The organism is Pseudomonas sp. DVZ6 (assembly GCF_024259445.1).
Classification (GTDB): Bacteria; Pseudomonadota; Gammaproteobacteria; order Pseudomonadales; family Pseudomonadaceae; genus Aquipseudomonas; species Aquipseudomonas peradeniyensis.
Genome location: NZ_JANCLM010000016.1, coordinates 1 through 110,599, shown reverse-complemented (window position 1 = coordinate 110,599; position 110,599 = coordinate 1). Strand labels below are relative to the sequence as shown.

The following is a 110,599-nucleotide window of genomic DNA, read 5'->3' as shown; positions in this document are numbered from 1 at the left end:
CCCGAAGGCGTTGACCACCAGCCCCAGCCACAACAGCGGCAGCACCAGCACATCCGGCAGCAACTGGTGCTCGGCATCGATCAAGCTCAAGCCGATCAGCCCCCAGGTCAGCAGCATCACCGCCAGCGCTTCCATGCCCGGCCCGAAATGCCAGGCCACCAGCAGCGACAGCAGGGCGGTGGCCAGCTCCACCAGTGGATAACGCACACTGATCCGCGCCTTGCACCCCGAGCAACGCCCGCGCAAGGCCACATAACTCAACACCGGAATGTTTTCCCACGCCCGGATCGGGCGCTGGCAATGGGGGCAGCGCGACGCCGGCAAACACAGGTCGAAACGCTCGCGCTCGGCCTGCGGCAGCCCCAGCACCTCCTGCGCCTCCCGCTGCCACTGGCGCTCGAGCATCAGCGGCAGCCGGTACGCCAGCACATTGAGAAAACTGCCCACCAGCAACCCCAGCACTGCGGCCAGGGCATAAAAGAACGGCGGATGATCGATGACGACGGCCCAGGCATTCATGTTCAGATCAGGCTACCCAACTGGAAGATCGGCAAGTACATCGCCACGACAAGGCCCCCCACCAGCAGCCCGAGGATCAGCACGATGGCCGGCTCCAGCAGCGTGGTCAACTGCTCCAGCGCCTGGCTCACCTGCTCTTCGTAATGTAGCGCGGCCTTGTCCAGCATGGTGTCGAGGGTGCCGCTGGCCTCGCCGACCGCCACCAGCTGGCGCAGCAGCGGCGGGAACAGCCCGTCCGCCTCCATCGCCTGTTGCAGGCTGGCCCCATTGGCCACGCCCTGGCGCAACGCCAGGATCGCCCGCTCATGCAGGCAGTTGCCGCTGACCGGCGCCACCGTCGCCAGCGCATCCAGCAACGCCACCCCCGCTGTATAAGAGGTCGCCAAACTGCGCGCAAACCGCGCCAACGCCGCCTGCCCGAGCAAGGTGCCGACCACCGGCACCCGCACCCCCCAGCGCACTATCCACAGCCGTGCAGGCAGATACCGTCGATACACCTCCCGCCCGCCAACCCCCAACACAGTTATCAACAGCACCAGCCACCCCACGTGATTGCCCAGCCCTGTGGATAAATCGATCACCCACTGGGTGAACGCCGGCAGCGCCTTGTCGAAACTGGCGAACAGCCCCTGAAAGCGTGGCACCACCTCCAGCAACAACAACGCCGCCACCGCAAGCCCGGTCAGCAGCAAGAGCGCCGGATACAGCATCGCCTTGCGCACCTTCTGCCGCAGCGCCTGGCGCTTCTCCAGCATCCCCGCCATCTGCTCCAGTTGCCGGTCCAGCGTGCCCGACTGCTCGCCCACCCGCACCAGGTTGCAGTACAGCGCATCGAACCACGCCGGATGCCGCTGCAACGCCTCCGCCAGCCCAAGCCCCGCCGCCACATCCTGTTTCAACCGTGCCAGCAATGCCGCCATGCCGCTGTCCACGGTACTGCGCGCCATCACCTCGAACGCCTGCAACAACGGCACCCCCGCCGTGAGCAAGGTCGCCAGCTGCCGACTGAACCCCGCTGCATCCGCCTTGCCCGCCCGCTGCGGCCAACGCCACTGCAACCCACCCGCCAACCTCACCCGCGTGGCCCGGATGCCCTGGCGTTGCAGCCAGGCCTGCACGAACGCCGGGCTGCGCCCCGGTTGCTGGCCGTGTTGACGAGCGCCGGAGGCATCGATGCCCTCCCAGGCGTAGAGGCGGGTAGACGGTGGCATACGAAGGTCCTTTGCAGTGCGGCGACAAGCCCCGTAACAGCTTGCCGGGCCCGAGGCCGGGCGCGTTTCCATGACGCTCACTAGAGTAGTTCAGCGAAGATGACGCCCTGCCGTGCAGGGGTGACAAAAGGTGTCGGTTCAGGCCTACTGCGCGCCTGCCGGCCGGGGCGCAACCCAAGATGAAATGCGCCGACCGCGCCTCCATGTATTACGAAGGAAGACCGTTCATGAAAGGGCAACGAGGTATCACCCTGATCGAACTGATGATCGTCGTCGCGATCATCGGCATCCTGGCGACCATCGCCATCCCCATGTACACCAACCACCAGGCCCGCGCCAAAGCCGCCGCGGCGCTGCTGGAAATCTCCGCGCTGAAAACGCCGATGGACATCCGCCTGAAGGAAGGCAAGGACGTGCCCGACGTTGCCAGCCTCGGCGGCCAGCCCGCCACCGCCCATTGTGCGATCACCGCCAGCGGTACGGCGGCCGACGGCACCGCCAGCATCGCCTGCACCCTGGCCGACGCACCGGCCAATGTGCTGGGCAAGACCGTGACCCTGGCCCGCACCCAGGCAGGGTGGAGCTGCGTGACCACGGTGGAGGAAGACCTCGCGCCGAATGGCTGCAAGGCGCCGTGAAAGTGAGGTGAAACAGGGGTTTGCGTAACGGACACGGCAATGGTACGTTGCGCAACACGCCGGTGTAGCTCAGTCGGTAGAGCAGCGCACTCGTAACGCGAAGGTCGCAGGTTCGATTCCTGTCTCCGGCACCAGTTCAGGTTCCAGCGAAGGCTACCAAAATCTCTGGAACCCCCGTAAAACCCGCCTTCTGGCGGGTTCTTTCGTTATGGCGTTCCGTCGGATTCCGACAGCTGCCAGCCGATTTAGGGGTAACGTTTGGGATAAAGTCGATTCGATAAAGGGGTTTACCCTTATGGCTCGTACTACTGCTCCCCTGACCGACACCGCCTGCCGCTCGGCCAAGCCTACTGACCGCCCATACAAGCTTTTTGACGGTGACGGTCTTTACCTCCTCGTTTACCCCAATGGCCGCAAAGGCTGGCGCTTCCGGTATGTGAAACCGGATGGGCGCGAGGGACTGACCTCGTTTGGCAGCTATCCCGTCATTGGGCTCGCAGATGCTCGGCAGAAGCGCCTGGGGACTAAGCGGATGCTGGCTGAGGGCATTGATCCGATTGCGTCCAAGCAGCAGGCCAAGGCCGAGGCGGTTGTCAGAGGCCACACATTCGAGCGCGTTGCCTTGGACTGGCATAAGGAAATGTCCGTGAAGTGGGCGCCTGGCCATGCGAGGACCGTGCTCAGTCGTTTGAAGACTCACGTTTTCCCGCTGCTCGGCGCACGCGCCGTCGTTGATCTGGATACCTTCGACCTCATGCAGCCGCTTGAGGCGATCAAGAAACGCGGCACGATCGATGTGGCCTTAAGGGTACAAAACTACCTTCAGAGCATCATGCGTGAGGCGAAGCGGCTGCGGCTGATCACGGTGAACCCTGCGTATGACCTTGAGGGCTTCATCAGCGCGCCACGGGTTACGCATCGGCCCGCACTACCGCTGTCACGCCTGCCTGAGTTGATGGACCGTATCGAGAACTACAAGGGACGTACGCTCACTCGACTGACCGTCATGCTGTCCCTGCATGTGTTTGTCCGGTCCAGCGAATTGCGCTTCGCACGTTGGAGTGAGTTCGACCTGAAGCGCGGTATATGGGAGATACCTGATACGCGGCCCGCTTTGGATGGCGTCCCGTATTCGACCAGAGGCACGAAGATGGCGGGCGACATCCATCTGGTCCCTCTGTCACCGCAAGCGGTGGCGTTGCTCGAACAGATTCACGCGATCACGGGGTACTTCGATCTGGTGTTCACCAGTGACGCTCGCTCGTGGAAGCCTATGTCCGAGAACACGGTCAATAGCGCTTTGCGGAACATGGGCTACGACACCAAGACCGAAATCTGCGGGCATGGCTTTCGGTCCATGGCGTGCAGTGCCTTGGTCGAATCCGGGCTGTGGTCAGAGGCCGCTATCGAGCGGCAGATGAGCCACCGGGAGCGCAACAACGTTCGGGCGGCGTATATCCACAAGGCCGAGTTCCTGGAGGAACGGCGAATGATCATGAGTTGGTGGAGCCGTTACCTCGAAGCGAACCGGCAGGAGCATATCTCGCCGCATGAGTTCGCGAATCAGACCGGGGCAAACGTATCGAGCCTTAGAGCAAGGCGTGGCGCAGTCGAGTGAGCGCACGGCTTTGAAAGTTCGGTGATCCGCTTTTCATGCGGGTCCATCCAAACAGGGCTGCAAAGCCGCCCTGTTTGGATGGACCTCACCTAAAAAATCAAAAACACCAAATCGGCCACTGGAAACCACGGGATTCCATACACGGCCCATGCCATTTTCAACCACAAAATCCTGCAGGCGAGTCGCTTGACCCCCTCGGATTGCGGGCGTAGAAAAGACAGTGCAAAGGCTGTCGTTGACAGCACCCCAGGTGACCCGAGCCTTCAAGGTCACGCCGCTCCTGCGGTGGTTCTCCCCAAGGGCGATTAGCATTCGGCAGCTCGCCCGGTCACTACCCATGTGATGAATGCTCTTACACATATAGCGCTCGTGCGCCAGATACTCCGTACCTCGCTGCCCTGCAGCAACCTATCCGCTTGGCCGAAATATTGCGCCAACCTGTGCCCGTCTCTTTCTTCTGGAAAGAGACGGGCACTTCTACCACTGCTGCAGCCTTGATCGCACAAGGCTTTGCGGCATTCCCCCTCGTGACAATCGGCGTGACAAACGCCGATGTCACCAGCAACAGCCATGTAGATGATGGTGCCGCAGACCAAGGAATGGACTGCACCTGACTGACAGTCAGGCATGCCCCGGTCATCGCATTGCTGCTTGCACATGGCTCAGGATCTTCAGGCGCAGGTCTCGTCAGCCAGCGCTGCCTCCACCCGCCCACCGGTAACGGTGTTCAGGAGGCCAGATCATGAGATGCCCTTGCTCTTGTTCGTAAAGAGCCGCCAGTCCCGCGTTAGAGGACATCCCCACAGGTCGCAGGGGCCTTGATCCCTGATAACACTCAGCATTCTTGGCGGGATGACGTGGGGCGAGGGTCGGAGAACAGGCAGTGAGGTGATCGACATGGCATTGGTAGGTAGGCGCGACGGTCGAAATTTTGGCTACGGCAGGCAGTTGAGCTACGCCGGGCCGCAGGCGCTGAAAGACATGTTCGGCGGTGGCCACTACGGCACGGTCAAGGCGCACAGCGATCGGTGGCAGGCATTCGTGAAGTGGTGTCGTTCTGAGGAAGGGCCCGGTATCAATGATGCGCGGCGGATTGATCGGAAAGTGTTGGCCGACTATGCGGCGTATCTGTGCGGCGTGGTTGGGCGAGGTGACCTTGCCGTCAGCACCGCACAAAACCGCCTATCTAGCGTGAACAGGACCATGGCGGCGCTTCGCGGTGATCAGCACGTGAAATTGCCAAGCCCGAGCAAGGCGTTGGGTATGCGGCGTACCGGGGTTCGACAGTCGGTGCCGCAGGGCCAAGACCGCGAACAGGTTAAGCAGATCGTCGATGCGCTTTGCCGCCATCATCAACAACGGTCAGCCGCGATTGTTCTGTTGGCGCGAGCCACCGGCATGCGCTTGCGTGAGGCTATCTTGGCTGACCTGCCACGGCTAAGCCGTGAGGCTAACGACCTTGGAAGAATTAACATTCAGGATGGCACCAAAGGCGGCCGCGCCGGCGCCTCGGCGCCACGTTGGATTGCGGTGGACGACCATGTTCTAGATGCACTTGAGTTTGCACGGCAGATGTCGCCAGCGGGTAGCCGCAATCTGATTGCGTCACACGAAAGCTACCTAAGTCTGCAGCAAGAAATCATCTGCCCTGCGCGGGCAATCCTGCAAGCACACAACCTCAAAGGCTTCCATGAGCTACGAGCGGCGTACGCATGTGAACGCTATGAGCAAATCAGCCAGCATCCCACGCCTATCAACGGCGGCCAATGTTACCAGGTCGATAGAAGCCTTGATCGTGAGGTCCGGAGGCAAATCAGCTATGAGCTGGGACACGGGCGGATCGACGTGGTCGCTGCCTACATTGGAGGGCGCGTATGAGCAAGTCATTCGACATGGAGCTGTTCTTGTCTGCGATGCTGACGGGGTCCTTCGCAACCCAGCAGCGTCATTTACGTCAAGCAAAGCTCATCCAAGCTGAGATATCTAAACGCTGGCAGCTGGAGACACCTTGGGCTTGGCAGAGAAAACATGTGATTTGGTTTCTTGAGCACCGACTAGCTGGGCGATGCGCGGCGACTCAGTACTATTACCTGCTGACCGTGCGGCTGCTAGCTCGTCGTCTAGAAAAGCCGTGGATCTTCAAATGGCAAGCTAAGAATTGATGGATTACGACCCACCGCTTTTGACCCACAGCTGTTTTTCGCGAGCGGTAGCTTCGGAGCCAGCTTGATTCGAGAAGTGCACACCTTAACCGTCGAGTAAAGCCCCCTCGAAATGGCGGCACGGACCGAAGCTCCAGGTAAATAGCTTGTCCAAGGACAAGCTTGAGGGATAGCATCGTGCCATCGTTTACAGAGATGCTCCGAGTGACCGGTCAGCCCCGCAATTTTTCCTCCTCGCCATCGCTGCGTTATCGCAATAGGCGTGAACCGGCAACGCGCTTTCTTTAGGTTATAAGGATAAGTAACGCGTATTGCAATGGATTTCCAGAGAACTAGCGCCTAACAACTCGCTGCTGGTGCAGTCTCCCTGGATTAATGCTTTATTTTTAGTAAGGTTGAAAATGAAAAACACAGTCTTTTTTGGAAATGGAATAAATAGGCTTTCAACCAATGCAGTAAGCTGGGATGACCTGCTAGATGAAATTAAAGGTGAAAATAGCTTCTCTAATGGATCATTGCCAAATACGATGGTGTATGAAAGAATATTCATGGCGGAACACAAAGCAAGCGAAAGCGAAAAAGTTGATGAGCTGATCATTAAAAATAAAATTGCTAGCGCCCTTGCGGGGCAAGAGTCAAATGATGTTTTTAAGTTGCTTGGGGATATGGACTTTGAGCACTATCTTACGACAAATTATGACTATGCGCTAGAGAAGGCCCTGGGCGTTGATTCGGAAAAGTTGAGCTCTGAAGAAATATATAGCCTTAGAAGAAAGCGCAAGTATGAAACTGGTGGTGGCACCAAATATTTGTGGAATATTCATGGTGAAATCGATAGTCCGAAATCAATAATGCTTGGGCTGGATCACTATTGCGGCTCAGTTAGCAAAATAGATGCATATGTAAAAGGCAACTATAAATACTCTGTAGATGGAGAAATAATTTCCATTAAACCCATGAAGTTCAAGCTGGAGAAAGATAGCTTTTGCTACACTTCTTGGGTTGATCTATTTTTCTCTACAAATGTCCATATAGTCGGTTTTTCCCTAGATTACAGCGAGACGGATCTCTGGTGGGTCTTGAATAAGCGTGCCCGGTTCGTGACTGAAAATTTAGTCAAAAACAACATTTTCTTTTACGTGAATGATATCGATGAGCAAAAAAAAGATTTGCTGGAGTCCTTTGATGTCAAGGTTGTAGTGACAAAAGTCATTGATAAAGACTACGAAGGCATGTATCGCAGTGCGATTTCCAAAATGCTCCTCCCACAAATTTCGATAAGAGCGGCATAAATATAATAAGCGGGCGATATTCGCTTCGGGATAAAGCATCGCCAGAAGCGCTGGGCGCGACATATCCCCTTGAGTCGGCTCCCAGTCTTGAGAGTTTTTAAGTGCCTGCATTTGGCCGAAGACTGAGCAGCGTGTCCATGAAGACGAACAGAGTGCTGAGATTCGTCGTCTACTTGCTGAGCTAAAACGAATGGCGGAGGAGCGGGACATCAAAAAGGCCGCCGAGTACTGTGCCAAGGAGTGTTTCCGAAGTGTGCCTTTATTAAGTGGCTTGCGGGTAACTACGCCTTTCAAAGGCATTGCCTGATGCTAAAGGTTAATCCCTGCGGCCACTAATTCGAGGTAATTAAAATATGTGTGAATGTATTGGCAAAAAACTCAAACAAATAAGGCTATAATTTGAACGATAAAGGCAAGTATTCAGCTGATAAAGATGATGTGATGTTCTCTCGCGAGGCAGTTATTGAATGCCCCCACATGATGGTTCTTCTAGGGTATTTGAGCCAGAGCCACGACACCCCTAAATATGGGTGGAAAAAAAATGGACTTCGTTACCACTACACTGATGCTGCGGGGTTGTTGGGTATTATTCAAAATGGCCGATTGTGGGCAACTGATCTACGTTTCCTGAATGATCCCTCAGAGGGGACCTACTTGCCCGAAAGGCTACTGGAACTAATGGCCCTCAAACCAGGTGGTATTAATGATATTGAGCAGAAAATTATCGAAGGTGTAAAAAATGCTCTCCTGTCCCCACGCTCAAATTATCCTGCCTTCTGCGTTAGCCTTTCGGCGGATGGTGATCTGCTTAGCCAATGGAGGGGGTATGGAGACTTCGGTAAAGGCTACGCGATTGGGCTAAATCTTGGTTTCGATTCAGTACATCCACAAGTAGCTAATTTTTATGATGTAGTTTATGGGGATGATCAATTTATGGATCTCGCTGTTGATCTTCTTGACCTTTTTGCGTCGGCCACTCCCAAATGGAGCGATATGATGTATGGGGAGTGGGCAGCCACATTAAGCGTTATTGCTAAATCTTTCAAGCATCAAGGCTATAGTGAAGAGCAAGAAAGCCGTCTAATATGCAGTCGCAGCGGCGACGGTGTTGACCTCTTTACGAATGAACTCCCACTAAAGTTTAGAGCAAAGGGGAGTGATCTGATACCTTATATTCCAATGTCATTAGGTTTGCTTGCAGACGGGGATGAACCTAGATTGCCTATACAACGCATTGTTGTAGGTCCCGGTGTCAACTTCGAACGCAATTATTCGTCTATTGCAGACTTGCTAAAAGCGAACTCCTATGAGAATGTAATAGTTGAGCGTTCAGCCATTCCATTCCGACCTTGAATGTCTACGCGTTCGGACCCACCCTTATCATATCTATCCCACGACAGAGAGGGCTAGGCTAATTGCAGTCTGTCGCGAAAGCAGACCAATGGACTGCCCGCTACCAACCCATTGCAGACATTCATAGCCGTAAATCTAAATAGCCCGCTTAGAGACACCTATATCCTTTGACAGCTACGGTAACCGCTGAGATGGATTAGCTCAGAGAATGCATGATGGCGCCGAGAAATTGGAGGGGCGACAGCCCATTGGGGGAATCTGATGGGGAAGGCGCGTTCAAAGTGTCAATGAATAGAACGACGTTCTTCGCCCCTGGCGACGCTACGCTGCTGTAGAGCACTCCATCGATGCTGCCGTTTGTAAAGGGATAATCTCTCAAGAACTCGGTCACAATCTGCGAAGGAACGTATTCGACGTGAGCCAACTGATCTCTGCCCACTGGCTGCATGATCTCGTTGGCGAAATGATTGAGGAAGCTGAGCTGCATCGCCGAGTCACGCCTAGTGTCAGCGAAGTAGCCGGGCTCAGGGGGAAGCTGAGTGAGATCAAGCACACGCAGAGGCAGTGTTGTGGTGAATCGTCCTAGGGCCGCCTTCGTCGCTTTTACTTCTTTGACAGCGGTGCTCCGTTTGAACGCTGCATAGAACATCGGAACGCCTGCTGGATTCATGCGATTGTTCTGGCAAACGTAGTTAGGCGGAGGTCCGAAAGCGTCGGCAGAATGCTTTGGATGTTCAAGGTCATCCCGGGCTCGGTAGAGCTTGGTGCCAGGGTTGATAATCTTGATCAATTTTTGCTTTTCAGAAAAAGTGGCAATGGTATGCAGAATTGCCAATGGTGAATGCGAGTCGCGGTCCTCGGGGTCGTGGCCTTGGTCTTGGAAGAAAAATCTTCGCTTGTGTTTAACGACTTCGCAGAACCGAGCCCAACTCGAAATCATGGCGACATCTTCATCTAGCGAGAGCCAGTCGTAATCACACCAGATCTCATCGCCAATTCCTCCTACGATCGCGTAACAAAGGCTGCTGTTTCGATCCAGAGGAAGATCAAGACACATTTCGTCAAACACGATGTCGTAGGTGTCCCAGGTTCGCCCTTGGTAACCGCCCTCTGCGCTTTCATATGGCAACTGGTCTACGGCCCGGCCCCAATATTGGCAGATGCAGAATTCGATGTACTCGCAAAGTTCTGAGAGCTCGACCGTTGGCGCATAGAATGTTCTGCAGTAGTCGCAGCCGCGCGGGCCGCCCTTTGCGCGAATCCAGCTCTTCAAGTCATTATCCCCGATACAGCGGGTACACACTCTGTTCATGCAACTGCTTCCGGTAGTGGTGATGGGGTAGTTTACCTTTGTGGCGGCATCCGAACGAGCCCAGTTTCTTCCTACAAGGATTTTCCTTTATTCCTCTCTCTGAAACATTAAGTTGTGCAGCGCACAGCGATACGCGGGCGGCAACGCTAGCACTTTACTGACTCTTAACGGCAACGGCGGCACCAGTAAGCAGTCGGAACAAGGAGGCGAGCCCGGCGCTAACTCCTAGCTCTGAATAGGCGCGCCTTCCTAGGCAGGATCGGCACCAAAGGTGGCCGCGCCGGCGCCACGTTGGATTGCGGTGGACGATCATTTCGAGGTGCGCTTGGATTTGCACGGCAGGTGTCGCCTGCAGTTAGCCGCAACCTGATTGCGCCGCACCAAAGCTATCTGAATGTTCTTTAAGAAATCATTTGCCCTGCGCGCGCCATCATGCATGCACACAACCTCAGAGGCTTCCACGAGCTCCGTGCGACGTACGCATGTGAGCGCTATGAGCAAATCACCCAGCACCGGGCGCCCATCAACGGCGGCCAATGTTGTCAGGTAGATAAGAACCTTGATCGTGAAGTTCAGAGGCAGATCAGCTGTGAGCTAGCGCACGGTCGGGTCGATGTGATCGCTGCCTACGTAGGAGGTCGCAGATGAGTAAGGTATTTGAAATGGAGCTACGGTACTGACTGGTTCGTTCGCAACCTGGCAACGCCATTTACGGCAACCAAAGCTCATCCAAGCTGAGATATCTGAACGGTGGCAGTTGGAAACACCTTGGGCTTGGCAGAGAAAGCATATGACTTGGTTTCTTTGAACACCGATTAGGTGGGCGAAGCGCGGTGATCCGTTACTACTACCTACTGACAGTGCGGCTGCTAACTAGTCGTTTAGAAAAAACCGTGGGTTTTCAGGTGCTAAGCGCAGATCTGATTGAATGTCACGACCGAGCGCTTTCGACTCCAGGGGCAGTCACGCAGGGTTAGCAGTCCTCTTTTGAAGCTTGAGGGTATCTACAGAAGCAGGGGGACTGATTTGTGCGGCTTGGCTTGCAGAGCGGGTTTCTTGCAGCCTCTTCGGATCTATCCCGTCTGACTAAAATCCAGCATCGCCATTCTGTGAGTCATTGGCATAGGCGAGATGCGGTTCCACTCGCGATGTTGAGCGAGCCGGCATAACTAAAATTGTGGTACGGTCCTACGCTGCTACATAAATGGTGCGTGGAGCGCTCACCCCAGCAGGGGGGAGCGAAATCACGCAAATGGGTGTTTATGGATGACGGGATTGCCACCGCGTGAAAATTCTCTCGTATAACCCGGGCCACGATGGCGCTATCGCACTACTTCAAGATGGACGTTTAATAATGTCTATCGAAGCGGAAAAAAATTCAAACTATCGATATTCATCACTTGCTATCCCGGATGTTCTGGATGCAATCGGTGAGCTAGAGGATATCCCAGATGTCATTTGTGCTGGAGGATGGTGGCCTCGTGATCATAATGAATATCTATTTGGATCGAAAACGAATGTTGGATATCGTGGTGTTTCCGATACCGATTTCATCATGAGCCAAAGACGTTTCCTAAAACGAGATGTGAAGTATTTTTCATCTTCGCATGAACGCGCACACTTACTTTGTGCCTTTGGTATGTCGGCTTTCCCAAAAGGAACCCCGTGCTATGCATTAGTGTGGGAGGGCGGCCTCGGTGCTTTTTACGAGATCGATTCACAACTGAACATCACACTGGTTGCCGACGTTCTAGATCAGCCGGGAAATCGCTACGGTCTGCTCTATGGATTGGCAGATCCGACCTTTCCAAAATCTGGAGCGTATCCCCGGCACTCAGATGCAGGGAAACTCATGGCGCTGGCCTCATATTCGAATCGGAGCACGCCTTCCTCTGAAGAGAAGAAGTTGATTCATTTTCTACTAGATGGCCCGTGCCAAGCTCTCAGTTCCTATGAGGGCATTGAGAGCGCGCCTCACTTCAATGTGGGGCTGGAAGACCATGAGTTTAGAAATTTTGCGGGGATTTATAGCGATGCGTTATTCGATATCTTCTATCGTTTTGCAAAAAATCACTTGAAGAAGAAGCTTCCACTGATCATTTCCGGTGGATGCGGGTTGAATTGCGACTGGAACACGAAATGGATGGAGACTGGTCTTTTTTCGGAGATATTCGTGCCTCCGGTCGCCAACGATTCCGGCGCCGCGATAGGCACGGCCGTCGATGCGCAGTTCCGGTTTACTGGCAATCCGAAGATCGAATGGGATGTCTATGCTGGATTGGCGTTTGGTGCTCTAGGCGCATTCAATGCTGAGAGATATGACATCCGAGATGTCGATTCCGCTGCAATTGCCGATATGCTGGCGAGCGACCTCATTCTCGGATGGGTAAATGGTCGATACGAAATCGGCCCACGCGCACTTGGCAACAGGTCTATCTTGGCTGCCCCGTTCCGAGATAGCACTCGAATCCGACTGAACGAGATCAAGCAACGCGAACAGTTCCGTCCGATTGCTCCTGTATGCCTCCAGGATGATGCAGAGAGATGGTTCGGATGCGCACACGAGAGTCCACACATGCTTTTCACTCATCGTGCAACGACGAACGCCCTAGCAGCGGTCACGCATGTGAATGGGACGGCCCGTATCCAGACCGTCACCTCTAAAACCAACAAAAGACTTCATGATCTGCTTGTCGCGTTTAAAAATCGCACTGGGTATGGAGTGTTGTGTAACACGTCCCTAAACTTCAACGGGAAAGGCTTCATCAACAACATTACTGATCTCGCTTCCTACAGCGTGGAACATGGATTGGACGGGTTCGTGGTTGAAGGGCGGGCGTATCTGCTAAAGAATTCCCAGCGATATCAAACATACAAGGCGGTCGCGGACTCTTCAGCTTTGGCGACCCGCTAACCGGGCAAAGCCTAGCGCTAGTTGCGCCACGCGTCACTGCGGAAGGGGCATCAATCGGATGCCCCAATCCGATGTATGACCCTTACTGAGTAAGCGAACAATATGGATTCATCCCCACTGGGATTCGAGGAGGACGATCGTCTGCGATCCACCTTTATCCGAAACCTCACGCTGCATCAGCTGGACCGCTCGGCAGCTTCGAGTGTTGTCGGATCGAGCCTGGCTTCGAGTATTCCGAAGACACTCGTACAATACTGGCACGATCCGCATGATGTGCCGGACGACGTTCAAGACTGTATAAACAGTTGGAAGAGGCTTAGTGCGGAGGGCTTTGCGTTCCGGATGTTTAACGACGTATCCGCTGCCGAGTACATTACTGAGTGGTATGGAGTTTCGGAGCAAGAGGCATTCGCGCGATGCCGGCATCCGGCAATGCGCTGTGACTATCTGCGGATGTGCGTCTTAGTTGCAGAAGGTGGACTGTATGTCGACGCAGATGATGTACTGCTTGGAGACAACTGGAAATACCTTTTCCATGACAGCGCACTTAAGGTACAGCCGCTTTGCTACGACATTCCATCTTGCAGCATGGTGCCAGCGTCAGAGATCTGGCGAAGTGATCTACCGACAGATGAGCGCATATTTTATGTCAACAACGATCCAATAGCTGCGCCAGCCAATCACCCCGTTCTCAAGCGAGCACTGTCTCGCTCGACCGAGAAGCTTTTAAGCAAGGGTCGCTTTCTAGAGATACAAGAGACGACGGGTCCAGGAAATCTCACCGCATCGTTAGCTGCGCACGCACATGATCTGCTGATTAGGGGGGCTCCCCCCGATTTTGAGTTGTTAAATAACTGGGAGGCCATTGCGGAAACACGTTGGGACCTTTCTTACCGCAACGACGCCCGTAACTGGCGCAACATGGACTCTTAATGAGGCTATCTGGAGAAGGAAGTTTCGATGAATCTTAGGGACGCCTCTGGCATATTGCGTGGGATAGCATTTCGTTTGCAACGTGCCATAGCGAGCATTTTCCCGGGTGGGAAAATCTCGGCCTTTGGTACGGGCGAAGGACTGATCAACTCGATTCTAATCGTCAACCTTGACCGGCAACCGCGTAGATGGCGGCGCGTGGTCCGAGAACTCCGGCGGTTCCGAACGGCCGACGATGTTTCCCTTGCCTCTATAGCTCGACGATTCGCGGCAGTGGATGCTCGCGACGGCCGCGCCGTCGCCGCAACAGCCGATGTCGACTCGACATACCGCATTGGTGACCAACTTTACGTCCAGCCGGATGCAAGGCTTGAGGAGTGCTTTCACATCAACGAGCCGGTAAAAATGACGCGGCAGGAGATAGCTGTAGCGAGGTCGCACGTGGAGGTTTGGAAGACCATCGCATGCGGGGCAGACAAATATGTGCTGGTCCTCGAGGACGACGTTTGGTTCAAGACAGGCGCAGCGGCCGCAATCTCCTGTGGTTGGCGTGCCGCCATTCAGCGTTGTTTTGCTGAAGGAGGTCCGCGTTTGTTGTACCTGTCTTATGAAGATGCCGGGGGAACAGCAGAACGTGTTGACCTCTGCGATGCTCTTTTCCGACCGGTGAGGGGACTTTGGTTTCTCTCCGGCTACATCTTGTCTCGTGAAGGTGCGGCGGCTCTGCTACGGGCAATGCCCGTGATTGGCCCAGTGGACATGTGGTTAAACTATCGCTTTGGTGAGCTCGGAGCACTTGCCCTCTCCTCGCCGGTTATATTACAGCGACAGGACAGCGGCTCGGACAACTCCTATTCCGTGCTTCCTTACCTAGCGCGAGCGGGGATTATTGATGCAGGCTCGGGCCCTATGGCACCCGAGCGGGCGGGGGCTGTGTCGGTATTGGCCTGGACTACCCGCGGCGAGCATGAAGCGCTCGCAATGGCTCTGTCGATGTTGGGGTTGCGAGTGCGGGTGTTCGATGGTGATGAAGAAGCTATTCGCCCGCGGGACTTGTGGGAGCTTTTCGAGATGTTCGACGCCCTCGTTGACGCTCCACTAACGCCGGAGGCGATGGAAGCTGCAACCGCAAGAACTGACGTTAGGTTTCTCATGGAAGCGAAAACAGTGTTTCGGTCCGAGACACGGCAGGGGGCTCTACCGCCCTCGCGCACCGCGATTCTGTCGTGTGACGAGTCAGACAGTGGATTGTGGGAGCCGCTGTGCAGTCTTCTCAGCCTCACCGAGCCCGTCCAGTCGTTCCCTGTTGGAACGCCACGGTGCCTGAGGATGTTTCGAGACGGTAGAGCGGATGGCGCGCACGGGATTGCTCCGTCGCATCCCCAGCAAATTTCTTTGCTAGATGAGTCACCTTGGGTCCTCCCGGCAAAATATGGGTGGCAGCCCAGAGTACCCTCGAATCGCCCCATACATCCTGTAGGGGAACTGCTCGTTTTCTCCGAAATGACTACACCGACCTCGTCTTTTCCCGCGCTCGTGGAGACTTTCCCGGGGAATTTGGTCTCGTTTTCCCACGATGCTCTCGTTCATGATAAAGACGGTGCCCATCTCATCATTAGCAAGGTTGCCACTGGAACCAGGCAGTACCGTTCGGGAGCCTTCGCGTCAAAACAATTGTTCGGCTATGGTCGCTTTGAGGCTCAGATAAAGGCCGCCAGCGGCTCCGGCCTTATTACTGGCTTTTTTCTTCACCGAGATGCACCAAGGCAAGAGATTGATGTAGAACTGGCAGGCGATGATCCTCGAAGCATGCTGGTAAACGTCTACTTCAACCCAGGTGACGATGGTGCAGCAATAAACTTCGGCTATAGGGGTTCGCCTTGTCGTATCGACCTCGGCTTCGATGCTACTTCGGACTTCCATGTTTACACGATTGACTGGCGGCCGGACCGTATCACGTGGTTAGTGGACGGCCACGTCGTGCATGAGCGTGTAGGGTGGGACCCTACTCCAATTCCACATCTTCCAATGCGACTACACGCAAACCTCTGGGCTCCTCGGTCCGAAGAACTCGCCGGACGGCTCGATCCGCATGCCCTGCCAGCGACAGCGATCTTCAAAAAGGTTTCGGTGTGGGCGTGACTCCAATCGTGGTTACACAGCGGTATGCGCAAAGTGAGGTAAAAACCCGCTCGCTGGAGCGGCCTTCAGCTTGATTAATATCTCGACATTCCCGTGGGTCGCTTGAGGCGGGCTTTGGCTCACGGGGAGCAGAATGCATCAGCACCTTCCATCATCCTGTTAGGGTTTTTCTCACGGCGTTTCGCAGCCTAGAAACAGGCTGAGGATAATTTTAGAGATAAAGAATTGTACCCTGAAGAATAATACCCATTGAATTCAGCCGCTTTCGTGTTGATACGATTCCTGTCTCCGGCACCAAATTGTCGATAGTGTTCAGTTACTCTATCGGGCTGATGAACCGCCTTCGGGCGGTTTTTTGCTTTTTAGATCGGGCAAGGCGTTTCGCCTACGAGTGGCTGGTCGCTACGCTTGGGGGTATCCATGAATCTGTTCAAGTCGCGTTCTGAGAAGGTCAAAAGCCCCTTCGCTGAGTTCATTCGCAATGCGAAAGCTGACGAGAAGAAGCGCGTTTACACAGCCGTCCTGGTTGAGGCTACTAAGCGACAGAACGAGATCATGGTTGCAGCCCAAGAAAAGAGCGTATGATCAAAAATGCGTTACACGAAGCCCGGCTAAAAGTCGGGCTTCTCTTTGGAAAGGAGCGAAGGGTAGTCCATGTGGTGGCTGTGATGCTGATTGTGCAATGAAGTTATGGCTGAAACCTTTCAGTTTTATGCTTCTACCCCTGCACCGTCAGAAAATAGATCTGTCACCATTTTCAATACGTCTGGTGTGGTGTCACTTACGCCAAGTGATTTTTGAGCAAGAACCAACACATATTGAGCGCAAATGACCGCCCGAGCCGTGCCATCTGATCTTCGGGAATCCCGACTGGCCGATGAGCGCCTGGGCTTAAAAATCCGAATACACCAGCAAGTCCCTTCTCCTCCTCAACTGTGATCTCACCACTTGTGCGTAAAAATTGGATAACCATCCCCCATTTTGAAGGATCGTAGGGAGGTGGGTTCGTCATCCGTGAAGCTACATGAGCGGCGATATCGACTGCCAGTGTTTCAAGTGCCACTCGCGCATTCACGAGAGAAGCGTTGAAATCAGGCGGCGTCGCACGAAATGCAGAGGCTGAATCATTAATCCGCGCAATAATGTCGTTTTTGCGAGGAGCCCCTGAGTTTTGAAGCTCCAAGATCAGATCGTCTTCTATCGGTGGTGCGCTGGTGATGGACGGGTCTCCTTTAATGAGCGTCTTGTTGGTTACGATGTAACCATCCAGCAACAGGCATTGCGTAAGGTCATGCATACGCTCGTCAAAGCGATATTTTGGGTTGACCCTTGCACGCAGATCGCCTGGGGTTGCTATGACCTCGGCAAGTACTTGCATGATGCACCGCTCGTCGAGCGAACGCAGAATGTTTAGTAAAGCTGACAGCAAATGGTCATGTGGCAGTGAAAGATGCTGAACCCCATACTTGCTTAAGAGAACAGCTGAAACGGTTGGGGGTTGCAGTTCTAAAAACTGTGCAAACGAATGACGTGCTCGAAGTCCAATCATGTTGCTGCTTCCTTTTTCTTTCGTGTCGTAGCTGCATTGGTAAAGCGCTCAATGACTGTACCCGGCCAGCCTGACTGGGCAATGAGCGATTTCCTCCTTATTCATTGTGGCTCAGCGTCTCACGGGTTTCTGGAAACGCAAGGCCATTATCGGGCCGGCCGGCTCGTACCACCAGTCTATTCTCAGACCACGTGCAACCATACTGTCTTTTTCACTGAGCAGCTTAGCGGGTAGTCTTGCCGGTGCTGACGTCCAGATAGACCTTGTTGCTATTGGTCATGCCGCCACAGTAAGTGAAGTAGACATTGGGCCCTTGACTGATGGACTTCATCCATCCACCCATCTCCAGGAAGTCACCCGCTGTGCAGGTGCGGGCATCGATCAACTTCCGGGCCGCGGTGGCGAACTGTGCCTGGTGCAGGCGGAAATCGTCTGATTCTTTGACCAGTTCCGCGTCCCCGCTGACGCCTTCTGACGGATCTGCTGGGCGTTCGGAACTGAGCTGCTTGGATAAAACCCACTCCGCGAAGTCCCCATCTACGATGCCGTTGGCCTGGGTGCAAGCTTTGTTTCCACGTTTAACATATTGGCTATTGCCGAATGAATTGCAGGATGCCGAGTAGGGCTTGCTGATGCGGCTCCATATCCCATTGACCTCGAACACGGTGACGCCCTCTCTGAACATCAGCTGGCCGACAGATCCACACTCTTCCGAGGGGCAGGTTCTTCGTTCCAAGCGATCTGAGGTAACCCAGAGTTTGGACTCAGCCAGGGCAGAGGCCGCGCCGGCGGCCAGAGCAGCCCCTACAACCAGTGCCTGCATTGGAGTTCGAATACTTCCTTTTGCTTGTCTCACCACATCTTTCCTTGTTTTTCCTTAGTTGATGATGTTCCAGATGATCCGTGCATTCCTACCAGTTAATAGACTAAAGCCAAGTAGCAAGCAAAGGAAGAAAGCCTTCACGCTTTCTCATTTTCTGGCGGCTGTTATCAGTGGTTTTGCTGGAGGGCCCGTCCTTGACGCCCCTGATCAAGACAGCGGATGATAGATTCATATCAATTGAAAAATCATAAGTGGCGTGCCTAGCCGATCTCGCACCAACTTTTACCCCCCCCACTGGCTATCCAGCTGGAAGCGGTCTTGAATCGCAAGGTCTCGAAAGAGAACACTCTTCATGCTCGTTTCCGTGACTACTGCGTGTCTTTCAAAAAGATGTAGATAGCGGCCTGAACGACGATATTTTCAGTGTTTTCAACACCGTCAAACTCGTCTTTAGTGAACATCAGTGGGTAGGGGGTATGAGCATTTCCACGTGTTGTGTAGAGCCCCTCGTAGCGCCACGATCCTGCGTACTCTTCCGGCGTACTTACGTGCAAAAAATTAGCGCCGCGCAGAAAGTCTGCAATACCAACTATCTGATTGGTGAAAATTGCAAGCCCTTTTCCTTCATTGCGAATTATCAGCTTTCCATTCGCATTCAAGAGGCCCTCGACTGTGGATAAGTTGAAATTTTTGGTTTTCAGAGCAACCCAGTTGTCTTGTGTCATGATTTCAAGTTCCGTTAACTGATGATGTCCCTTATGATCCGGGCGAGGCCAAGACCCGAATAGCCTTCGCTATAGCCGTGCTCAACATCTATTTTATGCTGATCCAGCGCTTTTCGTATCCGCAGCTTCACGCCTTTTGAGCCACTAGGCGACCCTACAAGGGCGCCTTTTCTTTTGCCCAATCGATCATGATTTCACCGACTTTGGTTCCTCGTGGGGTGGGCTGGGGCGTCCAGGTCACTACCGAGTCATGGTATCCGAGTACGCGATCTCCCTCGCGTGGTTCTAGCGTTAGCATCCCGTCTAGCGTTCGCAGCAGTGTGATGCGCTTTTTAGCCGCTAGAGGATGATTGGCGTCGTGGTAGATCTCGGTGCCCCTTGCAATGAGTGAGGCGATGAAAGCCGCCAGCTGATCCGGGCTTTTGATCCCCTTTGCGTAGAAACGCTTTCTTGCCATGCCCGATGTGCAGGAGTTTCATGGCCACTTGTTCGACCGCCCTTGCCCTGGTGGTGCTGGCCGACCTTGACGTAAACCCTGGCCTCAGCGAGGTTGAGGCTCATGGCTGAAATTGGAGGGATCACGCCAAAGACGAGGCCGCCTGTGGGGGGCTCCACGAGGCCGGCTGGCTTCATCCTAAAATGGGGATGGAGTGGTGACTGCGGCGGCTCCGTTGCTTGCCGCTATGGTTAAGGAAAATTGGAGATAGGGCTCCTCAGAGAACATTTACCGAGTGTTTCCCTGTGGTGCTTCCTCGCCCATGTGCATCTGATTAGCCCGTGCGATTCGATTGCCTATGAATTGCAGAGGGAGAAAATAAATCCGTCCCCATTTTGTTTCATTTTGTTCAAGTTTAGATCACTAAAGCAGTCCGGAAAATTGCCGAACACATCATTTTCGTCCAGTGCGGTGATGTGCTCGGTTCCTAGCATTCCTTTAGAGTATCCTGCCTATTCCTCCTCGCTCGCTCGGACGAATAGAAGTGGCTTGTTGAAGGCTCAGGTCGTTGGTATGTCTACTCTGATGTTGTTTGAAAGTGATTGTGATTGGTTATAAATAACTCTGCGTATTTCCCTCTACGGTCAGACGAAGCAGCGATTACGCTGGTGCGGTCTAGGGATAGCAAATCAAAAGAGTTATAAAGTTCCATGACTGCCGGATGATAGGCGTTTGTAGAGACAATGTGGCTGCCTCGTTCGGATGCCCGGAGCAAGGCAGCACTCAAACGTTCCTGATCCTGCCAGCTAAAAATCTTTTCATTATATTTAACGAATCCATTCATGTTGTGCTTAACGGTATAGGGAGGATCTGCAAAAATAAGATCGCCAGCGCCGGCTTGATCTATGGTTTCTTCAAAATCGCAGTATTTTATATTGGCGGTGTTAAGTAGTTTTGACACCGATGAAAAGTCATCGGTGTCAAGAATAACGTTTTTCTTTGTTCCAATTGGAACATTAAAGTCTCCGTTAAGATTTACTCGGTAAAGTCCGTTCCAGCAAGTTCTGTTAAGGTATATGAATTTCGCAGCCCGAGTATGCGGTAATCTTGGTTTTGAAGCTCGAACTTTGTAGTAATATTCTTTGCAGTGGCTTCGGTGATGCATTTTTAATGTGCTGTAAACGAGCGCCCAGTCGTCTCGAATTGCGGTATAAGCCTCAATGAGATCTGGATTTAAATCAGAAAGAAAAGCCTGCTTTGGCGAAAGTGAGAAAAATACCGCACCACTTCCAAGAAATGGCTCAAAATATCGATTAAATTTCTCTGGAAAACACCCTAAGTGTTTTTCAACAAGCCACCTTTTTCCACCGGCCCATTTAAGGAACGGTTGAACAATTTCTTGAGTCACGCGATTCCCCATAAAGCTACCTTTTCCATCCGTGACAGACTTTCCAGGTCCGTAGGAATTTTCGAGTTGAAGAAGAACCAGCTGTCTGAGTTGGCGGGGTTTTTAACTAGGCAGTCACTGAACTCTTCAAGAGAGACGGCAGTGTCTGCCCAGAGATCCTTGACCTCTTCAGTGGTGGTGACGGATAAAGTGCTATCCCAAAGCCCAGACGCCTCGCTCGTGCGTACCCACCAAAATGCTAAATCATCTGCGGTAAGGCTGGCTTTTCTTAACAATGATCTCACTGAAGCTGTTGCTAGACGCAGTAGCAGATAAGCGCGCGACATAACTTCCTGGTACTGAAGAGGGTCATGTGTCGCTGAATTAGATTGAGCAAGTTGCATTACTAATAAATCATCTGGGAAAATATCACGCATGAAAAATTCAATGATTTCATCGTTGCCAGCCCCCATGGCGATACAGGTTTCCATCATTTTTTCCTGCAGGGCAGCTTTCGCCTGATCTGGCGTGTGTGTTGGATCTTTGAATTTTGCTTCAAATATTCCCTCCAATGTTGATCGAACGAGGTACTTATCAAGTAGCTCGAATGACGAACCACCGGGTTCAGAGCTGAGCCATAGTTCACGAAGCCAGGGCTCTATGCTTTGGGGGCTGTGACGTGCCTTGGCATGGTTAAAGTCGACACCGTATGAGACCTCATTTCGCGTGGTACGGTCTGCAGAGAATGAACTAAGGTCTATTCCCCATTTAGTCACCCAATCTATCCCTACCAAGCTAGGGGTGGATGTACCTTGAAAGGAAACTATCCAGCTGTCCAATGGCTGGCCAAATGCCTGTATCTCCGCACCAATAAGACCACCTGAATGGGAAGTCTTACTCCACTCTTCAAGTGCGTCCCATGCGATCATGTGTGTGCCTCTCGTGCTAAGTCTATGCACTTGCTCAGATGAGTCCACAACCACATGCTGATGGCTATAAATTCCGATTCCATGACAAGCAAGAATGGATAGCGAAGATCGAAGCTCTGCATAATATGCTAAGTGTCTAGCGATGGAGTCTTCTGCTCTAAAAGCTGCTCGCAATGCTTGTGCCAAATATGACCATCCGTCATAAACGTGAAGAATGGATGATACAGATATCGACTCGACCAACTCAGGGTCGTTGATTGGTGATGAGGCGCCAGACATTAAGTTTTTTACCGAGTTGGCCACCCCGACTTGGTATGCATTTGCGTTGCCCAAGAATGAGTCAGTCGCAAAATTAGCTGATGCACGGCTTAGCGCATTCCCGATGCTAGCAGGTGACGCTAAGCTAAATTTTGCTGTCTCGGCAGGTAACATTCCATTGTTCCTTAGAATTTCATTACAGCCGTCGCTGCGGCTGAGATCTCGCTGAATTCGGTTTGCTCAGAAATATGCTGCAAAATCATCCGCTTCAGATCTACATAGCCGCCACTTCCTTTGAAGCCCTTCCGGATGGTTACTTGGTCACCGACGAGTCCGGGAGCCGTGGAAGTACGCCAGTCAAACGAAGCCAAGCTTTTAGCTAACTCGGAGATGATTCGAGCAATTGGCAGCGTGTTTATGTTTTCAAGTTCTTTTGAAATTATTTCTTCAGAGCAGTTACCATACTCGTCTACAGGATGCCATTCATAAAGGCTCCACTCAGAAAGGTGGCTGATGAATATGTCGTTCACCACTAACCATAGGGCTCTAATCCCTTGGTCGGTATTGAGAAAGGTCTTTTTGCCAAACATTGCGGGCTCGAAGTCCGGATCAAGAAGATCTTGGGAGTGATCTTCTCTAAGAACTTTTGCCCACTCGCCACCTGTAGATGATATCGCTTGCTTTAACTTCATTCCTACGTATATTAGAAAGGCAGCTTGCTGTGATCGATTCCAAGGCAATACTTCGCTGCTGGCATTTTTAATTTCGCCGAACAATCCGCCGGAATGCTTTTTGGCATCTACGGGCTTTATAAATGAGCTGATTATAGTCCTAATCCATGCGGCCTGGCGTACATAGGGATTATTTGGCGTGGCGAGCATGTCAATTTTATTTTTCCAAGGACTGTCAGGATGAATCCAAAGAGTCTCAACTAGCTCTTGGGCTCGCGCTTCTTTGTAGACCTTGTGTCCTTCTTTTTCGAGCCAGTCTTCTGCTCGAAGTAAGGGGTACATGTCGAAAGCTAGGCTTGTATTGATCTTGACCGGCTTTATGTTAATCGACCAGAAGAGGTAAGCCTGCCAGCTTATATCTAGACCGTGAAATGCGATTACGGGCATCTCAAAATCAGGAGCGAAATTCGGGTCGTCGAAAGCCCACAGTCGGTGTTGTCCGTCGATTACTTCAACGGGAGCAATCCCGTTAGGCTCCCAGTCATCAGATAGCATTCTTTCCTGAAGAACTAACTCGGCAAAATTTCCTTGAGTACTGTTTATCTCGATGATGTCGTCGGCCGATACTTTTTTCCCCATGCGAAGGTCATCTGCTTTCAAAATATTGATGACAATGCCGGTTGGAAGCCAGCCTGGCTTTCGAAGAGTCTCGTGCTCTCCTGACTCCTGATTATGTTTGGTCAGGTCACAATATGGATATCCATATTTAACGAACTCTTTAATGTTCTCGGATCGCTTTTTGTCATGGCGACGCTGAATTCCTAGGTCTTCCGTTCGCGGCGTACTACCATCCGCTTGACGCCGATAGATTGCAGAAAGTCTTCGCAGATCACCAGCTTTCATGGATAGAACCATAAAGTTTGCGGGCGGTTGTTCTCTGTGTTGGGTTTCATCCCAATGAACTTTCTCCCACTCGGGCAGCCATTGGTGAACTTTCAAAGCTGGAATTCGCGTTTTCATAAATATCCTAAAAATCGACAATATCCTTTGTCCGGCGGGCATTATTCCAAAATCCCAATTTTTGCGCTATGGATATCGTTACCATCTATCCGTGAGCGACAATTTCTTGGGGCGAAAGCGTCAGTTTATTGGCGGGCGCTTGCTTTTTGGCCAGCTCAACCACTTCCACATCCCTTGTGGCCTTGAGTAAGACGAGGACAGGGCGTATCCGCGCTTCATTCTAGCGGTTGCTGACGCAGAGAGGAGCCGCACCGTCACTCTGGTCGAGGGCCGCGTTGATGGTTGTCAGTGAGAGTCGTTCGTTGCGTTGACTCAACCTGAAGTGCCTTCCTCCCTCGATGCGTGATCGGTGTTACTCGGTAGGCTGGCCCACCTCCTGGAAGACGTTATGACACAGTCAGCTAAGTAGAGCCGGTTGGCCGTGTGGAACAGCTTTCTAAAACCGATGAGCCTTGAATTCATTACGCGAGCATAGAGGGGGGCTGAGCGACTTGGTTGTGTAGAGTGGCAAATCATGGGTGCCTACACCTGAAACACTTACCTATGCCACTGTTACACTCAGCGATAGGACCTTTCTCTAGAAAATGCATTAAATTCAATGACTTAATGCTTATGAAATCTTGAAGCACCTGCAACCCATGCAACTCCTCCCTCCCGCGTCCGGGTGCCCCATGCCTGACCATGAACGCCTATCTACTCTCCAGAGCTACGTCTGGACCCTCGAACTGCTCGGCGAGGCGCTGGTCCAGCATGACGAGGTACTGGAGTGCGAGCACAACCCGCAACTGAGCTTCCGCAACACGGCCGGCATCCACCAGGCGATCCGGATCATCAGCCGGTTGGCCAGCGAGCAGTTCGGCAAGCTGGAGGCGATGAAAGAGGTGTGTGTTTCTGGAGACTGATGCCACGCATCATCGGGGCCGCGTTGCGGCCCTAATGCGTGGCGTGCCCTGATCGGGCACCACGTGATCCGTCGCGGCAAAGCCTTGCTACTAAAGTCTGGCTTGATTCGCTCTGGTGTCGAGTGATACCAAAATAATATCACTCGTAAGCTAGGAAGCTTGAAATGTCCGTCACCTTTGCAACCACCAAGCCACAAGCGTTGCTTGATGCCTTCAAAAAGCGTGTTAATCAGGATGAGCAGAAAGACAAGATCACGACCTGGGAGGAGAACAAACAAGGCAATTTCACGCACAAGGCCGCGCAAGTGGCTAAGCAAGCCTATATGTGTCCGAGCGTGGGCGACAACGTTTTGATCTTCAATATCCGCGCGCCAAAGGACGAGCCTATCAGTGATTACGTCTATGCGTATTATCACGGCCATTTGACTGAAACCTTCATTACTCATTTCAAAAGCTATTTCAGCACGGCTAGCAGCACCGCTGCGCAAGCAAAGGGCGACAACATTAAGGGTGAGTATAAGTGACTAAGTAGGTGTGGGCCTGTCCCGTGACAGGCCCATCTGTCCCCTTTGACTGATCATCATTCAGGCATTAACAACTCATTGTACTTGGCAGGTACAAGCGCAATCTCCCCCCAAGCCAAATCTGTGGCAGCTAAGCCTATGCCGCTTTCTACGATAGTCCCGAAAAACATCACGATGCGACCTTTAGAGTTATCAGTAATCCCTTTGTCTCGGCAAAAGCCGTTGGGGAGTTTTACATAAAAGTCTTTCACGGCGGGATTGCAAGCAAGCTTTGTCATACGGGTGGAATTGTCGTAACTACCCGCGTTACGGCTGCTGATTATCTTCCCGTAGTACAAACGCGGGGCGCGGGCCCCTTCCAAAATGTCGTATTCAACATCAGCCACGTCTGTAAGGAGCTCTGCCAGCTTCACTGCGTGCGTGGCCATTGGGAGGAAGAAGTATTTATCTTTGTTTTTTTCAAAATTCCGACAGATTCCTGCAATTGTAGTAATGGTGCTTGGTAGCTCGAAGGACTCCCCTTGGTGCCTTCCAATGGGCGTCTGTGACGGCGGACCTTCAACGTCCTCGACGGGAGTTTCGTCGTACTCGCTACCGTGGACCAATCTAATCTCTGGTTTTTCTTGCAAAAACTCTTTTACGATCGCCAAATTTTCATGTTCGATTGCCCGTTTCGCTTCTTCCCATGTGTCATACCGCTTGCCTACTGGTTTTTTTGCCCGAAGCAAGCAGGCGATGTGCTGCCAGCGCTGAAGGTGGCGGTAGAAGGGATCGCGCTGGTTAGTGAAGAGATCCTTCTCCTTGGGCGTTCGCTCAACGTTGGTGTAGCAGCCTGGGCAGAATAAGTTGCCCATCATCTCTTCTTCGTACTCATCTGGTGCCACTCGGCGGCTCGCTTTTAGTGCTTCGCGATTACCGCCATCGAAACTCCAACCAGGCAGGTGATGGGCGTAGGGGATTTTTCTCTTGGCAGACATTGGATTTCATCCTTGATTTAGCTTGATGCCAAATAGCCATACCTTTAGGCGAAATTCAATACTTCCTTGCCGTCAGGTTTCGGCACCCTGAAGCCAAACTGTCTCACCTATACAAACCGGGCTCGCTGGGCTGGCGCCTCGGCTCAGTGCGATATCAATGGCAGCTATACGCGGAAGACCTTCTGGTCTGCCGGGTTATCTTTTCCTCGGTTCGCCAATCTGCTTACAGCTGCCATCCAGCCCCTTCGTGCAAGCCATTTCCTACGTTTCCCATCGCCATTTCCTAACCCCAAGAACCTTGCACTAGAAGCCCCCAAGGAATAAATTCCCTACCAGTCGCGGCAAATTCCGCGACCGGGTTTGGCGACCCGGATAAACTTGGCGCAGCAGCGCCCCACACGATTGCAGGCGCTTTTTTTGCGTCCGCAGCCTCGTGCCATGGCGGCTGTGCGCGGGAGACCTTCGGGTCTGCCGGGTTCCAAGTTCCCGGTTCGCCAACCTGCGTACAGCTGCCACCCATTGTTTGGCGACAGTGCGTGGTGGTTCCAACCTAACTTGGAGTCTCATGCATGACCATCACACGTCTGTACAGGATCCTCGCATCCGCTCTCCGCCGCCCAACCCCCGCAGCCACCCCATCCCCAACCTTCTACCCGATCGACAGCCAGTCCCTCGCCACCCGCGCCAACCGGGAGGTGCCCCATGCCTGACCATGAACGCCTGTCTACCCTCCAGAGCTACGTCTGGACCCTCGAACTACTCGGCGAGGCGCTGGTCCAGCACGACGAGGTGCTGGAATGCGAGCACAACCCACAACTGAGCTTCCGCAACACGGCGGGAATCCACCAGGCGATCCGAATCATCAGCCGGTTGGCCAGCGAGCAGTTCGGCAAGCTGGAGGCGATGAAGGACGAGAGTGTTTCCGAAGACTGATGCCACGCATCATCGGGGCCGCGTTGCGGCCCTACTGCGTGGCGTGCCCTGATCGGGCGCCACTTGCACCACCCCGTCTTCAACCACTCGCCAGAACAATATGGCTGCTTCACCCACCCCCATCTCGTATCATCAGCGCCTTCGCATCCGGAACGAACTGTGTGAAATCGCCAACTGGAAAAGCGCCAACTGCCGCTGATGGGCCGAAGTGGGACGTCGCCGAGGCTGTCAATCAGCTCTCGTGGGACGACTTGCGCATCATCAAGACGCTCAGTGATTGCGGCAATCGTGCGGCGACGGCCAAGAAGCTTGGCATCAATGTCTCCACCGTTTCGCGCCGGGTTGCCCAGGTCGAGCGAACGCTCGGTATCGCGCTGTTCGACCACCGCAAGTCAGGCTACCTGCTCACCGCCGAGGGCGCGGAATTGCGAGCACTCGCCGAGCGCGTGGAGCTGGATATCGTCAGCGTCACGCGGCGTGTTTCACGTTCTGGCCAAGGCCCGCTGGGCAAACTTCGCATCACCACCAGCGACTCGCTGCTGCTGTACTTTTTCACCCCCATCATCGCGGACTTCAAGGCCCTGAACGAGGGGATCAGCCTCGAGGTGCTGGTGGGCAATGAAACCCTCAGCCTCGCCCGGGATGAATCGGATATCGCCATCCGGGCGACGAGAAAACCTGCGGAGAGCCTGGTGGGCCGTAAACTGGCGAACATTGCCTGGGCACCGTACTGCAGCACCAAGCAGGTGACCGCCGAGCCCCTGTTCGCAGAGGGGCAGGCATGGGTGTCCTACTCGGCGGCGCTCTGTGGTTTGAGGGCGACAAGCTATGTCGAAAGCAGGGTCGCCGCTGAGCGCATTGCCTACCGCACCGATTCTGTTGCAGCCGCAAGCGTCGCCATCGCGGCGGGCCTGGGGTATGGATTCCTGCCCTGCATGCTGGGCGACATCACCCCGGGGTTGGTACGCGCAGGCCCGGTGGTGCCAGAGCTTCAGGACGAGTTGTGGCTGCTGACGCACCAGGACATTCGCAAGTCGTGGCGCGTCAAGGCATTCATGACCTTCTGCGCCGCTGCCGTGGCCAGTCAAAAGCCCTTGGTCGAGGGGCAGTTGGTACTCCCGGTCAGCTGATCGCAACCGGGAGTGCAGCTTAGATTTCCCGGGCGCCAATCACGGCCTTGCAGGCGATCTCGATCAATTGCGGGCGCTGGGCAAGCCTCGACACCCCAATGATATTGCTCGCGCACTGAGGCCGCTCAGTGCCATAGGCCGCCTTGCGCACTTTGCCGACCACCGCGAAGGCAGCGTCCATATCCAGTACATAAAGCGTTTCCTCGACAACGTCTTGCAGCGTCGCGCCATACAAGGCGAGCAGCTTTGAGATGTTGTCGTAGGCGACTTGCATCTGCTCGCCCATCGACGAGAAATCACTGGGCTTGCCGTCGGCATTCAGCGGCGCCGGGGCCAGCAGATTGCCGGCCTCGTCATGGTTGAACTGGCCTGATACGTAGATCTCGTTGCCTACCCGCCGTGCCTGCGGATAGCCATACGCCTCCTCCCAGGAAACGCCCCAGTAGGCGGTCTGCTTGTTGAACGGTTGTGAAGCTGCCATTGCATTCTCCTGCACATGACGGACCGGCTTGATCCGAATGGAACGGCGAATGCTAGCAGCGCGACCGCGTATTCAATGGCGCAAAAATGAGCCGGTGGAGGCGCAAAAGTGCGCCACCGAGAGGCGCTTTGTTTCGTTATCTTTTGCTCGTCCTCAAGCAACGACGCTGAGGAGCGTACTCGTGGCTACGGTAGTGCCCGCAACGTGCGGGCCCCGAAACGGGTGCGATCGAACTTCATCAAATTGAAAGGAAACAACAATGAGCAATCCTAAGACTGAAGTCCTGACCCCGTTCAACAGCCAACTGATCTTCATCGATCAGCAGCCACAGATGGCCTTCGGCGTTCAGAGCATCGACCGGCAAACGCTGAAGAACAACACCGTTGGCCTGGCCAAGGCCGCGAAGATTTTCAATATCCCCACCACCTTCACCACGGTCGAGACGCAAAGCTTCTCGGGCCACACCTACCCCGAGCTGCTCGCGGTGTTCCCCGACGCGCCGCTGCTGGAGCGCACCTCGATGAACTCCTGGGATGACCAGAAGGTGCGCGACGCCCTCAAGCGTAATGGCCGCAACAAGATCATCGTCTCCGGCTTGTGGACCGAGGTCTGCAACGCCACCTTCGCCCTGTCGGCAATGAACGATGCCGGCTATGAAATCTATATGGTCGCCGACGCCTCCGGCGGCACCACCAAGGAAGCCCACGATTACGCCATGCAGCGCATGATCCAGGCCGGCGTGGTGCCGGTGACCTGGCAGCAGGTGCTGCTGGAATGGCAGCGGGATTGGAAGAACCGCGACACCTACGACGCTGTGATGGAGCTGGTGAAGGAACATTCCGGTGCCTATGGCATGGGCGTCGACTACGCCTACACCATGGTGCACAAGGCGCCTGAGCGCGTTCAGCATGGCCCCACCTTGGCGCCTGTTGCTGCTGTCTGAGCCATCGCCAGCCCCTGCCCTGGGGGCTGTTCACTGACGTGCGAAGGGTGCGCAGTGGGCTGATCCGAATCAACGAGCCTGGCCTGGAACCTCTAGGGTTTCCAGCGCCCAGCGCTGTTCGCGTCAGGCGCTCGCATCCTGCTACCTGGATTGATGGGTGTGTATGAACAAGGACAACTCTACCGTGCTGGCGACGCTGACACTGGCTTCGACAGGGCAGCTCAAATCCTGGCAGTTGAGAACGGCCAAACAGCTGATGCTGGAGAGGCTGGATACCTGCGTATCAGTGACTGAAATCGCCGAAGCGTGCGCATTGTCGCGTAGTCACTTCTCACGCATGTTCAAGGAAAGTACCCGGATGTCCCCGCAACAATGGTTGCGTGAACAGCGGGTGATGAAGAGCAGGGAGCTATTGAAGACTTCCACGATGTTGCTGGCGGAGATCGCGCTGGAATGCGGCTTCTGCGATCAATCGCACTTCTGCCGCACTTTCGTGAAGGCTGAAGGCATGACACCAAAGGCTTGGCAGCAACAAGCCATTGCCTGAGGTGTAACCCCCTTGCAAACCAATTTGTTACAGCGACAGATTATTTCTTAAAACATTGCGCACTAAATTATTGCGCAGCAACTGATTGCGAGTTGTTGGCGTACAAACAGTGAAATCGCCAACAGCATGCCCCGAAGACATTAAAAGTGAGGAAAGCCATGGACGTTCTCTACACCGCAGTCGCCACCGCAACCGGTGGTCGCGATGGCCGAGCCATCTCCAGCGACAAGCACCTCGACGTGAAACTGGCCACGCCGAAGGAATTGGGCGGTGCCGGTGGTGATGCCACCAACCCTGAACAACTGTTCGCCGCGGGTTACTCGGCCTGCTTCATCGGTGCGCTGAAGTTCGTCGCCGGCCAGCGCAAACGCAGCATTCCGGCCGACGCCTCGATCACTGCACAGGTCGGCATTGGCCAGATCCCAGGCGGCTTTGGCCTGGATATCGACCTGCACATCAACCTGCCAGGCCTGGAGCACGCCGATGCACAAGCGTTGGTGGAGGCGGCCCACCAGGTGTGCCCTTACTCCAACGCCACCCGTGGCAACGTCGATGTCCGTCTGCACGTCACCGTCTGACTTGCCGCCTAAACAGAACCAGGGGATTTGAAATGAACGTTTTGACCAAGACCCTCGCGGGCTCGCTCCTTGCCCTGTCGATCGGTAACGCATTCGCCGACGCTGGCGTCGAGCACAACACCCAGGCATTCCTCGATGCCTTGAACGCGGGCGGTGGCACACCCATCGAGCAGCTTTCGCCGAAGGATGCCCGTGCGGTGCTGAGCGGCGCCCAGGCCGGGGTGAAACTGACGCTGCCCAAGGCGGATGTCAGCGAGAAGACCATCACCGTCGATGGCCAGGCCATCCGCTTGACCATCGTGCGCCCGGCGGGTGTGAAGGGGACCTTGCCGGTGTTCATGTACTTCCACGGCGGTGGCTGGGTGCTCGGCGACTTCCCGACCCATGAGCGCCTGGTGCGCGACTTGGTCGTCGGGTCTGGGGCGGTGGCGGTGTTCGTCAACTACACCCCGTCCCCTGAGGCGCACTACCCGACGGCGATCAACCAGGCCTACGGGGCAACCCGATGGGTGGCCGAGCACGGCCAGGACATCAATGTCGACGGCAAGCGCCTGGCGGTCGCGGGCAACAGCGTCGGCGGCAACATGGCAGCGGTGGTCAGCCTGATGGCCAAGGACAAAGGCACCCCGGCCATCAAGTACCAGGTGCTGCTGTGGCCCGTGACCGACGCCAACTTCGAGACGGCGTCGTACAACCAGTACGCCGAGGGGCACTTCCTCACCCGCAACATGATGAAGTGGTTCTGGGACAACTACACCACCGACCCCAAGCAACGTGCCGAGATCTACGCCTCGCCGCTGCGCGCGACCACCGAGCAGTTGAAAGGCCTGCCGCCAGCGCTGGTGCAGACCGCGAGTGCCGATGTGCTGCGTGATGAAGGGGAAGCCTATGCTCGCAAGCTGGACCAAGCGGGCGTGCCGGTCACTGCGGTGCGCTACAACGGGATGATCCATGACTACGGCTTGCTGAATGTCGTCAGCCACGTGCCGGCGGTGCGCGCTGCAATGCTGCAGGCTGGCGAGGCGCTGAAAGTGCATTTGAAGTGAGCCCACCCAAGCCCGCAGGTGGATGCCATGAACGGGCGATCAATGCGGGAAACGAAAAAACCGCCAGTCAGTTAGCGCTTCATTGCACTTATTGGGGCTGCTTTGCAGCCCTTCGCGGGTAAACCCGCTCCTACAGGATCGCGCAAACGCTGAATCGAGCGCTGTACTTGTAGGAGCGGGTTTACCCGCGAAGGGGCGCGGAGCGCCCCCAATTGGCTTTACTGACTTGGGTCGGCAACGTATCGCCAGGCGTCCCTACCAGAACCACCCACCCCGCGCGAGTTCCTGCTCGCAACTCCGGTACTGCGCACCGAACACCGAAGCCCGGGCCTGCACCTTCTGCGACACATTCTTCAACCACGGCTTGGCGTCGTAGCTGCGGTTGCGGTAGCCGCCCCAGCCTTCGTGGTAGTTCAGGTACTGGCCATAGGCGTCCCACTTGGACACGCCGTTGACCTGCTGGCTCTTCTGCATGTACCAGCCCATGAAGTCGATCGCGTCGGCGAAGTCGTCGCGGGCGGCGCCCCAGCCGCCGGCATCGCGCTTGTAGTCGGCCCAGGTCTCGTCCTTGGCCTGGGCGTAGCCGTAGGCGCTGCTGACCCGGCCCCAGGGGATGAAGCCGAGGAAGTAATAGCGCGGCGGCAGGGCATCGTGCTTGAACGAGGACTCCTGGTACATCATCGCCATCGGCACCTGCACCGGCGCACCCCAGCGCGCCTGCATCTTCAGCGCCGCCTCGTGCCATTTCGGTTTCTCGCGGAAGATCTCGCAGAGGTTGTCGGGGTTGGCCGGGGGCTTGGTGGCGCAGCCGGCTACAGCCAGGAGAAGGGCCGGCATGGTGAGCCGAAGCATGGAGAGGGGTTCCTTGTGCGGACGCCGGGTCGCAGGGCGCTGACGCTTTATACATTCTTTTGAGACGTAGATGAATCAGCGGGCGATCACACGATTGCAGTGTGGTGGCGTAAGCCATTCGATCCCAGCCCCTGCCGTGACAAGCCTACAGCAATACTATTCATACGCGACGCTCAGGTAGCCGTTCGATATCACCCCCGACAGATAGCGGCATGTGCCTGTCAGGCGACGCTCCCTTGAGCGACCTCGTCGTGCACCTCATTTCAAGGCGGCCAGTTCATGCAAGCGTTGAAAGATCAGGCTTTCCCGGCCTGGGGTGGACCTTACGGAGTTGCTGCTCTGAACCGCATAGTCAATCCCGTCGAGTCTCAACAGTTCGGTGATCCCGGCGGCAACGTACTGCCTGAGCTCGTCTTCGGCCGCCTTGAGTTCCTGCATCAGTTCGGGGCGCCCATCGATCACGATCAGGATGTCTTCTACATCCTTGTGATAAGGGTCGTTTCCCCCTCGGCCTTTGAACGCTTCCAGTTTGGTAGCCAGGAAGTACGGGGCCCTGAATATTTTTATCTCCAAGCCACTTGGAAGTGGTTGTGTAGCGGAATGAGCCAAACCTTCGACAAACCATCTGTTGGTGTAGCCCAGGACTTCTGCGGCTGTGGGCATGATATCTACGATCACGTCGTTGAAACGAAACCGGCAATTGACGTCATCCTCGCCGGTTATTTTTATGTTTTTTGCGGCGAGCCGTTCCGTGAGGCGGGTCCATTGAACGATACCGGCCAACTCGATAACCAGGTCGACGTCCTCTGTGTAACGTATGTCATCGATGATTACCGGATCGGTAACCAACATGGCTGTTGTGCAGCCGCCCACGAATGCGACCTCATCCAGCAAGTCTTCACCAAGCCCGTGAGCGACCAACTCAAGGAGCTCGTAGTTGTGGTCAGCGCTGAAGGGCATTTACTTCAGCCCCAATCCGGCTTTGAGAATGCCTACCGCGACACTTGTTTCGCGAGGACCGCCTACACGTATTGCGTCAACCAGGGCCAGATAGTGGTACAGCGTACGGTCCTGCTTCACCGCATGGGGGACCGTCTTGTAGAGAGGCTCTATCAGCTGGCCGCGCTCGACCCCCAGTGGGTCGGGCCAGACGTAGAGGGTCTCTCCAGCACTGCGGATGCTGCGGTTCAATGCGGGAGCGGCGAAACAGGTCGGTATCCCGCGAACCAAAGCGCCTGGTCGTACGGGAAAGAAGTACTTGAGCGCGTGCTCGGCAAGCTTGAGAAGCTCACGGCGATTGACCTTCGGCAGCCCGGTAACATGGTCGTTGATCAGCAGGCCTGATTCGCGGCACCTGCCCATGGCATTTGACACTTCGCTCTTGCTCAGGCCCAGCGATGCCGAAAGCGCCCTGACTGAGTAGCGATCACTCCAGGACGAGCGCGCTGCGTCAACAGGTTCAACGGGATCGGTCCAGCCCTCCCAGCTTTCGCCCGCCATGAGGATCAAACGCGCTTCCTTGGCGACATTTGAATAGGAAAGAGCTGGCGCCGAATCAGTGTCGGGATATTCAGAGCCGCTCGGCCTCAAAAACCTTCCCGCTCGGTTGTATTCCCAGTCAGGCGCCTGCATGGCGCTCTCAACCGCGCGGTCGAGTTGCTCGTTGTCTATCAGCAAGTTCTCCTCCTGGGCATAGAGGCTCGCCATCTTGAACAGGAGCAAAATATCTTGACTCTTCATTCGAGTAAAAGTCCTGGTCGTCCACATTCCATGATTCGTGGACACTTTAGCCTCTGACTTGCTGATTATGTCAAGAGTTTTGTAACTGCCCATAGGCTGGATTCGAAAGTGATAGAGAGGGTGGGGGCGACGTTCCACGCCCATCATCTGCCACTTTGGGTTAGAGGCCGATTCATCCCTTTCCTATACACCTGAAGGACCTTTCAGGTTGTCTTGAGGCTCGGCAATCGGGTGCTGATGCTACTGCTGGCCGGTTCCTAAGGGAGTAGGCGGTCCAGTGAATTTAGAACGCAGCGGTTACTTGGGCGTTTTTCCCTACGCTCACTACGCCAGACCCCAACCATTCCACCCGCTCCCTCAGTTCATCGAGCGCCATCTGGACGCGCTCATCTTGGGCATTGTCCAGGCTCAGGAACAGGGAAGCTGCATCGGCACGGTTGCCGGATGTATCGAGGGTGTCGTAGGCCCAGATTTCCACCCACGCCCGGGTGTCGTCCACCGATTGGCTGAGGCGCAACGAGCCATCGGCAAGCAGCGCATCAAAACGTCGCTTGGTCATGCCGTAGATGGGCTGCGTGGGTGCGGCCAGGAGCGTTTGGCTGGCCAGGGCCGTTTCACCGGCCAGGAAAACACCATGGCCGAGAGGTGGTTCGGTAGAAATTGCGACTTTGCGTTTCACAGGGGAGCGCAGGTAAGGCCGAGCCTGTTTGAACAGCTCGGGCGCGCTGGCGCTGAAGGCATAGGTCTGCACCGCGCCGTTGTGCTAGTTGGCATCAGCAGCTTGCAGACTGGTTCAGTGCCTATGCCGATGATGAACATCCGGAAAATGCGCATGGCTATGTCGAAGCGGCGCATGCACATGCGGGTGGCTGTGCGGCTCGGTGCCATCCCACTCAAAGTCATGCTCATGTTGATGGTGCTCATCGTGCGTATGCCGGTGGCTGTGATCGAGGGCCTCATGCTGATGCTCGTGAACATGATTCTCCATCAGGTGAATCCACACCCCCAAGGCCATCAGCGCCGCGGCGAGCAGGAACATCACGGACACCGTCTCACCCAGCATCAGGATCGCGACAGCCGCACCCAGGAACGGCGCCGTGGAAAAGTAAGCCCCGGTGCGCGCACTCCCCAGCCCGCGAAGCGCCAGGACGAACAGCACCAGGCTGACGCCGTAGCCGAGAAACCCAACCAGCATGATCGACCCCAGCGTGCCCAGGGCCGGCAGTTGCGAGCCGATGGCCAAGGCCAGGCCGCCATTGACCACGCCCGCCGTCATGCCTTTGCTGCCGGCGATGAACAACGCATCCGAGGCGGAGACCTTGCGGGTCAGGTTGTTGTCGATCGCCCAGCAAAGGCAGGCGAACGCCACCGCCAGCGGGCCGATCCAGTCATGGGCGGTCGCGGTCTCCTGCGGCCATGACAGCACGATACCGCCCAGGACGATGGCGACCATGCCGATCACGATCCGGCGGTCGGCGTTTTCCTTGAATACCACCCACGCCAGCACTGCCGTGAGGACGGATTCGAGGTTGAGCATCAACGATGCAGTGGCCCCCGCTGTGCGAGTGAGCCCGAACATCAGCGCCACAGGTGCAAGCACGCCACCGAAGAGGATGGCACCCAGCAACCAGGGCCATTCTCCGGCAGGCAGCCCGGGCCGCTGCCAGCCGCGATCGCGCACAAGGCGGACGAGAGTCAGGCCGATGCCGCTGCCCAGGTAGAGCAGCCCGGCCAGCAGGATGGGCGGGGTATCGACACCCAACAGTTTGGCGAGCGGCGTGCTTGCGCCAAACAATGCCGCTGCAACCAACGCGTAGAGAACACTCAGATTCATGATGGGGCCGCCCTGTCAGGCTGATTGCGTGCAGGAGAGCATCATAGCCTTTCTGCACAAGGGCTGGAGCCAAGCTGTGGGGCTAGTGGGAGAGCCATCGCGGGGCAAGCCCGCTCCCACGCTGATCCTATCGTTGATGTAACAGTTGTCTTCTGGGTGGTAGCCGAGCAGAGTCCACTTACCTTGTCAGGAGACGCCCATGCCATCCGCCGTTTTCGCCGCCGCCCAATGCGCCATTGGTGATGGCGACATCCCCGCCAACCTGGCCTTGCACCTGGCGTTCATGCGCCAGGCCCATGAGCATGGCGTGGACCTGTTGCTCTTCCCCGAACTGTCGCTCACGGGCTATGCCCCCGCCGTGGCCAGTGGCCTGGCGCAGGGCCTGGACACGCCGCTGCTGGCCCCCCTGCGCCGGTTCGCCCAGGAAGCGGGCATGACCACCGTGGTCGGGATGCCGCTCAAGGTGCCGGGCCAGGACAAGCCGCGGATTGCGGCCTGCATCCTCCACCCGGATGGCTCGATTGCGGTCTATACCAAGCAGCACCTGCATACTGGCGAGGACGTGTTCTTCAGTGCGGGGAGCGGCGGTGAGTTGTTGTCCGTTTCCGGGCTGTCCGTGGCCTTGTCGGTATGCGCCGATTTCAGCCATCCGGAGCATGCCGCCCAGGCAGCGCAGCGCGGTGCGCAGGTGTACGCGACGGGTGTGCTGATCGGGGAGGGTGGGTATCCGGCGGATAGCGCGTTGCTGCAGGGTTATGCACAGCGGCATGCTATGGCCGTGCTCATGGCCAACCATGGCGGCACCACGGGAGGCTGGGCGGCGGCTGGGCGCAGCGCGTTCTGGGACGAGCAGGGGCGGTGTGTCGTGGCTGCTTCAGGGGACGGAAATCGGTTGTTGGTTGTTTCTGGGCAGTCGGGCAAATGGCAAGGACGCGAGGTATTCGTGTCTCTCGATGTCGCGGGGTCAGCCTGAAATCACTTGGCTAATCGCTCGGCTGCTTTGCGGTAAACCTGATCACGCTCACGTTTATCCACGGCGATCACGAATACCACGACTTCCTGGTCGATGACCTGATAGATCAATCGATATCCACTGCTGCGCAGCTAGATCTTGTAGCAGTCCGGGAAGCCATGCAGACGGTTGGCTTCGACCCTCGGGTTGAGCAGCACGGTTGCCAGCTTCTTCTTGAGCTGTTGGCGAATGGTGTCGCCGAGCTTCTGCCATTCCTTGAGTGCGCGCGCATCGAAATCGAGGTTATAGGTCATCCAGCGTTACCCTTACCCTCTGCGGCGCGGCCAGGCGTTCGCGTACCGTGGCGAGCAGTGCTTCGTCCTCTTCGGTCTGCAACACGGGTTTGAACGGCAGTTGTCCGCGCTCAGCGACGTATTGCAGTGCCTGGCGCATCAGCTCGGAAGGGGTTACACCCAGTTTTTCCAGCTCACGGTAGGCGCGCACCTTGAGTTCGTCGTCGATACGCACATTGATGGACGCCATGCTTGCAGTCTCATTTGTAATGACAGTGGTCTGTACAATGTGGCAAAGCAGTCTGTTGGACAAGGGTGGCAACGAGATTACCGACAGGCATATTACTCGTTGAACTCCGGAGCGACATCGGGCTGCAGGGAGGGCGATTTCGAGGTGGCCGCTTCGAACCACACGGGCCACGAACTGCGATGCCGGCTCTCCACCTGCACACAGTGAATCAACCGCTCGCGCAACACCTCGGTCCTGCCCACGCTCACCGCCAGCCGATACTTGGCACTGTGCACGCACTCCCGGTCGCCAAACTCGCAACGGTCCAGGCTCGTGCCGCCGCATGGCCCGTTCGCCAGGCCTTTGGGGCAGGTCTCGGGGCAGATGTAGAGCGTGTCCTCCAGCCGGCAACTGCCGCAGGTATCGCACCCCACCAGCGGGCGTTTGATACGCCGCTCCAGCTGATGCAGCCACGTCGCCGCCGTGGGGTTGGCCCACAGCGGCCGGGTCACGGCCCAGCCGAAGGCCTTGCTCAAGGCCGTGGTGCGGCTGAACAGCTGATGGTGCATCGCCGAGAGCAAGTGATAGCGGGCCTTTTCCTTGTTCGATGCATTGATCTGCCGTTGCCCGAGGCACCAGGCGTGCCCGGGTGGGTGGAAGGTGACCGGCGCCAGGCCAGGTGCCTGCCAGGCTGCTTGCCAAGCCGGGGCCCAGTCCTGCAGTGAGGTGAACTGCGGCTGCAGCGCGTCGATGGCCTGCTCCAGGGCCTCGAACTGAGCCACCTCGTGGATGCCGGACAGGTGCACGCCGGCATAGCCCATCAGTTTCAGGCCGATCACCTGCAAGGCCAGGCGATGGTTGGCGCGTTCCCTGGCGTAAGCCTTGGACACCGCCGTTTCGGCGGCCAGCAGCGCGCGCATCGACGGCGTGACGGTTACCCCGGCAACGTGATCGAGCATCCCGGCGCGGCCTTCGGTCAGCGCCATGATGCAGGCCATCAGTGGCTTGGGCCGGGGCTGGCGCTGCATCCAGTCGAAGGCTTCCTGGTGTTTGTCGATATCGAAACCGAGCTGCAGGATGAACAGGTCGGCGCCGGCGGCGAGTTTCTTTTCGGCCTTGCAGTACTGCGCGCCGCCTTCGGCCTCCTGGTACTTGAATGGGTTGAGCGCGGCGGCCAGCAGCCAGTGGGGGCGGGCCTGGCGGACGATCTGCAAGGCGGCCACGGATTCCAGGTAGCGTACCGGCCGTTCGCCCGGGTTGTGGCCGGGCAGGCGGTCGCCGGTCAGCAGCAGGAGCTGGTCGAGGCCGGCGGCATCCATGCGTTGCAGCTGGGCCAGCAGGTCGCGGCGTTCGCGGTCCTTGCCGGAGAAGTGCAGCAGGGCGGGGACGGGGTTCGAGAGACTGCTGAAGGCCTCCAGCGGCGACATGTCCAGGGCGCTGGCGACGCGGTCGCCGATGGCCACGGTCATGGGCCAGCCGCACAGCCGGGTGCGGGCCATGAGGGTTTCGAGGGTGGCGAAACGCTCGGCGCCGGGCTTGGGGACGAATTCCAGGATGCAGGCGAAGGCGTTGGCGTCCAGGGTCGTTTTCAGCAGGCTCATGGGGTGCGGGCTACCGGGTTGGGGCAGGGTGGCAGTGTGCGGCAGATTGGCGGGTGGGGCATGTCTGATTGCGCGGGGGAATGTGTTGATTGAGACATCCTAGGCGACCCAGCCCCCTGTAGGAGCGGCCTTGTGCCGCGAAAGGGCTGCGCAGCAGCCCCAGGATGTCAGTGTTGATGCAACGATCGCCGGGGCCGCGTTGCGGCCCTTTCGCGGCACAAGGCCGCTCCTACAGGCAGATCACCGATCATGAACAGATCTTGAGTTCATCTCAAATTTAATGAGTTTGTCTCACCTTGTTACAGCGCCCAGAATCCCCTCATTCACATTCAAGGCTCGAGGGACGACAACATGGCACTGGCACACAACCTGGGGTTTCCGCGCATTGGCCGCGACCGCGAGCTGAAGAAAGCCCAGGAGGCCTTCTGGAGGGGTGAGCTGGACGAAGCCGGCCTGCGTGCCGTGGGCCGTGGCCTGCGCGCCGCGCACTGGCAGGTGCAGAAGGCTGCGGGCATCGAGTTGCTGCCGGTGGGCGACTTCGCCTGGTACGACCAGGTGCTCACCCACTCGCTGACCTTCGGCGTGATCCCCGAGCGTTTCCGTGCCAAGGACGGTGCCAAGCCGACCCTGCAAACCCTGTTCGCCATGGCGAGAGGAGTGAGCGACAACTGCTGCGGCGGCGCCCACGCCCAGGAAATGACCAAGTGGTTCGACACCAACTACCACTACCTGGTCCCCGAATTCACCGCCGACCAGCAGTTCGCCCTGAGCTGGGAGCAGTTGTTCGAAGAGGTTGAGGAAGCCAAGGCCCTGGGCCACGCCGTCAAGCCGGTGCTGATCGGCCCGCTGACCTACCTGTGGCTGGGCAAGACCAAGGGCGCCGACTTCGACAAGCTGGAGCTGCTCGACCGCCTGCTGCCACTCTATGACCAGATCCTCAACCGCCTGGCCGTGCAGGGTGTGGAGTGGGTGCAGATCGACGAGCCGATCCTCGCCCTCGACCTGCCGCAGGACTGGAAGAACGCCTACGAGCGCGTCTACAACATCCTCCAGCGCGCACCGCTGAAAAAGCTGATCGCCACCTACTTCGGCGGCCTGGAAGACAACCTGGGCCTGGCCGCCAACCTGCCGGTCGATGGCCTGCACATCGACCTGGTGCGCGCCCCGGACCAGTACCCGACCATCCTCGACCGCCTGCCGGCCTACAAGGTGCTGTCGCTGGGCGTGGTCAACGGCCGCAACGTCTGGCGCTGCGACCTGGACAAGGCACTGGACGTGCTGCGCCATGCCCACGAGCGCCTGGGTGAGCGCCTGTGGGTGGCGCCGTCGTGCTCGCTGCTGCACAGCCCGGTGGACCTGGCGCGTGAAGACCAGCTCGATGACGAACTGAAGAGCTGGCTGGCCTTCGCCGTGCAGAAGTGCCAGGAAGTGGCGCTGCTGGCCAAGGCACTCAACCAGCCCGAGGCGGCCGATGTCGTCGCAGCGCTGGCGCAGAGCCGCGCCGTGCAGCACGCCCGCGCCACCTCGCCGCGTATTCACAAGCCGGCGGTGCAGGCCCGCGTCGCCGCGATCAAGCCCGCCGACAGCCAGCGTGCAACCGCCTTTGAGCAGCGCATTGCCAAGCAGCGTGCCGGGCTGAACCTGCCAGCCTACCCGACCACCACCATCGGTTCGTTCCCGCAGACCTCGGCGATCCGCCTGGCACGCCAGTCGTTCAAGCAGGGCAAGCTGACCGAGGCGGACTACGTCGAGGCCATGCACAGCGAGATCCGCCATGCGGTGCAGATCCAGGAAAACCTTGGCCTGGATGTGCTGGTCCACGGCGAGGCCGAGCGCAACGACATGGTCGAGTACTTCGCCGAGCAACTGGACGGTTATGTGTTCACCCGCTTCGGCTGGGTGCAGAGCTATGGTTCGCGCTGCGTGAAACCGGCGGTGATCTTCGGCGACTTGAGCCGCCCGAAGGCCATGACCGTGGACTGGATCAAGTACGCCCAGGGCCTGACCCGCAAGGTGATGAAGGGCATGCTGACGGGCCCTGTGACCATGCTGATGTGGTCCTTCCCGCGCGAGGATGTGAGCCGCGAAGTGCAGGCTCGCCAGCTGGCGCTGGCGCTCCGCGACGAGGTGGTGGACCTGGAAGCCGCCGGCATCAGGATCGTGCAGATCGACGAGGCCGCCTTCCGTGAAGGGTTGCCGCTGCGCCGCAGTGCCTGGCCGCGCTACCTGGAGTGGGCCACCGAGGCCTTCCGCCTGTGCGCCTCGGGCGTGCGTGACGAAACGCAGATCCACACCCACATGTGCTACAGCGAGTTCAACGACGTGATCGAGTCGATCGCGGCGATGGATGCCGATGTGATCACCATCGAGACCTCACGTTCGGACATGGAACTGCTGGAGGCCTTCGAGCGCTTCGACTACCCGAACGAGATCGGCCCGGGGGTGTACGACATCCACTCGCCGCGGGTGCCGAGCAAGGAGGAGATGGTCAACCTGCTGCGCAAGGCGGCCCGGCGGATTCCGGCCGAGCGCCTGTGGGTCAACCCGGACTGCGGCCTGAAGACCCGCGCCTGGCCGGAGACCGAGGCGGCGCTGGTGAACATGGTGGCGGCGGCGCGGGCGTTGCGCGCCGCAGTCTGAAAACCGCGCTGGCTCCCGATGCGGCAGCCAATGCGCGTCAGAAGGTACCGCGCAGGGTCACCGAGACATTGCGCGGATCGCCCCAGTAGTAACCGGTCGGCGTCGGCGCCACCTGGCGGTAGTACTTCTTGTCGAACAGGTTGTTGGCGTTCAACTGCAGCGAATAGTTGTCGTTGAAGCGGTAGTTGACCATCGCGTTGTACACCGCATACCCCGACTGCGAGGCTTCGGCGCTGCCGCTGCGGTTGTAGATGTCGCTCTGCGCCTGCACGCCGCCGCCCACGGTCCAGGCCTGCAGCTCGCCCGGCAGGCGATAGCTGGTGAACAGGCGCAGCAGGCGCTTGGGGTCGGTGGTACGGATCGGGTTGCCGTTGTTGCCGGTGGTGTCCTTGAGGTATTCGGTGGTGTTGTAGGTGTAGCCACCGGTCACGTTCCAGCCCGGCAGCACTTCGCCGGAAATCTCCAGCTCGAAGCCCTGGCTGCGGTTCTTGCCCGCGGCGACCTTGCAGTAGCCGCTGGTGTAGTTGGGCAGGCACGGGTTCGGCCCGCTGACGTCGTCCAGCGCGTTGCCGACCTGGTAGATGCGGAAGAACGCCAGCGAGGTGTTCAGCCGGCCCTCGTAGAACTCACCCTTGATTCCCGTCTCGTAGGCTTCGCCGGTGACCGGCTCGAGCACGGAGCCGGCGGCATCGGTGTTGGTCTGCGGGTTGAAGATCTCGGTATAGCTGGCGTAGGTGCTGAAGTTCTCGTTGAGGTCGTAGATCAGCGCGGCGTACGGCACGATCTCGTTGTCGACGCTGAACTTGCCGCTGGCCTTGGTGTTGTTCTCCTGCTCGTAGTCGTACCAGTTGGCGCGGGCGCCGATGATCGCGGTGAGCGGGTCGGCCAGGGAGATGCGCCAGGTGGCGTAGGCGCCTTCCTGGGTGGTGCGGGTGCGCACCGGGTGGGCGGTGATGTCGATGTGCGGGTTGGCCAGGCTGGTCTTCGGGTCCCAGGTGCGGATGTCGAACACGCCCGACTGCACATTGTTGGTGGCCGAGGCGTAGGAGTCGTTGCGGATGCGCTCGACGCCCAGCATCAGCTCGTGGGTGCGGCCAAGCAGGTCGAACGGGCCATTTAGGGTCGCGCTGAGGTTGTTCTGCAGACTTTCGCCGCCATCGCCTTCGGTCACCTGGTAGCTCATCAGGTAAGGGTTGCGCGTCGGGTTGGCGGGACCGGTGGCGCGGCTGAAGTAGGTCTGCTTGAAGCCGTTGTCGTCCAGCTCGAAGTGGGTGCGCTGGGCCATCAGCTTGAGCGTCCAGTCGTTGTCGAAACGGTGCTCGAGCTCGGCGAAGGTCTGCAGGTTGCTGCGGTTCCAGCGGTTCCAGTCGGCGCCCAGGTAGGTGCTGCGGCCGAACGGCAGCGGCGAGCCGTCGTAGTCGGCCGGCAGGTTGCCCCAGGCCCCGGTGGCGTCGAGCTGGGTCCATTCCAGGCCGGTGGTCAGGGTGGTGCTGTCGTCGAGATCGAAGGCCATCACCCCGTACAGCACGTCCTTGCGCTCCTGGCGCGATTGCTGGAAGTGGTCTTTCTCGTCGTGCACCGCGATCACCCGGCCACGCACGTTGCCGGTCTCGGTCAGCGGCCCGGAGAGGTCGGCGACGTAGCGCTGGGCGTCCCAGGTGCCGAGAGTGACGCTGCCTTCGCCCTGGAACTCGTAGGTGGGGCGCTTGCGCACCAGGTTGACGGTGCCCGAGGGGTTGCCGGCGCCGCGCAGCATGCCGGTGGCGCCGCGCAGGACCTCGGCGCGGTCGAGGATCGCTGAGTCGCTCTGGATGAACGAGCCGCCGCCGCTGCTCTGCACCACGGTGGCGCCGTCGTACTGGATGGCGTCGATCTGGTAGCCGCGCGAGTAGTACTGCACCCGCTCGCTGTCGGTGAGGTTGACCACCACGCCGGGGGTCTGTTCGAGCAGGTTGGTGAGGTTGGTGATGTTCTGGTCGTCGATCCGTTGGCGGGTAACCACGGTCACCGACTGGGGGGTGTGGCGGATGCTTTGCGGGGTCTTGCCGATGGTCACCGCCCCGGTGGTGTAGGAGCCGCTGTGCTCGGTGGTCTCGCCCAGGCGGTTGCTGGAGATGCTGGTAGCGCCCAGCTGCAGGGCGTCACCGACGTCCAGGGCCGGGAGCAGCAGGAAGCTCTTGTCGCTTTCCTGCTGGACCTGCACGTCGCTGCCTTGCAGCAGGATCTGCAGGGCCTGGGCACTGTCATGCCGGCCTTGCACGCCCTGGGTGGTCTTGCCCCGCAGGCTGCCGGCGTCGAACGACAGGTTCAGCCCGCCCTGGCGCGCCAGCTGGTCCAGCGCGGCGGCCAGCGGGCCGGCCGCGATGTTCCAGTCGCGCTGCTGGCTCTGGCTGGCGGGCGCGGCAAGGGCGAGGGTCGGCGGCAGGCCGGCGCAGGCCACGCCCAGGCCCAGGGCGGCGGCGCGGATGGCATGGCGCAGGGGGGCGTTGCGGGGGGAACACGGGCGGATCATGAAGCGCTCCTGAAGGTTGGCAGACCACTGTTCGGGCTTGTTTCCTTCAGGCCGGACGAGAATGAGATTCCACCTCATTTATTTTTTACGATGTTTTCAGGCGGCGTCGATGCTCACCCAGAAGCGCGTGCGGTAGTCGACGCGCACCGGCAGGCTACGGGCTACCAGCAGCAGGATCTGGTCGCTGTCGGCCAGCTGGAAGGTGCCGGAAACCTTCAGCCCGGCCACCTCCGACGCGCAGCGCAGCAGGCCTGGGCGGTAGCGCGACAGTTCGTCGATGAACTCGCCCAGGGGCATCTGCTGCACGCTGAGCACGCCGTCGGTCCAGCCCCAGGGGTCGTTGTGCAGGGTGGCGGGCTGGAAGTCGCCCTGGGCGAACACCTGCAGCACCTCGCCGGGCTTGACCCGATGCGCGGCGGCAGAGGCGGGGAACAGCGTCACCTCGCCGCGGCGCACGGCCAGCAGCAGGCCCTGGGCGTTTTCCCGCAGCAGCAGCTGGCCGCCCTGGGTGCTCAAGGCGCCGACGCGGGTGTCGATGCTGAACGGGCGGTTGTCGTTGACATTGCCGTCCAGGCTGACCTCGCCGCGCAGCAGGGTCAGCCGGCGCTGCTCGGCGCTGTAGCGCAGGTCGATGGCGCTGGCGGTGTTCAGGCGGATCAGGCTGCCGTCGCTGGCCAGCAGCTCACGGCGCTCGCCGGTGGCGGTGCGGCTGTCGGCCATCAGCGCCGGCAGGCCCAGGGGCTCGCGCGCGGCCCAGCCGACGCTGGCGCCGAGCGCCAGCAGCGACAGCAGCTTGAGGTGGTCGCGCCGGCTCATGCGGCAGCGTTCGCTGCCGGCCAGGGTCTGGCGGCTCAGCTCGGCGGGCAGGCTGGCCAGTTCGTCGCCGAGGCTGCTGACCCGCTGCCAGGCCTGGGCATGCTGCGGGTGGCTGGCCAGCCAGCGCTGGAACTGCTGTTCGCTGCGTGGGCCGGGGCTGTCGTAGCGCAGTTTCACCAGCCATTCGATGGCCTGGTCGACCTGGGCCTGGGTCGGGTTCTGGTCAGGCATCGGCGTAGCGGATCCGGTAGCAGACACCCAGGGCCTTGGCCAGGTCGCGCTCGACCGTGGCCCGGGAGACGTCCAGGCGTTGCGCGACCTGGGTGAGGGTGAGGCCGTCGAGCTGGGCCAGCAGGAACGCCTGGCGCACTCGTGGCTTGAGGCGTTGCAGGGCGCGGTCGAGGCGTTCGAGGGTGTCGAGGATCAGCAGGCGCTGTTCCTCGCTGGGGGCTTCCAGCTCGGGCAGGCTGGCCAGGCTCTCGAGGTAGGCTTTTTCCAGGGCGCGGCGGCGGAACTGGTCGATCATCAGGCCGCGGGCGATGCTGCTCAGGTAGGCCCGTGGCTCCTTGAGCGGCGAGACCTGGCGCGCCTTGAGCAGGCGCACGAAGGTGTCCTGGGCCAGGTCCGCGGCGTGCTCACGGCAGCCGACCCGGGCGCCGAGCCAGCCGCGCAGCCAGCGGTGGTGCGCCTGATAGAGCAGATCGACCTGGGCCGGTTTCAGCGTGTCTTCGATCTGCATCGTCTGGAGAGCCTGCCCGGATAATGTGATTGTTAATAGTTCTCAATTCTATGCGGGGCGCTGCGGGCGGATCAATGGTATGCCAGTAGTTCGATGCGCAAGATTGAGCGTTTCACCGATGAACGGTTGCGCTAGGCTGGAGGATCGTGACGTGAGCGAATGCCCTTGATGATCCTTGCAGACCTTTCCCCGCAGGCCTTTGACGATGCCGCCGCCTGGCTGGCCGGGCAGGACCCGGACTGGGCGCGGCATATTGCCGCCGTGGGGCCTTGCCTGCACCGTGCCACGCCCGGGCGCGAGCCGTACGAGGCGTTGGTGCGGGCCATCGCCTACCAGCAGTTGCATGCGCGGGCGGCCGAGGCGATCCTCGGGCGATTGCTGGCGCTGTTCCCGGAGGGAGCGTTTCCCTCGCCCGAACAGTTGCTGACGGTGACGCCGGAGGCGATGCGCGCCTGTGGGCTTTCCGCGAGCAAGATCGCCACGGTTCACGGGATCGCCCAGGCGCGTGTGGCGGGCGTGGTGCCCAGCCGGGACGAGGCGCTGCATATGTCGGATGCCACACTGGTCGAGCGTCTTGTAGCGTTGCGCGGGGTGGGGCGCTGGACCGTGGAAATGCTGCTGATCTACAGCCTGGAGCGATCGGATATCCTGCCGGTGGATGATTTTGGCGTGCGCGAGGGGTATCGGCGCATGAAGGGGCTGGACAAGGCGCCGACACCTGCGCAGATGCGGGTATTGGGCGGGGCGTGGAGCCCTCATCGCACCGTGGCGGCCTGGTACCTGTGGCGGGCTTGAAGCTTTCCTGCATGGCCCTATCGCGGGGCAAGCCCGCTCCCACAAAGATGGACCACGCTCTCGTGGGAGCGGGCTTGCCCCGCGATAGGGCCCGTGAAAACACCGCAAGAATCGGAGTTCCACGCATCATCCACCCTGCCAGGCTGACGGTATCGAATCCCAGGAGAGGCCCCTGATGAAGCCCGCCCCGACCACCTACACCACCGACGCCGAACGCTGGCACGCCGTGCAGGCCCGCGACACCGCCGCCACCGGCCATTTCGTCTACGCCGTGCGCACCACCGGCGTGTATTGCCAGCCCGCCTGCAAGTCGCGCCTGGCCAAGCGCGAGAACGTCGAGTTCTTCGGCAACGCCACCCAGGCCGAGGCCGCCGGCTACCGCCCGTGCAAACGCTGTAAGGGCGGGCAGGGCAGCCGGCGCACTGAGCTGGTGGCCTGCGCCTGTCGCCTGATCGAGGCCAGCGAGACCGCGCCCAACCTCGACCAGCTTGGTAGTGAGCTGAACGTCAGTCCGTTCCACCTGCACCGCCTGTTCAAGGCCGAGACCGGCCTGACCCCCAAGGCCTATGCCTCGGCCTTCCGCGCCCAGCGCCTGCGGCAGCATCTGGACGCCGCCGGCAGCGTCACCGAAGCCATCTTCGACGCCGGCTACAACTCCAACAGCCGCTTCTACGAAAGCGCCGGTGAGCGCCTGGGTATGCGGCCGAGGGAATACCGTGCCGGCGGCCAGGGCGCGACCATCCGCTTCGCCCTGGCCCAGTGCGCCCTTGGCGCGATCCTGGTGGCCCAGAGCGAACGGGGCATCTGCGCGATCCTGCTCGGTGACGAGCCCGAGCCCTTGCTCAAGGACCTGCAGGACAAGTTCCCCAAGGCCCAGCTGATCGGTGGCGATGACGCTTTCGAGCGGCTGGTGGCGGAGGTGATCGGCTTTGTAGAGGCCCCGGCCCTGGGTCTGGCGCTACCCCTGGATGTGCAGGGCACCGCGTTCCAGGAGCGGGTCTGGCAGGCGCTGCGTGAGGTGCCGGCCGGGACCACGGTCAGCTACACCGACATCGCCGAGCGCATCGGCGCGCCCAAGGCCGTGCGGGCGGTGGCCCAGGCCTGCGCGGCCAACGCGATCGCCGTGGCCATTCCCTGCCACCGGGTGGTGCGCCGCGACGGCGACCTCAGCGGCTACCGTTGGGGCATCGAACGCAAGCGCCAGCTGCTGGACCGAGAGACGGCACTCTCCTGAGCCTCCAGACCGCGTAGAATTCACGCCCTGTCGAGTTGTGTAGAGGAACATTCGATGAGGCGTGTCAGCCTTGACCGATTCTATGCGGGGATTTTCGCCCTGCTGTTGTGCCTGGCCGTGCCGGCCTGGGCCGCGCCAGCCACGCCGGTATCGCGCCTGGCCGTGGCCGAGCAGCAGGTGCTGGACGAGAACGCCAGCCTGGAGGAGTTGAGCGAACGGCTCGACCAGATCCGCCAGGGCGTCACCAGCAACGCCAACGACGACCTGCTCGCGCAGTTGCGTCAGTCGGCCTTGCAGGTGCAGCGCCAGGCCGATGTGCTGGTCACCCAGCGCACCGCCGACGTGCAGCGCCTGGACGACCAGCTCAACGTGCTCGGCCCGCCGCTGGAGGAGGAGGCCGAGAGCCTGACCCGCCAGCGCAAGCAGCTCAACGACGAAAAGAACAAGCTGGTCGCCGAGCAGAAGGACGCCACCACGCTGACCCAGTCGGCCCGTGACCTGTCGACCCAGATCGTCAACCTGCGCCGTAGCCTGTTCAACTCGCAGATCACCAGCCGCGCCGCCAGCCCGCTGAGCCCGGCATTCTGGTCGAGCCTGATCCGCCCCACCGACGACGACGTGGCGCGCCTGCGCGACCTGCGTGGCGAGGTGTCGGACGCCATGGCCAGCGCCTTCAGCGCCGAGCACCGATGGCTGTTCATCACCGCGCTGGTGGCGGCGGTGCTGGTCTGGACCCTGGTGCGCCGGGTGCTGGAGCGCCTGCTGGCCGATGCCATGATCCGCTGGCTGCCCGAAGGTCGCCTGCGCCGCAGCGCCCTGGCGCTGAGCGTCAGCCTGGCGACCCTGGGCACCATCTCCGGCTCCGTGTCGCTGCTGCGCTGGGGCCTGGAGAGCAGCGCCGACCTTGGCACGGACCTCGCCAGCCTGACCAACCATATCCTCGCCCTGGTGATCTTCAGTGCCTTCATCTCGGGCCTGGGTCGCGCCATGCTGATGTTGCAGCGCCCGTCCTGGCGCCTGCCGCCGATCGCCGACGAAGTGGCCAGTGCCCTGGGCTGGTTCCCCAAGGTCCTGGCCCTGGCGCTGATGGTGCTGCTGACCCAGGAGCGCATCAACAGCGTGATCGGCACCAGCCTGGCGCTGACCCTGGCCACCAACGGCCTGACCGCGCTGGTGGTGTCGTTGCTGTTCGTCGTGGCCCTGCTGCGCTATCGCCGTGCCCACCGCCAGCATGACCTGGAGCGGCCCAAGGGCCTGGCCGGGCTGATCCCGTTCGTGATCGTGGTGTGGGTGCTGGCGATCCTGCTGACCCTGCTTGCCGGCTACCTGACGCTGGCCTACTTCCTTACCGCCAAGCTGCTGTGGATCAGCGTGGTGGTGGTCTGTGCCTACCTGCTGGTCACGGTGTTCGGCGACCTGTGCGAGACCTTGCTGTCGCCGCGCCAGCCCGGTGGCCTGGCGCTGGCCTCGGCGCTTGGCCTGCAGCAACGCCACCAGGCCCAGGCCAGCACCGTGCTGGCGGGCATCGGCCGCACGCTGCTGCTGTTCGCCGCCGCGTTGCTGGTGTTCATGCCTTCGGGCACCAGCCCGGGCGAGCTGCTGCTGAGCCTGGCGGACTGGGACGGCACCGGCGGCAAGGTGCTGGGCAACCTGAACATCGTGCCCCAGGACATCTTCCTGGCCGTGGCGATCTTCCTCGGAGGCTGGTTCGCCATTCGCGTGGTCAAGCGCTGGCTGAGCGAGCGACTGCTGCCGGAAACCGACATGGACGCCGGCATGCGCGCCTCGCTGGTGACCCTGGTCGGCTACCTGGGCTTCCTGTTCCTGGCCATGCTGGTGATGTCCACCCTGCACATCAACCTGACCAGCCTGACCTGGGTGGTCAGTGCGCTGTCGGTGGGTATCGGTTTCGGCCTGCAGCAGATCGTGCAGAACTTCATCTCCGGCCTGATCCTGCTCACCGAGCGCCCGGTGAAGGTGGGCGACTGGGTGAGCCTGGCCGGTGTCGAGGGTGATATTCGCCGGATCAACGTGCGCGCCACTGAGATCCAGATGTCCGACCGCTCGACGGTGATCGTGCCTAACTCGCAGTTCATCTCGCAGAACGTGCGCAACGTGACCATGGCCAATGCCCTGGGGGTGGTCAGCGTTACCCTGACACTGCCGCTGGAAACCGATGCCAACCATGTGCGCGAGCTGCTGCTGGCGGCGTACAAGGAGCATGAGTCGATCCTTGATGCGCCGGCCACGTCGGTGACTTTCAAGGACCTGACGAGCAGCGGCATGGTGATCGGTGTGAGCGGTTACGTGGCGTCGCCCCGGCAGGTGTCGGGCACGCGCAGCGACCTGCTGTTCACCATCCTCGGGCGTTTGCGAGACGAAGGCATTGCACTGTCGTCGCCGCAGAGCATGGTGTTGGTGCAGGAAAATGGGCGACCGGCCGACGAGCCGGCGTGAGGCCATCTCGGCTCTTGTAGGAGCGGCCTTGTGCCGCGAAAGGGCCGCAAAGCGGCCCCGACGATCTTTGCTCAACACTGAAATCTGGGGCCGCTACGCGGCCCTTTCGCGGCGCAAGGCCGCTCCTACAGGGATCGTGCAAGAATTGATGACGCGGGTTGGCCTCGCGATGTTTTCAATGCTGCTTGGCTCGTCGAATCCGCAGCAGGATGACCAGCAGCACCAACCCCGCCACCGGTGCCATCCCCAGCATCGCCTCCCGCGCCGTCAATCCCGCCCCCAGCACATTCAACCCGCCATACAGCAGCTTGAACAGGTTCAGCAGGTAGTAGGTGATGGCAATGATCGACAAGCCTTCCACCGCCCGCTGGATCTTCACCTGGGCGTCGGCCCGGGCATTGAGGCTGCGCAGGATCTCGGCGTTCTGCTCCTCCATCTCTACCTGTACCCGGGCTTGCAACAAGTCGCCCAGGTTGGCGACGTTCTTCGCCAGCTGTTCCAGCCGCTGCTCGGTGGCCGCGCAGTAGCGCAGGGTCGGCTTGAAGCGTCGCTCGATGAACACCCCCAGGCGCTGGCAGTCGGCGACATGGCTCTCACGCAGTTCGCCCAGGCGTTCGAACACCAGCTGCGCATAGGCCTGACTGGCGCCGAAACGATGGCGGGTCTGCACCGTGCGGTCGACCACCTGGCGCGACAGGTGGGCGATGGCTTCGAGCAGGGCCTTGGAGTCGTGTGCCGCGCTGCTGGCGCCGCGCTCGGAAAGGCTCACCAGGGTGGCGTCGAAGTCGTCCAGCTCCTGGCTCAGGGCCTTGGCCGTGTCCAGGGTCAGCGAGGCCATCATGCGGTAGGTCTCGATCTCCAGCAGGCGGCGGATCATGCGGCCCTGGCGGTAGGCGTTGAGCCGGCGGTTGATGAACAGGAAGCGGTTGGTGCCGTCCTCGGTCAGGCGGAAATCGCTCCACACCACCGCATCGCCGCCGCCGACGCTGGACCCGCAGGGGTCCTTGAAGCCATAGCGGCCGAGGTCGAGGTCCTGTTCGTCGCGAACCAGTACCTGCACGGCGTTGATCACCTGCGCCGCCTGCGGGGCGATGGCCTCGGCGAGCACGGCGGGCAGGGGTTGCCAGTCGCTGTCATGGGTCGTGCAGGGCACCACCAGGGTCAGGGTGAAGAATTCGGTGTGGCGTTCCCACTTGAACGGGTGGCCGTACAGCCGGGTGATGCCCTGGGCCGCATGGGTATCGGGGGCCTCGGGGCAGCAGCGTTGCAACAGGGCCTGGCAGGCGCTGGCGTCGCCGAGCACGGCAAGGTGGAAGACATGCGCCGGGTCGTCGAAGTACAGCGACGGGCGGGCGTGCAGTTCGTTGTGCAGGGCGGTGCGAAGAGGATGCATGGGTGGGCTGGCCTGGTGTTGTGATTGTGGGGCTACCAGGAGGTGTGACTTCGCAGGGCAGGGCAAAAGTCACGAGGTGCCGGGGCCGTGTGTTCGGGATTTACACCTGCCTGTGTAGGAGCGGCCTTGTGCCACGAAAGGGCTGCGAAGCGGCCCCGGCGATCTGTCTCGTGGCGCAGACCCTGGGGCCGCTACGCGCCCCTTTCGCGGCACGAGGCCGCTCCTACAGGGATCGCGCAGGGCAGGTCTCCTGGCGTCAGCCGCAAGAGCAGCGGTTCAGCGCATGTTCCGCCAACGCCCGCCCCATCTGCATGTTGTGCGCGGCGTTCACCAGCATTCCCAGTCCGGGTTCGCCGGCCAGGGCGCAGCAGTACTCGTCGATGGTGTCTTCGATACCACGCATCAGCTGGATGGCGTGAAGCAGCGCTTCGGTGGTGGGCATATCGTCGTTGATGGTGAAGAAGGGGCGGTTGAGCGGTTTGGCAGGGGGTGGATCAGGAACGATCTTTTTCATCGCAAATCTCCCAGATTAGTCAGGAGCTGCACGCTGATCCCTCTCACAGGATTGGGTGGCAGCTGTACGCAGGGTGAGAGACCGGAAACCTGGGAACCCGGCCAGGACGAATCCTGCCCGCGCACAGCTGCCGCAAAGGCTGCAAACCAGATCTCAGGCTCTCACACCTGATCGTCAGAACGACGACCTGGGGAAGTTAGTCCTGCTGATGGCCCTCGACAATTCAGACGCGTCGGCAGCGTGCGTAGGATAGTTCCCAAGTCCACTCGAGCTGAAGCAACTGGTTTCAATCTCGGAATGTTCTGACGTGCAAGCCAAAGGGAACAAGGTCAATCTAAGCGTGACATGAGCAGTCTTGGCGTAACGCAAATTGATATCTGGCTATACATTTGCGTTACGCAGGAGTAGTCTTGTCTGGTCGACATCCTTCGTCGATTCAGTGCCCCGTGAAATGGGCTGGGAGTCACCAATGAGCGATTTACAGATCAAGGATCGGAGTAAGGCCGTACCTCTGAACATGCGGGTGGCCGAGCATCGCAGAGACCTCATCGATGCCGCCGTGGAGATTGTGGGCGGTGACCGCACCAGCTTCGTTCTCGATGCGGCTTGCCGACGCGCTGAGGAAGTACTGATGGAGCGCCGGTTGTTCCTGCTTGATGACGAAGCCTTCGATCAATTCACCCAGGCGCTTGAAGACAACCCCATCAGGAGCAATGAATGCGTGAAGAAGCTGTTGGCAAGGCCGAAGCGCTGGAGCTGAGCGCTCCGCAGAAGCTCGAAGCGTTTCATGAGTTAGGTCAGTTCGACTGTGGAGAGGCGTCGATCAATGGCTACCTTCGAGAAAAGGCTTACAAGGCGCAGATAGCGAAGCACGCAGTGGTGTATGTCACTTGCTTCAAGGGCACGTCAGTTGTGGCCGGTTACTACACGCTTTCGTCGGGATCTGTGGCGCGTGCCCATGGTTCTTCTGCAAGCGTGCGACGCAATGCTCCAAATGACTTGCCGGTGGTGGTGCTGGGGCGAATGGGGGTAACCCTGAGAGCTGCTGGGCAAGGGGTCGCAACCGACCTTTTGCAGGATGCTGTCGAGAGAGCTCTGGTGGCATCCGAGATCGTCGGATGTGTTGCAATGATCGTGCATCCACTTGATGCGCGTCTGGAGCGTTTCTATGCCAACGCTGCGGGGTTCACATCCTGTCCACAGCTGTCACCGAAGACGATGATGCTTGCTCTGCGGTGACAGCTGCTGATCTATGTCCGATCACTTTTTTTCAGGTTTCGTGAATAGCTGATCGGCAATCATTCGGCCACGCTCCATTCCTTCCGGAGTAAGCCAGACTGACTTTGCTTTGCCCCAGGGCTTGGTGATGAACGCCTTCTCGTGCAGTTTGTTCATCACCTGAAAATCAAAGCCCTTCCAGGCATTGCCGTTGTTGAAGCTGAACGTCGCCAGCAGGGCCAGTACGGCATCCTCGATGAGTTGATCGTCATATTCCATGGAATCACTCCTCTTGCAGACTCACTATCAGCGTAAAGCAAAAGGCCCTTGCCGTTCGAGCCGGCAAGGGCCTTTTCGTCATTGGAGCTGTCAGCCCAAACACCGCGTCACATGCTTCACCGACTGATACCCCGAAAGCCCCCAAGGCCCAAGCTCTCGGCCAATGCCGCTGCCCTTGGTCCCGCCCCACGAGGTTTCGACGAACACCGCCTGCACCGAATTGATCCACACATGCCCGACCTCCAGCGCATCGGCCACGCGCTCGGCGCGGTCCAGGTCGGCGGAGCAGACAGTGGCCACCAGCCCGAAGCGGCTGTCGTTGGCCTGGGCGATGGCCTCGGCCTCGTTGCCGAAGCGCCGTGCGCAAAGCACCGGGCCGAAGATCTCCTCGCTCCACAGGCGGCTGCTCACTGGCACATCCACGTACAGCGTCGGGCTGACGAACCAGCCGTCGCGGTCCAGCGCCTTGCCGCCGGCCAGGCACTTCAGGCCCTCTTCGCGGGCGGTGGCGAAATAGCCGGCGACCTTGAGCCACTGCGCCTGGCTGGTCAGCGGCCCCATGTCCACTTCTTCCTCCAGCGGGTTGCCCACGCGCAATGCTTCCAGCGCCGCCTGCAAGCGCGGCAGCAGGGCGTCGGCGATGCCGTCCTGCACCAGCAGGCGCGAGGTGGCCGAGCACATCTGCCCGGCGTTCCAGGTGATGCCGGCGACGATCCACTCCACCGCCTGGTCGACATCGCAATCGTCGAACACCACGATGGCCGACTTGCCGCCCAGCTCCAGCGTCACCGGCCGGCACTGGGCGGCGGCGGCGCGCATCACCTGGCTGCCAACGCCGTTGCTGCCGGTGAACGACAGCTTGTCCAGGCCGTTGTGGCCACTCAGGGCGGCGCCGGTCTCGGCCTTGCCGCCCACGATGTTCAGCACGCCGGCCGGCAGGCCCAGCACCTCGGCGATCTGGCCGTAGGCCTGCTCGATCAGCGGGGTGACCTCGGAAGGTTTGAGCACCACGGTGCAGCCGGCCGCCAGGGCCGGGGCGAGCTTCCAGGCACTGGTCACCAGCGGGAAGTTCCACGGCACGATCAGGCCGACCACGCCCACCGGTTCCAGACGGGTGCGGGCAGTGAAGCCCGGCGCGGCCAGGGGCACGTCGCGGTTCTTCGCCGGCAGTTGCTCGGCGAGGTCTGCGTAATAGGCGAAGGTGGCGATGGCGTCGTCCAGGTCGATTTCGGCCTCATGGCGCGGCTTGCCGTTGTTGCGCATCTGCAGGGCGATCAGTTCGTCGCGGCGCTGACCCAGCTGTTCGGCGAAGCCGCGCAGGTAGGTGGCGCGCTCGGCGGCGCTGACCGTCTTCCACGATGCCAGAGCACGGCGCGCGGCAGCCACGGCCTGGTCGACCTGGGCGCTGCTGGCGGCCATCAGTTCGGCGAACGGCTGACCGTCGGACGGGTTGTGCACAACGATGCAGTCGCTGCCCTGGCCTTCGACCCAGCGGCCGTCGATGTAGTGAGGTGTGGTCATGGTCGGATTCCAGTCAGGCCATTTCGGCGGTGGTCACGGGCTTTACGGGCGTACTTTTGCAGCGCACCCAGCGCGGGCCACGAGGGCCGTACACGCCAGCGGGTTCAGGGAACAGGTTGAGCAGGATCAGGTACAGCACGGCGGCGATGCCGAGGGTCACCGGCAGGCTCAGGTCGATACCGCCGGCCAGTTCGCCCAGCGGGCCGACGAACTGCCCGGGCAGGTTGACGAAGCACAGGCCGATGGCCGCGCTGGGAACCCACGCGCCCATGCCGCGCCAGTTCCAGCCATGGTCGAACCAGTAGTGACCGCCCTGCTGGCCACGGGTGAACACCTGCAGGTCGTCGGCGTGGTAGAAGCCGCGGCGGGTGATCAGGCCGAGGATCATGATCACCATCCACGGGCTTGTGCAGGTGATGATCAGCACGGCGAAGGTCGACACGCTCTGCACCAGGTTGAAGGTAAAGCGGCCGACGAAGATGAAGCCGATGGCCAGCACGCCGATCAGCAGGGTGGCGGCGGCGCGGCTGAGCAGGCGCGGGAACACGCTGGACATGTCCAGGCCGGTGCCATACAGCGCCGTGGTGCCGGTGGACATGCCGCCGATCACCGCGATCAGGCACACCGGCAGGAAGAACCAGCCCGGCGAGATCGCCAGCAGGCCGCCGACGTAGTTGTTGGCGGCGATGTAGTCCGGCGCCTGGCTGGCCACCAGGGTGGCGGTGCACAGGCCGAACAGGAACGGGATCAGCGTGGCGGCCTGGGCCAGGATCACCGCCAGCATGATGCGTGACTTGGCGGTTTCGCGAGGGATATAGCGCGACCAGTCGCCGAGGAACGCGCCGAACGACACCGGGTTGCTCATGGCCAGGATCGCCGCGCCGACGAACGCCGCCCAGAAACCGGCCTGGCCGAGGTTGACGCTGCCGGCGTAGCCCGCGTCAAAGGGCCCGGCGAAGGCGAAGATGCCCAGCAGGAACAGCAGGCTCGAGGCCCACACCGCGATCTTGTTGACCCACAGCATGAAGCGAAAACCAAAGATGCACACCACCAGCACCAGCACCGCGAACAGGCCGTAGGCCAGGCCCAGGGTCAGGTCGGTTTCCGGCAGGCCGACCAGGCGCTTGGCGCCGCCGACCAGGGCATCGCCCGAGCTCCACACCGACAGCGAGAAGAACGCCACGGCGGTCAGCAACGACAGGAACGAGCCGACGATACGCCCGTGCACGCCGAAGTGCGCGCCGGACGATACCGCGTTGTTGGTGCCGTTGAGCGCGCCGAACAGGCCCATCGGCGCGAGGATCAGCGCGCCCACGCCGACGCCGAGCAAAATCGCCCAGACCCCGGCCTGGAATGACAGCCCGAACAGCACCGGGAAGCTGCCCAGCACGGCGGTGGCAAAGGTGTTGGCGCCGCCGAAGATCAGGCGGAACAGGTCCAGCGGGGCGGCGTCGCGTTGATCGTCGGGGATCTGTTCGACGCCATTGGTCTCGATACCGGTCGAGTGGCTCATGGTGATGCTCCAGCGCGAATGTTGTCGGCCGTCGGGCGGCCTTGTTGTGGGTGCGATGGCAGTGCGGCAGGGCCGCTTAAGGGAATCAGGCCGGCGAGACGACCGACAGGTGCTCGTGGCAGGCCAGCCAGCGTTCCCCGTGCAAGCGGAAGACGATGGTCTCGCGCTCGTTCAGGTCGAGGGTTTCGCTGGCCACGCGCAGGCGCGTGGCTACATCGTGCATGAAGATCGCCACGTCGCCCTGCAGGCTCACCTGCGCGTTGCTGGACTCACAGCCGAGCACGGCGAATCCGTCTGCCTGCCAGCTGGCCCAGAGTTCTTCGTAGGCGCGGCGTGACAGCAGCGGTTGCGGCACGGTGTGGAAGAGAAAGGTGGCGTCTTCGCTGAAGCAGGCGAAGTAGCGGGCGGTGTCGTTGCTGGCGAAGGCGGCGACGAGGTCGGCGGCGGCCTGCCGTACCTGGAGTGTCTGGTCCACGGGAGTGGCCTCACGGTTTATTGTGATTGTTGGTGAAGCGATTCTGGTGGCGGTGGGCGAGGGGAAAAATCGCTGTGGGCAAATAATCAGTTCAGGAAATCGTGAACCAATGGGGTGCTGTGCTTTACCCGGGTGTTGCCACTGGCTAAGGTGTCGACAGCCTTGACGTCATCAAGCTTCACGATCATTCCCACGCTTTCAGACCCGATGGACATTCCCATGAGCCAGTATCTGCCGCCACTGACCGTGACACCGCGCATGCTGGCGCTGGTTGCCGATATCAGCGAGCAGGTGGGTGCACTTACGGCTAATCGGGAAGTGGCGCTTACCCCGCAACTGCGCCGGGGCAACCGCATTCGTACCATCCAGGCCTCGCTGGCGATCGAAAACAATACACTGAGCGTCGAACAGGTCACTGCGGTTCTGGAAGGGAAGCGGGTACTCGGCCTGCCGCGTGAAATCCAGGAGGTGCGCAATGCCTTTGCCACCTATGAAGCGATGAGCGGCTGGCTGCCCGAGCGTCAGTCTGATCTGCTGGCTGCCCACAAGCTGCTGATGATGGGGTTGATCGATGACGCCGGTCAGTTTCGCCAAGGAGGTGTCGGCATCTATCGCGGCCAGCGCCTGTTGCACATGGCACCGCCTGCCAGTCGCTTGCAGCCGCTGATGCATGACCTGCTGCGTTGGCTGGGCGCCAGTGACTGGCACCCGTTGATCAGCAGCTGCGTCTTTCATTACGAATTCGAGTTCATCCATCCTTTCGCCGATGGCAACGGGCGGATGGGGCGTCTGTGGCAGACGCTGATACTGAGCCACTGGCGCCCGGTACTCGCCTACCTGCCGGTGGAGTCGGTGATCTGTGCCCAGCAGGAGGCGTACTACGGTGCCTTGGCGGCTGCGGATCAGGCTGGCGAGGCCACGCCCTTTGTCGAGTTCATGCTCCAGGCACTGCGGCAGGCATTGGCCGAGGCGAGTGAGACCGACCAAGTAACCGACCAAGTAACCGACCAAGTAGCACGATTACTGGAGGTTCTGAAACCGGGTGTCGCGCTGCGCGCCAATGAACTGATGGAGCGCCTCGAGCTGTCTCATCGGCATACCTTCAGAGCGAACTACCTCAAACCGGCGCTGGCGGCCGGTCTGATCGAGATGACCGATCCGGCAGCCCCGCGCAGTCCGATGCAGCAATATCGTCGTACCTCACGATAGCGGCGCCCGCCTCACTGTTCTTCAGGTAGAACTCTGAGGGTTCACCCATGGGCCTACCGGCCCGCGTCTCTCCTCTCTACCGTTAGCCCTGTCGCCCGTCTGGCCCCAGGCCGCACGGGCATCTCCCACGGCTCGCCGACTGACGGTCGCTTCGTTCAGCCTGCGTTGCCTACTCTCATAGTCCCCACTGTGGATGTGTGGGGCGCGGCCAGACCGCAGCGGCCAGGATGGCCTGTTCTCCACACCTGAAGGAGAGAACGATGAGCAATTTCTCGCAAGCCGCCAACTTCGAAGGCCAGGTGCCACGCATCGACCCCGACAACGCCACCATGCTGCTGATCGACCACCAGAGCGGCCTGTTCCAGACGGTCAAGGACATGCCCATGACCGAGCTGCGGGCCAATGCCATCACCCTGGCCAAGGTCGCCAGCCTGGCGAAGATCCCGGTCATCACCACCGCCTCGGTACCCCAGGGCCCCAACGGCCCGTTGATCCCGGAAATCCACGAGGCCGCGCCACATGCGCAATACGTGGCCCGCAAGGGTGAGATCAACGCCTGGGACAATCCCGAGTTTGTCGCCGCGGTGAAGGCCACCGGGCGCAAGCAGCTGATCATAGCCGGTACCATCACCAGCGTTTGCATGGCCTTCCCCAGCATCAGCGCGGTGGCCGCCGGCTACCAGGTGTTCGCTGTCATCGATGCGTCAGGCACCTACTCCAAGATGGCCCAGGAAGTGACCCTGGCGCGGGTGGTCCAGGCCGGCGTGGTGCCGATGGACACCGCCGCCGTCTGCTCCGAGGTCCAACGCACCTGGAACCGTCCGGACGCCGCCCAGTGGGCCGAGGCCTACAGCGCGGTGTTCCCGCACTACCAACTGCTGATCGAGAGCTACACCAAGGCCCAGGCCGTCGTCACCGGTCATGAGCAACTAGACTCGCAACGCAACTGAACCTGGCTGTTCCCTATCCAAGCAAGGAGATCCACCATGGCATTCCAATACAAGCGTCTGGACAAGAACAACGCCGCAGTCCTGCTGGTCGATCACCAGACTGGTTTGCTGTCGCTGGTGCGCGATATCGACCCGGACCGGTTCAAGAACAACGTGCTGGCGCTGGCCGACCTGGCCAAATACTTCAAGCTGCCGACCATCCTCACCACCAGCTTCGAGACCGGTCCCAACGGCCCGCTGGTGCCCGAGCTCAAGGAGCAGTTCCCCGATGCGCCCTACATCGCCCGTCCCGGCAACATCAACGCCTGGGACAACGAGGACTTCGTCAAGGCGGTGAAGGCCACCGGCAAGAAGCAGCTGATCATCGCCGGCGTGGTCACCGAGGTGTGCGTGGCTTTCCCGGCGCTGTCGGCGCTGGAGGAGGGTTTCGATGTGTTCGTGGTGACCGACGCCTCCGGCACCTTCAACGAGCTGACCCGCGACTCGGCCTGGCGTCGCATGGAGGCCGCCGGCGCGCAGCTGATGACCTGGTTCGGCGTGGCCTGCGAGCTGCACCGTGACTGGCGCAACGACATCGAAGGCTTGGGCACGTTGTTCTCCAACCACATTCCCGACTACCGTAACCTGATGACCAGCTACAGCAAGCTGGCCAAGTGACGGTGTGTCCGGGCCCCGGTGCCGGGGCCCGGATCCGCCTTGTCGGTTACGAGGTAATGGATGGCTCCACTGATTGCCTATTCCAGGCTTGCCCTGCGCCCCGGGCGCGATGTGCTGCTGTTCGCGCTGCGTACGGTGGTGGCGGGCCTGCTGTGTCTCTACCTGGCGTTCCTGTTCGACCTGGAACAACCGAAATGGGCGCTGATGACGGTGATCATCATCAGCCTGCCGCTGGCCGGCATGACCCTCAAGCGCAGCCTCGCGCAGGTGCTCGGCACCGTGATCGGCGCGGCGGTGGCCGTGCTGCTGATGGCGTTGTTCGCGCAGATGCCGTACACCCTGCTGGTCAGCCTGGCGCTGTGGCTGGGGCTGTGCACCGCCGGTGGCACCTTGCTGCGCTATACCGATTCCCATGCCTTCGTGCTCAGCGGCTTTACCGCGGTGGTGGTGGCCATGCTGGCCGTACCCGAGCCCGAGGGCACCTTCATGCTGGCCGTTACACGGGTTACCGAGACCTTGCTGGCGGTGGCCTGCGTGGCCGTGGTCAGCCTGCTGACGGCCCGCCCGCAGGCGGTGGCCAACAGCTATTTCGCCAAAGTCGACAGCCTGCTGAAACTGATCGCCCAGCATGCCGCCGAGGTGATCCGCACCGAAGAGGACGAGGCCGCATTCGGTCAGCGTCAGGCCCGGTTGATCGCCGAGGTCAGCGCGCTGGAGGGGTTGCGTCGGCACCTGTACTTCGATGCCCCGCACCTGCGCAGCGGCGATGGGCTGGTGCAACTGTTCGCCAACCAGCTGGTGCTGCTGGTTTCGCGACTGCTGGTGCTGCGCCAGCAGCGTGAACTGATCAAGGCGCACTGGCAGGGGCCGCTGCCCGCGGATATCCAGCTGCTGCGCGACGCCGAACTGGCGAGCCTGGATGCGCTGGCACGTGACGGTATGGCGCTCTCGGCAGCGGATCGCGAGGCCCTGCGCACCCTGCACAAGGGCTTCGATGACGCCGCCGACCGTGCGGAGTTTCTCAATGAGCCATTGCCCCCGCACCTGCGCGCCCTGGCCTGGGCCTTGCGCTGGGAGCAGGCGCGCCTGCTGCAGCAACTGGACGAGCTGATCGAGCTGAACGAGGCGATCCAGCAGGGCCGTCTGGCCAGTTGTCCCCAGCAGCAGGGGCGCGCCAGCGCCTTGCACCTGGACTGGCCGCTGGCGGCGATGAACGCCGTGCGCGCCTGCCTGGCCCTGTTGCTGATCGGCGGGTTGTGGATCGAGAGCGCCTGGGATGGCGCGCGTTCGGCGGTGATCCTGATGGGCGTGATGTGTTCGCTGATGGCGACCTTGCCTCGACCGCTGCTGGCCAGCCAGAACTACAACCGCGGGCTGTTGGTGGGCATGGGCTTGTCCGCGCTTTATCAGTTCGCCCTGCTGCCGCTGTTCACCGACTTCGAGATGCTTGCCCTGTGCCTGGCACCGTTGCTGTACCTGGCGGCGGTCGGCCTGGCCAACCCGATGACCGCGGGGATCGGCATGGGCATCGGTCTGATCAGCCTGCTGATGATCGGGCCGCAGAATGTCGGGGCCTATCACAACAGCGATATCCAGTGGTTCGAGTTCGCCGGTGGCTACCTGGTGGCCGGGGTGCTGGCGATGGCCGTGTTCGCGCTGGTCTTTCCGTTCAATGCGCAGAAACGCATCGCCCGATTGTTTCGCCAGACCCGTGAGGATGTGCGCCGCCAGGTGCTCGGGAGCGGTTCGCTGGCCGGGCAGTTCGCCTTCGAGAGCCTGCTGCTTGATCGCCTGTCGGCGCTGATTGGTCTGTTGCCGGCCGCTGCGGACATGACCTCGCGCGAGCGTGTCGAGTGCGCGCTGGTATGCCCGGCGCTGGCCATCGCCCTGGGCCAGGCGCGTGCCTTGTGCAACAGTGACCTGGCGTTACCGGCGGCGACCCGCACACGCTTGCGGGAAAGCCTGCAGGGCGTCGCCGACTTCGTCGGTGGCCAGGGCGCGGTGGCCCTTGATCCGCTGTTGCGGGAAATGGACGATCAGGCGCAGTTGCTCGATGCCCTGCATGGCGCGTCAGGGCAGATGGGGCGTGACGCCTTGCACCGACTGTTCATCCTGCGGGTGGCACTGGCGGTGGCCGGGCAGTTGCTGGCGCGTTATCGCCAGGTGCTGGAAGCTGAACGATCGCGGCTGTTGCCGGAGGTGACCAATGCCCATTGATTTCGAGGTAGGCGGGGTCTATCTGCCGCCCATCGCCCAGGCGCTGCTGCTGGCGCTGCCGTTGTTTGTGCTGGTCGATGCCCTGTTGCGCCGGGTGGGCGTGCTGGCATTCGTCTGGCATCCGGCGCTGTTCCAGGGTGCCTTGTACACCGCGATTTGCGCGGCCTTGTTGTTGTGGATGGGAGTGAGCAGGTAGATGTCGTCGATCAAGCCACTGTTGTCGCGCAGCCTGACCCTGGTCATGCTGGCCGTTGCCATCGTGCTGGGCTGGCTGGCCTGGACGCATTATACCCAGGCGCCCTGGACCCGCGACGCACGGGTGCGGGCCGATGTGGTCACCCTGGCCGCGGAGGTCAGCGGCCGGATCGTCGCCCTGCCGGTGCGGGACAATCAGTTCGTGCACAAGGGCGACCTGCTGTTGCGCATCGACCCGGCGCGCTATGAACTGGCCGTGCTGCATGCCCGGCGCGCGGTCGAGGTGGCACGGGCAGCCTTGGGGCAGTCGCAGGCGAACATCGTTGCCAACCAGGCGTTGCTCAAGCAGCGGCGTAGCGAGGAACAGCGCCGCGGCAAGCTGCAGTCACTGTCGGCCATTTCCGCCGAGGAGTGGGAAAAGTCCAAGACTGATGTGGCTGTGGCCCAGGCCGACCTGCTGCGCGAGCAGTCCAGCCTCGGCCTGGCGCAAGCCAATGTGCAACTGGCCGAAGCCACGCTGGAACAGGCACAGCTCGACCTGCAGCGCACCGAGGTGCTGGCGCCGGTCAATGGTCATGTCACCAACCTGCTGACCCGTCAGGGCGACTTCGCGCAACCGGGTGCCGCGTTGCTGGCGCTGGTGGACAGCGATTCGTTCCATGTCAGTGGCTACTTCGAAGAGACCAAGCTGCCGCGCATCGCCGTCGGCAGCCGGGCGCGCATCGTGCTGATGAATGGCCAGACGTTGCAGGGCACGGTGGAGAGCATCGCCTACGCCATCACCGACCGTGAGAACCAGCCGGGCAACCGCCTGCTGGCCAACGTCAACCCGAACTACACCTGGGTCAAGCTGGCCCAGCGCGTGCCGGTACGCCTGCGCCTGGAGCCCCAGGCTGCCGAGGCGCCTCCTTTGCGGGCCGGGACCACCGCCACTGTGACGATCCTCGAAGAATGACGGATGATGCAGCAGTGAGCCGTGGACGAGTGTTGCCGATGTTCGACCTGAACGACCTTTATCTCTATGCCAAGGTGGTGGAGCACGGCGGCTTCGCGCCCGCCGGGCGTATCCTTGGCCTGCCCAAGTCACGCCTCAGCCGGCGCGTGGCCAAGCTCGAGGAGCGCCTGGGTGTGCGCCTGATCCAGCGCTCCACGCGGCAGTTCCAGGTGACCGAGGTGGGCCTGGAGTATTACCGCCATTGCCTGGGCATGCTCGAGCAGGCCGTTGCCGCCGAGGATGCGGTCGAGCGCAACCGCGCCGAGCCTCGCGGCATCGTGCGCCTGGCCAGCAGCACCGCGCTGCTCGATTCGCGCCTGGCGCCGATGCTGGCGAGCTTCATGGCGCAATGCCCGGTGGTCGAGCTGCTGGTCAAGAGCTACAACCGGCGGGTGGATGTGATCGGCGAGGGTTTTGACCTGGTGCTGAGCGTGCAGCACCAGCCACTGGAAAGCAGCGAGCTGATCATGCGTCGCCTGGCCCCGAGCCGGCAGTGCCTGGTGGCTGCGCCGGGCCTGCTGGCCGAACACGGGCGCCCGGTGTCGCCGGAAGGGCTTCAGGCTCTGCCGAGCTTGAACTGGGGCGCCAATGTGCAGGACGCCAGCTGGATGCTGGTCGGGCCCGCAGGCGCCGAGGTTGCCGTGCGCCATCGCCCCCGTGTGGTGTCGGACGACCTCGCGGTACTGCGCGAGGCCGCCCTGGCCGGCGTGGGTGTGGTGCTGCTGCCCGAGGAGGCAGTGCGCGACGATCTGGCTGGCGGGCAGCTGGCGCATGTCCTCGACGACTGGGCGCCCCGGGAAGGGGAGGTGGTGGCGCTGTTCCCTTCCCGTCGCGGGTTGATGCCCGCGGTGCGCAAGCTGATCGACTACCTGGCCGATGCCTTCGAGCAGGAGCAGCAGGCCGTTACGCCGGTTCGCGCTCGCTGAAGCCAGGCACGGCAGGTGGACGCGCCGACCAGAACGCCAGGCCCGCCGCCAACGCGGTCAGCGCGGCGCCAGCCCAGGGGGTGGCCGCCAGCGTAGCGCCGGTTATCACCGCGCCGCCGATGGCCGAGCCGAGCCCGACGCCCAGGTGCATGGCCGACAAGTTCAGGCTCATGCCGGCCGGGAAGGTGTCCGCGCCACGGGTCGCCAGGTAGCTCTGCACCACCGGCGAGGTGGTCCAGCTCAGCCCGCCCCAGAGCATCATCGCCGGCAGGAACAGCCAGGGCGTGCCGACGCTCAGGGGCAATACCAGCAGGCTGGCGAGATAGAGCAGTGGCGCCAGGGCGATGGAGCGACCTGCACCGAGCCAGTCCGCCATCCAGCCGCCGACATAGCCGCCCGAGACGCCGGCGATACCGAAGACGGCAAACAGGGCCGCCAGCCATTGCACCGGTATGTCGGCGACCTGTCGGGCATAGGGGGCGAGGTAAGCGAACACCGTGAAGTGCCCGGCGATCATCAACAGCGATACGCCCTGGGCGGCCACCAGGCGGCTGTCACGCAGATGCCGCAGGTAGCTGCCCAGGGCGATGCGTTCGCTGCTCTGCAGTTGCGGCAATCCGCGCCAGGCCATCAGCAGCACTGCGATCGCCAGCAGGCTCAGGCCGGTGAACACCCCGCGCCAGCCCAGCACGTCGCATAGCAGCATTCCGGCGGGCACGCCCAGCACTAGTGAACTGCAGATACCCATGAATATCACGCCGATGGCTCGGCCACGCAGGGCCTCGGGTACCAGGCGCGTGGCCATCAGGGTGCAGGTCAGGCAGGTGAGGGCGCTGGTCGTGGCCATGCCGATGCGGGCGAGCAGCAGCGCGGTGTAGCCGGGCGCCAGGGCCGCGGCGAGGTTGCACAAGGCGAACAGGGCCAGGGTGATGCAGAGCAGTCGCCGCAACGGGAAACGGGTGGTCAGCAGGGGAGAGAAGGGTGCGGCGAGGGCGAAGCTCAGGGAGAAGACCGTGGTCAGTTGTCCGGCGATCCCCAGCGGGACTTGCAGGCCATCGGCCAGGGCCGGCAGGATGCCGACCGTGATGTTTTCCGCCATGCCCGTGGCGAATGTCGCCAGGGCCAGCAGCCAGATACGCGGGCTCATGTGTTGCCTCCGATAAACGGGCCGGCCAAGGTCCGGACCCATTTGTCCCGACGGTTGACCGGCAGTGGTCAGGTCCATCGGGTTTCGAGGCAGTGCTTCGGTTATCCCGGTTCAAGCAGGAGGGATTGTAGACGGTTGTGCGCAGGCGATGAAGCCTTGGGTTCTTTCAGGCTGAACAGGACTCTATGGGCTGGGAGGTCGCGCAGGGAATCATCACCAGCGTGGGAGCGGGCTTGCCCCGCGATTATCTGCATGGCACCGGCTTCGCCGGTGATCGCGGGGCAAGCCCGCTCCCACGCTGGTGATGCTGCAAAGCTGTTCCCGATGGGTTAAATCCAAGTCTTCTGGCAGTCAGTCGTGTGAACACTCGACTTTTTCCGCCCCAAACGCAACGCGGGGCCAGCCCGCTCCCACAGGCTCAAGGCTGAACCTGTGGGAGCGGGCTGGCCCCGCGAATACGAAATGCCTTGAAGATCACAGCGTGATCGGCTTCAACTTGAGTCCCATGGCCTGGGCCCGCACCGCTGCGCCGCTGAAGGCTGCCGCATTGCCAGGTGGTGGCGTGGGACCGTGCACATGCCCGGCCAGCTCGGTGTTCATCTCCTGGACCAGGTCGAGTAGGTCGCAGAGCACCTGCAGCACGTTCACCGCCTCGGAACCCAGCCAGGTCTTCGGCGCCTGCAGGCGCTGGCTAATTTTCACCACGCTGTGGCGCAGGCCCTCGATCCGCTCCTGGACGTCGCCGCCGATCGCCGCGTTGAGCTTCTGCCCCACCGCCAGGTTCAGGTCGCGCCCGGTGGCCTGGTGCAGGTCGTCGAGGGCGGCCAGGCTGGCGGAGCCGCCGGACAGCAGCTTGAGCGCGCCGAGGGCCTCGATCTTCTTCACCCCGCCGACGGTCTCGGTCGAGTGGTCGTCCACGTTCCGGGCATGGCTCTGGAACTGCTCGGTGTTGGCCAGCGCCTCGACCTCGCGCTCGATCGCCTTGTCGCGGATCCGGCCGTCCGTCTGCCGCAGCCAGTTGCCGTCGGCGTCGGCGCGTTGCTGGCAGGCCTCGCTGTGCTGCCACACCAGGTCGCCCTTCGGCACCTTGGGCAGGCTCAGCCCGTGGGGCAGGGTCTGCTGGATGAACGGCTTGTGCGGCAACCCGTAGGCGAACGACAGCACCACGGTGGTGCCCTCCTCGGGGAAGCCGAACATGCCGCGCTCCTGGCCGCCCATGGGCGCCGGCAGCGGCAGGCTGGTGAACACCGGCAACGCCGGGTCGGGCTCGCCGTCCGGCAGCAGCACCTGGACATCGACGCCGAAGCGCGGGCGGAAATCGTCGCACAGCCCGGGCGCCGTCGGCGCATCGGGCACCGCGACCACGCGGCCGAAGCGCGGCAGGTGATAGCCGCCGGTGATTTCGGGGAACTGGCGCGCTACGGCGCGGCGGATTGCGTCTTCCATCGTATGGCCATCTGGCTGTCGGCCAGCGCGACGTGGGTCACGCGCTCGCCGTGGTTGATCGGTGCGCCCGGACGCAGCCCCGGCAGGGCCGCAATGCAGGCGCTCTGGTTGCCCTGGTAGTTGTCGAACAGCTCCATGGGCAGTTGCAGCGCGGGGCGCGCGCCGAAGTAGCTGTCGGCCCAACTGCCCACGTATACCTCGCCGTTGCCCTGCTGCTGCCAGATGAAGTCGGGGATGTCGAAGACCTGGGCCAGGCTTTCCATGGCCTGGAAGCCGGCGGCCAGGCTGTAGAAGAACGGCGCGCGCACCGACGCGTAGGGCCGCTCGGGCACGCGAAAGCGCAGGCCGGTCTGCTGGCCGACCTGGTCGAGCACGCCGCGCAGGTCGACGTGGCGCAGGTTCATCGGCAGCGGCCTGGCCAGGATCGCCGCCAGTTCCCGGCAGAACAGCAATTGCTGGCTGGCGTTGGCACTGGTGCAGCGCTCGACGTAGCCGATGAAATGCCGTTGCAGCGGGCTGTCGTTGTAGCCGATGTCGAGGGTGACCAGGCCCTTGAGGGGCGCGTCGGCCCGGACGATGAAGGTCGCCCGCCCCGGGTTGCGCAGTTCCAGGCGCACATCCGCCCTGACCAGGTCGTAACGCTCGCCGCCGACATTGAGTACCTGATGCAGCTTCATGACTTCTCTCCCAGCCAGTCATCCACTTTTTTCAGCAGGCGCTCGAAGCTGGTCAGCTCCGGGTCCTTCTCCTCTTCCTCCTCTTTCGCGCCCACCGCCGCCCCTGGAGCGGCCTGGGCCTTGACGCGTTTTTTGGCGCGGCGCTTCTCGACCTTTTCCGGGTTGGAGGTCTTTTCGGCCAGGCCAAACTGCACCCGCCAGCAGGCCAGCGAGTCGTCTTCCCGGGCGCTGACGCTGTCGGCGAAGCGCACCTGGCGGATGCCGAAGGCCTCGGCGGTGTCGTTGACGATGCGGTAGGTCTTGAGCTGTCCGCCGCTCTCGGTGGCTTCGGCCAGGCGCATCAGGCTGCGCAGCCAGGTGCCGTTGACGTAGGGGATGGTCAGGGTGACCGTGAGGGTCTTGGGCTTGAAGCCCTTGTGCGCGGAGTCGGTGTTGCTGGTCTGGCCGGACAGGTCCTCGGCTTCGATGCGCAGGTTGCCGGTGACTTTCAGGGTCTTGCCTTCGACGGGCTGGCCGTCCAACAGTAGCAGTGTCATAAACCCACCATTTCACGAACGAAGCTCAGGCCCTTGGCCGAGCCGACCAGGATCACGCCAGCGCTCATCACCCATTCATGCCCCGGGGCATCGCCTTCGAGCAGCATGCGGCGCAGTTGTGTGTTGTTGCCCGGACCCAGCAGGCGGGTGCGTACCGAGCTGTCGGCCTGGCCGCCTTCCAGCAGCTGGCGCAGGTCGGCCAGGCGCTGGTCGCGGACCTGCTGCTGGCTGGCTTTGCGCGCCGCCAGCCCGGCCAGGTCGCTCATGGGCGAGCTGTCGGCGGCGTAGCTTTCCAGCACCGCGATCTGCCCGGCCAGCGATTGCTGCGCCGCCTTCAACACCGTGCAGCGCTCCAGCGGCAAGGCCTCCCAGCGCGGCAGGGTGGTGGCCTGGGGAATCTGCCATTTCTCGGTTTCGAGCCGGGCCAGGTGCTCGGCGCGGCGTTGCGCGCGCACCAGCTCGGGGATCGGCATCAGGGCGTTGAAGCGGGCCAGGCCGGCGGCCAGCTGATCGTGGCGGGTGCCCAGGAACAGCAGGCACAACGCGTGCTGCTCACCCTGGGGGCTGCCGTCGTCGGTGGCGTCGGTCAGCTTGTTGGCCAGTTGCTGCAGCAGGTTCGGCGCGGACAGGAAGCGCTGGTAGCCACGCCCCTGGCCGATACCGCTCTGGAACGGCGTCACCACCAGGCACCTGGGCACTTCGCCCAGCTGCTCTGCCAGCGCCTGGCGCCCGGCTTCGATCGCGCCCTTGGCCGCGGCGCCGACCGGGCCGGGGTTGGTGCTGGCCAGTCCCTGCAGGCCGCTCAGGCGCTGTGCGGTATTGGCCAGCTCGCTACCGGCCAGGGCCTTGGCGGCGTCGAGCTGGCCCATCCAGCGGGTCGCTTCGGCTGGCCAGCGCATCGTTACAGCTGTCCAGTCAGACATTGGACAGTACCAGCTCAGGCAATTCGGTAACGAACTCTACACTGGTAGGGGCTTCGCGCCTGCCGTGTTCGATCACCTCCAACTGCTCGTAGCAGTAGGCCCAGGACAGTGAACGCCAGGCGCGGAACGCGAGTGCTTCAGCCTGGAACTTCGGAACTGCGGCTTCCTCTGCGTAGCTGATCGCATCCTTGATATCGCTGTATCCCGCTGTTTGCGCAGCTTTGTCCATAAACTGCTGTACGGCTGCGAGGTATCCATTTTTGCGCTGTTCCCAAGTTAACGGAGGCGGTTCTATTGCCGTGGGCCGGCCGTCCATGGTGGCAATAACTTTTCCGGCTGATTGAGCCCTGAACAGTGCTTGATATTCGTTCAGAGTGATTTCCATCAGTTCGGCCGCTGGCGGCAAACAACACAGAGGGTTTTTGACTTGGACGTTAGGATGAGCCGACTTCGGATCCCTTTCCCTGACGGTGGGCGCTTTGGTCTTGCCAACGGTACCCTCTGGCTGTATCCATTTCGGGTCTGGCACCTCGATCATGGCTGGTTTCCAATCGGGATCAGGGATCAGCATTGTTCGCTCGCCGTGGACTCTGGTGTCATAGAATCCACCGGTTGCTGCATGAAAGTAGATAGTCATCAGTACCCTGTTGCCTCCCAGTAGATGTCATCGGGCGAGTTGAATGGGCCGGAGATAACGGAAAATTGGCTATTGCTAACGATCAGTGTGTTAGTACCGGTGTTGGCATCGGCATAGAAGAGGCTGGTTCGAGATGCCACCAGAGAAACGCAGCGGTTTGGAAAGGCGATGGGGAAGCTGCGATGGGTGGTCATGTCCGACGCACCCTGGGTAAGTCCCCACTGTTTGATAAGGCCAGTTTGGGCACACCGCCACCAACCGTTCTGCCCGAGTGATGCTGTATTTTTCTGAACTGCGCCTGGCACGCTTGGAGTTGCTTGCGGCAAATTGGTCAAGCCTGAGGCATCACCGTGGTAGGTCCCGGAAATCCACAGGTGACCACCTTCCACGACGGTCATTGCATTGTTGGTTGCCCCTACATGGGTGACTACTTGGGCGGGCGTCGTAGGTCCTCCTCCGGAAAATGCCTCCATGGCAGCCAAGTGACGAACTCCCCAATTGGTCGCCCGCCAGAGCAGATAAGCTCCTCCATCCTCTGGGCTGTTTATCTGCACGGCTGGAGTACGCTGTCGCCAATCAACGAATGCGCCGCCCATGCCCGGACTTGTGAAGGTAATCGGCCCTGTTACCGTGCCACCTGCCAGTGGCAATTTTGAGGCATCAACAACAGTGATGTCTGAGCTGCCGTCGAACGACACACCATTGATCTTGCGAGGGACAGAGAGTTTGACCGCTTTGGCGGCAACCCCGGCGATATCGATGGTATAGGTGCCTGTTAGTCGTTCCGCAGGCACGTAACCCTTACTCAGCTGGTTCGCATTCAAGCCGGTTAGAGATCCGGCATCACCACCGTAGCTACCCTTGATGGTCAGCGACCCTGTGCCGTCGAATGTGAATGCATTAGTTGTGGTGCCAACATGCATCACCACAGAGGGTTGACTCTGGGTTGTACCACCGGCCCATACGTCCAAGGCAGCCAGATGTCTTTCGCCCAAGTTTGATGCTTTCCACAGAGAGTAAGCATGGACGTTGGCGGGGCAATTCAACTGCAGGGCTGGTACACGCGTCGCCCAGTCCACGAAAAAGCCGCCCATCTGCTGGTTCTCGAAGCTGATGGTGCCGGACATATTGCCGCCCGTTAACGGCAACTTCGTAGTGTCTCCTACGGTGATATCCGTTGAGCCGTCAAACGGGATTCCGTTGATCTTGCGTGGGAACTGCAGTTTGTCAGCCGAACCGACACGCATGCCATTGTAGTAACCGGTCTTGGCGGCGAAGTGCTCCACCAGCGGGGTGTTGATCGGGAATGATCGGCGACGGTCCGTGATGGTTCCAGAGGCTGATATATCTGCGAGCGGAATGCAGTAGACCCAGCTGTCATTCTTCAGGTAGTCCAGCTGGTCAGGTTCGAAAACCACAGTCCAACTGGGTACAACATCGTTCCGTTCACGATGCAGCGATACATGTAGCCATACCTGAGATGGCGTCTTGGCCTGAGGGAGGGGCAGGGGCCTGGCCAGTTCGATGCGAATGCCTTCAAGATAGGCTAGACCAGTTGCCAGTTGATAACCTGTACCGCTTTTCACGACCCCGAGGCCGTCGCCGAAGAAGCACGCTCGCCCATACACGTCGCGGTTGCTCAGGCGCTCGCGCTCGTCGATGCCCTTCAGGCGCACGGTGAAATCGTGCTGCCAGGTGCTGGCATCGATGGTGATGCCGGTCAGTTCCTGGGCGCCGCTGTACTCCACCAGGATGTTGCGGGTGACGTTGTTGCCGATCTGCAGCGGCGGGATGTTGCGCCGCTTCTGCTGCAGCGGCAGGTAGGCCACGGCGAACAGCACGCCCTCGGCGCTTTCCAGGCCCATCCAGTTCCAGTCGAAGTCGCCGATGTCGCTGCCCAGCATCGAGCTGTAGACGACCTGGTTGGGGTTCACGTAGCCGCTGTGGCCCGCCGGGATGTCGTAGCTGTGCACGATCTGGCTGGCCGGCGGTTTGGTCGCGGCGCGGTCGATTGGCGTGTTCGGGTCGAGCCCGGGCACATTGGCGTAGATGAAGCGGGTGATCTGCAGGACTTCTTTGGCCCCCTGCTTCTGGGCGATCAGGCTTTCGCCCGCGAAAGTGATTCTGGCCACGGCGGACTCCTAAAGCGTGGCGACCAGCGTCTGCTGGTCGTCGTTGAATTGAGCTGCGCCAATGCGCAGGGTCACGGGGGTGATGCTGACGAAGTCGTAGCGGCGACAGGTCCGGCCGTACTGCTGGATCAGTACCCGCAGCAGCTCGGGGTTCTCCGACAGCTGCGAGTCGGAAAGGCGCAGCAGGACCACATCCCAGTCGCGGCCGGCCAGGCGTTCGTCGATCTCGACATAGCCCACGCCGAGCCGGCGTAGGATGCGTTTGAGCCCCGCGGTGCTGCCGGCATCGACCGCGTTGATGAAGGCGTACTTCACCCGCAGCCGATACAGGCGTTCCGGTTCGTCCTTGAAGCGGGTGATGTCCCGCTGCCAGGCGAGCAGGTCCAGCACGGTGAGGTGGCAGGTATCGGCGTCCATCTGCAGCAGCGGCCAGCGCAGCCACTCGGTCACCGTGGCCCACCAGGTCTGGGCGGCGTCCTTGAGCTTGGTCAGTTCGGGGCCGGCGAGCCAGAACGGCAGTTTCAACGGGCTCATACCAGGTCCACCCGCAGGTTGGCGATGCGCGCGATGCTCAGCTGCGAGACGATGTCCTCGCTGGCGAAATGCAGCGACTCGATGTCGGCGAAGGCCTGGTGCAGTTCCTCGGCCAGGCGGCTGAAGGAGAACCGCGACTGTGGGTAGGTCAGCGTCGGGCGATAGTCGCTGGCCGTGCTTTCGCGGAACGCCGCACGGATGAACTGGGTGATGCCCTGCTGCAACTCTTCGCGCCGTTTCGCCGTCAGGTTCGCCCGCGGCCAGACCGTCAGCGCAATGTCGTGCCGGGTCTCGGGCATGACCATTACCAGCAGGTCGTCGCCGTGACCGTGGTTGCCTTGGTCGCGCACGTGGGCGTTGATCTGCTCCAGGTACGCCTGCGCCGGCACGTCGGCGTCGAACAGCACGTAGGCGTTGGCGCTGCCCGGACCACGCGGTGCGTCGTGGAGGAAGTACACCCCATCGGGGCGCACCCCCGGGAAGGCGGCGATCATGGCGCGGTAGACTGCGTCGGTGTGCCACTGGTTGACCGCGCTGAACTGGTTGCGGGTGCGCAGGCGCAGTTGGTCGTCGGGTTCGGGGTCGGCTCCGGGCGAGGTCATCCAGCCGTCGTCGTTGACCACCTGGACGATCCCCGGCACCGGCTCGGGCAGGATGGCGTAGTAGCCGGGCGCCAGGTTGTAGCCGCTGCCGACCTGCTGCGCCTGGACCTTGACCGACTGTTGCAGGCGGCCGTCGGGGAACACAGCATCCTCGACCGTCACCAGCTGGTAGACGTGGCCGTTGATCGCGGCGGATTGCACCACGACGCCGGCGCGCATCAGCAGCTCGCCAGCGCTGTTCTCGCGGGTGAACAACAACTGCCCCTGGGCCTTGGTCGCGCCCTTGCGCTCGACATTCACCGCCCAGGCCAGGCTGTCCAGCCAGGCGCCACTGGCCGTCTTGACGAAGAAATTGGGCAGCACGGTGTCGCTGATGAAACCGACCAGCCACAGCACCGGCTTGGTCACCAGCGCCGTTACCACGCGCCAGAATGGTGAGTAGGCAGCGGTGTTGCTGAGCTTGCTGCCCTGGGCGGCCACTTCGGCTTCCCAGGCCTTGTGCAGGGCCGCCTCAGTGGTGGGAATGCCGGCGTCGGCCAGCACCTTGCGAAAGTCCAAGTCGCTCACAGGTATACCTCGATGTCACCGAATTTCAGGGTTTTCGCCGTGACCAGGTAGCGGCCCGGATGCTCTTCCAGGACGCGGGCAGTACCCGGCAGCAGGCGCTCGTCGTCCTCCACCAGCAGCTCCAGTTGCAGGATGCAGTCGGCCTGGCGCTGGCGGCTGCGCTCGGCCACCAGGGTCACCAGCAGGCCGCTGTCGCGGATCATGTGGGCGATGTCCTGGGCGATGCTGGCCCGGTCCTCGATCAGCAGCGGTTGGTGGGAGGGGTCCAGGACCAGGTCGTTGTCGTGGATCAGCAGGTCGATGTAGTCACTCATCAGCCCACCGCCATTGCCATCATCTGTTCCAGCTCCAGCGGGTTCATGGCCTTGCTGGTGTTGATCTCCACCTTCTCGACATGCATGCGCCGGTCCTGCGTCTGGGTGGTGTTCTGGATCTGGTTCATCAGGCCTCCCTGGGGAACGCTCGTCGGGCTGGCCGGCGAGAGGTTGAGTGCGGTCTGGGTCATGCGCTGGCGCTGCTGCTCGAGTTGCTCGACCGGCGCGCTGGCCATGCTGGGGGCGACGGCGGCGGGTGCCATCGAAGCCATGTGCGGGGCCGCTGATGGCACCTGCATCAGGGTCTTGAGCAGTGGCTGCGTGTTGCTCATGGGCAGTACGCCGATCGGCGCGACCTGGCTGGCAAGTCCTGGCACCTTGGGTGCTTCCGGCAGATCGGCGAATGAGGTCTCGATGTTGACGCCCGGGATCTTGTTCAACCACTCGATCACCAGGTCGAGCGAACTCCGGAAGACCTTGACGATGCCGTCCCAGGCCGCCTTGGCCATGCCGGTCCAGCCGCCCATGTTGGTGAACCATTTGCTCAGTGCGTCCAGCTGTGCGCTGACCCACTGGAAGGCGGCACTGTCCAGGAACGCGGCCTTGAGCTCGTCCCAGTAGGCGATGACCAGGACCACGGCAGCGACCAGCGCGACGATGCCCGCGATGATGAGGATGATCGGATTGGCCAGGAGTGCGGCGTTGAGCAGCCAGGCCGCACCCTGCCAGGCGAGGGTGGCGAGCCTCACGATCCCCATCCAGGCGTACATGGCGATCAGGCTTGTCAGGAAGATCGACAGCACCAAGGCGTGCCGGAGGAACATGAAGATGCTCTTCAAACCGGTCATGTTGAGCAGGGCCCAGGCGGCCTGTGCCCCCAGCATGGCTATCCGGGCCAGTCCGCTCAGAACTGCAAGCGCGGTCAGCGCGGCGCTGGTGCCAAGGATCGCCAGGGTGGCGATGGCGATCACCCGGGTGATGTTGGGAAACAGCTTGATCCAGCGGACCAGGGTCTGGGCGATCTCGACCAGGCGTGTCATCAGCGGTTGCAGGATGGGAATCAGCGCCTGGCCGAAGGCGATGTGCAGTCCTTTTACCGCAGCCCCGAACTGCTGCCAGGGGTCGACCATGGCCTTGGCCATCTGTTCGGCCTGTTCCAGGCCGCGTACCTGGCCGAGTTTGTCGATGCCGTTCTTCAGGCGGTCGGTGTCCTGGGCCAGGGCGCCGATGAGCTGGGCCGCCTCACCGCCGAAGGCCTCGGTGATCTTGGCGTTGGCCGCCGCGCCGCGCAGGTCGCCGAACTTGCCCTGCAGCTTGGCCAGGATGTCGAGCATCGGCAGGACCTTGCCATTGGTGTCGGTGAACTTCATGCCGAGCTTGTCCGAGGCGTCCTCGATGTTCTCGAAGAAGGCTTTGTAGAGCCCGCCGGCCGCGCTGCCGTCCATGCTGCCGGACAGGCTACCGATCACGGCCATCTGCTCGGCCAGGCCGATGCCGGCGGCGGAGGCCTGGGCGCCGGCCTCCTTGAAGCCATCCTTCATCTGTTCGCCGCTGGTGCGGAACAGCTGGACCGCCAGGGCGGTCTGCCCGCCCAGGATCTTGACCCATTGGCCCTTGCCCATGGCGTCGGCCTGCTGCTTCTGCAGGTTGTACATCGTGCCGACGTACTCGGCCATCACGCCCTGGTCGGTCTTGGTGGCCTTGGCCAGCACGCTGCTGGCGTAGGTGAATGTGGCCAGCTGGGAGCCGGACAGTCCCTTGATCGCGCCCTCGATCTTGTACGCCGAGGCAACGAAGTCCCGGGCGTTCTCGCCATAGGCGATGGAGAACATCAGGGCTTTCTTGTTCAAGGCCTCCAGGGCGTCCTCGGCCACGCCGAGCGAGCGCACATCCCCAAGGGCACGGTTCATTTCCAGGGCGGGCTCAAGGAAGGTGCCGAAGCTGCCGGCAGCGCTTTGCAGCTTCTGCGTGCCATCGCTGATCTGCTTGATGGCGGCCTGGCTTTTTTCGCTCAGATTGTTGAACCCTTGGGTCATCCTCGCCAGCGGCGCGGTGACTTTGTCGGTCAGCGACAGGATGAAATCCAGCCGGCTGATTGCGTTGTTCGCGCTCATGGGATGTCAGCCTCCATTGAATGCACGGGCGATGCCGTTGGCGATGGCGATTTCCATTCGCCGCCAGTGCTCGTCCTCCAGCCACTTGGCCGTGCCCAGGGTCTCGGGCGTGGTCGGGGCACCGGGCAGCCAGCGTTCGGCCAGGGCCAGCAGCTGGCCCAGGCCGTCCTCGGTCAGTCGCTCTGCGTGGCCGAGCGCTTTTTTACGGTGACTTCCACGGTCGGGGCGTACTCCTCGACCAGGGCACCGGCCAGCTGGATCACGGTCATCGGGTTGGCCAGCAGCGGCTTGAGCTGGTCCTTGTGCTCGGGCTTCACGGCGGTGACCAGCAGGTTGTTGGCCGGGGCGACCTTGTTGGAGGGGGTCAGGGCGTTGATGTACTTGGTCATCAGCGCCGGATCGATGGCGAAGTCCAGGGACAGGTCGCCGACTTCCAGGGTGATTTCGGTGCGTTGGGTCATGGGGTACTACTCCATTGGAATACGGGAATCGAAAAGAACGTGGCGGGCGCTGTGTTCAGCGGCCGCGCTCGTGAAGCTGTTGGCAGGGAACGCAGCGGCGCATGCCGCCCAGGGCGCGGCGCGCCTCGGCGATCTCGTCGCCGCAGTCCGTGCAGTGGGTGAGGCTGGGCCCAGTCGCCACGCGTCGGCCACGGACGGCGGCGATCGCCAGATCACGCCTGAGCTGTTCCAGGGCCTGGGCGCGGTCGAATGGGCACACCATCAGCTCAGGCCCTCGACCTCGGCGAAGGACAGGTACGGCACGCCGTTGATGTGGACGAAGTCCGGGCTGGTGACGTCGTACGGCAGCTTGTGCTTGGTCTTCTCGCCGCCCTTGGCGTCGATGTTGAGCAGGTTGGAGATCTTCAGGCGGCAGCCGAAGGCTTCGACGCGGATCTCATCGGTGGGGGTCTTGGCGTAGAACAGCTGGTCGAAGGTCCCCAGCTGGCGGAAGCTGCCGGCCTTGGCGGCGGCTTCGATGATCAGGTTGAAGTTGCTGGTGTCCACCTCCAGCTCGCCGCTGGCGGTCACGTTGCCGGCGACCCAGCCGTCAGGCACACCCTTGGTGTGCGCCACGGCGCTGTTGTCGGCGATGTCGAGGGTTGCGCTCTCAACGTGGATCTTCAGGTCGCCCACGTTGATGTCGAAGTTCAAGCCACTGATCTTGGCCATGGGTTACTCCTGGTTGTCCTGGGAAAGGTCCAGCGCGATGTTCGCGGTGATGTCCTTGGGGCAGTTGTGCGGGCGGATGCGGATGAACACCTCCACCTGGGTGTGGCTTTTCCAGACGATGACCAGGTCGCCGTCGCGCGGCGGCTGGATTTCGCCGGGGAACACTTCGCCGGCGAATTTCACCGCCTTGGCCATCCGTCGTAGCGGCGCCATCAGCGCGCTGGTGTTGGCGGCCATGCTGGCGGGGCTGTTGTTCAGGCGGCGGTCGCCGATACGGCGGATCAGCAGCGGGCGGACCTGGCGGGCGGCCTTGTCGGCCAGGCGCAGGTACTCCAGGACCTGGAAGTCGCTGGCGGCGGTGTCGAGCATGTTGGCATCGCCCCAGTACACGCCCTCGTAGTCCGGGTAGGTCTGCGAAACGGAGTAGCGTGCCTTGTCCAGCTCGCTGCGCACCGCCGATGGCAGTGGCACGCCGTCCTTGTCCGCGGGCACCGCGCCCAGGCCCAGGACAGGGCCGCTGGCGACGCGCATCGGGGTATCGGCGATGCTCCAGGCGGCGTTGGCCAGGCGCCCGGCGAGCACGCCCAGGTCGTTGCCGTGCAACTGCGGCACTACCACGACGCGTGGCGCGGCGATACCGTCGGTGAGCGCCTTCTGCTCGAGCAGGTAATCCGACCAGGTCACGGTCGGCAGGATGCCGGCGGACGCGGCCAGGACGAACGAGCGCCGGCCATAGCGGGCGTTCAGCTGTTCGGCGGCGGTGTGCATGGCCAGCAGTTCCGCGCCGGCGGTCGCCGGCTTGGTGATGACGATGCCTTCGACCGAGTAGCCATGTTGCTGGGCGTATTCCAGGGCGCTCGCCCAGTCGCCTTCGGCGCCGATCGGCGCGGCCAGGCAGGCCCAGCGGTCGCCGCCGTTGGCCCGGGCGGCGATCAGTTGGGTCTTCAGGTCGCTGGCGGCCACGCCCAGCTCGTTGTCCAGGTCGCTGTCCGTGTTCAGGGTCAACAGCTTGCCGACGTTCTTGGCGGCAGGGCCGATGAAGAGGAAGTAGCGTTCGATCTCGGTCACGGCACCCTGGCCGAGGTTGAGATTGTTCACGCTGATTTTACCGAGTGCCATAGGTTGCCTCGTTAGCGGGGTGATTGAAGGGGTGTGCCAGGACTTGTCGATCAGGTCGCGGGCGGGTCGGGCGTTGTTGCCCGGGTAATCGGGTCAGGGGAGGGGGCTGCCCTGGGGCAGCCCCTGCAGGGCGATATCGCCTTGCTCGGCGACCCACAGGTCGTAGGGCTGGAATGACCAGGTCTTGCCGAAGACCTCGATCTCGCCTGCCACGTCCTCGGTCAGATAAAGGGGCTCGACGAACTCCAGGACCAGCGACACATCGAGCAGGTCGCTGCCCGGGACCTTCTGCTTGACGGCGAGGGTCGGTGCCGGCAGGGCGAACAGGTGACGCCCGGGGTCGTTGGTTTCCAGCCAGCTGCCGGCGAGCGCCATCAGGCGCCCGGGATGACCGCTGAAGTCGTCGAAGTCGAACAGGGCGCGGTAGCGCAGGTTGCCCATGTGCAGGCCCAGTTCGGTTTGCGTCCAGGCCAGTTGCAGGTCCAGCTGCTGGGCCCAGGCGTGCAGTTGCCCGGCAGGCACCAGCTTGCGTTCGAGCAGGTAGGTGGTGAGTGCTTTCAACTGGTTCATGGGGAGGCCTCCGGACAGGGCGGGGTGGCTGAGAAATTCATCGTTGAGTGCTCGCTAAGGGGCTATCCCCAGGGCTGCGCTGTCGCGCAGGGAACCGAGTTCGCAGGGAGTACGCGCACTCTGTGGGAGCGGGTTTACCCGCGAACACCGGCGTAGCCGGTGCCAGGCTCCGCGTTGGGCTCTTCGCGGGTAAACCCGCTCCCACAGTGGTCGCGCCAGATCAGTGGGGGCTTCGAGCCTCTTTTAATTGCCGAAGCCATGCTCGGCATTCCAAAAAGCCCGCAGTGCAGGCTTTTCAGTAATGCGTTGTCGAACCGCTGGCCACGACTGGTGACGCCATGCGGTTGCACTTCGAATTGGTGACTCCGACCGCGGCCGTCTGCCCGCCGGAAAACTGATCGTGGTGCTTTACGCTGCACACCCGGGCCAGTTGCCAACCCTTTGAACAGTCGAGGCCTGTTCATCGCTGCCTGTGCCACAACCGGTTGCTGTCCGGCTCGAGATATAGATTATGCATGCATGCATATGCAGTCAATGCATTTCTGGAAATATTTGGGCATGCAAATTTGCCGATATGCATGTCGGTCTTTACGGGCGTGGGTTGTAGGGCTTTTCTGCAGGCGAAAAAAAACCCGCCGAAGCGGGCTTTTTCAGGAGCGGTGCATCAGACGTTGAAGCGGAAGTGCATCACGTCACCGTCCTTGACGATGTAGTCTTTGCCTTCAAGGCGCCATTTGCCGGCTTCCTTGGCGCCGCCCTCACCCTTGAACTGGATGAAGTCGTCATAGGCCACCACTTCGGCGCGGATGAAGCCTTTTTCGAAGTCGGTGTGGATCACGCCGGCCGCCTGCGGTGCGGTGGCACCCACGCGCACGGTCCAGGCACGGACTTCCTGCACGCCAGCGGTGAAGTAGGTCTGCAGGTTGAGCAGCTCGTAACCGGCGCGGATCACGCGGTTCAGGCCAGGCTCTTCCAGGCCCAGGGCCTCGAGGAACATGTCCTTCTCCTCGCCGTCGTCCAGCTCGGCGATTTCGGCTTCGATCTTGTTGCACACCGGTACCACCACCGCGCCTTCTTCCTCGGCGATGGCCTTGACCACGTCCAGGTGCGGGTTGTTGTCGAAGCCGTCTTCGGCAACGTTGGCGATGTACATCACCGGCTTGCTGGTCAGCAGGTGGAAGCCACGGATGACGGCTTTTTCGTCGTCAGCCATGTTTTTCATCAGGCTGCGCGCTGGCTTGCCTTCGGTGAAGTGCGGGATCAGCTTTTCCAGGATGGCCTTTTGCGCCAGGGCATCCTTGTCGCCGCCCTTGGCGTTGCGGGCGACCTTCTGCAGTTGCTTCTCGCAGCTGTCGAGGTCGGCGAAGATCAGTTCGAGGTCGATGATCTCGATGTCGCGCTTGGGGTCGACGCTGTTGGAAACGTGGATCACGTTCTCGTCTTCGAAGCAGCGCACCACGTGGGCGATGGCGTCGGTCTCGCGGATGTTGGCGAGGAACTTGTTGCCCAGGCCTTCACCCTTGGAGGCACCGGCGACCAGGCCGGCGATGTCGACGAACTCCATGGTGGTCGGCAGGATGCGGTTCGGCTTGACGATCTCGGCCAGTGCCGCGAGGCGCGCATCGGGCATCGGCACGATGCCGCTGTTCGGCTCGATGGTGCAGAAGGGGAAGTTCTCCGCCGCGATGCCAGACTTGGTCAGGGCGTTGAACAGGGTGGACTTGCCGACGTTGGGCAGGCCGACGATGCCGCAATTGAAACCCATGGGTATTCCCCTTTCTAAAGTGTCAGGCCTTCTGGCTGTGCAGTTCGCGCATGGCCTTGGCGAAGTCGCCGGCCAGCACGTCGGGCATCACGCCGAGGGCAAAATCGATGCTGGCGTCGAGCTTCTCCTGCTCGGCGCGTGGCGCCCGGCCCAGGACGAAGTTGGAGACCAGTTTGGCGTCGCCCGGGTGGCCGATGCCAAGCCGCAGGCGGTGGAAGTCGTTCTGGTTGCCGAGCTGCGCGATGATGTCGCGCAGGCCGTTGTGCCCACCGTGGCCGCCGCCTCTCTTGAGCTTGGCGACGCCGGGAGGCAGGTCGAGTTCGTCGTGGGCCACCAGGATCGCTTCCGGCTTGATGCGGAAGAAATTGGCCAGAGCCGCCACGGACTGGCCGCTACGGTTCATGTAGGTGGTGGGGATCAACAGGCGAACATCGTTGCCCTGATGGCTGAATTTAGCCGTCAGGCCGAAATACTTTTTGTCAGCGGACAGCGAAACGCGCTGGGCGCTGGCGAGGCGTTCAACGAAAAGAGCCCCTGCGTTATGCCGGGTCTGTTCGTATTCGGGGCCGGGGTTACCCAGGCCGACGATCAACTGGATGGCGGTCACGTCAGGGGCTCTTCCTTGGAGTTGGTGGGTTACAGTGCGCGCGGCACTGTAACCCGATCAACGCCGGCGTGCGAGTGGATTACTCGGCAGCGCCTTCAGCAGCTTCAGCGGCAACGCGCGGGGCGTGGACGTTGGCAACAGCTTTGTCATCACCGTGGGCCAGAGCGACGAACTCTACGCCTTTCGGAGCTTTCAGGTCCGACAGGTGGATGATGGTGCCGACTTCGGCCTTGGACAGGTCGACTTCGATGAACTCAGGCAGGTCCTTGGCTTCGCAGGACACTTCGATCTCGGAAACGACGTGCGAGATCTCGCCGCCTTTCTTGATCGGGGCTTCTTCACCGACGAAGTGAACTGGAACCTTGGCGGTCAGCTTCTGGCCAGCAACGACGCGAACGAAGTCGGCGTGCATGATGAAGCCTTTGGCCGGGTGACGCTGCATGGCCTTGACCACGACGTTCTGCTTGGCGCCGTCGACGTTCAGTTCGATCACGTGGCTGAAGGCAGCTTCGTTTTCGAACAGCTTGGCGATTTCCTTGGCCACGATGGTCAGGGATTGGGCTTCTTTATCGCCACCGTAGACAACGGCAGGGATGTTCAGCGAGTGACGCAGGCGGCGGCTCGCACCTTTCCCCAGGTCAGTACGCGCTTGGGCGTTCAGAATGAAATCAGTCATTTTGTTTCTCCAAAATAGCCCCCCGAGGGCGTTTGCGACCAGCGCCAGACGGGGATGGCAAAAAAGCCCCGCCCCAACACATGCTGGGGCGGGGCGCTTCATATCAACACATGTTCCGCTTAGCGGAACATCGCGCTGATCGATTCTTCGTTGCTGATGCGGCGTACCGCTTCAGCGACAACCGGTGCGATATCCAGCTGGCGGATACGGTCACAGGCCTGAGCAGCGGCGGACAGCGGAACGGTGTTGGTCACCACCAGCTCGTCCAGTACCGACTTCTCGATGTTCTCGATCGCACGGCCCGACAACACAGGGTGCGTGCAATAGGCGTAGACCTTGGCGGCACCGTGTTCTTTCAGGGCCTTGGCCGCGTGGCACAGGGTGCCGGCGGTGTCGACCATGTCGTCTACCAGGATGCAGGTGCGTCCTTCGACGTCGCCGATGATGTGCATAACCTCGGAGTGGTTAGCCTTTTCGCGGCGCTTGTCGATGATCCCGAGATCGACGCCCAGGGACTTGGCAACGGCGCGAGCACGCACCACACCACCGATGTCCGGGGAAACGATCATCAGGTTCTCGAAACGCTGGTCTTCGATGTCGTCGACCAGTACGGGCGAGCCGTAGATGTTGTCGACGGGGATATCGAAGAAACCCTGGATCTGGTCAGCGTGCAGGTCGACGGTGAGTACACGGTCGATACCCACGACAGTGAGCATGTCAGCGACGACTTTGGCGCTGATGGCTACACGTGCCGAACGCGGACGGCGGTCCTGGCGGGCGTATCCGAAGTAGGGAATCACGGCGGTGATTCGTGACGCTGAGGAGCGGCGGAAGGCATCTGCCATCACGACCAGTTCCATCAGATTGTCGTTGGTTGGAGCACAGGTGGGCTGAATGATGAAGACGTCCTTACCGCGGACATTTTCATTGATTTCAGCACTGATTTCGCCGTCGGAGAATTTACCGACAGAAACATCACCCAGTGGAATATGCAGCTGACGTACGACACGCCGAGCCAGATCGGGGTTGGCATTCCCCGTGAAGACCATCATCTTGGACACGCGCAGTACCTGAAGGCTGAGGGTAACCTGGATGAGTATAAGAAATGGCAGGGGCGGCTGGATTCGAACCAACGCATGGCAGGATCAAAACCTGCTGCCTTACCGCTTGGCGACGCCCCTGTATCTGTTGCTGCGAATTCTTATGAACTCGACTTCTTGATCAGAACTTGCAGCTTGCGATGCAACATCGAAACATTGCTTCCTTTCGCCACAAACCCTGTTTGGGTCTCTGAAAGAAGGGCCAGAACTCTATCAGCTTCGGCTTTGCTTGGGAAGGCCCCAAACACACAACTTCCAGTTCCGGTCATTCGGGCTTCGGTGAATTTACCTAGTGAAATCAGCGCATTGCGAACTTCAGGATACCGTTGCTCTACTACCGGTTGGCAGTCATTTCGACTGTTTCCCTCGGGAACGGGGCGCATCTTAAGGGGGAGGGAATCACGTGTCAACTCCGGATGCGAAAAAATTTCCGCTGTGCTGACAGACACTTGCGGCACCAGCACGACATACCAGGGTTCCTCGGGGTCGACCGGGGTCAGCTGCTCGCCGACACCCTGGGCGAAGGCCGCGTGGCCGCGGACGAACACCGGCACATCGGCGCCGAGCGACAGGCCCAGGCTTGCCAGGCGGTCTTGGTCCCAGTCCAGCTGCCACAGGTGAGCGAGCGCCAGCAGGGTGGTGGCCGCGTCCGAGCTGCCGCCGCCGATGCCGCCGCCCATGGGCAGCACCTTGTGCAGCCAGATGTCGGCGCCGAGCGGGGTGGCGGATTGTGCCTGCAGCAGGCGCGCGGCGCGGACGATCAGGTTGCTGTCGTGGGGCACGCCTTCAATTTCGGTCTGCAGGCGGATCTGGCCGTCCTCGCGCAGGGCGAAGCTCAGTTCGTCGCCGTGCTCGAGGAACTGGAACACGGTTTCCAGCTCGTGGTAGCCGTCGGCGCGGCGGCCGGTGATGTGCAGCCAGAGGTTGAGCTTGGCCGGGGCGGGCAGGGTCAGCTTGTGCATTGTCTCAGTGCCCCAGCTGGCGTGGCTGCCAGTCCTTGACCACCAGGGTCACGTCGATGTTCTCGCCGTGCAGCTTGAGGCGCTCGGGCAGCCAGTAGCCGTTCTGCTCCACGTAGCTCAGGTACTCGACCTGCCAGCCATCCTGGTGAAGGCTGGCCAGGCGGCTGTCGCCGTCGAGGGTCAGCTGGCTCTTGCTGTCCGGGGCGGGCAGGCCGCGCACCCACCAGACCAGGTGCGACACCGGCAGGCGCCAGCCCAGTTGTTCTTCCAGCAGTGCCTCGGGGTTGGCGGCCTCGTAGCGGCCCTGGTTGGCCACTTCCAGCACCACGCCGCCGGGGCGTCCGGTCAGGCGCGCCGCGCCACGACCCAGGGGACCGGCCAGGCGGATGTCGTAGTAGTCCTGGCGTTGCAGCCAGAACAGGGTGCCGCTGCCGGAGTCGCGCGGGGCGCGGATGCCGACCTTGCCGTTGATCTGCCAGCCGTCGAGGCTGCCCAGCTGCTGTTTGTGCTCGCGCCACAGCTGCGGGTTACCTTGGCCTTGTACGGCTTCCTTGCTGCCGAAGCCGGCGCAGCCGGCGAGCAGGGCGATGAGGGTGAAGGTGATGCAATGACGCAGGAACATGGTTTACAGGCTCTCGGATCCGGTCAGGCGCAGCAGGGTCTTGCGCAGGATGGGGCTGTCGGCCTGGGCTTCGAAGCCCTTGGCCCAGACTTGGCGGGCTTCGCGGCGCTTGCCGTTGGCCCAGAGGACTTCGCCCAGGTGGGCGGCGACTTCATGGTCGGGGAAGCGTTCGAAGGCCAGGCGCAGCTGGCGCTCGGCTTCCTCGAGGTTGCCCATGCGATAGGCCACCCAGCCCAGGCTGTCGAGCACCGCCGGGTCGTCCGGAGTGAGCTGGTGGGCCTTGTCGATCAACGTCTTGGCTTCGCTGTAGCGGGTGGTGCGGTCGGCCAGGGTGTAGCCCAGGGCGTTGAGGGCCATGGCGTTTTCCGGCTCGCGGGCAAGGATCGCGCGCAGGTCTTTCTCCATCTGCGCCAGGTCGTTGCGCTTCTCGGCGAGCATGGCGCGGGTATAGAGCAGGTTGAGGTCGTCCGGGTAGCGCTTGATCGCCTGCGCCAGCACCTGACCGGCCTGGGCCTCCTTGCCGTTGTTGCCCAGGCTTTCGGCTTCGATCAGGTACAGCTGGATGGCGTAGTCCGGCTGCGCCTCGCGGGCTTCGGCGAGTATCCGCGAGGCTTCGGCGCTGCGGCCGTTGGCGATGAGGATATCGGCCTGGCGCAGTTGCGCCGGCAGGTAGTCCGGGCCGGGGCCGACCAGGGCGTATTCGCGCAGGGCGGCGGCCGGCTGGCTGCGCTCCTCGCGGATGCGGCCCAGGTTGAGGTGGGCGGCGTCGACGTTGGCGTCACGCTCGACCAGCTCCTGCAGGTAGCCTTCGGCTTCGTCCCAGTGTTTGGTTTCCAGGCACACCAGGGCCAGCGAGTAGCGGATCTCGTCGTCTTCGGGGTATTGCTGCAGCAGGCTTTCGAACTCGGCCTTGGCATCGTCGATGCGGTCCTGCTCGACCAGGGTGCGGGCGTAGGTCAGGCGCAGGCGCTTGTCCTCGGGGTTGTCGCGGATCGCCCCACGCAGCAGTGGCAGGGCCTCCGGGCCACGGTCCATGGCTTGCAGCAGACGGGCGCGCAGCAGCACCGGGGCGATTTCGCCGTTCTTCGGCGGATGGGCCTCGAGCAGGTCGAGGGCCTGTTGCGGCTTGTCGTCCTGGTTCAGCAGCAGGGCCTTGCCGAACACCAGTTGGCCGTTGTCGGGGTATTTCACCAGCAGGCGGTCGAAGCTCTGCATCAGGCCGTCACGGGTGCTCTGGTCGGTCTCGGCGGCCGCCAGGGCGAGGAAATCGAAGTGGGTGTCGCCCTGGCCCTGCAGCACCTTTTCCATGTAGGTCATGGAATCGTCGTAGCGTCCGGCGCGGGCCAGCTGGATGGCCGCGGCGCGCTGGGCGTCGAGGTTTTGCGGATCGTTGCGGGCCCAGATCAGGGCAGTGTCCAGGGCTGGCTCGTCGGCGCCGAGGTATTCGGCGATGCGATAGGCGCGCTCGGAGACGGCCGGATCCTGGGTCTTTTCGGCCTGGTCGACGTAGTTGGCCAGGGCGATGTCGAAGCGGTTGCGCTGGCCGGCCAGCTCAGCCACCAGCAGGCTGTACAGGGTGTCCTGCTTGAACGATCCGTACACCACGGGCTTTTCCGCGCTCTTGCCGGCGTCGACGGCGGGCGACTGGGCGTCCGTCTTCGGGGCCAGGCTCTGGCAGCCTTGAAGCAGGGCGAGGGCAAGCAGCAATGCGTAGGATTTGTTCATAGAGGCTTATTAAAGAGGCTAAACCGGCGGTCGGAGCATGATGACACAAGCGTGAGGGCAAACCCACCTGCGAAGGTCGTGGTGTGAAGCGGTGCTTCGGAGTATAGGGACAATGCGCCGGGGCAGTGGTTCGCAATCACTCATGGCATCCTGCCCTTGCCCTTGCCCTTGCCCTTGCCCTTGCCCTTGCCCTTGCCCTTGCCCTTGCCCTTGCCCTTGCCCTTGCCCTTGCCCTTGCCCTTGCCCTTGCCCTTGCCCTTGCCCTTGCCTTTGTTTTTGCTTTTGCTTCTAAGCGCGCGGTAGTTCAGGCAACACCAATTGCGACTTCAGGAGGCCGAGCGGAGTTCTTGCGTAGTGGGGCGACGGCCATGGATGGCCGTCGAGCGCTGCGCCCCAGGATGGGGCGTACAGCGCGGTACCCACGGGAGCAAGAACGGAGCGAGGGAACCCCGGAGCGAAGCGTAGGGGCCGGATGAATGGAGCGAGGATTTTTTGGTTCCTTTTTGATCCTTCAAAAAGGGACCCGCCGTAAGGGCGGAAAGGTGAGTGTGCGTCGCCATCGCCAATGAATGAGCGTATAACTTTCAAAACCCACGCTCTGAAAGTCAAAGTCAAAGTCAAAGTCAAAGTCCAAATCGGTCGGCGCGGGTTTCTACAGGTGCAAGCGCATTCATTTACGATGTCGACGCATAGTCACCTTTTCGCCCTTACGGCGAGTCACTTTTTGTCAAACGCCCGGAGCGCCGGCCGGACAAAAGTAACCAAAAAACGCTGCGCTCCATTCATCCGGCCCTCCGCTGCGCTCCGGGTCCCCTCACTCCGGCCTTGCTCCCGGGAGGACCGCGCTGCAGGGCCCATCCTGGGCCCCAGCGCTTGACGGGCATCCATGCCCGTCACCTCCCTTCGCAAGACCTGCGTTCGGCCTCCTGAAGTCGCGAAGGTACGGGCGGCGCCTGGGCTGGCGCAGCTGTCGCTAGCTGGGTATGGCGCTAGACTCTCGATCGGCAACGGCAACGGCAACGGCAACGGCAACGGCAACGGCAACGGCAACGGCAGGGAAGGGTGATGGTGCGGGGCGATAGGCACGCACCATCGCCACAATAGCGAACGGTGGTTGTTCTAAAACCTGCGAAGTAGGACAATTATCGGCTTCACGTCCCAACCAGCGACCTTGCATGGCCTTTCTTGCACTTGGTATCAACCATAAGACTGCCTCGGTAGACGTACGCGAGCGCGTGGCGTTTACGCCCGAGCAGCTGGTCGATGCCCTGCAGCAGCTCTGCCGACTGACCGCCAGCCGCGAGGCGGCGATCCTGTCCACCTGCAACCGCAGCGAGCTTTATATAGAGCAGGACCACCTTGCCGCCGACGCCGTGCTGCAATGGCTGGCCGACTACCACCAGCTGAGCCTCGACGAACTGCGCGCCAGCGCCTATGTCCACGAGGAACACGACGCGGTCCGGCACATGATGCGCGTGGCCTCCGGCCTCGACTCGCTGGTGCTCGGCGAGCCGCAGATCCTCGGCCAGATGAAGTCAGCTTATGCCGTGGCCCGTGAGGCCGGCACCGTCGGGCCGCTGCTCGGGCGCCTGTTCCAGGCCACCTTCAGCGCCGCCAAGCAGGTGCGCACCGACACCGCCATCGGCGAGAACCCGGTGTCGGTGGCGTTCGCCGCGGTCAGCCTGGCCAGGCAGATCTTCTCCGACCTGGGCCGCAGCCAGGCACTGCTGATCGGCGCCGGCGAGACCATCACCCTGGTCGCCCGCCACCTGCACGAGCAGGGCGTGCGCCGCATCGTCGTGGCCAACCGCACCCTCGAGCGTGCCAGCATCCTCGCCGAGCAGTTCGGCGCGCATGCCGTGCTGCTCTCGGACATCCCGCAGGAACTGGCCAACAGCGACATCGTCATCAGCTCCACCGCCAGCCAACTGCCGATCCTCGGCAAGGGCGCGGTGGAGAGCGCGCTGAAGCAGCGCCGGCACAAGCCGATCTTCATGGTCGACATCGCCGTGCCGCGTGACATCGAGCCGCAGGTGGGCGAGCTGGACGACGTCTACCTCTATACCGTCGACGACCTGCATGACGTGGTCGCGGAAAACCTCAAGAGCCGCCAGGGCGCGGCCCAGGCCGCCGAAGAGCTGGTCTCGGCCGGCGCCGACGACTTCATGGTGCGCCTGCGCGAACTGGCGGCGGTGGATGTGCTCAAGGCCTACCGCCAGCAGAGCGAGCGCCTGCGCGACGAAGAACTGCAAAAGGCCCTGCGCCTGCTCGGCAACGGCGGCAACCCCGAGGATGTGCTCATGCAGCTGGCTCGGGGCCTGACCAACAAACTCTTGCACGCGCCCAGCGTGCAGCTGAAAAAGCTCTCCGCCGAAGGCCGCCTCGATGCGCTGGCCATGGCCCAGGAACTCTTCGCCCTCCACGAGGGCTCGACGGACAAATCCCCGCAATGAAAGCGTCGCTGCTGAACAAACTGGACACGCTCCAGGATCGCTTCGAGGAACTCACCGCGCTGCTTGGTGACGCCGAAGTCATTTCCGACCAGACGCGCTTTCGCGCCTACTCCCGCGAGTACGCCGAAGTCGAGCCGGTGATCGGCGCCTATAAAGACTGGCGCAAGGTCCAGGACGATCTCGAGGGCGCCCAGGCGCTGCTCAAGGATGCCGACCCCGACCTGCGCGAGATGGCCGTGGAGGAGGTGCGCGAGGCCAAGGAGCAGCTGGTGGGCCTGGAGTCGCAGCTGCAGCGCATGCTGTTGCCCAAGGATCCCAACGACGGGCGCAACGTGTTCCTGGAAATCCGCGCCGGCACCGGCGGTGACGAGGCGGCGATCTTCTCCGGCGACCTGTTCCGCATGTACTCGCGCTACGCCGAGAAACGCGGCTGGCGCCTGGAGATCCTCTCCGAGAACGAAGGCGAGCACGGCGGCTACAAGGAAATCATCGCCCGGGTCGAAGGCGACAGCGTGTACGGCAAGCTGAAGTTCGAGTCCGGCGCGCACCGTGTGCAACGGGTCCCGGAAACCGAATCGCAAGGCCGTATCCACACCTCGGCCTGCACCGTGGCGGTATTGCCCGAGCCCGACGAGCAGGTGGCGATCGAGATCAACCCGGCCGACCTGCGCGTGGACACCTACCGCGCCTCCGGCGCCGGCGGCCAGCACGTCAACAAGACCGACTCGGCGATCCGCATCACCCACTTGCCCACCGGCATCGTGGTCGAGTGCCAGGAAGAGCGCTCGCAGCACAAGAACCGTGCCCGCGCCATGTCCTGGCTGTCGGCCAAGCTCAACGACATGCAGACCAGCGCCGCGCAGAACGCCATCGCCAGCGAGCGCAAACTGCTGGTGGGTTCAGGCGATCGCTCCGAGCGCATCCGCACCTACAACTATCCACAGGGCCGGGTCACCGACCACCGTATCAACCTCACCCTCTACTCCCTCGACGATATCCTCGCCGGCGGTGTGGACGCGGTGATCGAGCCGTTGCTGGCCGAATACCAGGCCGATCAGCTGGCCGCCCTGGGGGATTGAATGACCATCATCGCCAGCCTGCTGCGCAACGCGCAGTTGCCGGACTCGCCGACCGAACGGCTGGACGCCGAATTGCTCCTGGCCGCGGCCTTGGGCAAGTCGCGCAGCTTCCTGCACACCTGGCCCGAGCGCATCGTCAGCAGCGAGGCGGCGCAGGTGTTCGCCAGCTACCTCGAACGGCGTCGCGCCGGTGAGCCGGTGGCCTATATCCTCGGCCAGCAGGGGTTCTGGAAGCTGGACCTGGAAGTCGCGCCACACACGCTGATTCCGCGTCCGGACACCGAGCTGCTGGTGGAAACCGCCCTTGAGCTCGTGCCACCCATGCCTGCCCGAGTACTCGATCTGGGCACCGGCACCGGGGCTATCGCCCTGGCCCTGGCCAGTGAGCGTCCGGGGTGGCAGGTCACGGCGGTGGACCGTATCGACGAGGCCGTGGCCTTGGCCGAGCGCAACCGCCAGCGCCTGGGCCTGGGCAATGTCCAGGTGCGCGCCAGCCATTGGTTCGACGCTCTCTCGGGTGACCAATTTGACCTGATCCTCAGCAACCCGCCCTATATTCGCGCCGCTGATCCGCACCTGGTGGCCGGTGACGTGCGCTTCGAACCCAGCAGTGCCCTGGTGGCCGGCGAAGACGGGCTGGACGACCTGCGGGTGATCGTCGCCCAGGCCCCGGCGCACCTGCTGCCCGGAGGTTGGCTGCTGCTCGAGCACGGCTATGACCAGGCGCCCGCCGTACGCGACCTGCTGGCGGCGGCCGGCTTCATCGACGTCGCCAGCCGCGTCGACCTGGGCGGCCACGAACGCATCAGCCTGGGGCGCCTGCCATGCTGAGCGACCAGGAGCTGTTGCGCTACAGCCGGCAGATCCTCCTGTCGCAGGTGGATATCGACGGCCAGTTGCGCCTGAAACACGGCAAGGCCCTGGTGATAGGCCTGGGCGGGCTGGGCTCGCCGGTGGCGCTGTACCTCGCCGCAGCGGGTGTCGGTGAGCTGCACCTGGCCGATTTCGACACCGTCGACCTGACCAACCTGCAACGCCAGGTGATCCACGACAGCGACAGCGTCGGCATGAGCAAGGTCGATTCAGCCATCAAGCGTCTGCGGGCGATCAACCCGGAAATCAGCCTGGTCGCCCATCGCCGGGCGCTGGACGAGGATTCGCTGGCCGCCGCGGTGGCGGCGGTCGATGTAGTGCTCGACTGCTCCGACAACTTCGGCACCCGCGAGGCGGTCAATGCCGCCTGTGTGGCTGCGGGCAAGCCGTTGGTCAGCGGCGCGGCGATCCGCCTCGAGGGCCAGTTGTCGGTGTTCGACACCCGCCGCGATACCAGCCCCTGCTACCACTGCCTGTATGGCCATGGCAGCGAGGCCGAGCTGACCTGCAGCGAGGCCGGTGTGATCGGTCCGCTGGTGGGGCTGGTCGGCAGCCTGCAGGCACTGGAAGCGCTGAAGTTGCTGGTCGGTTTCGGCGAGCCGCTGGTCGGCCGCCTGCTGCTGATCGACGCCCTGAGTACCCGCATGCGCGAGCTGCGGGTCAAGCGCGACCCCGCCTGCGCGGTGTGCGCGACTCGCCATGGCTGAGCGCTCGGCGCCGGTGGGCGTGATGGATTCCGGGGTCGGCGGGTTGTCGGTGCTGGCCGAGATCCAGCGCCTGCTGCCCAACGAGTCGCTGCTCTACCTGGCCGACAGTGGCCACGTGCCCTATGGCGAGAAGTCCCCGGACTACATTCGCCAGCGTCTGCGGCTGATCGCCAGGTTCTACCATGAGCAGGGCGCCAAGGCCTTGGTCCTGGCCTGTAACACGGCCACGGTGGCGGCGGTGGCCGACCTGCGCGAGCTCTATCCGGACTGGCCGCTGGTGGGCATGGAGCCTGCGGTCAAGCCGGCGGCCGCGGCAACCCGCTCCGGCGTGGTCGGTGTGCTGGCCACCACCGGTACCCTGCAGAGCGCCAAGTTCGCTGCCTTGCTTGACCGCTTCGCCAACGATGTGCGGGTGATTACTCAGCCGTGCCCTGGGCTGGTGGAGCGTATCGAGGCAGGGGATCTGGTCAGCGAGCAACTGCGCCAGTTGCTGTCGGGCTATGTAAAACCTTTGCTGGCGGCCGGTTGCGACACCCTGATCCTGGGCTGCACCCACTACCCGTTCCTGCGGCCCATGCTGGCCGAGATGGTGCCGGCGGATGTGGCGATCATCGACACAGGCGCTGCCGTGGCGCGCCAACTGCAACGCCTGCTGGGCGCTCGCGGGCTGCTCAGTGACGGACCGGCGCGGACGACTGCGTTCTGGAGCAGCGGCGAGCCGGACAACTTGCAGAATGTCCTGCCGCTATTGTGGAACCAGTCCGGCAGCGTGCAGCGCTTCCTGCCATGAAACGCAGGTTCAACTGCTTTTCGGCAGCGGCCACAGTTCGCCTGGGTTGAGCACCTCCAGTACCAGCTCGGGTTGGCGCTCATCCAGGCGCGCCAGCAACTCCTGCGCTGCGCTTTGCGCCGTCCAGGGCTCCGGAATGGCCTGTACCGAGGTCACCGGGGTCTTCAGCGACTGAGGCGCCACCAAGGTCAGGTCGATGCCTAGTGTGCTCAGGGTGTTGCGTTGTTCGCTCAGCCATGTCGGCAGGCTGTTGCCGCCATTGAGCGGCTGGTTCGGTTCGAACAGCTGCAATGCCGAGTAGCGACTGAGAATGGCCATGACCTGCGGCCTCTGGCCCTTGGCCAACAACGGCAGCGCGGCGTTCAGGCACTGGTGCGTGGCCTGCAGGTTGCTGCTGACGATCTGCTCGAACAGGTCTGCATGCGCCATATTGTCCGGCAGATAGTCGCAGCTCCCGGCATTTACCAGCAGACAATCCAGCGCGCCCCAAGTGGCCTTAAGCCGCTGGCCGGCATCCTGCAAGGGGCCGAAAAGCCGCAGCAAGCGTGTGCCGTGACGCTCCCCCAAGGTGTCGAGTTCCTGGCTATCCCTGCCACTGGCGGCCACCGTGTGCCCTTGTGCGAGCAACTGTTCCACCAAGGCCAGGCCGAGTCCGTGGCTGGCTCCTGTAATCCAGAAACGACGTGTCATGCTCTATGCCCCCTGATCCTGCCAGCTGGTCAAGCTTTTGAAGGCTTCCAATGCGCGTTGGCGACTACTATCGAGATCGACTATCGGGCCCGAGTAATTATTAGTAGCAAATAGGTCGGCGGATTTCACGGGGTAGTGAATTGATTTATCGTCCTTTCCTTCCAGTTCAGGCAACCACCGGCGGATGAACAATCCGTTCGGATCGAAGCGCTGCGACTGTGTGATGGGGTTGAAGATCCGAAAATAGGGCACGGCGTCGGTGCCGGTCGAGGCGCTCCATTGCCAGCCACCGTTGTTGGCGGCCAGATCACCGTCTATCAGGTGACGCATGAAATGCCGTTCGCCGTGCCGCCAGTCGATCAGCAGGTTCTTGCTGAGGAACATGGCGACGATCATGCGCAGGCGGTTGTGCATCCAGCCGGTGTGCAGCAACTGGCGCATGGCGGCATCGATGATGGGGAAGCCGGTGCGGCCGTCCTTCCAGGCCTGCAGGTCGGCGGGCGCGTCGCGCCAGGGCAGTGCTTCTGTATGCAGGCGGAAGGCGCGGTGCCGGGAGACCCGGGGGTAGCCCACCAGTGTGTGCTTGTAGAACTCGCGCCACAGCAGTTCGTTGACCCAGGTCTGCACGCCGACGCTGCCACTGTCGAACTCGCCCCGGTTGCTGGCCAGTGCCGCATGCAGGCACTGGCGCGGCGAGACCACGCCAGCGGCGAGGTAGGGGGACAACTGGCTGGTGCCGGCCCTGGCAGGCAGGTCGCGCAGTTGTGCGTAGTCATCGATGGTTTCGTCGACGAAGCGCTGTAACCGCCGCCTGCCTTCATCCTCGCCTGCCGGCCAATGCTGGCGTAGGGCTTCGCCAGGGGGCTCGAAGCCTTCGATCTGCAGGGGGATGGCGTCGCTGCGGATCACGAGGGCTTGCTGGCGTTTCACTGAATGGGCAAGGGGGGGCAGGCTGCGGTGCAGGTGCTCCAGGCAGACCCGCTTGAACTGGCCGAACACCTGGAAGTACTGGCCGGTGCGGGTCAGCACGCTGCCGGGCCTGAACAGCAGCTGGTCGAGGTGGCCGGTGGCGGTGATTCCGGCTTGCTGCAATGCGTCATGGGTTGCCTGGTCCCGCCGGGCCTCGTTGATGCCGTATTCGTCGTTCCAGTGCACGGCCTCGATGCCGTGCTGGCGACAGACCTCGAGCACGCACTCCGGGACACCCGCCCAGCTGTCTGTCGTGCGAACCAGCAACGGAATGTTCAGCGCCGCCAGCGACTGTTGCAGCAATCGCAGGTTGCGCAGCCAGAAATCGACCTTGCACGGCGCATCGTCGTGGGCCTGCCACTGGCCGGGGCTGGCGATCCAGAGGGCCACGGTCGGGCCACGCTGGCAGGCGGCCGCGAGGGCGGTGTTGTCATCGATGCGCAGGTCGCTGCGCAGCCAGATCAATTGCATGGGTTGCAGGCTCAAGGTCGAGGTTGTTGAAGGCAGCGCAAGGCGGTTAGCGGGCTGTCGAACAGGTGTAGGTCAGGCAACGACAGTGCATGCAGTTCCGTCTCATGCAGGCTGACGGTGCTACCACCCAGGAGTTTCAGTGTGTTGACGTCCTTCAATGCGCGGCCCAGCGCGGCGAGGTCGGGGCGACGGCCGAGGTGCAGCAGCAGCGCTCGTGGTTGCAGGTGCTCCACGGCCAGGCGCAGTTGACGGGGCTCGACCGACCACTCGAGGATCTCCAGTGGGTAGCCGTTGCTGCTCAGCAGCCAGGCGCAAAGCCAGAACTCGGCATCGAAGGGGGAATCATCGGAGCAGGCGAGCAGCACGCAGGGGCCGCCAAGCGAGTGGCTGTCGTGATAAACCCGCGCCCCCAGCTTGCTGCGCAGCCAGCCCTGAAGGAACACCTGTTCCAGTCGCGCGTCGAAATGCGTTTGCCAGCGTTGTTCGAGGGCTTCGAGCAGCGGCAGCAGCAGGCGTTCGCACACGGTTACGGCGGGGTAGAGGGCCATGACCTGGTTGATCAACTGGTCCAGCGGACGCTGGGCAAGGCGGGCGATGGCCGCGATCAACTGCTCGATCCGTGCGCCCCATTCGCCCTGGATCGGCGCCGTGGCGTGCGCGGCATTGTCCAGCAGCTCGCGCACCTGGCTCACCGCGGCGCCACGCTCCAGCCAGCGCAGCACGGCCTGGACCCGCTGCACCTGGTCCTGTGGATAAAGGCGATGGCCCTTGGGCGTGCGCTGTGGCTTGATCAGGCCGTACCGGCGCTCCCAGGCGCGCAGGGTGACCGGATTGACGCCGGTCAGGCGGGCCACTTCGCCGATGGGCAGCAATGGGTCAGATGGCATTGCGCAGTCCGAGGTCTTCCGGATGGGGTTGCAGGTAGGCCTGTTGCAGCAGATAAGGATCGGGATGGTGGCGCAGGTGGTGCTTGAGCAGGGTCAAGGGTACGACCAGGGGCACCACGCCTTGCTGGTATTGGCCGATGACCTGCTGCAGCTCGGCCTTGTCCGCCTGGCCCAGGTCGTTGCGCAGATAGCCGCTCAGGTGCTGCAGTACGTTGCCATGGGTGCCGCGACTGGCGCAGCGGCGCAGTGCCTGCATCAACTGGCTGAAGTAGCGCGGGCCGAGCTGCGCCGGGTCGTCGTCGCGGCTCATGTTGCCGAGCAGGCGGCCAAGGCTGCGGTACGCCTGGGGATTGTGCGCCATCAGCAGGTACTTGTAGCGGGCATGGAAGCGGATCAGCGCACCGCGGCTCAGGCCCTGGCGCAGCAGTTGCCGCCAGTCGGCGTAGGCGTAGACGCGGGTAATGAAGTTTTCCCGCAGCACCGGGTCGTGCAGGCGGCCTTCCTCCTCGACCGGCAGGTCCGGGCGCCGCTCGCAGAATGCCGCGGCGTAGGCGCCCCGGCCACCCTGGCGGGCCGGGCGGCCGTCTTCCTGGTAGACCTTGACCCGTTCAAGGCCGCAGGACGGTGACTTCTGCATGAAGATGTAGCCACAGATATCGTCGAGTTCGTCGGCCATTTGTTCGCCGTAGGCACGCAGCGGGCCGGCAAAATCAGTGGCGCTGTTGCGCGTGCCGGTGACGGCGGGGTGGTCCGGGTCCCCCACCAGGCGGATGGGTTCACGGGGCGTGCCCAGGCCGATGGCGACCTCGGGGCACAGCGGTACCCAGTCGAAATGCTTTTCGAGCAGTTCCAGACAGAGGCTGGAAGCTTTGTGGCCGGCGTTGTAGCGCACGTTGAGGCCGGTCAGGCAGGCGCTGATGGCCAGGCGTGGCTTGCCGCTGGGCGGTGAAGCGTTCATCGCGGTCTCCGGAATGACTTGTACAGGCTGCACGGTTTGTACAAGTCTATTCCAGCACAGATAAAAACTTATACAAGTAGAATTTTTTGTATAAGTTTTTCCGTCGATTATTCCAGATGCTCCAGCAGCCGTCGGGCGGCTTCCTGGCCACTGAGCCAGGCCCCTTCGACCCGGCCGGACAGGCACCAGTCGCCACAGGCGTACAGGCCCAGGTCAGCATCGGCCAGCGTGCCCCATTCATGATTGACTGCAGGACGGGCGTACAGCCAGCGGTGGGCCAGGGCGAAGGTCGGCGCGGGGACTATGCAGCCGACCAGCTCGGCAAACTCACCCCACAGCTGCTCGATCACTTGCTCCTTGGGCAGGTCGATATGCTGCTTGCTCCAGCTGGAGGTGGCATGCAGCACCCAGGTGTCGAGATGCTCGTCGCGGCCTGGTTTGCTCCGATTGCGGGCCAGCCAGTCGAGCGGATTGTCCTGCACGAAGCAGCCCTGCATGGGGGTGTCGAGCGGTGTCTGGAAGCCCAGGGCGATGGCCCAGGTCGGTTCCATCTGCACCCCGGCGGCGACCGCCGCGAGTTTGGGGGCGGCCGTCAACAGCGCGGTGGCCTGAGGCGCCGGCACGGCGATCACCACCTGGCTGAACGGTCCGTGGCTGCAGCCCTCGGTGTCCTGCAGGTGCCAGTACTGTTTGCCGCGAAACACCTCGGCGATGCGGCAGCCGAAGTTCACCGTGACATCCTTGAGCAGGCCGCGGGTGATGGCGCTCATGCGTGGTACGCCGACCCAGCGGATCTGTTCATCAGGGGAGGGGGTCAGTTCACCATCGCGGTAGTTGTACAGCTGCGGCTTCCACTGCTGCGCCCAGCCGTTCGCCACCCAGTGCTGGACCTGCTCGACGAAGCGCCGGTCGCGGGCGGTGAAGTACTGGGCACCGAGGTCCAGGGCGCCGGCGTCGCTGCGCTTGCTGGCCATGCGGCCACCGCTGCCGTGGCCCTTGTCGAACAGGTGGACGGTCTGCCCGGCTTTCTGCAGGGCCTGGGCGGCGGACAGGCCGGCGATTCCGGCACCGATGATGGCAATAGGTACTGTCATGATGGCCTCTTCGAACCTAGCTATACGCAGCCTACGCTGCCAGGCAAACCTGTACAATGCACAATGTTTGTATAAGGTTATTCCGCTCGATAGGCAGGTTGGCCTATGTTTATCCGAGAGCGTTCGGTCAAAAAAGTGCCTTGATCTTAAAAATAGACCACGGCCGCCAAGTGCGAGGACACAACCATGCATATATTGCTGACCGGCGGTACCGGTTTGATTGGCCAACACCTGTGCCAGTTGTGGCGCCAGCAAGGGCATCGCCTGACGGTCTGGAGCCGGCGCCCCGAACAGGTGGCGAAAATCTGCGGCAGCGGCGTTCGCGGTGTGGCCCGGCTGGAAGACATTGCCGATGACGACGACGTGGATGCGGTGGTCAACCTGGCCGGCGCACCGATCGCCGACCGGCCCTGGACCGCGGCGCGACGCAACCTGCTCTGGGCCAGCCGGGTGACCCTCACCGAGCAGTTGCTGGCCTGGCTGGAGCGCCGCGAGCGCCGCCCGCAGGTGTTGATTTCCGGCTCGGCGGTGGGTTGGTACGGCGATGGCGGCGAGCGAGAACTCACCGAGGCTTCGCCGCCGGTGAAGGAGGACTTCGCCAGCCAGTTGTGCATCGCCTGGGAGGAAACCGCCCAGCGCGCCCAGGTCCTGGGGATCCGCGTGGTGCTGGTGCGCACTGGCCTGGTGCTGGCTGCCGATGGCGGCTTTTTGTCGCGCCTGCGCCTGCCGTACAAGCTGGGCCTGGGCGGGCCGTTGGGCGATGGTCGGCAGTGGATGCCCTGGGTGCATATCGACGACCAAATCGGCCTGATTGATTTTCTCTTGCAGCACAACGAAGCCAGCGGTCCCTATAATGCCTGCGCGCCGGAGCCGGTGCGCAACCGCGAGTTCGCCAAGCGCCTGGGCCGCATCCTGCATCGTCCGGCGTTCATGCCGATGCCGGCGCTGTTGCTCAAGGCCGGGCTCGGCGAGTTGTCGACGCTGCTGCTCGGTGGCCAGCGCGCGCGCCCGGTGCGCCTGCTGGCGGCGGGCTACACGTTCCGTTTCAACGATCTGCAATCGGCCCTGGACAACCTGTCCAGCCGCCTCTGACATAGGACGCTGCATGACCGATCACGCCCTGCTGCTGGTCAACCTGGGTTCGCCGGCCTCCACCTCGGTGGCCGACGTGCGCCGTTACCTCAACCAGTTCCTCATGGACCCGTACGTGATCGATCTGCCCTGGCCGGTGCGGCGGTTGCTGGTGTCGCTGATCCTGATCAAGCGCCCCGAACAGTCGGCCCATGCCTACGCCTCGATCTGGTGGGACGAGGGCTCGCCGCTGGTGGTGCTGACCCGCCGTCTGCAGCAGGCGATGACCGCCCATTGGCCCCATGGGCCGGTGGAGATCGCCATGCGCTACGGACAACCGGCGCTGCCGGAGGTCCTGGAGCGCCTGGCCGCGCAAGGTGTGCGCAAGGTAACGCTGGCGCCGCTTTATCCACAATTCGCCGACAGCACCGTGACCACGGTCGTGGAGTTGGCGAAGCAGACCATTGCCGAGCGCAAGCTGCCCTTGCAGACCCGCATTCTGCAGCCGTTCTACGACCACCCTGAGTACATCGATGCCCTGGTGGCCAGCGCCCGCCCGTACCTGGAACAGGATTACGATCACCTGCTGCTGAGCTTCCATGGTTTGCCCGAGCGGCACCTGAAAAAGCTCGACCCCACCGGCAACCACGACTTCCAGGCCGCCGACTGTTGCAAGGACGCCAGCGCCGAGATGCGTGCGGTGTGCTATCGCGGCCAGTGCCTGGCCACGGCCAGGGCATTCGCCGAGAAGATGGGCATCCCGGACGGCAAGTGGTCGGTGTCGTTCCAGTCGCGCCTGGGCCGGGCCAAATGGATCGAACCCTACACCGAGACGCGCCTGGACGAGCTGGGCAAGGCGGGGGTGAAGAAGCTGCTGGTGATGTGCCCGGCGTTTGTCGCCGATTGCATCGAGACGCTGGAGGAGATCGGCGATCGGGGCAAGGAGCAGTTCATCGAGGCGGGCGGGAAGGAGCTGGTGCTGGTGCCGTGCCTGAATGATCACCCGGAGTGGGTGAGGGTGTTGGCGGGGATGTGCGAGAAGGCTTGAGGCCTGGGTTGACCAGGCCGGCCTCTTCGCGGGTAAACCCGCTCCCACAGGTTCGGTGAGAGTCCTGTGGGAGCGGGTTTACCCGCGAAGAGGCCAGGTCAGTCTAGCGCCGGATCAAGGCAACTGATCATCCAGCTTCTTGTTCTTCCAGCCATCGTTGCCCGGCAGGATCAGGTTCAGGGCAATCGCCACCACGGCGCACAGGGCGATGCCCTTCAGGCCCCAGTCGTCCGGGCCGTCGCCGCTGCCGATCAGCACGCCGCCGATACCGAATACCAGGGTCACCGAAACGATCACCAGGTTGCGCGCCTCGGCCAGGTCGATCTTGTGGCGGATCATGGTGTTCATGCCCACCGCCGCGATCGAACCGAACAGCAGGCAGAGAATGCCGCCCATCACCGGAACCGGAATGCTCTGCAGCAGCGCGCCGAACTTGCCGATGAAGGCCAGGATGATGGCGAATACCGCCGCCCAGGTCATGATTTTCGGGTTGTAGTTCTTGGTCAGCATCACCGCGCCGGTTACTTCGGCGTAGGTGGTGTTGGGCGGGCCGCCGAACAGGCCGGCTGCCGTGGTAGCCAGGCCGTCACCCAGCAGCGTGCGGTGCAGGCCGGGCTTTTTCAGGTAGTCGCGGCCGGTCACGCTGCCCACCGCAATCACCCCGCCGATGTGTTCGATCGCCGGGGCCAGGGCCACGGGCACGATGAACAGGATGGCCTGCCAGTTGAAGGCCGGTGCGGTGAAGTTCGGCAGTTCCAGCCAAGGGGCTGCGGCGATCTTGGCGGTGTCGACCACGCCAAAGGCGAACGACAGGGCGAAACCCACCAGCACGCCGGCGATGATCGGCACCAGGCGGAAGATGCCCTTGCCGAACACGGCGACGATCAGCGTAGTCAGCAGTGCCGGCATGGAGATCAGCATGGCGGTCTTGTACGGCATCAGCGCAGCGCCGTCACCACCCTTGCCCATGGCCATGTTGGCGGCGATCGGCGCCATGGCCAGGCCGATGGAGATGATCACAGGGCCGATTACCACCGGCGGCAGCATGCGGTCGATGAAGCCGGTGCCCTTGATCTTCACCATCAGGCCCATGAAGGTGTACACGAAGCCTGCGGCCATCACGCCGCCCATGGTCTCGGCCAGGCCGAACTGGCCCTTGGCGAGGATGATCGGGGTGATGAAGGCGAAGCTCGAAGCCAGGAATACCGGGACCTGACGGCCCGTGACCAGCTGGAACAGCAGGGTGCCGATGCCGGCGGTGAACAGCGCCACGTTCGGATCGAGGCCGGTGATCAGCGGCATCAGCACCAGCGCGCCAAATGCCACGAAGAGCATCTGCGCGCCCGAGACGACCTGGCGCCAGAGCGGGTCGTTGAAGCCGTCCTGCATGGTCAGGCGTCCTTCTGCTTGGTGCCGAAGATCTTGTCGCCGGCATCACCCAGGCCTGGGACGATGTAGCCGTGCTCGTTCAGGCGCTGGTCGATCGAGGCGGTGTAGATCTGCACGTCGGGGTGGGCTTTCTCCACCACGGCGATGCCTTCGGGCGCCGCGACCAGGACCATGGCGCGGATTTCCTTGCAGCCGGCCTTTTTCAGCAGGTCGATGGTGGCGACCATCGAACCGCCGGTGGCCAGCATCGGGTCGATGATCAGGGCCAGGCGCTGGTTGATGTCCGGCGCGAGTTTCTCGAGGTAGGTGTGGGCCTCGAGGGTTTCCTCGTTGCGGGCAACGCCCACGGCACTTACCTTGGCCCCGGGGACCAGGCTGAGCACACCGTCGAGCATGCCGATGCCGGCGCGCAGGATCGGCACGACGGTGATCTTCTTGCCGGCGATCTTCTCGACTTGCACCTTGCCGCACCAGCCGTCGATCTCGTAGGTTTCGAGCGGCAGGTCCTGGGTGGCTTCATAGGTCAGCAGTGCACCGACTTCCTGGGCGAGTTCGCGAAAATTCTTGGTGCTGATATCGGCACGGCGCATCAGGCCGAGCTTGTGGCGGATCAGCGGATGGCGGATCTCACGAGTAGGCATAGGGGGAGGGCTCCGGGAGGCGGGCAAAAAAACCGCGCTAGATTAATCTATTCAGTCCTTGATGTCGTGCAGTCATTGTGCACGTTAGTCCATAAAGGCTTGATCTGGGACGAGCGGATGCGTACCTTTGCCCGCTTTTCCAAAACGCACCCCCTGGAGAGCGCCATGTCCGCCGATCTCGAGCATATCCGTCAAGTGATGCACGAGGCTGATTGCCTGTACAACGAAGCCGAGGTCGAGGCCGCCATCGCCGAGGTCGGCAAACAGATCTGCAAGGACCTGCACGACAAGAACCCGGTGGTCTTCTGCGTGATGAACGGCGGCCTGATCTTCTCCGGCAAGCTGCTCACCCACCTGCAGTTCCCGCTGGAAGCCTCGTACCTGCATGCCACCCGCTACCGCAACACCACCAGCGGCGGCGAGCTGTTCTGGAAGGCCAAGCCGGAAGTGTCGTTCATCGACCGCGACGTGCTGATCGTCGACGACATCCTCGACGAGGGCCACACCCTCAGCGCGATCATCGAGTTCTGCAAGCACGCCGGCGCCCGCGCGGTGCACACCGCGGTGCTGATCGACAAGGACCACGACCGCAAGGCCAGCCCGGACCTGAAGGCCACCTACACCGGCCTGCCATGCATTGACCGCTACATCTTCGGCTACGGCATGGACTACAAGGGCTACTGGCGCAACGCCAACGGCATCTTCGCGGTCAAGGGGCTGTGATCATGCGCCAGCCCGGATTCCTCGATCAGTCGTTGTTCGCCGGGCTGGCAGAGCGGGCCACCGCCAGCCCGCGCGGTCGGCAGAACCACAACTTCCACGAGATGGAGGAGCCGTGTCATCGCATGGCCGTGGGGCTGCAGCCGCGGACCTACATCCAGCCACACCGTCATCTGAGCGATGACAAGGCCGAGACGCTGATCGTGCTCAAGGGGCGCCTGGGCCTGCTGATTTTCGACGACCAGGGCACGCTGACTGACAAGCGTGTGCTCGAGGCCGGTGGCGACTGCCTGGGGGTCGACCTGGTGCCGGGGGTCTTCCATGGCCTGGTGGTGCTGGAAGACGACAGCATCATGTTCGAGTGCAAGGCCGGGCCGTACCGTCCGGTGGGCGAGGGTGAGCTGGCCGAGTGGGCGCCACGCGACGGTGAAGCGGGCGTTGCCGAGTATCACGCCTGGATGCGCGCGCAGTTCGATTGAGCCTGCGCCCCCTTGTCGTGGGGGTGGTGGTTCGCCGCTGCGACTTGCCCCGCGACAGGGCCTGTGCGTAGAGTGCCTGCTCATGCCTAGGAGCCCCACATGCGTGCGATCGTCCCCCTCCTGCTGGCGGTGAGCCTGCCGCTTTCCGCTGCGCCGCTGCACAGCCAGTTCCTCCCGCCTGACGACCTGTCCCTGCGCCAGGAGGCTCCGGCCAGCCAGCAACTGCTGCAGGTCACCGACTACAGCGTAGTGGTGGGCACCCAGCGCCAGTCCGACCAGCAACCGATTCCGATCACCTCGTCCCTGCAGATGCGCCTGAAGGGCAAGCCGTTGAGCAAGGGCTCGACCATCACGCAGGTGCTGCTCAACTTCGACGGTGAGGGTGGCAAGAGCCTGAAAAAGCCGGCCTATGACGACAAGAGCCGGACCCTGACCCTCAACTACCCGATGGCCGACTACCGGGTGATCATGGACTTGCTGCGCAACGAAACCCTGTACGTGCAGTTCCTTACCTACGCCAATGGCCACATCTGGGCCGACCTGCACACCGGTACCGTACGTACGCGTTGAGGGCCGCAGGTTTCGGGGGGTAAACTGCCGGCCTTCGAAAATGTCCGTGATGGCCCAGTTGGAGTCGGCGATGCGTAAAGACAAGAAACAAGTGATTGGTGACGAGATCAGCGACGAGTACATCAAGACGTTCCTGCAGTTCGAGCCGGCCGATGGCCTGACCTCGCCGTCTCATCACAAGCTGATCAAGGGCTACCGCGGCCTGCGCGTCGATGATTTCGAGCGTTATGTGGGCTTCTTCGTCGCCGCCGGTTACGACCTCGATGGCAAGGATGAGCACGGCAAGACCTTCGTCGAGGCGATCGCCGACCAGCGCAATGCGCCGGAGTACATCGAGATCATCGATAACGCCCGGGGCTGATTTCGCGCGTTCGGCTTCCCCTGTAGGAGCGGCCTTGCCGAGGCGTCGGACCGGCCGGAAAGGGCTGCGAAGCAGCCCCAGATTTATGCCATACCTCAATATCGCCGGGGCCGCTTTGCGGCCCTTTCGCGGCCCAAGGCCGCTCCTACAGAGGAGAGGTGGGGGCAGTGAGGCAGGCACAAAAAAACGCCCCGAGGGGCGTTTTTTCGTTTCAGCCGGATCAGGCGTAGTGCTTGGCCGGGCTGCTTTCCGCCAGTTCCAGTGCCTCGTCGTTGTCGGCGCTGATCTTGTGGTACAGCGCGGCATCGGTGGCCAGGACCTTTTCGCGGGCCGGGAAGATCTCCTTGAGCTTGGCGGCCCAGGCGCCCTTGGCCTGCTCGGGGAAGCAGCGCTCGATCAGCTCGAGCATGATCGACACGGTCACCGAGGCGCCCGGCGAGGCGCCGAGCAGCGCGGCCAGGCTGCCGTCCTGGGCCGAGACCAGCTCGGTGCCGAACTGCAGGATGCCGCCTTTCTTCGGATCCTTCTTGATGATCTGCACGCGCTGACCGGCCACTTCCAGGCGCCAGTCCTCGGCTTTCGCCTCGGGGTAGAAGCGGCGCAGCGATTCCAGACGCTGTTCCATCGACTGCATCACTTCGCTGACCAGGTACTTGGTCAGGTCCATGTTGTCGCGGGCCACGGCAAACATCGGGCCGAGGTTGCCCGCGCGCACCGACAGCGGCAGGTCCAGGAGCGAGCCGTGCTTGAGGAACTTGGTGGTGAAGCCGGCGTAAGGGCCGAACAGCAGCGACGTCTTGCCATCGACCACGCGGGTGTCCAGGTGCGGTACCGACATCGGTGGGGCGCCGACCGCGGCCTGGCTGTAGACCTTGGCCTGGTGCTGCTTGACGATTTCCGGGTTGTCGCAGCGCAGCCACTGGCCGCTGACCGGGAAGCCGCCGAAGCCCTTGCTCTCCGGGATGCCGGACATCTGCAGCAACGGCAGGGCCGCGCCGCCGGCGCCGAGGAAGACGAAGCGGGCGTCGACCTCACGGCTGCCGCCGCTGTTGACGTCCTTGATGCTCACGGTCCAGCCGCTGCCTTTGCGACGCAGGCCGACGACCTTCTTGCTGTACTTGACCTGGGCGTCCGGGCTGTTGCCCAGTTGCTTGAGCAGCTTGTTGGTCAGGGCGCCGAAGTTGACATCGGTGCCCTTCATCACGCGGGTGGCGGCGATGCGCTGGTCGGCCGGACGGCCTGGCATCATCAGTGGCATCCACTCCTTCATCACCGCCTGGTCTTCGGTGTATTCCATCTCGGCGAAGGCGTGGTGCTGCTTGAGCAGCTCGAAACGCTTCTTGAGGAAGGCAATACCCTTGTCACCCTCGACGTAGCTCAGGTGCGGTACCGGGTTGATGAAGGCGCGCGGCGAGCCGAAGCCGCTCTTGCGGCTCAGGTAGGCCCAGAACTGGCGCGAGACCTCGAACTGGGTGTTGATGTGCACGGCCTTCTTGATGTCGATGCTGCCATCGGCGGCCTGCGGGGTGTAATTGAGCTCGCACAGGCCGGCATGGCCGGTACCGGCGTTGTTCCAGGGGTTGGAGCTCTCCGCGGCCCCGGAGTCCATCGCCTCGACGACCTCAAGCTTCAGGGTCGGGTCGAGCTCCTTGAGCAGTACGGCCAGGGTGGCACTCATGATGCCCGCGCCTACCAGTACCACATCAACCGATTCGTTCTGCGCCATTAACGCGTCTCCACAATCTACAGCACCTAATTGACAGCATAGGATCCGTGGGGTGGCCAGGATCGCCATGTCCGACTCTTCGCAGTTCTTGCAACTTCCGCGGATACCGCCAATCAGTCTTGGGTGTTCGGCTATTGAACGCCCATTGCCACGGGTGCGGCAATTCGACTTATGGTCAAGTGCTCCGTCGTGCGTTATGGACCGGCCTCAGAGGCTCATCGGGGATGAGCGCTTTTGCCGTCTGTTCAGGGCTGTTCGGGACACATCTGCCGCTCTTGCACATGCCAGACTGTTCATTTGCTCGCCACACTCTCGTGAAGTTGTGAAAAACCGTTTTTTCACGCTCTTTTGGAGTCGTGAACCTCAAAAGTGGACTGCGCGATGGCAACCCGCAGGTTCATGCGAAGCAGAAGGCCGGAAACAGCAGGCACGACAGCCAATGCAAGACCTGAGTGGAAGGCTCTCTGTGGGCGAAGCGTCGAGGGTGCCGGGGTCAAGCGGCGAATGCGGGGCCCGATCAGGAGACGTCCTTATAATCGGGGGGAGATTATAACGATGTCGCGGGCGGAAAGGGCGTACTTGTTGGGTTTTTATTGCAGCGTTTGTCAGGCCGACAGGGTGCGTTGCTGCCAACGCTGCGTTGCACGGGCGCAAATCCGGGCGCTGGCCGGCAGCGGGCGGCCGAGCCAGGCCAGTTGCGCCTCGTTCACCTGCACCCAGGCGCCGTTGCCCGGTGGCGTGGCGCAGTGCTTGAAACCGAGGCAGATGCCGTCGCTGTCGAGACGGGCGTAGGTGGCGTGGCGCGGGCGGTGCAAGAGCAGGGTCCAGAGCGAGGCCATGGTGGTCAGTCCTGTGTGTGAGGGCTGGCGCCAGAGTAACCGGGGGGCATGAAACGATTGTGACAGAAGGGCAGTTGCAAGCTTCCAGCGGCAAGCTGCAAGGAAAAGCGTAGGTGCTTTTGCTTGCAGCTTGCCGCTGGAAGCTTGCCGCTAGGTATACTGTGGGCCTTTGCCGCTTTTTCTGGAGAAACGCGCATGTTGCAACGTCTGTTGGTCGGTTTGTTCGCGGTGGCCAGCCTGAGCCTGGCCGGTTGTGCCCACAGCCCGCAGCAACTCAGCCCGCAACCCAAGCTTACCCAGCAACTGGCCCCGGTCGGCCATGGCCAGCCGGTGGTGGTCAAGGTCGTCGACGGGCGCGCCTCGCAATCGCTCGGCACCCGTGGTGGCATGTACCCCGAGACCAGCACCATCACCGTCAATGGCAACGATGTCGTGCCCAAGCTGCAGGCCCAGGCCGAGGCGGCGGTGCGCCTGCTTGGTTTTACCCCGACGCCAAACGCCTACAACGCGCCGCAGCTGACCGTGACCCTGGCCGAGCTCAAGTACCAGTCACCCAAGGACAAGATGTACGTGACCGAGGCGACCATCGGCGCCACCTTCCGTGCCGACGTGTCCAACGCCAACCGCCGCTACAGCGGCCGTTACGGTGCTTCGCTGGACCAGCGCTTCGGCATGGCGCCGAACCAGGAAACCAACACCAAGCTGGTGAGTGATGTGCTCAGCGATGCCCTGACCCGTCTGTTCAAGGACCCGACCGTCGGTCAGGTTCTGGGCGAGTAAGGTTTTTGCAGTGAAGAAAACCCGCAGCCTGTGATCAGGCTGCGGGTTTTTTGTTGTCTGTACTGGCCTGTCGCGGGGCAAGCCCGCTCCCACGCGTGCTGTGGGGCTTCAGTGGGAGAGCAGGCAGCGCGGTTCAGGCAGCCAGCACATTGAAGTCCAGCAGGCTGATCCCGGTGTACGGGTCGACCTCAGGCAGGTCCTGGTGGGCATGCCCACCCAGCGCGCAGTAAACCAGCCACTGGCGGTCCTGGACATTGATCGCGAAGCCATCGATCAGCGCCTGCTGCTCGTCGCTCTGGGCGACAAGGTAGAGGCGGTCCTGGTTTTCGGCGTGCAGCATGACAAGCTCCGGTTCGGTTGAAGGCCGACAGGGTGGCCTGCCTTGATGACGAGCGTGTGACAGATGAAATTAAATGACAGCTGGTCGCAAAGTGGCGGCAGTGAACCTGGGCTTGGGTAGAATGCCGGGCTTTGCCGCACGTGATACCGAGGTCGCGCAATGTCGTTGCAAGTGTTCTGGGGCTTCCTGGCCGCCCATCCGGCCAAGCTGATCAACCTGCTGGCCCTGCTCATTACCTGCCCTGGCGGGCTGCTGCTGCACAGCGCCCGGCGTCGCGAGGCGCTGAGCCGGGAAAGCCTGGCGGTGGATGAAGGCGTGGTGGATGCGCTGGAGCAGCGGATACCGCGCTATTACTACATCCTGGGCTTCTGCTGCCTGGCGATGGCCTTGCTTTTGTCCTGGTTCAGTACCTGGATCTGAAGGCGATACCTGCTCTGTGTAGGAGCGGGCTTGCCCCGCGAAGGCGTCATATCAGATCACATCATTGCTTGATCTGACGCCTTCGCGGGACAAGCCCGCTCCTACAGTTGCGTTGTCAGGCCGACGCGGGCTGACGCTTCACCTGATACTGATTACGCACCGGCGTCGCATACTGCTGCACCAGGTACGGCTGATGCTCGACCGGGCAGGCGTCCAGCCGGCGCTGCCATTCTTCCTTCGCCTTGGCCAACTCGTCGGCCGGGAACAGTTTCTCCGCGCTCGGCACCTCGAGCGTCGCGTCCTTCTCCGCCCACATCGCATAGGCCAGGTAGTGCACCGGGAATAGCCGGTAGCCGCCGAGAATCTGCCGGTCGATGGCCTGCGCCAGTTGTTTGGTGTCCTCGTGGTAATCGGTCACCGGTGGGGCGAAGTTGATGTGCACCCGCCCTTTGTAGCCGGTGATGCCCTGGGCGATGCTGTTGTCGTCCTCGCCCGGCGCCTTGGTGTAGCTGCCGGTGGTGGCGCGGATGTACAGCTCGCGGGCCTTGGCCTGGTCGCAGGGGTCGTACTCGTAGCTGATCGACACCGGGGTCAGGTTCAGGCTCTGGACCACCGCGCCGAACGGCTCGTCCTTGCGGCTCATGTGGAACATCTTGAGGATCGCCGAATCGGTACGGTCGTCACCGTCCTTGGCGCGGCCTTCGGCCTGGGCGATCCAGATCGACACGCAATCGTTGCGGATCGAGTGGTTGATGTAGGCCGAGAGCAACTGGTAGGCGGCCAGCTTCTCGCGGCGGCCGCTGATCGAGCGGTGCACGATGAAGCTCTTGTTCAGGCGCATCATGTCGCTGACGAACGGTTTTTGCAGCAGGTTGTCGCCGATGGCGATGCGCGGCGTCGGCAGGCCGGCGTGGTACACCGCGTAGTTGACGAAGGCCGGGTCCATCACGATATCGCGGTGGTTGGCCAGGAACAGGTAGGCGGTCCCCGACTTGAGCTGTTCGACGCCGGTATAGGTGACGCCGTCGGTGGCGCGGTCGATGGTGCGGTCGACGTAGTACTCGACCTTGTCCTGCAGCGTGGAGACGCAGCTCACGCCGGCGAATTCCTTGCGCAGGCGCCGGGCGATCAGCGGTTTGAGCAGCCAGCCGAAGGCGCCGGCCGCGCGCGGGAAGCGGAAGTGGGTGAGGATATCGAGGAATGCCGGGTCGCTGAGCAGGCGTGCCAGAACGGCAGGGACCTCAGCGTCGTCGTACGGTCGGATGGCATCGAATTCGCCCATCATGCTCTCTTGTTGGAAACGGCTAGGGTAATTAGGTAGGGGCGGGCTCCGAAAAACGGCTCGGACGCACACAGGCCCTGTAAACAGACCGGCAATTATACGCACAAGTCACTTCGGAGGCCGCGATGCTGGAAACTGCGATCTATGATTGCCCTTATTGTGGCGAAGAAGTCGAAACCACGGTGGACCTGTCCGGCGGCGACCAGGAGTACATCGAGGATTGCCAGGTGTGCTGCAAGCCGATCCGCTTCGTGCTGCAGGTGCATGGCGAGGAGTGGATGCTCGATGTCTACGGCGAGAACGACTGATGCAACGGATCTATGAGCCGGAAAGCCTGCTGGAGGCGCAGGTGCTGGTGGGCATGCTGGCCAGCGAGGGCATCGAGGTGCACCTGGTCGGGCGCGACCTGATGGGCGCCGCAGGCGAGTTACCGATGCACGGACTGCTGGGGCTGGCGGTGCCGGATGAGCAGGCAGGCTACGCACGGCAGTTGATCGATGCGTACAATGCCGCCCAGCCGCTTGCCGGCGACGAACCGGAGAGTTATCCCGGAACCCTGATCTGCTAGGTTTTGATTTCGCCCATGTGTGGACGCTACGCCCTGTTTCGCTGGTCCCAGAGCTTCGCCGGCCTGCCGGGCTTCCCCGCGGGCCAGCAGGCCCAATGGAACATCTCGCCCGGTGCCACGGTGCTGATCCAACGCCAGCTCGACGGCCAGCTGCAGCTGGCCGGTGCGCGCTGGGGGCTGACCCCGGCCTGGCTCACCGACCTGTCCCGCACCCCGGCCCAGGCCCGTGCCGAGACCCTCGCCGAGCAGCCGATGTTTCGCGAACCCTTGCGTCAGCGGCGCTGCCTGATGCCGGCCAACGGTTTCTACGAATGGCGAGGCACGGCGCGCAAGCGCCCGTACTGGGTGACACCGGGGGAGGGCGCGTCGCTGTTCTTCGCCGCGCTGTGGGAGGTCTATCCGGTGCAGGAACAGCAATGGCTGAGTTGCGTGGTAGTGACGCAAGCGGCGATGAACCAGCGTCGGCCGCTGATCCTGGACGAGGCCGAGCAGGCGCTGTGGCTGGATCCTGAAACACCGATGGCCAGATTGCACGAGTTGTTGGCCAAACCGCCGACGGCACTGCGTGAGCGGGCGTTGGCGAATATCGTCAACGATCCGAAGCTCAATGGGCCGGAGTGCCTGACTCCCGCCTAGGTGGCGTGCGCTAACTCCCTGTAGGAGCGGCCTTGTGCCGCGAAAGGGCTGCAAAGCAGCCCCGGCGATCTTTGCGTCAACGCTGAAGCCCTGGGGCCGCTTC

General features: G+C 61.8%; 110 protein-coding genes, 2 tRNA genes and 4 pseudogenes (1 of these 116 cut by a window edge). 53 read left to right on the top strand and 63 right to left on the bottom strand.

What is annotated here, in order from left to right; all coding sequences use genetic code 11:
- A protein-coding gene (locus tag NMG10_RS11870; protein WP_254464408.1) for an A24 family peptidase crosses the window boundary here: on the bottom strand, nt 1-519 show its 5' portion. Its footprint begins 348 nt before the window's first position; 519 of the gene's 867 nt are visible here — the first part of the coding sequence; its start codon is at nt 517-519; its stop codon lies off the left edge, out of view.
- A 2-nt stretch (nt 520-521) separates the two neighbouring features.
- Nucleotides 522-1,730 carry a type II secretion system F family protein gene (locus NMG10_RS11865; protein WP_254464407.1) on the bottom strand — a complete coding sequence of 403 codons (1,209 nt, stop codon included), beginning with the start codon at nt 1,728-1,730 and terminating at the stop codon, nt 522-524.
- Between the two features lie 227 nt (nt 1,731-1,957).
- On the opposite strand from NMG10_RS11865, the gene NMG10_RS11860 reads away from it, so the two are divergent.
- From NMG10_RS11860 to NMG10_RS11825, 8 genes and pseudogenes are all read left to right on the top strand, one after another.
- Nucleotides 1,958-2,368 carry a pilin gene (locus tag NMG10_RS11860; protein ID WP_254464406.1) on the top strand — a complete coding sequence of 137 codons (411 nt, stop codon included), beginning with the start codon at nt 1,958-1,960 and terminating at the stop codon, nt 2,366-2,368.
- Between the two features lie 58 nt (nt 2,369-2,426).
- Nucleotides 2,427-2,502 (top strand) — tRNA-Thr (locus NMG10_RS11855).
- Between the two features lie 161 nt (nt 2,503-2,663).
- Nucleotides 2,664-3,986, top strand: a complete 1,323-nt coding sequence (locus NMG10_RS11850; protein WP_254464405.1) for an integrase arm-type DNA-binding domain-containing protein — start codon at nt 2,664-2,666, stop codon at nt 3,984-3,986.
- Between the two features lie 897 nt (nt 3,987-4,883).
- Nucleotides 4,884-5,864 carry an integrase domain-containing protein gene (locus NMG10_RS11845; RefSeq protein WP_254464404.1) on the top strand — a complete coding sequence of 327 codons (981 nt, stop codon included), beginning with the start codon at nt 4,884-4,886 and terminating at the stop codon, nt 5,862-5,864.
- Nucleotides 5,861-6,148, top strand: a complete 288-nt coding sequence (locus tag NMG10_RS11840) for a hypothetical protein (protein ID WP_254464403.1) — start codon at nt 5,861-5,863, stop codon at nt 6,146-6,148. Before NMG10_RS11845 ends, NMG10_RS11840 begins: the two co-directional genes overlap by 4 nt.
- Nucleotides 6,149-6,459: 311 nt before the next feature.
- On the top strand, nt 6,460-7,440 hold the full coding sequence (locus NMG10_RS11835) for an SIR2 family protein (protein WP_254464402.1): 981 nt from the start codon (nt 6,460-6,462) through the stop codon (nt 7,438-7,440).
- A gap of 127 nt (nt 7,441-7,567) precedes the next feature.
- Nucleotides 7,568-7,773, top strand: a pseudogene (locus NMG10_RS11830) (IS3 family transposase); the annotation flags it as partial.
- A 66-nt stretch (nt 7,774-7,839) separates the two neighbouring features.
- Nucleotides 7,840-8,793, top strand: a complete 954-nt coding sequence (locus NMG10_RS11825) for a DUF2971 domain-containing protein (protein WP_254464401.1) — start codon at nt 7,840-7,842, stop codon at nt 8,791-8,793.
- Nucleotides 8,794-8,989: 196 nt separating this feature from the next.
- Here the strand turns inward: NMG10_RS11825 and NMG10_RS11820 are convergent, their stop codons facing one another.
- A complete protein-coding gene (locus NMG10_RS11820; RefSeq protein WP_254464400.1) occupies nt 8,990-10,066 on the bottom strand; it encodes a HEPN-associated N-terminal domain-containing protein in 1,077 nt (358 codons plus the stop codon).
- A 300-nt stretch (nt 10,067-10,366) separates the two neighbouring features.
- Here NMG10_RS11820 and NMG10_RS26020 point away from each other — a divergent pair.
- From NMG10_RS26020 to NMG10_RS11795, 6 genes and pseudogenes are all read left to right on the top strand, one after another.
- A pseudogene (locus NMG10_RS26020) lies at nt 10,367-10,753 on the top strand (integrase); the annotation flags it as partial.
- Nucleotides 10,750-10,995, top strand: a pseudogene (locus tag NMG10_RS11815) (hypothetical protein); the annotation flags it as partial. The pseudogenes NMG10_RS26020 and NMG10_RS11815, both read left to right, overlap by 4 nt.
- Before the next feature lie 464 nt (nt 10,996-11,459).
- Nucleotides 11,460-13,019 (top strand): carbamoyltransferase C-terminal domain-containing protein, encoded by a 1,560-nt coding sequence (locus NMG10_RS11810; protein WP_254464399.1) that lies wholly within the window; start codon nt 11,460-11,462, stop codon nt 13,017-13,019.
- 102 nt (nt 13,020-13,121) lie between these two features.
- Nucleotides 13,122-13,952, top strand: coding sequence for a glycosyltransferase family 32 protein (locus tag NMG10_RS11805; RefSeq protein WP_254464398.1), 831 nt, complete (start codon nt 13,122-13,124; stop codon nt 13,950-13,952).
- 27 nt (nt 13,953-13,979) lie between these two features.
- Nucleotides 13,980-16,094 (top strand): family 16 glycosylhydrolase, encoded by a 2,115-nt coding sequence (locus NMG10_RS11800; RefSeq protein WP_254464397.1) that lies wholly within the window; start codon nt 13,980-13,982, stop codon nt 16,092-16,094.
- 420 nt (nt 16,095-16,514) lie between these two features.
- A complete protein-coding gene (locus NMG10_RS11795; protein ID WP_254464396.1) occupies nt 16,515-16,679 on the top strand; it encodes a hypothetical protein in 165 nt (54 codons plus the stop codon).
- 196 nt (nt 16,680-16,875) lie between these two features.
- On the opposite strand, the gene NMG10_RS11790 is transcribed toward NMG10_RS11795, so the two are convergent.
- The 6 genes from NMG10_RS11790 to NMG10_RS11765 form a co-directional block, all read right to left on the bottom strand.
- Nucleotides 16,876-17,643 (bottom strand): hypothetical protein, encoded by a 768-nt coding sequence (locus NMG10_RS11790; protein ID WP_254464395.1) that lies wholly within the window; start codon nt 17,641-17,643, stop codon nt 16,876-16,878.
- A gap of 223 nt (nt 17,644-17,866) precedes the next feature.
- Entirely contained in the window at nt 17,867-18,466 is a 600-nt protein-coding gene (locus NMG10_RS11785; RefSeq protein ID WP_254464394.1) for a hypothetical protein, read from the bottom strand.
- 368 nt (nt 18,467-18,834) lie between these two features.
- A complete protein-coding gene (locus NMG10_RS11780; RefSeq protein ID WP_254464393.1) occupies nt 18,835-19,191 on the bottom strand; it encodes a hypothetical protein in 357 nt (118 codons plus the stop codon).
- 1,013 nt (nt 19,192-20,204) lie between these two features.
- Nucleotides 20,205-21,035 (bottom strand): Dam family site-specific DNA-(adenine-N6)-methyltransferase, encoded by an 831-nt coding sequence (locus tag NMG10_RS11775; RefSeq protein WP_254464392.1) that lies wholly within the window; start codon nt 21,033-21,035, stop codon nt 20,205-20,207.
- Nucleotides 21,032-21,943 (bottom strand): hypothetical protein, encoded by a 912-nt coding sequence (locus NMG10_RS11770; RefSeq protein ID WP_254464391.1) that lies wholly within the window; start codon nt 21,941-21,943, stop codon nt 21,032-21,034. The genes NMG10_RS11775 and NMG10_RS11770 overlap by 4 nt, the downstream gene beginning before the upstream one ends.
- A 443-nt stretch (nt 21,944-22,386) precedes the next feature.
- Entirely contained in the window at nt 22,387-23,892 is a 1,506-nt protein-coding gene (locus NMG10_RS11765; protein ID WP_254464390.1) for a DGQHR domain-containing protein, read from the bottom strand.
- Nucleotides 23,893-24,563: 671 nt separating this feature from the next.
- Between NMG10_RS11765 and NMG10_RS11760 the strand changes: the two genes are divergently transcribed.
- Entirely contained in the window at nt 24,564-24,794 is a 231-nt protein-coding gene (locus NMG10_RS11760; RefSeq protein WP_084941597.1) for a hypothetical protein, read from the top strand.
- A 164-nt stretch (nt 24,795-24,958) separates the two neighbouring features.
- The gene (locus tag NMG10_RS11755; protein WP_099431251.1) at nt 24,959-25,318 is read left to right on the top strand and encodes a hypothetical protein; all 360 of its coding nucleotides are present in this window, start codon (nt 24,959-24,961) and stop codon (nt 25,316-25,318) included.
- Nucleotides 25,319-25,374: 56 nt separating this feature from the next.
- On the opposite strand, the gene NMG10_RS11750 is transcribed toward NMG10_RS11755, so the two are convergent.
- Nucleotides 25,375-26,295: a hypothetical protein gene (locus NMG10_RS11750; RefSeq protein WP_254464389.1), complete on the bottom strand. Its 921-nt coding sequence runs from the start codon at nt 26,293-26,295 to the stop codon at nt 25,375-25,377.
- A 702-nt stretch (nt 26,296-26,997) separates the two neighbouring features.
- On the opposite strand from NMG10_RS11750, the gene NMG10_RS11745 reads away from it, so the two are divergent.
- Together NMG10_RS11745 and NMG10_RS11740 are read left to right on the top strand one after the other, a co-directional pair.
- Nucleotides 26,998-27,228 carry a hypothetical protein gene (locus tag NMG10_RS11745; RefSeq protein WP_028689879.1) on the top strand — a complete coding sequence of 77 codons (231 nt, stop codon included), beginning with the start codon at nt 26,998-27,000 and terminating at the stop codon, nt 27,226-27,228.
- A 161-nt stretch (nt 27,229-27,389) separates the two neighbouring features.
- Complete coding sequence (locus tag NMG10_RS11740; protein ID WP_254464388.1) at nt 27,390-28,358, top strand: LysR family transcriptional regulator; 969 nt, start codon at nt 27,390-27,392, stop codon at nt 28,356-28,358.
- A gap of 19 nt (nt 28,359-28,377) precedes the next feature.
- Here NMG10_RS11740 and NMG10_RS11735 read toward each other — a convergent pair whose 3' ends face one another.
- On the bottom strand, nt 28,378-28,839 hold the full coding sequence (locus NMG10_RS11735; RefSeq protein WP_062575164.1) for a RidA family protein: 462 nt from the start codon (nt 28,837-28,839) through the stop codon (nt 28,378-28,380).
- Nucleotides 28,840-29,098: 259 nt separating this feature from the next.
- Here NMG10_RS11735 and NMG10_RS11730 point away from each other — a divergent pair, with 259 nt between their 5' ends.
- The 4 genes from NMG10_RS11730 to NMG10_RS11715 all read left to right on the top strand — a co-directional run bounded on the left by NMG10_RS11730 (nt 29,099) and on the right by NMG10_RS11715 (nt 31,953).
- On the top strand, nt 29,099-29,782 hold the full coding sequence (locus NMG10_RS11730; protein ID WP_028689876.1) for a hydrolase: 684 nt from the start codon (nt 29,099-29,101) through the stop codon (nt 29,780-29,782).
- A gap of 163 nt (nt 29,783-29,945) precedes the next feature.
- Complete coding sequence (locus tag NMG10_RS11725; protein WP_254464387.1) at nt 29,946-30,329, top strand: helix-turn-helix domain-containing protein; 384 nt, start codon at nt 29,946-29,948, stop codon at nt 30,327-30,329.
- Between the two features lie 158 nt (nt 30,330-30,487).
- Nucleotides 30,488-30,907 carry an organic hydroperoxide resistance protein gene (locus NMG10_RS11720; protein ID WP_254464386.1) on the top strand — a complete coding sequence of 140 codons (420 nt, stop codon included), beginning with the start codon at nt 30,488-30,490 and terminating at the stop codon, nt 30,905-30,907.
- A gap of 32 nt (nt 30,908-30,939) precedes the next feature.
- Entirely contained in the window at nt 30,940-31,953 is a 1,014-nt protein-coding gene (locus tag NMG10_RS11715; protein ID WP_254464385.1) for an alpha/beta hydrolase, read from the top strand.
- A 255-nt stretch (nt 31,954-32,208) separates the two neighbouring features.
- Here the strand turns inward: NMG10_RS11715 and NMG10_RS11710 are convergent, their stop codons facing one another.
- The 5 genes from NMG10_RS11710 to NMG10_RS11690 all read right to left on the bottom strand — a co-directional run bounded on the left by NMG10_RS11710 (nt 32,209) and on the right by NMG10_RS11690 (nt 36,379).
- Nucleotides 32,209-32,805, bottom strand: a complete 597-nt coding sequence (locus tag NMG10_RS11710) for a hypothetical protein (protein ID WP_274235408.1) — start codon at nt 32,803-32,805, stop codon at nt 32,209-32,211.
- A 258-nt stretch (nt 32,806-33,063) separates the two neighbouring features.
- Complete coding sequence (locus NMG10_RS11705; protein WP_186714187.1) at nt 33,064-33,765, bottom strand: hypothetical protein; 702 nt, start codon at nt 33,763-33,765, stop codon at nt 33,064-33,066.
- On the bottom strand, nt 33,766-34,545 hold the full coding sequence (locus NMG10_RS11700) for a MarR family transcriptional regulator (protein WP_254464384.1): 780 nt from the start codon (nt 34,543-34,545) through the stop codon (nt 33,766-33,768). It abuts the gene before it with no gap.
- A 283-nt stretch (nt 34,546-34,828) separates the two neighbouring features.
- Nucleotides 34,829-35,296 carry a hypothetical protein gene (locus NMG10_RS11695; RefSeq protein WP_186714185.1) on the bottom strand — a complete coding sequence of 156 codons (468 nt, stop codon included), beginning with the start codon at nt 35,294-35,296 and terminating at the stop codon, nt 34,829-34,831.
- A gap of 42 nt (nt 35,297-35,338) precedes the next feature.
- Entirely contained in the window at nt 35,339-36,379 is a 1,041-nt protein-coding gene (locus NMG10_RS11690) for a DMT family transporter (RefSeq protein WP_232854759.1), read from the bottom strand.
- A 199-nt stretch (nt 36,380-36,578) separates the two neighbouring features.
- Here NMG10_RS11690 and NMG10_RS11685 point away from each other — a divergent pair, with 199 nt between their 5' ends.
- A complete protein-coding gene (locus NMG10_RS11685) occupies nt 36,579-37,352 on the top strand; it encodes a carbon-nitrogen hydrolase family protein (RefSeq protein WP_232854758.1) in 774 nt (257 codons plus the stop codon).
- A gap of 2 nt (nt 37,353-37,354) precedes the next feature.
- On the opposite strand, the pseudogene NMG10_RS11680 reads toward NMG10_RS11685, so the two are convergent.
- The 3 genes and pseudogenes from NMG10_RS11680 to NMG10_RS11670 all read right to left on the bottom strand — a co-directional run bounded on the left by NMG10_RS11680 (nt 37,355) and on the right by NMG10_RS11670 (nt 39,454).
- A pseudogene (locus NMG10_RS11680) lies at nt 37,355-37,645 on the bottom strand (type II toxin-antitoxin system RelE/ParE family toxin).
- Nucleotides 37,635-37,874 (bottom strand): type II toxin-antitoxin system RelB/DinJ family antitoxin, encoded by a 240-nt coding sequence (locus NMG10_RS11675; RefSeq protein WP_232854757.1) that lies wholly within the window; start codon nt 37,872-37,874, stop codon nt 37,635-37,637. Before NMG10_RS11675 ends, NMG10_RS11680 begins: the two are co-directional and overlap by 11 nt.
- A gap of 92 nt (nt 37,875-37,966) precedes the next feature.
- Nucleotides 37,967-39,454 carry a methylenetetrahydrofolate reductase C-terminal domain-containing protein gene (locus NMG10_RS11670; protein ID WP_254464383.1) on the bottom strand — a complete coding sequence of 496 codons (1,488 nt, stop codon included), beginning with the start codon at nt 39,452-39,454 and terminating at the stop codon, nt 37,967-37,969.
- A gap of 351 nt (nt 39,455-39,805) precedes the next feature.
- Between NMG10_RS11670 and metE the strand changes: the two genes are divergently transcribed.
- Complete coding sequence (gene metE / locus NMG10_RS11665; protein WP_254464382.1) at nt 39,806-42,094, top strand: 5-methyltetrahydropteroyltriglutamate--homocysteine S-methyltransferase; 2,289 nt, start codon at nt 39,806-39,808, stop codon at nt 42,092-42,094.
- A gap of 37 nt (nt 42,095-42,131) precedes the next feature.
- Here the strand turns inward: metE and NMG10_RS11660 are convergent, their stop codons facing one another.
- The 3 genes from NMG10_RS11660 to NMG10_RS11650 form a co-directional block, all read right to left on the bottom strand.
- Nucleotides 42,132-44,606, bottom strand: coding sequence for a TonB-dependent receptor (locus NMG10_RS11660; RefSeq protein WP_254464381.1), 2,475 nt, complete (start codon nt 44,604-44,606; stop codon nt 42,132-42,134).
- A gap of 96 nt (nt 44,607-44,702) precedes the next feature.
- Entirely contained in the window at nt 44,703-45,653 is a 951-nt protein-coding gene (locus NMG10_RS11655; RefSeq protein WP_254464380.1) for a FecR domain-containing protein, read from the bottom strand.
- A complete protein-coding gene (locus tag NMG10_RS11650; RefSeq protein WP_254464379.1) occupies nt 45,646-46,161 on the bottom strand; it encodes a sigma-70 family RNA polymerase sigma factor in 516 nt (171 codons plus the stop codon). The genes NMG10_RS11655 and NMG10_RS11650 overlap by 8 nt, the downstream gene beginning before the upstream one ends.
- A gap of 168 nt (nt 46,162-46,329) precedes the next feature.
- On the opposite strand from NMG10_RS11650, the gene NMG10_RS11645 reads away from it, so the two are divergent.
- The 3 genes from NMG10_RS11645 to NMG10_RS11635 all read left to right on the top strand — a co-directional run bounded on the left by NMG10_RS11645 (nt 46,330) and on the right by NMG10_RS11635 (nt 50,647).
- Nucleotides 46,330-46,956, top strand: a complete 627-nt coding sequence (locus NMG10_RS11645; protein WP_254464378.1) for a DNA-3-methyladenine glycosylase — start codon at nt 46,330-46,332, stop codon at nt 46,954-46,956.
- 175 nt (nt 46,957-47,131) lie between these two features.
- Nucleotides 47,132-48,190, top strand: a complete 1,059-nt coding sequence (ada, locus tag NMG10_RS11640) for a bifunctional DNA-binding transcriptional regulator/O6-methylguanine-DNA methyltransferase Ada (RefSeq protein WP_254464377.1) — start codon at nt 47,132-47,134, stop codon at nt 48,188-48,190.
- Between the two features lie 54 nt (nt 48,191-48,244).
- Nucleotides 48,245-50,647 carry a DUF3772 domain-containing protein gene (locus NMG10_RS11635; protein WP_203648009.1) on the top strand — a complete coding sequence of 801 codons (2,403 nt, stop codon included), beginning with the start codon at nt 48,245-48,247 and terminating at the stop codon, nt 50,645-50,647.
- A 175-nt stretch (nt 50,648-50,822) separates the two neighbouring features.
- Here NMG10_RS11635 and NMG10_RS11630 read toward each other — a convergent pair whose 3' ends face one another.
- A complete protein-coding gene (locus NMG10_RS11630) occupies nt 50,823-52,040 on the bottom strand; it encodes a DUF3422 domain-containing protein (protein WP_254464376.1) in 1,218 nt (405 codons plus the stop codon).
- A gap of 256 nt (nt 52,041-52,296) precedes the next feature.
- Complete coding sequence (locus NMG10_RS11625) at nt 52,297-52,554, bottom strand: hypothetical protein (RefSeq protein WP_254464375.1); 258 nt, start codon at nt 52,552-52,554, stop codon at nt 52,297-52,299.
- 469 nt (nt 52,555-53,023) lie between these two features.
- Between NMG10_RS11625 and NMG10_RS11620 the strand changes: the two genes are divergently transcribed.
- On the top strand, nt 53,024-53,314 hold the full coding sequence (locus NMG10_RS11620; RefSeq protein ID WP_254464374.1) for a DUF1778 domain-containing protein: 291 nt from the start codon (nt 53,024-53,026) through the stop codon (nt 53,312-53,314).
- Complete coding sequence (locus NMG10_RS11615) at nt 53,272-53,793, top strand: hypothetical protein (RefSeq protein ID WP_254464373.1); 522 nt, start codon at nt 53,272-53,274, stop codon at nt 53,791-53,793. The genes NMG10_RS11620 and NMG10_RS11615 overlap by 43 nt, the downstream gene beginning before the upstream one ends.
- Before the next feature lie 21 nt (nt 53,794-53,814).
- Here the strand turns inward: NMG10_RS11615 and NMG10_RS11610 are convergent, their stop codons facing one another.
- From NMG10_RS11610 to NMG10_RS11595, 4 genes are all read right to left on the bottom strand, one after another.
- Nucleotides 53,815-54,051 (bottom strand): DUF6429 family protein, encoded by a 237-nt coding sequence (locus tag NMG10_RS11610; RefSeq protein ID WP_254464372.1) that lies wholly within the window; start codon nt 54,049-54,051, stop codon nt 53,815-53,817.
- A 90-nt stretch (nt 54,052-54,141) separates the two neighbouring features.
- Nucleotides 54,142-55,572: an aldehyde dehydrogenase family protein gene (locus NMG10_RS11605; protein ID WP_254464371.1), complete on the bottom strand. Its 1,431-nt coding sequence runs from the start codon at nt 55,570-55,572 to the stop codon at nt 54,142-54,144.
- A gap of 13 nt (nt 55,573-55,585) precedes the next feature.
- Nucleotides 55,586-57,085, bottom strand: a complete 1,500-nt coding sequence (locus NMG10_RS11600) for a cytosine permease (protein WP_110735906.1) — start codon at nt 57,083-57,085, stop codon at nt 55,586-55,588.
- Between the two features lie 85 nt (nt 57,086-57,170).
- Nucleotides 57,171-57,560: a nuclear transport factor 2 family protein gene (locus tag NMG10_RS11595; RefSeq protein ID WP_254464370.1), complete on the bottom strand. Its 390-nt coding sequence runs from the start codon at nt 57,558-57,560 to the stop codon at nt 57,171-57,173.
- 219 nt (nt 57,561-57,779) lie between these two features.
- Between NMG10_RS11595 and NMG10_RS11590 the strand changes: the two genes are divergently transcribed.
- The 7 genes from NMG10_RS11590 to NMG10_RS11560 all read left to right on the top strand — a co-directional run bounded on the left by NMG10_RS11590 (nt 57,780) and on the right by NMG10_RS11560 (nt 64,708).
- Complete coding sequence (locus NMG10_RS11590) at nt 57,780-58,769, top strand: Fic family protein (RefSeq protein WP_254464369.1); 990 nt, start codon at nt 57,780-57,782, stop codon at nt 58,767-58,769.
- A gap of 260 nt (nt 58,770-59,029) precedes the next feature.
- A complete protein-coding gene (locus NMG10_RS11585; protein WP_110735903.1) occupies nt 59,030-59,719 on the top strand; it encodes a hydrolase in 690 nt (229 codons plus the stop codon).
- Nucleotides 59,720-59,755: 36 nt separating this feature from the next.
- Nucleotides 59,756-60,376 (top strand): isochorismate family cysteine hydrolase YcaC, encoded by a 621-nt coding sequence (ycaC, locus tag NMG10_RS11580; RefSeq protein WP_110735902.1) that lies wholly within the window; start codon nt 59,756-59,758, stop codon nt 60,374-60,376.
- A 60-nt stretch (nt 60,377-60,436) separates the two neighbouring features.
- Nucleotides 60,437-62,593 (top strand): FUSC family protein, encoded by a 2,157-nt coding sequence (locus NMG10_RS11575; protein WP_254464368.1) that lies wholly within the window; start codon nt 60,437-60,439, stop codon nt 62,591-62,593.
- Nucleotides 62,583-62,789, top strand: coding sequence for a DUF1656 domain-containing protein (locus NMG10_RS11570; protein ID WP_110735900.1), 207 nt, complete (start codon nt 62,583-62,585; stop codon nt 62,787-62,789). Before NMG10_RS11575 ends, NMG10_RS11570 begins: the two co-directional genes overlap by 11 nt.
- A 9-nt stretch (nt 62,790-62,798) precedes the next feature.
- Nucleotides 62,799-63,743, top strand: a complete 945-nt coding sequence (locus NMG10_RS11565) for an HlyD family secretion protein (RefSeq protein ID WP_254464411.1) — start codon at nt 62,799-62,801, stop codon at nt 63,741-63,743.
- Nucleotides 63,744-63,781: 38 nt separating this feature from the next.
- Nucleotides 63,782-64,708 carry a LysR substrate-binding domain-containing protein gene (locus NMG10_RS11560; protein ID WP_254464410.1) on the top strand — a complete coding sequence of 309 codons (927 nt, stop codon included), beginning with the start codon at nt 63,782-63,784 and terminating at the stop codon, nt 64,706-64,708.
- On the opposite strand, the gene NMG10_RS11555 is transcribed toward NMG10_RS11560, so the two are convergent.
- The 24 genes from NMG10_RS11555 to NMG10_RS11440 all read right to left on the bottom strand — a co-directional run bounded on the left by NMG10_RS11555 (nt 64,686) and on the right by NMG10_RS11440 (nt 86,655).
- Nucleotides 64,686-65,855, bottom strand: coding sequence for an MFS transporter (locus NMG10_RS11555; RefSeq protein WP_254464367.1), 1,170 nt, complete (start codon nt 65,853-65,855; stop codon nt 64,686-64,688). The two genes, NMG10_RS11560 and NMG10_RS11555, sit on opposite strands and share 23 nt — an antisense overlap.
- A gap of 474 nt (nt 65,856-66,329) precedes the next feature.
- On the bottom strand, nt 66,330-67,301 hold the full coding sequence (locus tag NMG10_RS11550; RefSeq protein ID WP_254464366.1) for a hypothetical protein: 972 nt from the start codon (nt 67,299-67,301) through the stop codon (nt 66,330-66,332).
- Nucleotides 67,274-67,978, bottom strand: a complete 705-nt coding sequence (locus NMG10_RS11545; RefSeq protein ID WP_232854743.1) for a hypothetical protein — start codon at nt 67,976-67,978, stop codon at nt 67,274-67,276. Before NMG10_RS11545 ends, NMG10_RS11550 begins: the two co-directional genes overlap by 28 nt.
- Nucleotides 67,975-68,514 (bottom strand): DNA-binding protein, encoded by a 540-nt coding sequence (locus tag NMG10_RS11540; RefSeq protein ID WP_232854742.1) that lies wholly within the window; start codon nt 68,512-68,514, stop codon nt 67,975-67,977. The genes NMG10_RS11545 and NMG10_RS11540 overlap by 4 nt, the downstream gene beginning before the upstream one ends.
- On the bottom strand, nt 68,511-69,413 hold the full coding sequence (locus NMG10_RS11535) for a hypothetical protein (RefSeq protein WP_234560432.1): 903 nt from the start codon (nt 69,411-69,413) through the stop codon (nt 68,511-68,513). Before NMG10_RS11535 ends, NMG10_RS11540 begins: the two co-directional genes overlap by 4 nt.
- A gap of 16 nt (nt 69,414-69,429) precedes the next feature.
- Nucleotides 69,430-70,074, bottom strand: coding sequence for a hypothetical protein (locus tag NMG10_RS11530; protein ID WP_232854740.1), 645 nt, complete (start codon nt 70,072-70,074; stop codon nt 69,430-69,432).
- Entirely contained in the window at nt 70,074-72,206 is a 2,133-nt protein-coding gene (locus tag NMG10_RS11525) for a phage tail protein (protein WP_254464365.1), read from the bottom strand. Before NMG10_RS11525 ends, NMG10_RS11530 begins: the two co-directional genes overlap by 1 nt.
- A gap of 9 nt (nt 72,207-72,215) precedes the next feature.
- Nucleotides 72,216-72,740 (bottom strand): phage tail protein, encoded by a 525-nt coding sequence (locus tag NMG10_RS11520; RefSeq protein ID WP_254464364.1) that lies wholly within the window; start codon nt 72,738-72,740, stop codon nt 72,216-72,218.
- Entirely contained in the window at nt 72,737-73,909 is a 1,173-nt protein-coding gene (locus tag NMG10_RS11515; protein WP_254464363.1) for a baseplate J/gp47 family protein, read from the bottom strand. The genes NMG10_RS11520 and NMG10_RS11515 overlap by 4 nt, the downstream gene beginning before the upstream one ends.
- Nucleotides 73,906-74,223: a DUF2590 family protein gene (locus NMG10_RS11510; protein WP_088852557.1), complete on the bottom strand. Its 318-nt coding sequence runs from the start codon at nt 74,221-74,223 to the stop codon at nt 73,906-73,908. Before NMG10_RS11510 ends, NMG10_RS11515 begins: the two co-directional genes overlap by 4 nt.
- Entirely contained in the window at nt 74,223-76,337 is a 2,115-nt protein-coding gene (locus tag NMG10_RS11505; RefSeq protein ID WP_254464362.1) for a phage tail tape measure protein, read from the bottom strand. The genes NMG10_RS11510 and NMG10_RS11505 overlap by 1 nt, the downstream gene beginning before the upstream one ends.
- 173 nt (nt 76,338-76,510) lie before the next feature.
- A complete protein-coding gene (locus tag NMG10_RS11500; RefSeq protein WP_050703720.1) occupies nt 76,511-76,798 on the bottom strand; it encodes a putative phage tail assembly chaperone in 288 nt (95 codons plus the stop codon).
- 55 nt (nt 76,799-76,853) lie between these two features.
- A complete protein-coding gene (locus tag NMG10_RS11495) occupies nt 76,854-77,060 on the bottom strand; it encodes a TraR/DksA family transcriptional regulator (protein ID WP_050703721.1) in 207 nt (68 codons plus the stop codon).
- On the bottom strand, nt 77,060-77,509 hold the full coding sequence (locus NMG10_RS11490) for a phage protein (protein ID WP_232854733.1): 450 nt from the start codon (nt 77,507-77,509) through the stop codon (nt 77,060-77,062). Before NMG10_RS11490 ends, NMG10_RS11495 begins: the two co-directional genes overlap by 1 nt.
- Before the next feature lie 3 nt (nt 77,510-77,512).
- Nucleotides 77,513-78,628, bottom strand: coding sequence for a DUF2586 domain-containing protein (locus NMG10_RS11485; protein WP_232854732.1), 1,116 nt, complete (start codon nt 78,626-78,628; stop codon nt 77,513-77,515).
- A gap of 93 nt (nt 78,629-78,721) precedes the next feature.
- Nucleotides 78,722-79,198: a phage tail protein gene (locus tag NMG10_RS11480; RefSeq protein WP_232854731.1), complete on the bottom strand. Its 477-nt coding sequence runs from the start codon at nt 79,196-79,198 to the stop codon at nt 78,722-78,724.
- 664 nt (nt 79,199-79,862) lie between these two features.
- A complete protein-coding gene (gene ychF, locus NMG10_RS11475) occupies nt 79,863-80,963 on the bottom strand; it encodes a redox-regulated ATPase YchF (RefSeq protein ID WP_203648000.1) in 1,101 nt (366 codons plus the stop codon).
- 22 nt (nt 80,964-80,985) lie between these two features.
- Nucleotides 80,986-81,570: an aminoacyl-tRNA hydrolase gene (gene pth / locus NMG10_RS11470; RefSeq protein ID WP_023629555.1), complete on the bottom strand. Its 585-nt coding sequence runs from the start codon at nt 81,568-81,570 to the stop codon at nt 80,986-80,988.
- A 79-nt stretch (nt 81,571-81,649) separates the two neighbouring features.
- Nucleotides 81,650-82,246 (bottom strand): 50S ribosomal protein L25/general stress protein Ctc, encoded by a 597-nt coding sequence (locus tag NMG10_RS11465; RefSeq protein WP_232854730.1) that lies wholly within the window; start codon nt 82,244-82,246, stop codon nt 81,650-81,652.
- Nucleotides 82,247-82,365: 119 nt separating this feature from the next.
- Nucleotides 82,366-83,307: a ribose-phosphate pyrophosphokinase gene (locus tag NMG10_RS11460; protein WP_016391678.1), complete on the bottom strand. Its 942-nt coding sequence runs from the start codon at nt 83,305-83,307 to the stop codon at nt 82,366-82,368.
- A 45-nt stretch (nt 83,308-83,352) separates the two neighbouring features.
- A tRNA-Gln gene (locus NMG10_RS11455) sits at nt 83,353-83,427 on the bottom strand.
- Nucleotides 83,428-83,447: 20 nt separating this feature from the next.
- The gene (ispE, locus tag NMG10_RS11450; RefSeq protein WP_203647998.1) at nt 83,448-84,308 is read right to left on the bottom strand and encodes a 4-(cytidine 5'-diphospho)-2-C-methyl-D-erythritol kinase; all 861 of its coding nucleotides are present in this window, start codon (nt 84,306-84,308) and stop codon (nt 83,448-83,450) included.
- A 4-nt stretch (nt 84,309-84,312) separates the two neighbouring features.
- Entirely contained in the window at nt 84,313-84,930 is a 618-nt protein-coding gene (lolB, locus tag NMG10_RS11445; RefSeq protein ID WP_028691147.1) for a lipoprotein insertase outer membrane protein LolB, read from the bottom strand.
- 3 nt (nt 84,931-84,933) lie between these two features.
- On the bottom strand, nt 84,934-86,655 hold the full coding sequence (locus NMG10_RS11440) for a tetratricopeptide repeat protein (protein ID WP_254464361.1): 1,722 nt from the start codon (nt 86,653-86,655) through the stop codon (nt 84,934-84,936).
- Between the two features lie 886 nt (nt 86,656-87,541).
- Between NMG10_RS11440 and NMG10_RS11435 the strand changes: the two genes are divergently transcribed.
- The 6 genes from NMG10_RS11435 to murI all read left to right on the top strand — a co-directional run bounded on the left by NMG10_RS11435 (nt 87,542) and on the right by murI (nt 92,557).
- Entirely contained in the window at nt 87,542-87,721 is a 180-nt protein-coding gene (locus NMG10_RS11435) for a hypothetical protein (protein WP_254464360.1), read from the top strand.
- A 109-nt stretch (nt 87,722-87,830) separates the two neighbouring features.
- Entirely contained in the window at nt 87,831-89,108 is a 1,278-nt protein-coding gene (gene hemA / locus NMG10_RS11430) for a glutamyl-tRNA reductase (protein WP_203647995.1), read from the top strand.
- Complete coding sequence (prfA, locus tag NMG10_RS11425; RefSeq protein ID WP_203647994.1) at nt 89,105-90,187, top strand: peptide chain release factor 1; 1,083 nt, start codon at nt 89,105-89,107, stop codon at nt 90,185-90,187. Before hemA ends, prfA begins: the two co-directional genes overlap by 4 nt.
- Nucleotides 90,188-91,018 carry a peptide chain release factor N(5)-glutamine methyltransferase gene (gene prmC / locus NMG10_RS11420; RefSeq protein WP_232854728.1) on the top strand — a complete coding sequence of 277 codons (831 nt, stop codon included), beginning with the start codon at nt 90,188-90,190 and terminating at the stop codon, nt 91,016-91,018.
- On the top strand, nt 91,012-91,767 hold the full coding sequence (locus NMG10_RS11415) for a molybdopterin-synthase adenylyltransferase MoeB (RefSeq protein WP_203647992.1): 756 nt from the start codon (nt 91,012-91,014) through the stop codon (nt 91,765-91,767). The genes prmC and NMG10_RS11415 overlap by 7 nt, the downstream gene beginning before the upstream one ends.
- Nucleotides 91,760-92,557 carry a glutamate racemase gene (murI, locus tag NMG10_RS11410; protein ID WP_234560443.1) on the top strand — a complete coding sequence of 266 codons (798 nt, stop codon included), beginning with the start codon at nt 91,760-91,762 and terminating at the stop codon, nt 92,555-92,557. Before NMG10_RS11415 ends, murI begins: the two co-directional genes overlap by 8 nt.
- A 9-nt stretch (nt 92,558-92,566) precedes the next feature.
- On the opposite strand, the gene NMG10_RS11405 is transcribed toward murI, so the two are convergent.
- The 5 genes from NMG10_RS11405 to NMG10_RS11385 all read right to left on the bottom strand — a co-directional run bounded on the left by NMG10_RS11405 (nt 92,567) and on the right by NMG10_RS11385 (nt 97,626).
- The gene (locus NMG10_RS11405; protein ID WP_254464359.1) at nt 92,567-93,247 is read right to left on the bottom strand and encodes an SDR family oxidoreductase; all 681 of its coding nucleotides are present in this window, start codon (nt 93,245-93,247) and stop codon (nt 92,567-92,569) included.
- Between the two features lie 3 nt (nt 93,248-93,250).
- A complete protein-coding gene (phrB, locus tag NMG10_RS11400; protein ID WP_254464358.1) occupies nt 93,251-94,687 on the bottom strand; it encodes a deoxyribodipyrimidine photo-lyase in 1,437 nt (478 codons plus the stop codon).
- Nucleotides 94,688-94,698: 11 nt separating this feature from the next.
- Nucleotides 94,699-95,574 carry a MerR family transcriptional regulator gene (locus tag NMG10_RS11395; protein ID WP_254464357.1) on the bottom strand — a complete coding sequence of 292 codons (876 nt, stop codon included), beginning with the start codon at nt 95,572-95,574 and terminating at the stop codon, nt 94,699-94,701.
- A complete protein-coding gene (locus NMG10_RS11390; RefSeq protein ID WP_232854724.1) occupies nt 95,564-96,532 on the bottom strand; it encodes a DUF523 and DUF1722 domain-containing protein in 969 nt (322 codons plus the stop codon). The genes NMG10_RS11395 and NMG10_RS11390 overlap by 11 nt, the downstream gene beginning before the upstream one ends.
- A 107-nt stretch (nt 96,533-96,639) precedes the next feature.
- Nucleotides 96,640-97,626 carry an NAD(P)/FAD-dependent oxidoreductase gene (locus NMG10_RS11385; RefSeq protein ID WP_232854723.1) on the bottom strand — a complete coding sequence of 329 codons (987 nt, stop codon included), beginning with the start codon at nt 97,624-97,626 and terminating at the stop codon, nt 96,640-96,642.
- 186 nt (nt 97,627-97,812) lie between these two features.
- Between NMG10_RS11385 and NMG10_RS11380 the strand changes: the two genes are divergently transcribed.
- Entirely contained in the window at nt 97,813-98,718 is a 906-nt protein-coding gene (locus NMG10_RS11380; RefSeq protein WP_203647988.1) for a TIGR01777 family oxidoreductase, read from the top strand.
- 13 nt (nt 98,719-98,731) lie between these two features.
- Entirely contained in the window at nt 98,732-99,745 is a 1,014-nt protein-coding gene (gene hemH, locus NMG10_RS11375; RefSeq protein ID WP_203647987.1) for a ferrochelatase, read from the top strand.
- A 114-nt stretch (nt 99,746-99,859) separates the two neighbouring features.
- Here hemH and NMG10_RS11370 read toward each other — a convergent pair whose 3' ends face one another.
- Together NMG10_RS11370 and upp are read right to left on the bottom strand one after the other, a co-directional pair.
- Complete coding sequence (locus NMG10_RS11370) at nt 99,860-101,134, bottom strand: uracil-xanthine permease family protein (RefSeq protein ID WP_254464356.1); 1,275 nt, start codon at nt 101,132-101,134, stop codon at nt 99,860-99,862.
- A gap of 2 nt (nt 101,135-101,136) precedes the next feature.
- A complete protein-coding gene (gene upp / locus NMG10_RS11365) occupies nt 101,137-101,775 on the bottom strand; it encodes a uracil phosphoribosyltransferase (RefSeq protein WP_028691132.1) in 639 nt (212 codons plus the stop codon).
- Nucleotides 101,776-101,940: 165 nt separating this feature from the next.
- Here upp and NMG10_RS11360 point away from each other — a divergent pair, with 165 nt between their 5' ends.
- The 4 genes from NMG10_RS11360 (at nt 101,941) to NMG10_RS11345 (ending at nt 103,905) form a co-directional block, all read left to right on the top strand.
- Nucleotides 101,941-102,498 (top strand): hypoxanthine-guanine phosphoribosyltransferase, encoded by a 558-nt coding sequence (locus NMG10_RS11360; protein WP_110735869.1) that lies wholly within the window; start codon nt 101,941-101,943, stop codon nt 102,496-102,498.
- A gap of 2 nt (nt 102,499-102,500) precedes the next feature.
- The gene (locus NMG10_RS11355) at nt 102,501-102,974 is read left to right on the top strand and encodes a WbuC family cupin fold metalloprotein (RefSeq protein WP_232854722.1); all 474 of its coding nucleotides are present in this window, start codon (nt 102,501-102,503) and stop codon (nt 102,972-102,974) included.
- A 99-nt stretch (nt 102,975-103,073) separates the two neighbouring features.
- The gene (locus NMG10_RS11350) at nt 103,074-103,544 is read left to right on the top strand and encodes a hypothetical protein (protein ID WP_203647984.1); all 471 of its coding nucleotides are present in this window, start codon (nt 103,074-103,076) and stop codon (nt 103,542-103,544) included.
- Between the two features lie 70 nt (nt 103,545-103,614).
- The gene (locus tag NMG10_RS11345; protein ID WP_102685300.1) at nt 103,615-103,905 is read left to right on the top strand and encodes a PA4642 family protein; all 291 of its coding nucleotides are present in this window, start codon (nt 103,615-103,617) and stop codon (nt 103,903-103,905) included.
- Nucleotides 103,906-104,125: 220 nt separating this feature from the next.
- On the opposite strand, the gene mqo is transcribed toward NMG10_RS11345, so the two are convergent.
- Both mqo and NMG10_RS11335 read right to left on the bottom strand, forming a co-directional pair.
- On the bottom strand, nt 104,126-105,631 hold the full coding sequence (gene mqo / locus NMG10_RS11340; RefSeq protein ID WP_203647983.1) for a malate dehydrogenase (quinone): 1,506 nt from the start codon (nt 105,629-105,631) through the stop codon (nt 104,126-104,128).
- Between the two features lie 605 nt (nt 105,632-106,236).
- The gene (locus NMG10_RS11335) at nt 106,237-106,470 is read right to left on the bottom strand and encodes a hypothetical protein (RefSeq protein ID WP_203647982.1); all 234 of its coding nucleotides are present in this window, start codon (nt 106,468-106,470) and stop codon (nt 106,237-106,239) included.
- 195 nt (nt 106,471-106,665) lie between these two features.
- On the opposite strand from NMG10_RS11335, the gene NMG10_RS11330 reads away from it, so the two are divergent.
- Complete coding sequence (locus NMG10_RS11330; protein WP_011532230.1) at nt 106,666-107,250, top strand: YajG family lipoprotein; 585 nt, start codon at nt 106,666-106,668, stop codon at nt 107,248-107,250.
- Nucleotides 107,251-107,383: 133 nt separating this feature from the next.
- Here NMG10_RS11330 and NMG10_RS11325 read toward each other — a convergent pair whose 3' ends face one another.
- Nucleotides 107,384-107,590 carry a hypothetical protein gene (locus NMG10_RS11325; RefSeq protein ID WP_203647981.1) on the bottom strand — a complete coding sequence of 69 codons (207 nt, stop codon included), beginning with the start codon at nt 107,588-107,590 and terminating at the stop codon, nt 107,384-107,386.
- A gap of 159 nt (nt 107,591-107,749) precedes the next feature.
- Here NMG10_RS11325 and NMG10_RS11320 point away from each other — a divergent pair, with 159 nt between their 5' ends.
- Entirely contained in the window at nt 107,750-108,010 is a 261-nt protein-coding gene (locus tag NMG10_RS11320) for a hypothetical protein (protein ID WP_186733875.1), read from the top strand.
- A gap of 115 nt (nt 108,011-108,125) precedes the next feature.
- Here the strand turns inward: NMG10_RS11320 and NMG10_RS11315 are convergent, their stop codons facing one another.
- Nucleotides 108,126-109,292 (bottom strand): 1-acyl-sn-glycerol-3-phosphate acyltransferase, encoded by a 1,167-nt coding sequence (locus NMG10_RS11315; protein ID WP_232854720.1) that lies wholly within the window; start codon nt 109,290-109,292, stop codon nt 108,126-108,128.
- A 125-nt stretch (nt 109,293-109,417) separates the two neighbouring features.
- On the opposite strand from NMG10_RS11315, the gene NMG10_RS11310 reads away from it, so the two are divergent.
- From NMG10_RS11310 to NMG10_RS11300, 3 genes are read left to right on the top strand one after another with little or no spacing between them, the layout of a single operon-like run.
- Entirely contained in the window at nt 109,418-109,600 is a 183-nt protein-coding gene (locus NMG10_RS11310) for a CPXCG motif-containing cysteine-rich protein (protein ID WP_010225771.1), read from the top strand.
- Nucleotides 109,600-109,860, top strand: coding sequence for a DUF2007 domain-containing protein (locus NMG10_RS11305; RefSeq protein ID WP_203647979.1), 261 nt, complete (start codon nt 109,600-109,602; stop codon nt 109,858-109,860). Before NMG10_RS11310 ends, NMG10_RS11305 begins: the two co-directional genes overlap by 1 nt.
- A gap of 15 nt (nt 109,861-109,875) precedes the next feature.
- The gene (locus tag NMG10_RS11300; protein ID WP_254464355.1) at nt 109,876-110,496 is read left to right on the top strand and encodes an SOS response-associated peptidase; all 621 of its coding nucleotides are present in this window, start codon (nt 109,876-109,878) and stop codon (nt 110,494-110,496) included.
- Nucleotides 110,497-110,599 lie beyond the last annotated feature (103 nt).

Excerpts from the sequence above, each read along its gene's own strand:
- NMG10_RS11330 (WP_011532230.1), top strand. The coding sequence starts at position 106,666 with ATGTTGCAACGTCTGTTGGTCGGTTTGTTCGCGGTGGCCAGCCTGAGC.
- NMG10_RS11725 (WP_254464387.1), top strand. The coding sequence starts at position 29,946 with ATGAACAAGGACAACTCTACCGTGCTGGCGACGCTGACACTGGCTTCG.
- NMG10_RS11670 (WP_254464383.1), bottom strand. The coding sequence starts at position 39,454 with ATGAGCCTGCTGAAAACGACCCTGGACGCCAACGCCTTCGCCTGCATC.
- NMG10_RS11315 (WP_232854720.1), bottom strand. The coding sequence starts at position 109,292 with ATGGGCGAATTCGATGCCATCCGACCGTACGACGACGCTGAGGTCCCT.
- NMG10_RS11415 (WP_203647992.1), top strand. The coding sequence starts at position 91,012 with ATGCTGAGCGACCAGGAGCTGTTGCGCTACAGCCGGCAGATCCTCCTG.
- NMG10_RS11405 (WP_254464359.1), bottom strand. The coding sequence starts at position 93,247 with ATGACACGTCGTTTCTGGATTACAGGAGCCAGCCACGGACTCGGCCTG.
- NMG10_RS11780 (WP_254464393.1), bottom strand. The coding sequence starts at position 19,191 with ATGACACAAGACAACTGGGTTGCTCTGAAAACCAAAAATTTCAACTTA.
- NMG10_RS11690 (WP_232854759.1), bottom strand. The coding sequence starts at position 36,379 with ATGAATCTGAGTGTTCTCTACGCGTTGGTTGCAGCGGCATTGTTTGGC.
- NMG10_RS11325 (WP_203647981.1), bottom strand. The coding sequence starts at position 107,590 with ATGCTGCACGCCGAAAACCAGGACCGCCTCTACCTTGTCGCCCAGAGC.
- upp (WP_028691132.1), bottom strand. The coding sequence starts at position 101,775 with ATGCCTACTCGTGAGATCCGCCATCCGCTGATCCGCCACAAGCTCGGC.
- hemA (WP_203647995.1), top strand. The coding sequence starts at position 87,831 with ATGGCCTTTCTTGCACTTGGTATCAACCATAAGACTGCCTCGGTAGAC.
- NMG10_RS11550 (WP_254464366.1), bottom strand. The coding sequence starts at position 67,301 with ATGGAAGACGCAATCCGCCGCGCCGTAGCGCGCCAGTTCCCCGAAATC.
- NMG10_RS11345 (WP_102685300.1), top strand. The coding sequence starts at position 103,615 with ATGCGTAAAGACAAGAAACAAGTGATTGGTGACGAGATCAGCGACGAG.
- NMG10_RS11510 (WP_088852557.1), bottom strand. The coding sequence starts at position 74,223 with ATGAGTGACTACATCGACCTGCTGATCCACGACAACGACCTGGTCCTG.
- NMG10_RS11600 (WP_110735906.1), bottom strand. The coding sequence starts at position 57,085 with ATGAGCCACTCGACCGGTATCGAGACCAATGGCGTCGAACAGATCCCC.
- NMG10_RS11625 (WP_254464375.1), bottom strand. The coding sequence starts at position 52,554 with ATGAAAAAGATCGTTCCTGATCCACCCCCTGCCAAACCGCTCAACCGC.
- NMG10_RS11710 (WP_274235408.1), bottom strand. The coding sequence starts at position 32,805 with ATGCTTCGGCTCACCATGCCGGCCCTTCTCCTGGCTGTAGCCGGCTGC.
- NMG10_RS11570 (WP_110735900.1), top strand. The coding sequence starts at position 62,583 with ATGCCCATTGATTTCGAGGTAGGCGGGGTCTATCTGCCGCCCATCGCC.
- NMG10_RS11310 (WP_010225771.1), top strand. The coding sequence starts at position 109,418 with ATGCTGGAAACTGCGATCTATGATTGCCCTTATTGTGGCGAAGAAGTC.
- NMG10_RS11390 (WP_232854724.1), bottom strand. The coding sequence starts at position 96,532 with ATGAACGCTTCACCGCCCAGCGGCAAGCCACGCCTGGCCATCAGCGCC.
- NMG10_RS11305 (WP_203647979.1), top strand. The coding sequence starts at position 109,600 with ATGCAACGGATCTATGAGCCGGAAAGCCTGCTGGAGGCGCAGGTGCTG.
- NMG10_RS11730 (WP_028689876.1), top strand. The coding sequence starts at position 29,099 with ATGAGCAATCCTAAGACTGAAGTCCTGACCCCGTTCAACAGCCAACTG.
- NMG10_RS11700 (WP_254464384.1), bottom strand. The coding sequence starts at position 34,545 with ATGAAGAGTCAAGATATTTTGCTCCTGTTCAAGATGGCGAGCCTCTAT.
- NMG10_RS11840 (WP_254464403.1), top strand. The coding sequence starts at position 5,861 with ATGAGCAAGTCATTCGACATGGAGCTGTTCTTGTCTGCGATGCTGACG.
- NMG10_RS11480 (WP_232854731.1), bottom strand. The coding sequence starts at position 79,198 with ATGAACCAGTTGAAAGCACTCACCACCTACCTGCTCGAACGCAAGCTG.
- NMG10_RS11535 (WP_234560432.1), bottom strand. The coding sequence starts at position 69,413 with ATGCGCTGGCCAGCCGAAGCGACCCGCTGGATGGGCCAGCTCGACGCC.
- NMG10_RS11540 (WP_232854742.1), bottom strand. The coding sequence starts at position 68,514 with ATGACACTGCTACTGTTGGACGGCCAGCCCGTCGAAGGCAAGACCCTG.
- NMG10_RS11485 (WP_232854732.1), bottom strand. The coding sequence starts at position 78,628 with ATGGCACTCGGTAAAATCAGCGTGAACAATCTCAACCTCGGCCAGGGT.
- NMG10_RS11750 (WP_254464389.1), bottom strand. The coding sequence starts at position 26,295 with ATGTCTGCCAAGAGAAAAATCCCCTACGCCCATCACCTGCCTGGTTGG.
- NMG10_RS11435 (WP_254464360.1), top strand. The coding sequence starts at position 87,542 with ATGCCCGTCACCTCCCTTCGCAAGACCTGCGTTCGGCCTCCTGAAGTC.
- NMG10_RS11650 (WP_254464379.1), bottom strand. The coding sequence starts at position 46,161 with ATGCAGATCGAAGACACGCTGAAACCGGCCCAGGTCGATCTGCTCTAT.
- NMG10_RS11795 (WP_254464396.1), top strand. The coding sequence starts at position 16,515 with ATGAATCTGTTCAAGTCGCGTTCTGAGAAGGTCAAAAGCCCCTTCGCT.
- lolB (WP_028691147.1), bottom strand. The coding sequence starts at position 84,930 with ATGTTCCTGCGTCATTGCATCACCTTCACCCTCATCGCCCTGCTCGCC.
- hemH (WP_203647987.1), top strand. The coding sequence starts at position 98,732 with ATGACCGATCACGCCCTGCTGCTGGTCAACCTGGGTTCGCCGGCCTCC.
- NMG10_RS11495 (WP_050703721.1), bottom strand. The coding sequence starts at position 77,060 with ATGGTGTGCCCATTCGACCGCGCCCAGGCCCTGGAACAGCTCAGGCGT.
- NMG10_RS11380 (WP_203647988.1), top strand. The coding sequence starts at position 97,813 with ATGCATATATTGCTGACCGGCGGTACCGGTTTGATTGGCCAACACCTG.
- NMG10_RS11615 (WP_254464373.1), top strand. The coding sequence starts at position 53,272 with ATGCGTGAAGAAGCTGTTGGCAAGGCCGAAGCGCTGGAGCTGAGCGCT.
- NMG10_RS11555 (WP_254464367.1), bottom strand. The coding sequence starts at position 65,855 with ATGAGCCCGCGTATCTGGCTGCTGGCCCTGGCGACATTCGCCACGGGC.
- NMG10_RS11735 (WP_062575164.1), bottom strand. The coding sequence starts at position 28,839 with ATGGCAGCTTCACAACCGTTCAACAAGCAGACCGCCTACTGGGGCGTT.
- NMG10_RS11585 (WP_110735903.1), top strand. The coding sequence starts at position 59,030 with ATGAGCAATTTCTCGCAAGCCGCCAACTTCGAAGGCCAGGTGCCACGC.
- NMG10_RS11440 (WP_254464361.1), bottom strand. The coding sequence starts at position 86,655 with ATGAACAAATCCTACGCATTGCTGCTTGCCCTCGCCCTGCTTCAAGGC.
- NMG10_RS11675 (WP_232854757.1), bottom strand. The coding sequence starts at position 37,874 with ATGGCGTCCATCAATGTGCGTATCGACGACGAACTCAAGGTGCGCGCC.
- NMG10_RS11545 (WP_232854743.1), bottom strand. The coding sequence starts at position 67,978 with ATGAAGCTGCATCAGGTACTCAATGTCGGCGGCGAGCGTTACGACCTG.
- ada (WP_254464377.1), top strand. The coding sequence starts at position 47,132 with ATGAAGCCCGCCCCGACCACCTACACCACCGACGCCGAACGCTGGCAC.
- phrB (WP_254464358.1), bottom strand. The coding sequence starts at position 94,687 with ATGCAATTGATCTGGCTGCGCAGCGACCTGCGCATCGATGACAACACC.
- NMG10_RS11845 (WP_254464404.1), top strand. The coding sequence starts at position 4,884 with ATGGCATTGGTAGGTAGGCGCGACGGTCGAAATTTTGGCTACGGCAGG.
- NMG10_RS11385 (WP_232854723.1), bottom strand. The coding sequence starts at position 97,626 with ATGACAGTACCTATTGCCATCATCGGTGCCGGAATCGCCGGCCTGTCC.
- NMG10_RS11500 (WP_050703720.1), bottom strand. The coding sequence starts at position 76,798 with ATGACCCAACGCACCGAAATCACCCTGGAAGTCGGCGACCTGTCCCTG.
- NMG10_RS11635 (WP_203648009.1), top strand. The coding sequence starts at position 48,245 with ATGAGGCGTGTCAGCCTTGACCGATTCTATGCGGGGATTTTCGCCCTG.
- NMG10_RS11755 (WP_099431251.1), top strand. The coding sequence starts at position 24,959 with ATGTCCGTCACCTTTGCAACCACCAAGCCACAAGCGTTGCTTGATGCC.
- NMG10_RS11360 (WP_110735869.1), top strand. The coding sequence starts at position 101,941 with ATGTCCGCCGATCTCGAGCATATCCGTCAAGTGATGCACGAGGCTGAT.
- NMG10_RS11765 (WP_254464390.1), bottom strand. The coding sequence starts at position 23,892 with ATGAAAACGCGAATTCCAGCTTTGAAAGTTCACCAATGGCTGCCCGAG.
- mqo (WP_203647983.1), bottom strand. The coding sequence starts at position 105,631 with ATGGCGCAGAACGAATCGGTTGATGTGGTACTGGTAGGCGCGGGCATC.
- NMG10_RS11560 (WP_254464410.1), top strand. The coding sequence starts at position 63,782 with ATGTTCGACCTGAACGACCTTTATCTCTATGCCAAGGTGGTGGAGCAC.
- NMG10_RS11370 (WP_254464356.1), bottom strand. The coding sequence starts at position 101,134 with ATGCAGGACGGCTTCAACGACCCGCTCTGGCGCCAGGTCGTCTCGGGC.
- NMG10_RS11860 (WP_254464406.1), top strand. The coding sequence starts at position 1,958 with ATGAAAGGGCAACGAGGTATCACCCTGATCGAACTGATGATCGTCGTC.
- NMG10_RS11355 (WP_232854722.1), top strand. The coding sequence starts at position 102,501 with ATGCGCCAGCCCGGATTCCTCGATCAGTCGTTGTTCGCCGGGCTGGCA.
- NMG10_RS11335 (WP_203647982.1), bottom strand. The coding sequence starts at position 106,470 with ATGGCCTCGCTCTGGACCCTGCTCTTGCACCGCCCGCGCCACGCCACC.
- NMG10_RS11300 (WP_254464355.1), top strand. The coding sequence starts at position 109,876 with ATGTGTGGACGCTACGCCCTGTTTCGCTGGTCCCAGAGCTTCGCCGGC.
- prmC (WP_232854728.1), top strand. The coding sequence starts at position 90,188 with ATGACCATCATCGCCAGCCTGCTGCGCAACGCGCAGTTGCCGGACTCG.
- NMG10_RS11465 (WP_232854730.1), bottom strand. The coding sequence starts at position 82,246 with ATGACTGATTTCATTCTGAACGCCCAAGCGCGTACTGACCTGGGGAAA.
- NMG10_RS11685 (WP_232854758.1), top strand. The coding sequence starts at position 36,579 with ATGCCATCCGCCGTTTTCGCCGCCGCCCAATGCGCCATTGGTGATGGC.
- NMG10_RS11805 (WP_254464398.1), top strand. The coding sequence starts at position 13,122 with ATGGATTCATCCCCACTGGGATTCGAGGAGGACGATCGTCTGCGATCC.
- ispE (WP_203647998.1), bottom strand. The coding sequence starts at position 84,308 with ATGCACAAGCTGACCCTGCCCGCCCCGGCCAAGCTCAACCTCTGGCTG.
- ycaC (WP_110735902.1), top strand. The coding sequence starts at position 59,756 with ATGGCATTCCAATACAAGCGTCTGGACAAGAACAACGCCGCAGTCCTG.
- NMG10_RS11395 (WP_254464357.1), bottom strand. The coding sequence starts at position 95,574 with ATGCCATCTGACCCATTGCTGCCCATCGGCGAAGTGGCCCGCCTGACC.
- NMG10_RS11760 (WP_084941597.1), top strand. The coding sequence starts at position 24,564 with ATGCCTGACCATGAACGCCTATCTACTCTCCAGAGCTACGTCTGGACC.
- NMG10_RS11850 (WP_254464405.1), top strand. The coding sequence starts at position 2,664 with ATGGCTCGTACTACTGCTCCCCTGACCGACACCGCCTGCCGCTCGGCC.
- NMG10_RS11350 (WP_203647984.1), top strand. The coding sequence starts at position 103,074 with ATGCGTGCGATCGTCCCCCTCCTGCTGGCGGTGAGCCTGCCGCTTTCC.
- NMG10_RS11790 (WP_254464395.1), bottom strand. The coding sequence starts at position 17,643 with ATGATTGGACTTCGAGCACGTCATTCGTTTGCACAGTTTTTAGAACTG.
- NMG10_RS11865 (WP_254464407.1), bottom strand. The coding sequence starts at position 1,730 with ATGCCACCGTCTACCCGCCTCTACGCCTGGGAGGGCATCGATGCCTCC.
- NMG10_RS11605 (WP_254464371.1), bottom strand. The coding sequence starts at position 55,572 with ATGACCACACCTCACTACATCGACGGCCGCTGGGTCGAAGGCCAGGGC.
- metE (WP_254464382.1), top strand. The coding sequence starts at position 39,806 with ATGGCACTGGCACACAACCTGGGGTTTCCGCGCATTGGCCGCGACCGC.
- NMG10_RS11660 (WP_254464381.1), bottom strand. The coding sequence starts at position 44,606 with ATGATCCGCCCGTGTTCCCCCCGCAACGCCCCCCTGCGCCATGCCATC.
- NMG10_RS11520 (WP_254464364.1), bottom strand. The coding sequence starts at position 72,740 with ATGAGCCCGTTGAAACTGCCGTTCTGGCTCGCCGGCCCCGAACTGACC.
- NMG10_RS11655 (WP_254464380.1), bottom strand. The coding sequence starts at position 45,653 with ATGCCTGACCAGAACCCGACCCAGGCCCAGGTCGACCAGGCCATCGAA.
- NMG10_RS11720 (WP_254464386.1), top strand. The coding sequence starts at position 30,488 with ATGGACGTTCTCTACACCGCAGTCGCCACCGCAACCGGTGGTCGCGAT.
- NMG10_RS11770 (WP_254464391.1), bottom strand. The coding sequence starts at position 21,943 with ATGATCGCATGGGACGCACTTGAAGAGTGGAGTAAGACTTCCCATTCA.
- NMG10_RS11705 (WP_186714187.1), bottom strand. The coding sequence starts at position 33,765 with ATGCCCTTCAGCGCTGACCACAACTACGAGCTCCTTGAGTTGGTCGCT.
- NMG10_RS11490 (WP_232854733.1), bottom strand. The coding sequence starts at position 77,509 with ATGGCCAAGATCAGTGGCTTGAACTTCGACATCAACGTGGGCGACCTG.
- ychF (WP_203648000.1), bottom strand. The coding sequence starts at position 80,963 with ATGGGTTTCAATTGCGGCATCGTCGGCCTGCCCAACGTCGGCAAGTCC.
- prfA (WP_203647994.1), top strand. The coding sequence starts at position 89,105 with ATGAAAGCGTCGCTGCTGAACAAACTGGACACGCTCCAGGATCGCTTC.
- NMG10_RS11320 (WP_186733875.1), top strand. The coding sequence starts at position 107,750 with ATGTCGTTGCAAGTGTTCTGGGGCTTCCTGGCCGCCCATCCGGCCAAG.
- NMG10_RS11620 (WP_254464374.1), top strand. The coding sequence starts at position 53,024 with ATGAGCGATTTACAGATCAAGGATCGGAGTAAGGCCGTACCTCTGAAC.
- NMG10_RS11610 (WP_254464372.1), bottom strand. The coding sequence starts at position 54,051 with ATGGAATATGACGATCAACTCATCGAGGATGCCGTACTGGCCCTGCTG.
- NMG10_RS11810 (WP_254464399.1), top strand. The coding sequence starts at position 11,460 with ATGTCTATCGAAGCGGAAAAAAATTCAAACTATCGATATTCATCACTT.
- NMG10_RS11715 (WP_254464385.1), top strand. The coding sequence starts at position 30,940 with ATGAACGTTTTGACCAAGACCCTCGCGGGCTCGCTCCTTGCCCTGTCG.
- NMG10_RS11800 (WP_254464397.1), top strand. The coding sequence starts at position 13,980 with ATGAATCTTAGGGACGCCTCTGGCATATTGCGTGGGATAGCATTTCGT.
- NMG10_RS11785 (WP_254464394.1), bottom strand. The coding sequence starts at position 18,466 with ATGCAGGCACTGGTTGTAGGGGCTGCTCTGGCCGCCGGCGCGGCCTCT.
- NMG10_RS11590 (WP_254464369.1), top strand. The coding sequence starts at position 57,780 with ATGAGCCAGTATCTGCCGCCACTGACCGTGACACCGCGCATGCTGGCG.
- NMG10_RS11745 (WP_028689879.1), top strand. The coding sequence starts at position 26,998 with ATGCCTGACCATGAACGCCTGTCTACCCTCCAGAGCTACGTCTGGACC.
- NMG10_RS11505 (WP_254464362.1), bottom strand. The coding sequence starts at position 76,337 with ATGAGCGCGAACAACGCAATCAGCCGGCTGGATTTCATCCTGTCGCTG.
- NMG10_RS11530 (WP_232854740.1), bottom strand. The coding sequence starts at position 70,074 with ATGACTATCTACTTTCATGCAGCAACCGGTGGATTCTATGACACCAGA.
- murI (WP_234560443.1), top strand. The coding sequence starts at position 91,760 with ATGGCTGAGCGCTCGGCGCCGGTGGGCGTGATGGATTCCGGGGTCGGC.
- NMG10_RS11645 (WP_254464378.1), top strand. The coding sequence starts at position 46,330 with ATGATCCTTGCAGACCTTTCCCCGCAGGCCTTTGACGATGCCGCCGCC.
- NMG10_RS11630 (WP_254464376.1), bottom strand. The coding sequence starts at position 52,040 with ATGCATCCTCTTCGCACCGCCCTGCACAACGAACTGCACGCCCGCCCG.
- NMG10_RS11575 (WP_254464368.1), top strand. The coding sequence starts at position 60,437 with ATGGCTCCACTGATTGCCTATTCCAGGCTTGCCCTGCGCCCCGGGCGC.